Origin of the sequence: Enterobacter kobei (genome assembly GCF_001729765.1) — a bacterium.
Classification (GTDB): Bacteria; Pseudomonadota; Gammaproteobacteria; order Enterobacterales; family Enterobacteriaceae; genus Enterobacter; species Enterobacter kobei.
Genome location: NZ_CP017181.1, coordinates 916,312 through 1,031,654 on the forward strand (window position 1 = coordinate 916,312; position 115,343 = coordinate 1,031,654).

102 protein-coding genes and 1 pseudogene (2 of these 103 only partly in view) are annotated in these 115,343 nt (G+C 52.8%); 68 read left to right on the forward strand and 35 right to left on the reverse strand.

What is annotated here, in order from left to right:
• From BFV64_RS04355 to BFV64_RS04380, 6 genes are all read left to right on the forward strand, one after another.
• On the forward strand, positions 1-144 hold the 3' end of the coding sequence (locus BFV64_RS04355; protein ID WP_069601743.1) for a hypothetical protein. Its footprint begins 324 nt before the window's first position; the window shows 144 of its 468 coding nt (coding positions 325-468); its start codon lies beyond the left edge, outside the window; the stop codon is at positions 142-144.
• Between the two features lie 2 nt (positions 145-146).
• Positions 147-2,855 (forward strand): transglycosylase SLT domain-containing protein, encoded by a 2,709-nt coding sequence (locus tag BFV64_RS04360; RefSeq protein WP_069601744.1) that lies wholly within the window; start codon positions 147-149, stop codon positions 2,853-2,855.
• A complete protein-coding gene (locus tag BFV64_RS04365) occupies positions 2,855-5,743 on the forward strand; it encodes a hypothetical protein (RefSeq protein ID WP_069601745.1) in 2,889 nt (962 codons plus the stop codon). Before BFV64_RS04360 ends, BFV64_RS04365 begins: the two co-directional genes overlap by 1 nt.
• A gap of 64 nt (positions 5,744-5,807) precedes the next feature.
• Complete coding sequence (locus BFV64_RS04370) at positions 5,808-6,149, forward strand: hypothetical protein (RefSeq protein WP_069601746.1); 342 nt, start codon at positions 5,808-5,810, stop codon at positions 6,147-6,149.
• Positions 6,146-7,756, forward strand: a complete 1,611-nt coding sequence (terL, locus tag BFV64_RS04375; protein WP_069601747.1) for a phage terminase large subunit — start codon at positions 6,146-6,148, stop codon at positions 7,754-7,756. Before BFV64_RS04370 ends, terL begins: the two co-directional genes overlap by 4 nt.
• A 20-nt stretch (positions 7,757-7,776) precedes the next feature.
• The gene (locus tag BFV64_RS04380; protein WP_069601748.1) at positions 7,777-10,065 is read left to right on the forward strand and encodes a putative phage tail protein; all 2,289 of its coding nucleotides are present in this window, start codon (positions 7,777-7,779) and stop codon (positions 10,063-10,065) included.
• A 4-nt stretch (positions 10,066-10,069) separates the two neighbouring features.
• Here BFV64_RS04380 and BFV64_RS04385 read toward each other — a convergent pair whose 3' ends face one another.
• Positions 10,070-11,191, reverse strand: a complete 1,122-nt coding sequence (locus BFV64_RS04385; RefSeq protein WP_069601749.1) for an acyltransferase family protein — start codon at positions 11,189-11,191, stop codon at positions 10,070-10,072.
• A gap of 180 nt (positions 11,192-11,371) precedes the next feature.
• On the opposite strand from BFV64_RS04385, the gene BFV64_RS04390 reads away from it, so the two are divergent.
• From BFV64_RS04390 to BFV64_RS25715, 4 genes are all read left to right on the forward strand, one after another.
• The gene (locus BFV64_RS04390; protein ID WP_069602464.1) at positions 11,372-11,602 is read left to right on the forward strand and encodes a class II holin family protein; all 231 of its coding nucleotides are present in this window, start codon (positions 11,372-11,374) and stop codon (positions 11,600-11,602) included.
• Entirely contained in the window at positions 11,583-12,122 is a 540-nt protein-coding gene (locus BFV64_RS04395; protein WP_069601750.1) for a lysozyme, read from the forward strand. Before BFV64_RS04390 ends, BFV64_RS04395 begins: the two co-directional genes overlap by 20 nt.
• Positions 12,119-12,478, forward strand: a complete 360-nt coding sequence (locus BFV64_RS04400) for a hypothetical protein (protein WP_069601751.1) — start codon at positions 12,119-12,121, stop codon at positions 12,476-12,478. Before BFV64_RS04395 ends, BFV64_RS04400 begins: the two co-directional genes overlap by 4 nt.
• Positions 12,479-13,312: 834 nt before the next feature.
• Entirely contained in the window at positions 13,313-13,471 is a 159-nt protein-coding gene (locus BFV64_RS25715) for a hypothetical protein (RefSeq protein ID WP_164981154.1), read from the forward strand.
• Positions 13,472-13,994: 523 nt separating this feature from the next.
• Here BFV64_RS25715 and BFV64_RS04405 read toward each other — a convergent pair.
• The 4 genes from BFV64_RS04405 to BFV64_RS04420 form a co-directional block, all read right to left on the reverse strand.
• On the reverse strand, positions 13,995-14,267 hold the full coding sequence (locus BFV64_RS04405) for a hypothetical protein (RefSeq protein WP_158008542.1): 273 nt from the start codon (positions 14,265-14,267) through the stop codon (positions 13,995-13,997).
• Positions 14,264-14,470 carry a hypothetical protein gene (locus BFV64_RS04410; protein WP_069602465.1) on the reverse strand — a complete coding sequence of 69 codons (207 nt, stop codon included), beginning with the start codon at positions 14,468-14,470 and terminating at the stop codon, positions 14,264-14,266. Before BFV64_RS04410 ends, BFV64_RS04405 begins: the two co-directional genes overlap by 4 nt.
• Positions 14,471-14,475: 5 nt before the next feature.
• Positions 14,476-15,036 (reverse strand): tyrosine-type recombinase/integrase, encoded by a 561-nt coding sequence (locus BFV64_RS04415; RefSeq protein WP_069602466.1) that lies wholly within the window; start codon positions 15,034-15,036, stop codon positions 14,476-14,478.
• A 1,484-nt stretch (positions 15,037-16,520) separates the two neighbouring features.
• A complete protein-coding gene (locus BFV64_RS04420) occupies positions 16,521-16,982 on the reverse strand; it encodes a hypothetical protein (protein ID WP_069601752.1) in 462 nt (153 codons plus the stop codon).
• Positions 16,983-17,553: 571 nt separating this feature from the next.
• Between BFV64_RS04420 and BFV64_RS25720 the strand changes: the two genes are divergently transcribed.
• The 10 genes from BFV64_RS25720 to BFV64_RS04465 all read left to right on the forward strand — a co-directional run bounded on the left by BFV64_RS25720 (position 17,554) and on the right by BFV64_RS04465 (position 24,865).
• On the forward strand, positions 17,554-17,721 hold the full coding sequence (locus BFV64_RS25720) for a hypothetical protein (RefSeq protein ID WP_164530024.1): 168 nt from the start codon (positions 17,554-17,556) through the stop codon (positions 17,719-17,721).
• Between the two features lie 102 nt (positions 17,722-17,823).
• Positions 17,824-18,516 carry a helix-turn-helix domain-containing protein gene (locus tag BFV64_RS04425; protein WP_069601753.1) on the forward strand — a complete coding sequence of 231 codons (693 nt, stop codon included), beginning with the start codon at positions 17,824-17,826 and terminating at the stop codon, positions 18,514-18,516.
• 403 nt (positions 18,517-18,919) lie between these two features.
• On the forward strand, positions 18,920-19,312 hold the full coding sequence (locus tag BFV64_RS25775; RefSeq protein ID WP_069601754.1) for a hypothetical protein: 393 nt from the start codon (positions 18,920-18,922) through the stop codon (positions 19,310-19,312).
• Positions 19,305-19,643 (forward strand): hypothetical protein, encoded by a 339-nt coding sequence (locus BFV64_RS04440; protein ID WP_069601755.1) that lies wholly within the window; start codon positions 19,305-19,307, stop codon positions 19,641-19,643. The genes BFV64_RS25775 and BFV64_RS04440 overlap by 8 nt, the downstream gene beginning before the upstream one ends.
• A gap of 690 nt (positions 19,644-20,333) precedes the next feature.
• Complete coding sequence (locus BFV64_RS04445; RefSeq protein WP_069601756.1) at positions 20,334-20,558, forward strand: hypothetical protein; 225 nt, start codon at positions 20,334-20,336, stop codon at positions 20,556-20,558.
• Positions 20,555-20,917, forward strand: coding sequence for a hypothetical protein (locus BFV64_RS04450; RefSeq protein WP_032255273.1), 363 nt, complete (start codon positions 20,555-20,557; stop codon positions 20,915-20,917). The genes BFV64_RS04445 and BFV64_RS04450 overlap by 4 nt, the downstream gene beginning before the upstream one ends.
• A gap of 16 nt (positions 20,918-20,933) precedes the next feature.
• The gene (locus BFV64_RS04455) at positions 20,934-21,965 is read left to right on the forward strand and encodes a major capsid protein (RefSeq protein ID WP_069601757.1); all 1,032 of its coding nucleotides are present in this window, start codon (positions 20,934-20,936) and stop codon (positions 21,963-21,965) included.
• Between the two features lie 136 nt (positions 21,966-22,101).
• Positions 22,102-22,296 (forward strand): uL22 family ribosomal protein, encoded by a 195-nt coding sequence (locus BFV64_RS24010; protein ID WP_032255343.1) that lies wholly within the window; start codon positions 22,102-22,104, stop codon positions 22,294-22,296.
• A complete protein-coding gene (locus tag BFV64_RS04460) occupies positions 22,296-24,161 on the forward strand; it encodes a hypothetical protein (protein WP_069601758.1) in 1,866 nt (621 codons plus the stop codon). Before BFV64_RS24010 ends, BFV64_RS04460 begins: the two co-directional genes overlap by 1 nt.
• 29 nt (positions 24,162-24,190) lie before the next feature.
• The gene (locus tag BFV64_RS04465; RefSeq protein ID WP_069601759.1) at positions 24,191-24,865 is read left to right on the forward strand and encodes a phage baseplate protein; all 675 of its coding nucleotides are present in this window, start codon (positions 24,191-24,193) and stop codon (positions 24,863-24,865) included.
• Between the two features lie 17 nt (positions 24,866-24,882).
• On the opposite strand, the gene BFV64_RS04470 is transcribed toward BFV64_RS04465, so the two are convergent.
• The 5 genes from BFV64_RS04470 to BFV64_RS04490 form a co-directional block, all read right to left on the reverse strand.
• Positions 24,883-26,133, reverse strand: a complete 1,251-nt coding sequence (locus tag BFV64_RS04470; protein WP_069601760.1) for a DUF6538 domain-containing protein — start codon at positions 26,131-26,133, stop codon at positions 24,883-24,885.
• Positions 26,134-26,783: 650 nt separating this feature from the next.
• Positions 26,784-27,476 carry a response regulator gene (locus BFV64_RS04475; RefSeq protein ID WP_069601761.1) on the reverse strand — a complete coding sequence of 231 codons (693 nt, stop codon included), beginning with the start codon at positions 27,474-27,476 and terminating at the stop codon, positions 26,784-26,786.
• Between the two features lie 49 nt (positions 27,477-27,525).
• Positions 27,526-29,988: a CS1-pili formation C-terminal domain-containing protein gene (locus BFV64_RS04480; protein WP_081330949.1), complete on the reverse strand. Its 2,463-nt coding sequence runs from the start codon at positions 29,986-29,988 to the stop codon at positions 27,526-27,528.
• A 56-nt stretch (positions 29,989-30,044) separates the two neighbouring features.
• Positions 30,045-30,527 carry a CS1 type fimbrial major subunit gene (locus tag BFV64_RS04485; protein WP_045269688.1) on the reverse strand — a complete coding sequence of 161 codons (483 nt, stop codon included), beginning with the start codon at positions 30,525-30,527 and terminating at the stop codon, positions 30,045-30,047.
• A 27-nt stretch (positions 30,528-30,554) separates the two neighbouring features.
• Complete coding sequence (locus tag BFV64_RS04490) at positions 30,555-31,286, reverse strand: fimbrial biogenesis chaperone (RefSeq protein ID WP_069601762.1); 732 nt, start codon at positions 31,284-31,286, stop codon at positions 30,555-30,557.
• 255 nt (positions 31,287-31,541) lie between these two features.
• Here BFV64_RS04490 and BFV64_RS04495 point away from each other — a divergent pair, with 255 nt between their 5' ends.
• The 3 genes from BFV64_RS04495 (at position 31,542) to BFV64_RS04505 (ending at position 37,673) form a co-directional block, all read left to right on the forward strand.
• The gene (locus BFV64_RS04495; protein ID WP_069601763.1) at positions 31,542-32,762 is read left to right on the forward strand and encodes a hypothetical protein; all 1,221 of its coding nucleotides are present in this window, start codon (positions 31,542-31,544) and stop codon (positions 32,760-32,762) included.
• Between the two features lie 186 nt (positions 32,763-32,948).
• A complete protein-coding gene (locus tag BFV64_RS04500) occupies positions 32,949-35,285 on the forward strand; it encodes an ATP-binding protein (protein WP_069601764.1) in 2,337 nt (778 codons plus the stop codon).
• 75 nt (positions 35,286-35,360) lie between these two features.
• Positions 35,361-37,673: an ATP-binding protein gene (locus BFV64_RS04505; protein ID WP_069601765.1), complete on the forward strand. Its 2,313-nt coding sequence runs from the start codon at positions 35,361-35,363 to the stop codon at positions 37,671-37,673.
• On the opposite strand, the gene BFV64_RS04510 is transcribed toward BFV64_RS04505, so the two are convergent.
• Positions 37,639-38,343, reverse strand: a complete 705-nt coding sequence (locus tag BFV64_RS04510; RefSeq protein ID WP_045269286.1) for a response regulator — start codon at positions 38,341-38,343, stop codon at positions 37,639-37,641. The genes BFV64_RS04505 and BFV64_RS04510 overlap by 35 nt on opposite strands.
• 828 nt (positions 38,344-39,171) lie before the next feature.
• Positions 39,172-39,615, reverse strand: a complete 444-nt coding sequence (locus tag BFV64_RS04520) for a helix-turn-helix domain-containing protein (protein ID WP_127314866.1) — start codon at positions 39,613-39,615, stop codon at positions 39,172-39,174.
• 453 nt (positions 39,616-40,068) lie between these two features.
• Here BFV64_RS04520 and BFV64_RS04525 point away from each other — a divergent pair, with 453 nt between their 5' ends.
• Entirely contained in the window at positions 40,069-41,034 is a 966-nt protein-coding gene (locus BFV64_RS04525) for a transporter substrate-binding domain-containing protein (RefSeq protein ID WP_069601768.1), read from the forward strand.
• Positions 41,031-42,779, forward strand: coding sequence for an ATP-binding protein (locus BFV64_RS04530; protein ID WP_069601769.1), 1,749 nt, complete (start codon positions 41,031-41,033; stop codon positions 42,777-42,779). The genes BFV64_RS04525 and BFV64_RS04530 overlap by 4 nt, the downstream gene beginning before the upstream one ends.
• A gap of 120 nt (positions 42,780-42,899) precedes the next feature.
• Here BFV64_RS04530 and BFV64_RS04535 read toward each other — a convergent pair whose 3' ends face one another.
• The 6 genes from BFV64_RS04535 to BFV64_RS04560 form a co-directional block, all read right to left on the reverse strand.
• Complete coding sequence (locus BFV64_RS04535) at positions 42,900-43,670, reverse strand: SAM-dependent methyltransferase (RefSeq protein ID WP_069601770.1); 771 nt, start codon at positions 43,668-43,670, stop codon at positions 42,900-42,902.
• A 10-nt stretch (positions 43,671-43,680) separates the two neighbouring features.
• Positions 43,681-43,938, reverse strand: coding sequence for a YjhX family toxin (locus BFV64_RS04540; protein WP_014882706.1), 258 nt, complete (start codon positions 43,936-43,938; stop codon positions 43,681-43,683).
• A 238-nt stretch (positions 43,939-44,176) separates the two neighbouring features.
• Positions 44,177-46,114, reverse strand: coding sequence for a putative bifunctional diguanylate cyclase/phosphodiesterase (locus BFV64_RS04545; RefSeq protein WP_058691185.1), 1,938 nt, complete (start codon positions 46,112-46,114; stop codon positions 44,177-44,179).
• Between the two features lie 17 nt (positions 46,115-46,131).
• On the reverse strand, positions 46,132-46,626 hold the full coding sequence (locus tag BFV64_RS04550) for a putative pterin-binding protein (RefSeq protein ID WP_032628721.1): 495 nt from the start codon (positions 46,624-46,626) through the stop codon (positions 46,132-46,134).
• Positions 46,627-46,947: 321 nt separating this feature from the next.
• On the reverse strand, positions 46,948-48,165 hold the full coding sequence (locus tag BFV64_RS04555; protein ID WP_045281704.1) for an L-dopachrome tautomerase-related protein: 1,218 nt from the start codon (positions 48,163-48,165) through the stop codon (positions 46,948-46,950).
• Positions 48,166-48,210: 45 nt separating this feature from the next.
• Complete coding sequence (locus BFV64_RS04560; protein ID WP_023332201.1) at positions 48,211-49,005, reverse strand: SDR family NAD(P)-dependent oxidoreductase; 795 nt, start codon at positions 49,003-49,005, stop codon at positions 48,211-48,213.
• Positions 49,006-49,103: 98 nt separating this feature from the next.
• Here BFV64_RS04560 and BFV64_RS04565 point away from each other — a divergent pair, with 98 nt between their 5' ends.
• A complete protein-coding gene (locus tag BFV64_RS04565; RefSeq protein WP_045281703.1) occupies positions 49,104-50,003 on the forward strand; it encodes a LysR family transcriptional regulator in 900 nt (299 codons plus the stop codon).
• A gap of 35 nt (positions 50,004-50,038) precedes the next feature.
• Here BFV64_RS04565 and BFV64_RS04570 read toward each other — a convergent pair whose 3' ends face one another.
• Both BFV64_RS04570 and BFV64_RS04575 read right to left on the reverse strand, forming a co-directional pair.
• The gene (locus BFV64_RS04570) at positions 50,039-51,823 is read right to left on the reverse strand and encodes a diguanylate cyclase (protein WP_069601771.1); all 1,785 of its coding nucleotides are present in this window, start codon (positions 51,821-51,823) and stop codon (positions 50,039-50,041) included.
• A 118-nt stretch (positions 51,824-51,941) separates the two neighbouring features.
• Positions 51,942-53,051 (reverse strand): AI-2E family transporter, encoded by a 1,110-nt coding sequence (locus BFV64_RS04575; protein WP_014882713.1) that lies wholly within the window; start codon positions 53,049-53,051, stop codon positions 51,942-51,944.
• A gap of 345 nt (positions 53,052-53,396) precedes the next feature.
• On the opposite strand from BFV64_RS04575, the gene mmuP reads away from it, so the two are divergent.
• From mmuP to tauD, 6 genes are all read left to right on the forward strand, one after another.
• Positions 53,397-54,797, forward strand: a complete 1,401-nt coding sequence (gene mmuP, locus BFV64_RS04580) for an S-methylmethionine permease (RefSeq protein ID WP_014882714.1) — start codon at positions 53,397-53,399, stop codon at positions 54,795-54,797.
• Positions 54,784-55,716, forward strand: coding sequence for a homocysteine S-methyltransferase (mmuM, locus tag BFV64_RS04585; protein ID WP_032637374.1), 933 nt, complete (start codon positions 54,784-54,786; stop codon positions 55,714-55,716). Before mmuP ends, mmuM begins: the two co-directional genes overlap by 14 nt.
• A gap of 627 nt (positions 55,717-56,343) precedes the next feature.
• Positions 56,344-57,306 (forward strand): taurine ABC transporter substrate-binding protein, encoded by a 963-nt coding sequence (gene tauA, locus BFV64_RS04590; RefSeq protein WP_032637373.1) that lies wholly within the window; start codon positions 56,344-56,346, stop codon positions 57,304-57,306.
• Positions 57,307-57,316: 10 nt separating this feature from the next.
• Positions 57,317-58,084: a taurine ABC transporter ATP-binding subunit gene (tauB, locus tag BFV64_RS04595; protein WP_063667291.1), complete on the forward strand. Its 768-nt coding sequence runs from the start codon at positions 57,317-57,319 to the stop codon at positions 58,082-58,084.
• A complete protein-coding gene (gene tauC / locus BFV64_RS04600; RefSeq protein ID WP_063667292.1) occupies positions 58,081-58,908 on the forward strand; it encodes a taurine ABC transporter permease TauC in 828 nt (275 codons plus the stop codon). Before tauB ends, tauC begins: the two co-directional genes overlap by 4 nt.
• Positions 58,905-59,753, forward strand: coding sequence for a taurine dioxygenase (gene tauD / locus BFV64_RS04605; protein ID WP_063667293.1), 849 nt, complete (start codon positions 58,905-58,907; stop codon positions 59,751-59,753). Before tauC ends, tauD begins: the two co-directional genes overlap by 4 nt.
• An 88-nt stretch (positions 59,754-59,841) precedes the next feature.
• On the opposite strand, the gene olsF is transcribed toward tauD, so the two are convergent.
• Complete coding sequence (gene olsF / locus BFV64_RS04610; RefSeq protein ID WP_069601772.1) at positions 59,842-61,545, reverse strand: bifunctional ornithine lipid synthase OlsF; 1,704 nt, start codon at positions 61,543-61,545, stop codon at positions 59,842-59,844.
• Between the two features lie 72 nt (positions 61,546-61,617).
• Positions 61,618-62,592 carry a porphobilinogen synthase gene (gene hemB, locus BFV64_RS04615; RefSeq protein ID WP_069601773.1) on the reverse strand — a complete coding sequence of 325 codons (975 nt, stop codon included), beginning with the start codon at positions 62,590-62,592 and terminating at the stop codon, positions 61,618-61,620.
• 450 nt (positions 62,593-63,042) lie between these two features.
• On the opposite strand from hemB, the gene BFV64_RS04620 reads away from it, so the two are divergent.
• Both BFV64_RS04620 and BFV64_RS04625 read left to right on the forward strand, forming a co-directional pair.
• A complete protein-coding gene (locus BFV64_RS04620; RefSeq protein WP_059373143.1) occupies positions 63,043-65,817 on the forward strand; it encodes an autotransporter YaiT-related protein in 2,775 nt (924 codons plus the stop codon).
• 92 nt (positions 65,818-65,909) lie between these two features.
• Positions 65,910-66,533: a helix-turn-helix domain-containing protein gene (locus BFV64_RS04625; protein ID WP_023332210.1), complete on the forward strand. Its 624-nt coding sequence runs from the start codon at positions 65,910-65,912 to the stop codon at positions 66,531-66,533.
• Between the two features lie 2 nt (positions 66,534-66,535).
• Here the strand turns inward: BFV64_RS04625 and ampH are convergent, their stop codons facing one another.
• Positions 66,536-67,696, reverse strand: coding sequence for a D-alanyl-D-alanine-carboxypeptidase/endopeptidase AmpH (gene ampH / locus BFV64_RS04630; RefSeq protein WP_023332211.1), 1,161 nt, complete (start codon positions 67,694-67,696; stop codon positions 66,536-66,538).
• A 204-nt stretch (positions 67,697-67,900) separates the two neighbouring features.
• On the opposite strand from ampH, the gene BFV64_RS04635 reads away from it, so the two are divergent.
• The 3 genes from BFV64_RS04635 (at position 67,901) to BFV64_RS04645 (ending at position 70,882) form a co-directional block, all read left to right on the forward strand.
• Positions 67,901-68,434 carry an isochorismatase family protein gene (locus tag BFV64_RS04635; RefSeq protein WP_014882722.1) on the forward strand — a complete coding sequence of 178 codons (534 nt, stop codon included), beginning with the start codon at positions 67,901-67,903 and terminating at the stop codon, positions 68,432-68,434.
• 115 nt (positions 68,435-68,549) lie between these two features.
• Positions 68,550-69,770, forward strand: coding sequence for a peptide antibiotic transporter SbmA (gene sbmA, locus BFV64_RS04640; protein ID WP_023332213.1), 1,221 nt, complete (start codon positions 68,550-68,552; stop codon positions 69,768-69,770).
• 14 nt (positions 69,771-69,784) lie between these two features.
• Positions 69,785-70,882: a DUF1615 domain-containing protein gene (locus BFV64_RS04645; RefSeq protein ID WP_023332214.1), complete on the forward strand. Its 1,098-nt coding sequence runs from the start codon at positions 69,785-69,787 to the stop codon at positions 70,880-70,882.
• Here BFV64_RS04645 and BFV64_RS04650 read toward each other — a convergent pair.
• Positions 70,879-71,178: a DUF2755 family protein gene (locus BFV64_RS04650; protein ID WP_014882725.1), complete on the reverse strand. Its 300-nt coding sequence runs from the start codon at positions 71,176-71,178 to the stop codon at positions 70,879-70,881. The two genes, BFV64_RS04645 and BFV64_RS04650, sit on opposite strands and share 4 nt — an antisense overlap.
• Before the next feature lie 248 nt (positions 71,179-71,426).
• On the opposite strand from BFV64_RS04650, the gene BFV64_RS04655 reads away from it, so the two are divergent.
• Entirely contained in the window at positions 71,427-71,657 is a 231-nt protein-coding gene (locus tag BFV64_RS04655; RefSeq protein ID WP_014882726.1) for a DUF2754 family protein, read from the forward strand.
• On the opposite strand, the gene ddlA is transcribed toward BFV64_RS04655, so the two are convergent.
• Positions 71,654-72,754, reverse strand: a complete 1,101-nt coding sequence (ddlA, locus tag BFV64_RS04660) for a D-alanine--D-alanine ligase (RefSeq protein ID WP_014882727.1) — start codon at positions 72,752-72,754, stop codon at positions 71,654-71,656. The two genes, BFV64_RS04655 and ddlA, sit on opposite strands and share 4 nt — an antisense overlap.
• A 103-nt stretch (positions 72,755-72,857) precedes the next feature.
• Here ddlA and BFV64_RS04665 point away from each other — a divergent pair, with 103 nt between their 5' ends.
• The 5 genes from BFV64_RS04665 to adrA all read left to right on the forward strand — a co-directional run bounded on the left by BFV64_RS04665 (position 72,858) and on the right by adrA (position 77,197).
• The gene (locus BFV64_RS04665) at positions 72,858-73,541 is read left to right on the forward strand and encodes an extensin-like domain-containing protein (protein WP_069601774.1); all 684 of its coding nucleotides are present in this window, start codon (positions 72,858-72,860) and stop codon (positions 73,539-73,541) included.
• 168 nt (positions 73,542-73,709) lie between these two features.
• Positions 73,710-74,924 (forward strand): multidrug efflux MFS transporter, encoded by a 1,215-nt coding sequence (locus tag BFV64_RS04670; protein ID WP_023332216.1) that lies wholly within the window; start codon positions 73,710-73,712, stop codon positions 74,922-74,924.
• A 210-nt stretch (positions 74,925-75,134) separates the two neighbouring features.
• Positions 75,135-75,395 (forward strand): anti-adapter protein IraP, encoded by a 261-nt coding sequence (gene iraP, locus BFV64_RS04675; protein ID WP_014882730.1) that lies wholly within the window; start codon positions 75,135-75,137, stop codon positions 75,393-75,395.
• A 275-nt stretch (positions 75,396-75,670) separates the two neighbouring features.
• Positions 75,671-75,991 carry a phosphate starvation-inducible protein PsiF gene (gene psiF / locus BFV64_RS04680; RefSeq protein ID WP_014882731.1) on the forward strand — a complete coding sequence of 107 codons (321 nt, stop codon included), beginning with the start codon at positions 75,671-75,673 and terminating at the stop codon, positions 75,989-75,991.
• 102 nt (positions 75,992-76,093) lie between these two features.
• The gene (adrA, locus tag BFV64_RS04685; protein WP_023332217.1) at positions 76,094-77,197 is read left to right on the forward strand and encodes a diguanylate cyclase AdrA; all 1,104 of its coding nucleotides are present in this window, start codon (positions 76,094-76,096) and stop codon (positions 77,195-77,197) included.
• Between the two features lie 14 nt (positions 77,198-77,211).
• Here adrA and proC read toward each other — a convergent pair whose 3' ends face one another.
• On the reverse strand, positions 77,212-78,021 hold the full coding sequence (gene proC / locus BFV64_RS04690; RefSeq protein ID WP_069601775.1) for a pyrroline-5-carboxylate reductase: 810 nt from the start codon (positions 78,019-78,021) through the stop codon (positions 77,212-77,214).
• A 97-nt stretch (positions 78,022-78,118) separates the two neighbouring features.
• On the opposite strand from proC, the gene BFV64_RS04695 reads away from it, so the two are divergent.
• The 5 genes from BFV64_RS04695 to ppnP all read left to right on the forward strand — a co-directional run bounded on the left by BFV64_RS04695 (position 78,119) and on the right by ppnP (position 80,757).
• Positions 78,119-78,577, forward strand: a complete 459-nt coding sequence (locus BFV64_RS04695) for a YaiI/YqxD family protein (protein WP_014882734.1) — start codon at positions 78,119-78,121, stop codon at positions 78,575-78,577.
• 144 nt (positions 78,578-78,721) lie between these two features.
• The gene (aroL, locus tag BFV64_RS04700; protein WP_014882735.1) at positions 78,722-79,246 is read left to right on the forward strand and encodes a shikimate kinase AroL; all 525 of its coding nucleotides are present in this window, start codon (positions 78,722-78,724) and stop codon (positions 79,244-79,246) included.
• Positions 79,247-79,290: 44 nt separating this feature from the next.
• A complete protein-coding gene (gene yaiA, locus BFV64_RS04705) occupies positions 79,291-79,482 on the forward strand; it encodes a protein YaiA (protein WP_014882736.1) in 192 nt (63 codons plus the stop codon).
• Between the two features lie 238 nt (positions 79,483-79,720).
• On the forward strand, positions 79,721-80,398 hold the full coding sequence (locus tag BFV64_RS04710; RefSeq protein ID WP_014882737.1) for an AroM family protein: 678 nt from the start codon (positions 79,721-79,723) through the stop codon (positions 80,396-80,398).
• Positions 80,399-80,469: 71 nt separating this feature from the next.
• Positions 80,470-80,757: a pyrimidine/purine nucleoside phosphorylase gene (ppnP, locus tag BFV64_RS04715; RefSeq protein WP_014882738.1), complete on the forward strand. Its 288-nt coding sequence runs from the start codon at positions 80,470-80,472 to the stop codon at positions 80,755-80,757.
• Positions 80,758-80,805: 48 nt separating this feature from the next.
• Here ppnP and rdgC read toward each other — a convergent pair whose 3' ends face one another.
• Positions 80,806-81,720 carry a recombination-associated protein RdgC gene (gene rdgC, locus BFV64_RS04720; protein WP_014882739.1) on the reverse strand — a complete coding sequence of 305 codons (915 nt, stop codon included), beginning with the start codon at positions 81,718-81,720 and terminating at the stop codon, positions 80,806-80,808.
• Positions 81,721-81,843: 123 nt separating this feature from the next.
• Here rdgC and mak point away from each other — a divergent pair.
• Positions 81,844-82,748 (forward strand): annotated as a pseudogene (gene mak, locus BFV64_RS04725) (fructokinase).
• 98 nt (positions 82,749-82,846) lie between these two features.
• On the opposite strand, the gene sbcC reads toward mak, so the two are convergent.
• Positions 82,847-85,978 (reverse strand): exonuclease subunit SbcC, encoded by a 3,132-nt coding sequence (sbcC, locus tag BFV64_RS04730; protein ID WP_069601776.1) that lies wholly within the window; start codon positions 85,976-85,978, stop codon positions 82,847-82,849.
• On the reverse strand, positions 85,975-87,180 hold the full coding sequence (gene sbcD, locus BFV64_RS04735) for an exonuclease subunit SbcD (RefSeq protein WP_059373136.1): 1,206 nt from the start codon (positions 87,178-87,180) through the stop codon (positions 85,975-85,977). Before sbcD ends, sbcC begins: the two co-directional genes overlap by 4 nt.
• Positions 87,181-87,366: 186 nt before the next feature.
• On the opposite strand from sbcD, the gene phoB reads away from it, so the two are divergent.
• The 7 genes from phoB to BFV64_RS04770 all read left to right on the forward strand — a co-directional run bounded on the left by phoB (position 87,367) and on the right by BFV64_RS04770 (position 98,629).
• Positions 87,367-88,056 (forward strand): phosphate response regulator transcription factor PhoB, encoded by a 690-nt coding sequence (gene phoB / locus BFV64_RS04740; RefSeq protein WP_008503265.1) that lies wholly within the window; start codon positions 87,367-87,369, stop codon positions 88,054-88,056.
• A 21-nt stretch (positions 88,057-88,077) separates the two neighbouring features.
• The gene (phoR, locus tag BFV64_RS04745; RefSeq protein WP_014882743.1) at positions 88,078-89,373 is read left to right on the forward strand and encodes a phosphate regulon sensor histidine kinase PhoR; all 1,296 of its coding nucleotides are present in this window, start codon (positions 88,078-88,080) and stop codon (positions 89,371-89,373) included.
• Between the two features lie 408 nt (positions 89,374-89,781).
• Positions 89,782-91,101, forward strand: a complete 1,320-nt coding sequence (gene brnQ, locus BFV64_RS04750; RefSeq protein WP_014882744.1) for a branched-chain amino acid transporter carrier protein BrnQ — start codon at positions 89,782-89,784, stop codon at positions 91,099-91,101.
• 80 nt (positions 91,102-91,181) lie between these two features.
• Entirely contained in the window at positions 91,182-92,555 is a 1,374-nt protein-coding gene (gene proY / locus BFV64_RS04755) for a proline-specific permease ProY (protein WP_058690551.1), read from the forward strand.
• 163 nt (positions 92,556-92,718) lie between these two features.
• Positions 92,719-94,536, forward strand: a complete 1,818-nt coding sequence (gene malZ / locus BFV64_RS04760; RefSeq protein WP_045281693.1) for a maltodextrin glucosidase — start codon at positions 92,719-92,721, stop codon at positions 94,534-94,536.
• An 89-nt stretch (positions 94,537-94,625) separates the two neighbouring features.
• Positions 94,626-97,247, forward strand: a complete 2,622-nt coding sequence (locus BFV64_RS04765) for a DUF2339 domain-containing protein (protein ID WP_069601777.1) — start codon at positions 94,626-94,628, stop codon at positions 97,245-97,247.
• Entirely contained in the window at positions 97,244-98,629 is a 1,386-nt protein-coding gene (locus BFV64_RS04770; protein ID WP_045134712.1) for a DUF3999 family protein, read from the forward strand. The genes BFV64_RS04765 and BFV64_RS04770 overlap by 4 nt, the downstream gene beginning before the upstream one ends.
• 43 nt (positions 98,630-98,672) lie before the next feature.
• Here BFV64_RS04770 and BFV64_RS04775 read toward each other — a convergent pair whose 3' ends face one another.
• The gene (locus BFV64_RS04775) at positions 98,673-99,275 is read right to left on the reverse strand and encodes a peroxiredoxin (protein ID WP_008503347.1); all 603 of its coding nucleotides are present in this window, start codon (positions 99,273-99,275) and stop codon (positions 98,673-98,675) included.
• A gap of 126 nt (positions 99,276-99,401) precedes the next feature.
• Positions 99,402-99,983: an ACP phosphodiesterase gene (gene acpH, locus BFV64_RS04780; protein ID WP_014882749.1), complete on the reverse strand. Its 582-nt coding sequence runs from the start codon at positions 99,981-99,983 to the stop codon at positions 99,402-99,404.
• 92 nt (positions 99,984-100,075) lie between these two features.
• Here acpH and queA point away from each other — a divergent pair, with 92 nt between their 5' ends.
• From queA to BFV64_RS04815, 7 genes are all read left to right on the forward strand, one after another.
• On the forward strand, positions 100,076-101,146 hold the full coding sequence (queA, locus tag BFV64_RS04785; protein ID WP_014882750.1) for a tRNA preQ1(34) S-adenosylmethionine ribosyltransferase-isomerase QueA: 1,071 nt from the start codon (positions 100,076-100,078) through the stop codon (positions 101,144-101,146).
• Between the two features lie 53 nt (positions 101,147-101,199).
• A complete protein-coding gene (gene tgt / locus BFV64_RS04790; RefSeq protein WP_059372393.1) occupies positions 101,200-102,327 on the forward strand; it encodes a tRNA guanosine(34) transglycosylase Tgt in 1,128 nt (375 codons plus the stop codon).
• A gap of 22 nt (positions 102,328-102,349) precedes the next feature.
• Positions 102,350-102,682 (forward strand): preprotein translocase subunit YajC, encoded by a 333-nt coding sequence (gene yajC, locus BFV64_RS04795; protein WP_000007630.1) that lies wholly within the window; start codon positions 102,350-102,352, stop codon positions 102,680-102,682.
• A 27-nt stretch (positions 102,683-102,709) separates the two neighbouring features.
• Entirely contained in the window at positions 102,710-104,557 is a 1,848-nt protein-coding gene (secD, locus tag BFV64_RS04800) for a protein translocase subunit SecD (RefSeq protein ID WP_071890803.1), read from the forward strand.
• A 10-nt stretch (positions 104,558-104,567) separates the two neighbouring features.
• On the forward strand, positions 104,568-105,539 hold the full coding sequence (gene secF / locus BFV64_RS04805; protein ID WP_014882752.1) for a protein translocase subunit SecF: 972 nt from the start codon (positions 104,568-104,570) through the stop codon (positions 105,537-105,539).
• A 155-nt stretch (positions 105,540-105,694) separates the two neighbouring features.
• Complete coding sequence (locus BFV64_RS04810; RefSeq protein WP_014882753.1) at positions 105,695-106,060, forward strand: VOC family protein; 366 nt, start codon at positions 105,695-105,697, stop codon at positions 106,058-106,060.
• Between the two features lie 14 nt (positions 106,061-106,074).
• Positions 106,075-106,755, forward strand: a complete 681-nt coding sequence (locus tag BFV64_RS04815) for a helix-turn-helix transcriptional regulator (RefSeq protein WP_014882754.1) — start codon at positions 106,075-106,077, stop codon at positions 106,753-106,755.
• A 144-nt stretch (positions 106,756-106,899) separates the two neighbouring features.
• Here the strand turns inward: BFV64_RS04815 and BFV64_RS04820 are convergent, their stop codons facing one another.
• Together BFV64_RS04820 and BFV64_RS04825 are read right to left on the reverse strand one after the other, a co-directional pair.
• Entirely contained in the window at positions 106,900-107,784 is an 885-nt protein-coding gene (locus tag BFV64_RS04820) for a nucleoside-specific channel-forming protein Tsx (RefSeq protein WP_014882755.1), read from the reverse strand.
• A 270-nt stretch (positions 107,785-108,054) separates the two neighbouring features.
• Positions 108,055-108,594, reverse strand: coding sequence for a SadB/YajI family lipoprotein (locus tag BFV64_RS04825; protein WP_014882756.1), 540 nt, complete (start codon positions 108,592-108,594; stop codon positions 108,055-108,057).
• 152 nt (positions 108,595-108,746) lie between these two features.
• On the opposite strand from BFV64_RS04825, the gene nrdR reads away from it, so the two are divergent.
• The 5 genes from nrdR (at position 108,747) to thiL (ending at position 112,352) form a co-directional block, all read left to right on the forward strand.
• The gene (gene nrdR, locus BFV64_RS04830) at positions 108,747-109,196 is read left to right on the forward strand and encodes a transcriptional regulator NrdR (RefSeq protein WP_008503337.1); all 450 of its coding nucleotides are present in this window, start codon (positions 108,747-108,749) and stop codon (positions 109,194-109,196) included.
• A 4-nt stretch (positions 109,197-109,200) separates the two neighbouring features.
• Positions 109,201-110,304, forward strand: a complete 1,104-nt coding sequence (gene ribD / locus BFV64_RS04835; RefSeq protein ID WP_032637351.1) for a bifunctional diaminohydroxyphosphoribosylaminopyrimidine deaminase/5-amino-6-(5-phosphoribosylamino)uracil reductase RibD — start codon at positions 109,201-109,203, stop codon at positions 110,302-110,304.
• Positions 110,305-110,391: 87 nt separating this feature from the next.
• On the forward strand, positions 110,392-110,862 hold the full coding sequence (gene ribH / locus BFV64_RS04840; protein ID WP_014882758.1) for a 6,7-dimethyl-8-ribityllumazine synthase: 471 nt from the start codon (positions 110,392-110,394) through the stop codon (positions 110,860-110,862).
• A 21-nt stretch (positions 110,863-110,883) separates the two neighbouring features.
• Positions 110,884-111,303 (forward strand): transcription antitermination factor NusB, encoded by a 420-nt coding sequence (nusB, locus tag BFV64_RS04845; protein ID WP_014882759.1) that lies wholly within the window; start codon positions 110,884-110,886, stop codon positions 111,301-111,303.
• A 77-nt stretch (positions 111,304-111,380) separates the two neighbouring features.
• On the forward strand, positions 111,381-112,352 hold the full coding sequence (gene thiL, locus BFV64_RS04850; RefSeq protein ID WP_069601778.1) for a thiamine-phosphate kinase: 972 nt from the start codon (positions 111,381-111,383) through the stop codon (positions 112,350-112,352).
• Between the two features lie 441 nt (positions 112,353-112,793).
• Here thiL and BFV64_RS04855 read toward each other — a convergent pair whose 3' ends face one another.
• Positions 112,794-113,768 carry an aldo/keto reductase gene (locus BFV64_RS04855; RefSeq protein WP_014882761.1) on the reverse strand — a complete coding sequence of 325 codons (975 nt, stop codon included), beginning with the start codon at positions 113,766-113,768 and terminating at the stop codon, positions 112,794-112,796.
• 62 nt (positions 113,769-113,830) lie between these two features.
• Positions 113,831-115,343 carry the 3' portion of a 1-deoxy-D-xylulose-5-phosphate synthase gene (gene dxs / locus BFV64_RS04860; RefSeq protein WP_023332229.1) on the reverse strand. 350 nt of this gene lie beyond the right edge of the window, so the window shows 1,513 of its 1,863 coding nt (coding positions 351-1,863); the start codon falls outside the window, past its right edge; its stop codon occupies positions 113,831-113,833.

Here is a 115,343-nt window from a genome sequence, read left to right on the forward strand (position 1 = left end):
AGCGCAAGGCTGAATGCGCAGGCCTCTGCTGACCGTATCAGCGGGCGAAATGCTGCGACATCTGGCTACATCAGTGCGGGCAGCTCTTTACTGAGCGCCGGTGGGACGGCTTATAACGGCTGGAAAAAATCAGGGAGTAAATAACTGTGAGAATCCCAACGGGTAATTTTGGCAATGTTACGCCGCAGGTGAGTCAGACCCGGATCGGGGTCAGTAATGTCGGCCAGATAGGTAACGCAGTGGCGGGGCTGGGAGCAGCACTGGGGCAGACTGCGGATGATTTGCAGCGTACGCAGGATAAAGCTGACGTGGCAGCGACCCAGGCGATACTAACCGACCTCGACGCTAAATCCAGCGACCGCTGGGAAAACCCGGAAACGGGTGCGTTGGTAACCCGTCGGGGGTTTAAGTCTTCAGGCGTCGGTCTGGATATGGATAAGCTGGATTCTTCCGACTATGAAGAAGCCCGTAAACGCGTACCGCAGAGCCAGATGCAGTATTTTGACGCGCAATGGAAAGCCGGTCAGATTCGCCGCGCCAGCACCTATAACAGCTTTGAGCGCAGCCAGACCGAACAGGCCCAGCGTCAGCAGCTCGATGCGACGGTAAAATCCTCCGTTGAGCAGGAAGCAGGGGCGTTTGACGATCCACAGGCCGCTGCGTTGATTCGAGGTGCGCGACAGCATTCGATTTCATTGTATGGCCAGGCACAAGGATGGTCGCAGGAGCAAATTGACCAGGCTGTTTCCGAAGCCAATTTACGGGCGATGGACCAGCGGGCCCAGAACTATGCGGTGACCAACCCACAGGGCTGGTTGAATGGCGATTTCCCGGTGAAGGACACTGGCGCAATGGATATGCGTGCCATAGGTATCGTGGAATCCGGCGGTAAGCATTTCAATGCCGACGGTAGCATAATGACCTCTCCCGCTGGTGCCCAGGGTAAATATCAGCTTATGCCGGACACAGGTAAAGAGCTGGCGGCAAAGCGTGGCGTTGAATATAACCCTGCCGATGAGCAGCAAAATGCGATGCTCGCCAGCGACTATGCAAATCAGCTTTACGGAAAATACGGTTCCGAAACGCTGGCTGGTGCCGCATATAACTGGGGGATGGGTAACGTCGATAAATTAATTGCGGATTCTGGCGATCCCCGTAAGGGTGAAATATCTGAGTCTGAATTTATCAGCAAATTACCCTCAGAAACACGTGGCTGGCTGGCGCGGTACCGTAAAAACAAAACAGGGCTCGACCCTGTTTCGGTGAACAAAATTGATAACATCGCCGAGTCGAAAGTCCGTGAGCAGCGTACGGCATTGCGCGAGCAAATTGATCCAATCCTGAATAATACAATGGTGCAGCTGTACAACGGCGAAGTACCTGACGCCATGCCGGATAAGGCCTCGATTATGTTTGCTTACGGCGAGCAAGGGGCAAAGGCTGTTAAGCAGCTCGATATGGCGATCAGCAATGCTAAAACCTTCCAGGCGATACAGTACATATCTCCAGAACAGCAACAGGCAGAAATTGCGAAGGTAAAACCCCTGGCGAATGACCCTGATTATGCGCTCAAGCTCGATGCGTATGGCAAGCTCGGTGCGCTGGTGCAAAAAAGTAACGAAGCGATTCAGGTGCAACGTGATACTCGTCGCTTTAATGAAGCGTTATCAATGGGTGAGAAGCTAGACCCCACCAATAAATCTATGCAAAAAGCCGCTGACGCCACGCCAACGGCGCAAAATTTCCGTATTAACGATGCCACCACCCACGACGGGATCGTACAGCAGGTAGCCCAGACCGGGATAATTCCTTCTCAGGTAACCACTCAGTTATCGGCGATTTCCCGCGCGCGTAGTCCTGAGGCGGTCCGTCAGGGGGCTGAGTTATTTAACCGTCTTTACGACACGGATCCCGCATCTGTTGGCGACATGCCAAAGGATATGCAGGGTTTTTATCTCACGGTTAAGCAGCTTACAGATTCTGGCATGGCGTCCGAAACCGCTATCGAGCAGGCGCAGAATCTGACCTACAACCAGACCGATGCACTCAAAGCGCAGCTGGCTTCGACCCAGAGCACTAAGGAGTACAAAAAGGACCGTGGGAAAGCGATGGATTCCGCTGTGAGCAACATGTCGGGCTTCTTTAGCTGGGGTGACCCATCCGCTGATGACCAGACCCCTGAGGCCGCACGCTTTCGTAATGATTACCAGTCGCTGTATGACATCAACTATCGCACCACTGGCGGTAATTCTGATGCGGCAAAGAAAATGACCAACCAGCAGATCGCCCGCACCTGGAGTATCAGCGAGGTGAACGGCGGCGCTAAATTCATGAAATACGCGCCAGAGGCGCTCTACAACTATGGCCCGTCTGGCTGGCAGGCGGCGCAGTGGAAGGAAGAAAAAGAGAACCTGATGTACGGCGAACGCAAGGGGGATATCTTCACGAACCCGGTGGACTTAGGTATCACCTCCGGTAATGCTGCGCCTGTGACCAGTAAAACTCCGGAGTCGAGAATTGGTGGTGATCTGGAAATCACCCCTGATGTGCTGACTGCTCGCAACGGTGATTACGCGATTATGGTCCGTACAAAAGATAAGGATGGTATTGAAGCGGTACAGCCATTCTACGATCAGTACGGCAGGGCGATGCGCTGGAAACCATCGCTGGAAGAGTGGGCGCCATACAAAAAAATGCAGGCAGACCGTGAAGAGCATGATCGTAATGAGCTCCAACGCGGTCAGGATATTCGCGGGTTTAAAGATAAACACCGCGCACTCGATGAACAATATAAGCGTCTGCATAACGAGCGTATGGACAGGGTTAAAAATTACTTTTCGTGGAGCACTGAATAATGCCGGTATACGCCAACCCAGAAGAACTGAATAACGGATTTACTCCGGCGGGTAATGCCCTGGCGGCTCCCACTGGATTTGATGTCCCGATGCCAGCAGGTACCAATCCAGAGCCACAGCAGGACGAGCCGTCGGTGTGGGGGGCAGCTTTCCGTCAGAATAACCTTCTCGGGGAGATGTTCCGCCCGTCTAAACAGTTCGAGCCGGCGGACGGTTATAACCCATATGTGGATAAAAACGAGCTGCACGGGTACGAGCAATGGGGATCTGCTTTTGCCGATTCCCGTTCGCCGGAGGAAACGGCCTGGCTGAAACAGCAAATCGACGATGAAAACGAGGACCGTCGGGTACTTTCAGAGGCTGGCGGGGAGGGTATTCTCGCCAGTATTGCTGCCGGTGCTGTCGACCCGGTTACCGTTGCCTCGATGTTTATTCCCGGTGCGCAGGGCGGGGCGGTGGCCCGCATTGCGTCACAGGCTGCAATCGGTGCGGCTGCAACAGCGGCCAGCGAGGTTGCCCTAAATAACCAGCAGATAACCCGCACGTGGGGCGAAAGTGCCTCACACGTTGCAGCCGGTGCGTTGATGAGCGGCGTATTTGCAGCAGCCGGCGCTGCACTCTCACCCTCTGTACGCACTGCGGCCACGCGCGAAGTGGCTGATGCGCTGGATAACGCCGGTATTAATAACGATATCGCTCGCGGTATTGATGCTCCGCATGATGGTGGAAGTGTTGGTGCTATGCGCATTAATGATGCCAGCCTTGACGATCTTACGCTGGCAGGCGGCAGGGTGGCTGATACGGCCATTAAGGCTGGCGGTTACATGACGCCACTGACTCGCGCAATGGCGTCGCCATCACGCAGTACACGAATTGCTGCTCTGGAATTGGCCGAAAATAATTTCACACTACGGGGTAATGAACGGGGTTATGCGACACCTGTTGCAGCAGAAACCAGAGTTCGAAGCTGGCGTCGGGAAGAGGCGGCGGTTGTCGTAACTAATAAACAGGCGTATGCGAAATATAAATCTGATGGCGGAGACCTTAACTACACGGCGTTCCGTGAAGAGGTTGGCGACGCTATGAGAAATGGTGATATTCATGCAAATCCGGTTGTGCAAGACGCAGCAAAAGCACTCAGAATGGTTGTTGACCGTGTAAAGATAGCCCAGCAAAAGTTAGGACTTCTTCCGCCAGATGACGAGCTGAAAGCGTTGGGGCAAACCAGTTATTTTCCACGCGTATATCGTGTAGGAAAAATCGTTAACGAGCGAGATAAATTCCGCGACATTCTTGTTAACTGGTGGGCGCGTGGAGCGCAGGGGATGTCTAAAGAGGATGCTGAGATAGCTGCTGATGCCACAATTAACAAAATTGTTGGCGCACGAATCCCTCAGGATTTTGTTAACGTCTTTACTGTCAAAGTACCTGGCAGTTCAAAATCCAGAACCCTGAATTTACCCGATAGTATGATGCGTGAATACCTTGAGAGCGATGCTAATTACGTACTTCAACGGCATATCCGCGAGAGCGCCCCGGATATCGAACTCACCAGGACGTTCGGTGAAAGAACAATGGAAAAGCAGTTAAAAAATATTCAGGACGAATATGATGAGCTGATGCGTGCAACCCCGGCAGACCAGGCGAAGCTGGCAAAGGCCAGAGAAAGTGATATCCGGGATATCACTGCAATGCGTGATCGCCTTATTGGTACGTACAAAATGCCAGATGACCCAGGGTCTTTCTTCGTACGAGCTGGCAGAGCACTGCGTAATGTCAATTTTGTAACGAAGCTTGGCGGTATGACCGTCTCCGCTATTCCCGATCTTGCCCGTGGGGTGATGGTTCAGGGGTTCGGTAGAACGATGAAAGGCTATAGTGCCCTTATTAGCCGTTCTCCCGCGCTAAACGCCAGCAAAGCCGAGATGGATAAAATGGCCGTAGGGCTTGAGACGGTGCTTAACACCCGATCTCGTCTGATGGCTGATCTGGTTGACAGCTCGGCGCGTACAAACGCTGTTGAAGCTGGCCTTGATCGCGTAACTGATGTCTTTGGAAAGCTCACGCTGATGGGGCAGTTTAACGATGTGAACAAAGCGATTAATGGGATGATTACATCCGATGGCATATTGGCTGGTGCTTTCCCCGGCCGCCGTCTGGCTAAGCTCGGCATCAACGACAATATGGCAGCACGTATTCGAAGTGAGTTTGAAAAACACGGCGAAGTTATCGATGGCTGGCATATCGGTAATTTTGAAAAATGGGATGATCAGCATGTCGCTGGTATTTTTCAATCTGCTGTCCTGAAAGATACCAATAATATCATTATTACGCCTGGTGTTGGCGATACGCCATTGTGGGCCAGTACTACAATTGGACGGTCGATTTTCCAGTTCCGTTCCTTCACTACTGCCTCATATAACCGAGCAACCATTGGTGGTTTATCAGAAGGTACGGCACAGTTTTATTATGGTGCTGCTTTTCAGATTGGCCTCGGTGCGCTGACGTATGCACTTAAACAGTCTGCAAACGGCAAAGAGGTAGACTGGTCGCCGAATAAATTGGTGCTGGAAGGGGTAGACCGCTCGGGTATTCTCGGACCGCTGATGGAATATAACAACATGGCAGAGAAAGCTTCTGGCGGGATGGTAGGGCTTGGCGCGCTGATGGGGACAGGCACACAGTCCCGTTACGCCAGCCGGGGGTTTATCGGTTCTGCGCTGGGGCCAACGTTCGGCCTGCTCGATACCATTACCGATGTAACTGCTGGTGTACTGAATGGCGATGCTGGTGACCGCGTACTGCACAATACTCGTACGCTGTTGCCAGGTAATAACCTTTTCTGGATAGCCCCGCTGATAAATCAGGTCGATCCGGGTATGCGGTAATAGGTCGGGATTCCGACCTATGGACTGTTCCATCATAGCCCTGTATTCACTACGGGGCTTTTTTATGCATCAGGATTACAAAACACGCCTTACCGCACTGACCGATAAACTCACCGATGCAGTGCTTGAAGAAGCCGATCCCGAGAACTGGGCTGGTGGTAATAAGCGAGCAGACCAGTTGACCAAACAGGAACGTGGCGACCGTTACTGGGACAAGAAAAACGCTGCGGCATCCCTCACGCTGCTGATTAAAGTGCATTCACTTATCGGTATGCAGGCGCGTGGTGGTACTCCTTCTGATAATCCCGGTCAGGATGATGAGGCTTTTGAACTTGGTAAGCAGGTTTCGAAGGCTGAGCGTGAAGCGGCCGCCATTATCGAGCGTATGCAGAAAGGGAAAAAATGATTTCGTTCCTGGCCTTCTTTTTGATGTGGGCGGAACGGATGAACTGGGATGTGCCGGACTGCCACTATAAAGCCTGCCACTGGCTTGAGCATCGCGGGAACCTCGCGGTACTTCGCTGTTTTCGAGGTTTCGGGAAATCTACAATCCTGGCTGTGTACAATGCATGGCGATATTACTGCGACCGTCAGTACCGAATTTTGCACCAGTCTGAATCTGATCCGACCGCATACAAAACCAGCCGCGATACGCAGAATGTGCTGCGTAACCACCCGCTAACGAAAGGCATGTTGCCTGACGGACTCGGTACCGTCGAACAGTGGTGGGTAAATGGTGCACTGGATATGCGTAACGGCAGCATGTACGCCAAAGGCATTCTGTCTAACGTTACTTCGGCGCGTGCTAACGAATGCCAGAATGACGATGTGGAAGTCCCCCGCAATATTCAGACGCCAGAGGCGCGCGAAAAACTCCGGTACCGCCTGGGTGAACAAACCCACATTCTGATCCCCGGTGGGCGCAAACTGTACATCGGTACGCCCCACACACATGACAGCCTTTATGATGAGGTGGAGTCTATGGGTGCCGACTGTCTGACCATTAAGCTCTTTGAGAAAGAAAAGCGTATTGAGGCGAAGGACGCTACGCAGCTGCGCTACGAGTTATCTTTCCGGCCGGAATATGTTTTCGCCGGGATCCATAAAAGCGCCAGACTGCTGGTAGAGGATGTCGACTATAAAGTCACGGGCAACAGTGTTGAGTTTGCATCCGCCCCAGACACAGTTATCGATTTCTATGCAGATTGCGCCTGGTCCGAGCGTTTCACCCGCGAAGAAATGGAGAACCGCCGGAAAGAAACACGCACAATTAACGAATGGGACAGCCAGTACCAGTTACACAGTAAACCCGTTGGCGACGTCAGACTCGATCCTGACCGTATTCGTGAATACAACATCCAGCCACAGATCCGTTATGCGAACCGCACGGCCTCTCTCTGGCTTGGCAACGTGCAAATCGTTGGTGCTGTCGCCTGGTGGGACGTGGCCACAGGCAAGGTTAAGGCTGATGCGTCAGCTTTCTCTCTGATGCTCACGGATGCCAGAGGGCATCTGTACTGGCATGTCTGCCAGGAGCTTACCGGAGAGCTGGCAGAATTTGATGACAACGACAAAATCACCGGAGGGCAGGTCGCACAGATAAAAGAGCTGGTGCTCAAATACCAGATCCCCGTTGTTTGTGTCGAAGTGAACGGCCCCGGCAGCTTCGCGGGCAAGTTACTGCGTCAGGCGCTCAAGGGGACCGGGTGTGGCGTACGCGAAGAATTCAGCATTACCAATAAGCAGAAACGCATCCTCGATGCATTTGAAGCGCCGCTGTCGTCGCGGTTCCTGTGGGCGCACACCGATGTGCTCGACGGCCCGGTATACGACCAGATGCGCGACTTCAACCCGGCGCTGACCAACCAGCCGGACGACTTTATCGACTCTGGCGCCGGCGCGATAAGTCAGACCCCTGTACGCATCGGAAAAGTAGTCGGGATTCCGACCGGACATGCGCGCGAAGATTGGCAGTTAAGTGACGGAGATCATCTGGTCGACGTCGATTATTAACCTGCCAGAGGTTTCGCATCATGTCGGTACCCAACCAGACTCCCTATATTATTTATAACGCCAACGGTATGACGACCGTTTTTCCCTTCGAGTTCTATGTTATCAACGCCGGAGATATTCAGGTCACTGTCAACGGTACCGTTGTTACAAGCGGGTTTTCCGTTTCAGGTGTCGGGAATGTTGGCGGGGGCGACGTAGTTTTCGTTACACCACCCGCAAACGGCGCAGTGGTCATGCTGGAGCGGGTAGTGCCTACCTACCGATTAACGGATTACCAGGATAACGGCGACCTGCTGGCTGACACGGTGAATAAAGATTTTGATCGCCTCTGGATGGCAATTCAGCGCGCGTTTATTTATCTCGGGCTTGCATTACGTCGTCCGCTCTTTGGCGGTCCCTTCGATGCACAGGGATACCGTATTGCCAATCTCGGAAACCCGGTAAATTTGCAGGATGCAGCCACAAGGAACTATGTCGATAATGTGGTCATGGTGCGCACGCTACGCGTTCCAGAAGCTTCTGTCTCCATTCTTCCACCAGTTGATCAGCGCGCAAATAAATTACTGGCGTTTAACGCAGCAGGGCAGCCAATTGTTGTTTTACCCGCCTCCGGTTCGGCATCTGATGTAATGATCGAACTAGCTAAACCCGACGGTGAGAAATTCATTGGAGAATGCCAGACTATTGCAATGCTCCGCACGATCGAGCCGACATACGATAAGCAGCAAGTAACTCTTCGTGAGCATACTGCCGGGACAGGTAAGGGTGGCGGTGAATTCCGAGCTGTTCTTGCTGGAGGCTCTTATACGGACAATAATGGAACTATCATTAAAACGACGGGAGGGGCCGCGTGGCTACGAATCGATGCGGAGATCACGAACCCTCTGATGTTCGGGGCACAATGCAATAGCAAAGTAAGCGACCATGCGGCCCTCGCGGCAGCATCAGACGCTTCAGAAGTAATGGACGGACTTGGATTAACTTATTACGTTAACAGTACAGTTTTGTGGAATATGTTTGTCGGTCGCCGTGTTCGCCGTAATTTCAAAATCATAGCGATGGCTACCCTCCCTGATGGTGTTCCAATTATCAGAACAGGGAACCTTCACTTCATGGATAATTTTACTATCAATGGCTCATTACAAACTACAGGGACTGGTAATTTTGGAGTTACATGGGAGGGTGCTCGCGCTGGTGATGGTGGCGCAATAACAAATGGGGATATCCGCTACGTAGGCGCTAGTGGGATTTACATATCAGGGGACTACACAGCGAAGAAATTTGCGGGCAAAGGCCTAATTAATAATATTAATTTTGTATCATGCGGTAGTAGAGGTAGTGGTAACGGACGCGTATCTCTTTTAACGGACGGGATTAGTAATTTTACAATATCTAATATAACGGCTTCAGATTGTAACTGGGGAGTTTACATCAGGAACGACTTCAATATCTCAGGTGTTAACAGCGCAATTAATAACACATTATTTAATCTGAATCTTTCTGGTGGTGGTCGGCCTAGCACTGCACGACCTGATGCTCAGGGCATATCTGCTTCATATCAGGATAATCTGAAGATAAACAACGTAACAGTAAATGACTTTGCTGATAACGGAATAGATATGCAATTTTGCAATGCAAGCATTGTTACAGGGTGGAGGGTTACAAACTGTAAAGATGGCTTGTTTATGGGTGACCGCAATTGTTCCAGACATGTTATAAGTGATGGTATATCACTTGATTGCGATAGGGCCTTAAGATTAGTTACTGACGGAACATTTACAACGGCTACACAGTTATCTCATATAAAGATAAGCAACGTTCATGCCTACAATGTTAAATTCGAAGGATTAAGGTTCGTCAATACCGGCAAGGCATTAAATGCCAGCATGTATGACATACAGGTTGCTGATTGTTCGTGCGATGCGTCGGGGACGAACGCGCTTTCAACTCAAACTTATGGCATGATAATTCAAGGTGCAACTAATTTTACTGTAAGTAACTTTAATGTATACAACGTTAGGCTTCACGGGATATATATTAAAGATAGTGAGATTGTAAGGGTTATTTCTGGAACTTTTCAAAATATAGATAGAGCTGGAACCGGAAATTATGGCGTATGCGTTGAAACTGATTGCAACAGGATTTCAGTTTCCGATACAACCACATATGGGGTGAGCACAGCCGGTGCCGTGCTGCTGGCTGGTGGTGCAGGTCATTCGGTTAAGCATACAAGATGGAGGTCGACAGCAAGTGGTGTATCAACTTCTGCCGCTACAACCCCCTATCTGTTAGATAATTCTTCATTCTAGGAAATTAAGAGCCCACGGAGGGGCATTCCTTATATTTAACATATGAGACAAGTCTCTTTCCTACAGAAATAAAAGGGCGTTCAATAGCAATGTGTGTAATATACGAAACACCAATGCATAATGACATCAAGCAGGTAAAGGAAAAAATACCTTTAGGGTACTCATTGATGCCATTGTTTTTCAAATAAATCAATACTAGCGTTAGCACTATTGCATGAGTTAGATACAGTGAATAAGATATATCAGAGAAAAATTTAGTAATTCTAAAGGACATTTTTGCTCCAGACATTTCAGCAAACATCATAGATGAGAATATGAATGCCGCAATTATTCCTTTGTCAGTGAATCCATGAGACTTGGTGTCTATATGAATTATGAAATAAACTCCAACTATTGATAATGTCATCATTGAATATTTAATGGCGTTGTTTTTTATTGGGCCGAACTTTGTAAAGACCTTATAAAGGATCATGCCAAATATAAATTCTAGCAGCATCGGTGAGCCTATCAATGTCAGGATTGGGGCCATCCAGGACATGTTATCAGAATATGCAGAGAAATGACCTGATATAGATATTGAATGTTTGAATAACAACTGAATACTGAACATTAATGTTAACATAATAACTGATGTTATTAACGCTCTTTTTGTGTGGCTAACTGCCATCCCTAACAAGAAAAGAGCATAAAATATTATTTCATAAGATATTGTCCAGGCAGGATAAAGCATATTATAGCCAAAGAAAGGTGCAGGTAGTGAATAATCACCATGCAAAAGGAATATTGACCTAATAAGTTCAATTGAAGGTTTCCATGATGCGTATGCAAACCACATGAAAATTATGCAGAATAAAAATAATGGATAAATTCTAAAAAATCGACGCAGGACAAATGACAATAAAGGCCTGGCTTCTGATTTTTGTGTTGCGTAGCATATAATGAAACCGCTAATTATGAAAAATATGTCTACACCAATATTCCCATTCCTGAACAAATCAAGTCCCATTCCAGGCCAAAAATTATATGCCCCAAGCAATGGCCCAACTAAATGGTAACCAACAACAAGGAGAGGTGCGACACCTCGGAGCACTTCTATAAAATAGATTTTTTTCTGGTTATCGGTCATCCGTAATCACTTATTTTGACAGTATATTTACGCGGCATATTCCGCTTACAAGAATAACGATGAGTCTAACATCATGAACGCTTGAGATCGACGTCTTCTATATGGTCGGGATTCCGACCGACCTGCACGTTTACCCTCATCCCACTAACCGATTTTCCCCACAGGGGGTGAGGCATGAGGATGAACAACCTTTCAGACGTAGCGGCGGGACTATCCTACGGAACATCTATAGGCAGCTTTGGTTACTGGCTTCTGCAATTACTCGACAAAGTCAGCCCGAGCCAGTGGGCCGCTATTGGGGTTCTCGCCAGTATTCTTTTTGGCCTGCTGACGTACCTGACCAATCTTTATTTCAAGATCAAAGACGACCGTCGAAAAGAGGCCCGGGAAAATGGCTACCAGCAAGACTAAGCTCAGCGCTGCCGTTCTGGGACTCGTTCTGGCTGGCGCACCGGCATCAGTTATTCTTGATCAGTTTCTGAATGAGAAAGAGGGCAACAGCCTGACTGCCTATAAGGATGGTTCCGGGATCTGGACAATCTGCCGCGGCGCCACGCGGGTAGATGGGAAACCTGTGGTGCAGGGGATGAAACTGGCACAGGCCAAATGTGACCAGGTAAATGCCATAGAGCGAGATAAAGCGCTGGCGTGGGTTGACCGGAATATCAGGGTGCCGCTGAGCGAACCACAGAAAGCCGGTATTGCTTCGTTCTGCCCGTACAACATCGGCCCCGGTAAATGCTTCCCATCGACGTTCTATCAGCGAATCAATGCCGGTGATAGAAAAGGAGCATGTGAGGCGATTCGCTGGTGGATAAAAGACGGTGGCCGTGATTGTCGCCTGACAAAAGGCCAGAAGAATGGCTGTTATGGTCAGGTTGAACGACGTGACCAGGAAAGTGCGCTGACCTGCTGGGGGATAGACCAGTGACCATTAAAGTGAAGCTGTTAGCGCTGGCTGTTCTGCTGTCTTTTTTCGCTGGTACGTTTTACGCGGGCTATCTGAAAGGCTGGTATGCCCATAGTGAAAAGGTAAACAACGATTACCAGACAAAAAGCAAAAAGGCTGATAAAGCCGTTGCCACCGGTGAGCAGAAAGCTGCGGTGGCCAGCGCAGAAGGGAAAGTGATTTACCGGACCATTTACCGCGATGTGGTGAAATATGTTAACGACCCGAATCATATTAAGTGCGACTTTGACGATCATGCTGTGCAGCTGCGGCAGCGTGCAATCGACGCGGCCAACAATATCCCAGGATTTGATGAGCCCGCCATGCCGGGCAAGTGACGCTGGACGGGATAGTGATGAAGACCTTCAGTCGGATACCCAGACGGCAGAGTGCGTGCGAGAACTTCGAACGAATATCTACCGCTGGCAGACATGGTACAGAGCGACGGAATAGCCCGTTTTGTTCCTCAATCGGGAGCGAAACAAAAGCGGGTATCAATTCGGGTATCTTGATACTTCAATAAAATAAAACACAGTAAATACATCGTGTTATTTTCTGTGTTTTACTCCTATTATCGGCACCATCAACAGAAAACCCCGTAAAAACAGCATTCTTTAGCATGTTTATCTAACGGTTTGTAACTTCTGTTCTAACGTCTGTTAGCACTGGTAAACGCCTTTGCGTTGTATCGGCTCAAGTATTGTACAACGTACTGGCGGGTAGTTACCAGGCTCAAGCCCGAACAGCATAAGAAATTATGCCACCCTTTGAAGCTGGAAGAGTTGCCGGACTCTCTAAACACATCACTTGAACCCTTAGCGATACGTTCCGCGCTTCGTGCGGCGCTCAATGATGCTACACCTTGTGAAAGGTCGCAGAGAATAAACAGGCGTAATGTTGGGAAGACTAACCGGATCGGGAAAGAATCCGGCTCTGCCACGGTTTCGATCACCGGAGTATAACGATCACCTGATAAGAGAACGTGCTAAGGCTTTATTCTCCCTGCGAAGGGATTACATCCTGCGGAAGCGCTACGCGCCGCCTTTTCTTATGTGCCCAACACGGCACGTAATGGTCATCCATTATCTGCACCATTGTAACTTTCGTTGTACTGTCTCTCTGCTGTACGTTAAGCCCCAGCGAACACTGGTAGATTTAGCGGAGGTGAGAACATGGCAAATGCTACTAAAAGCGCCGCGACAAAGCGCAACAACCGTAAAATTCATGCCCGTAAATTCCTGGCTACGCCAGAGGGTAAAGCCTGGCTTGCTAAGAAGCAGGAAGAAGAAGCAGAGATTAAATTAGCGCGAGCAGCTAACACCATGTTTTAAGATAGCTTCGTTCCGCGCATTATTGGCTGTTATTGTCATTGCAAACGATCTCTTAAATCAATTAACACCCGACCGAAGTAGGCAACGGAGATAAGAGAGTCATCAGTCAGAAATGCGAGACAAACTAAAACCAACATGATGATAGAGGTGATCAAGTTTAGGCGTGAGAAAGAAGAGGTCATGGCTGTCTCCTAAAGTTATAATAGGAGAATAACCATTTTGGGTTGGCATGTACACAGCTATTTCATCATCTCACTATAGCATAGTATTTTTTATTGTGTCAACCACAAAGCCTGTTAATTTATTTTGTTTTTATAACAATAGGTTAGCTGGGGGAGTGTACCGATACTTGCATGTGAAAAAAATTCTTTCAGAGCTATTTAACGAAATGTGGCTCTCCGCTGATGAACAAGATTTGGAAGAAAGGGGGCATTGCGCCCCCTCGTATCATTCCTGTAAAGCCCGTAGCCACATCATAAGCAAATGAAGCTGGCTTCCTGTCATGGCAGGGATTCGGACGGTTTTACCGTTGCTTACGTTGCACTGCGCGAGCGCTAACGCCATAATGTGCTGATTCGGCATCTCTAACTCTCCGTTGGGATTGTTGAATACGGCGGGGGCTGGCTTCTTGGTGGTTGGCGGCCCCTGCCACTTCTTCGTTTACAGCTTTTCTAAGGTTTGTTGGTAACAGGTGACGCTGTATCGTCGTCCCTGCAAATTTCACCACTTGCGTATAAACGCACACCGTAGCACCACACCAGATAAAGCTGGTGATTAGCTCTTCTTCCTTTTTCACTCTTCCGAATCCTCTGTATTGAAGGTTTTCGTATAGGGACATTTCCCCTTAGTTACGTAGGTGAACAAGTAGATGCTGTTCTGATAAGTGCATAGCGTTTTTCCGTTCTCCGTCTGTTCCTCCTGTGGGTGAGTCATCGTAATTTGTCCGGCATTCGCCAGGGCTGGCAATAGCGCCAGCGTCAGCACCAGTAAGCGTTTCATGTTGATCACTCCCAAATGTTTGCAAGGGCAGCGCCCACGCTCTTAACGTCAATCTTCAAATAGTTCATGGTGACTTTAGGATCTGAATGGTTCAGCGCTTTCATTGCTAAAGCCAAATTCCCGTTAGACTTCTCCCACACCTGTGTAGCAGAAAATTTCCTGAAAGAATGGCACCCGACGGTTCCTTTAATCCCCACATTCTCCGCAGCCTGTTTGATCTCACGGTTCACCTGCTCACGGCTTACTGGGGCTTTTCCTGAAGCTCGGTTGCTGTGTGACGTGAAAACGTATTCGTCTTTCGGGAATGCCTGGCGGCGACGTCCTACAATCTCCCACACCTTCGCAGGGACTATGATTTCCTTCTTCTTGCCCGTCTTACTCTCCAGTACTTCCAGCGTGTTTCCCTCCTTGAACTGGCTGAACTTCAAATTCACCGTGTCACCTACCCGTAAACATAAAGAGGCCATAGTGATCGCTACATCTGCGAATAGCTGTTTGTTATGACTTTCAAGCCAGTTAATCAGCTTAAAAGCCTCTGCCTGGGTGATTATCTTCGTGGTCGCCATCTGCTTATCTCCGTAAATATTGAAACTGTGAAATAAGATTATGATCATTTTCAGTAAGTTACAACTATTCAATCTCACATTTTTTGACGGAGTGGTGGAAGGTTGCGCCATTTCCAGCACTACTGAACGCGAAAAAGCACGGCCTCCTGTTTGAAACTCGAGCAATTTCGTAATATCTTCAACGAAATCATCATGTTGGCAAGTCTAAACAGATGTTTGCACGTTGCCAAATCCTGGCGAGGCTATGCACATTTTATGCAGATTCATTGCATACAATAGAGAGGGAGGAGGACGGTTAAATAATTTATTTTAATTAAATCAATGAATTAGGCGTTCTATCTCACATTACTATAAAACCTTGAGGTAGAGGCATTGCACGGTAGATGATAGCTGTTCTCATTTGTGGCGTTGTGATCTGAGTTGATGATAATTATTATCAACAAAGGTGATTTTGGTATGGAAAATCGAATTGTTACATTATAACAAAAGTCGTTAAGCACATTGCACCTATCATGAAAGTGCTCTTAGTGGACAATGATTGCTGTGAGCCGCACGGTGCAAGGCTTTACAAAAATTGAGGTAATGTACATCGATAGTTAGAAAGTGATTTACAGAGCGTGAGAGGTGGATTATTTAGATTGGCTTAATCCTGGATTAAGTAGGGCTTTACTGTCCATTTTGATTGGAATTACTGCGGGTTGTTGCATGGACGATTCGGAGTGAGCAGGGTGATGATTAATCGTTGGGGAGTGACGTTTTGTCACTTTCAGCGTGAGAACATACGGGAAAAACCCTGCTATGTGACGGAGTGTCACACATACGAATCATCCTGTCTGTGACGTAATGTCACATCAACAAGCTACTTCTGTGACGCAGCGTCACACATGAGGCACGTTATCTGTGACGTAACGTCACTCTATAAGACTAACTAACTATAATACTAAGATCTATAAGACTATGTTTGTGGATTTGACCTTTTGCGCTGGTCGCAAAGATCATTTGCCTGGCGTCAATCGCCGTCACTCAAGGGGAAATGTCCTGGTACGCCGTTTGGTGGCTTCCCGGACACCCCCGTTCCTGCTCACGACGCAGCAAAGCGTTACTCTTTACCTTCTGGACTCGTGCAAACTTCGTTTCTGACGAGAGTCAGGCACGAACAATTATTTGCCATCGGCAAAGTACCGTTGCGCTGTGCGCGGAATAGTCGTGTGCTTCGCCAGTGGCTAAAGTTCACTTACCCTCGTACCTCGTGCAAGTTCACTAAGCCTCAATCCAATACCAACACCTACTATCCTGATAACTACCGTTATCCCTCTGTAGTTGTGCTATTGGTTTCGGGAGTAAGTGCCAGAGGGCGGCATAAGTGCAAACAGAGCGCCTCAGAGGTGCTGCAATCGATTTAAAGAGGGTAAGAAATGTAAGGTGACTACCCATGCAATAAAAGCTCTTAGAATGCTTTACAGAGCGTTTTAGGGCTATTGTAGTTAATGAACCAGGCGTGAGCCTCTCAGCACATCCATCGTTAGTATAGTTGGCTGGGCATACGTGATGGTGCTACATAATGAAACGATGGTTTCAATGTCCTGGATGGTGATCTGATAGGTTCCAGCACCGGGCGAGCCAATGTCTCGGCAGAGTATCCAGCCAGCATTATCCAGATCGCCAATGACGGTCATCACTCGTTTCTGAGTCATGCCGAGATCACGGGCTGTACAACTCAGATCGAACATCACACATCCGGCTGTATCGTCCTCACACTCTCTGAGATAAGCCCACACTCGTTTATGATCGGTGGTAAAAGTCAGTACTTTGGGGAGTCTGCTGCGTTTCTGTGGATGCGTTACCTCGGTGAAATACGGCACCAGGCTGTCAAACATCTGTTCGGTGGTGAGTTCAATTGTATGTGGCGTGTGAGTAGTGCTGAGGTGTGGCTGAGAATGATTCATTAAGTCCTCCTGTCTGTTTTTTAGTCAATAAGTCCTCTTGGTTGAGTTGTTATCGTTCATTTTTTAATCACTTGTTAATGGGGTGTCTGGGGTTTTCCCAAGCATTCCGTTCTGGTTGGCAAAACTACCACAAAAACAGATTGATTTCCATCGTTGATTTTGTGTATAAAGAGCACTAATCGCAAAACAAAAATGCAACGCGTTGAAAAAGATCAAAATTATTTTGAGAAATCACCATTGAGGGGTTGACAGATAGGTAAGAAAAATGTTATAGTACCCATGTAGCATAAAACTTTATCCACATAATCTCTTAATGCACTTTGAGCCGTCAGGCTGCAAGGTGTCTTTTTATTTACGCCAACCATAGGAAGCCACACTGAGATACTTTGACGTTGAAGACACACTTCAACAATTGAAAGACGGAACCACCAACCGTTACCGCATCCGAGCACTACGCAACGCTTGCCGCGCTCGTGGATACCACGAAAGGGAAGCCTTTCTCACAGAAGTATTGAAGCGCTGGGATGAAATCCGCACTTCGACCACTAAATAACCCAGAAGGAGAACAAGAATGATCGAGAAGAAAACCAAACTACCACCGTCCACATCGTTAATGATACCGGATGAGACATTTCAGATTCTGTTCAGAGAAGCGAAGCGCCGAAAAATGAGCGTAAGCGCACTCCTTCTTGAAGAATGCCAAAGTCTGGCGGTCAAATACTCGAAAGCTGGCGCGTAATAACCACGTTTCAGCGTCAAAACCCACCCCACGAATGAGAAGCGGAGAAAACCAAATGAGGAGCATTCGTAATTTACTGAGCATACATAGGAGCATAGAACAATGGCAAAAACCCTCGCCGAGATTAAGGCAGATCCAAAATACCAATACACCGATAAAGATGGAAAAGTAAGAGATCGTACAATCAACATCCCGCATTACTTCCGAGAGATTCCACGTATTTATTCTCCCAATCTCGAAAATGGTTTCATGGATTTTTGCCCGAAGGCGCAAAAGTTGTACTGTTATTTTCAGGGATGGGAAAATTCAGGGAATTTCTGTTACGAAAGCCAGACAGAACTTGGAAAGGTGATCGATTTATCCAGGGAGCACACCTGCAAACTCATTCAGAAGCTGCAAGATGCAGGGCTAATCACGAAAGAGAAAAACCCTGGTTATCGTTCCAAAGTTTACCGCACGTTTCCGATCACTGATGCTCACATTACCCCGCCAGAAGCGCCGACAGCGCAGCCTGTAACAGTGTCTGACGAAGTGCCAGCCCCTGAGCCAGTGAATACAGTAGAAACCCACGAAGACACACCAGCGATAACGCCTCAAAGAATCCGTACTTCTGACGCAGTGAAACACCTGCTTGAAAATCTCTCACAACGACGAGAGGACGAGAGCTTTTATTCCTGGTCATCAAGAGTGCTTCAACGAATCGGAATAGATCATTCAATGGGAATCGAGCAACTATTTCAGGAAACACACCCGTATGAATACACCCAGATTGAACAATCAACGATACCATTTTAACGGAGACCTAATTGATACAATACATAAAATTGAACAACACAAACCAGATACAGATCAACGATAGCGGGAAGGGCGTTTATCATGCGCTTATCTGGTTCTGGAAAGGAAGGAAGACCAAAATTTCTTACGGAGAGCTATCTGATAAATCCGGTGTAAGTGATCGCGGGATCAGATTCTGGCTTAGTACTCTACGCAACATTGGTGTAATTCAAATAGAGGATGAAAGTAGCTATTTATCATTCACGCTGAAACACATCGAACGAGACAATGTAGAATTTATCTACTCTAATTTCTAAAACACACAATCGGGAAACTTTTATGATAACTGCTTTATGGTGGTGGGCTTTGCTGTACGGATTATACGTTATGACAAGACAAGGAGTTTCCCCTCTACGAGGAATGAATGGGAAAAAGAAAACGTAACGTAGTTACAAAGCTTGAACGAAACGCACAATCATTATTACGAACATCTGATTTTCAAAATCTCTCTCGCCTTTCGAAGGAACAGAATTGTCTTCCTGGTGAATGGCAAACTGAAACAATCGAAGAGAATAGCCCTGCAATGTCTCCAGATGAGATGGGCGCATTACAGGACATTCTCAATAGCTGCCCTTCTGCATTCTGGAAACCCAGGAAGATGAAATTCTTCAACGTAGATTCTTCGAATCTCCACAAATGGCAAATTCTTAATTTCTCCTCCTACGAACATTATTGCGGCTGGCTTTCGGTAAATCACCTTAACAATTTAACCCGCGATTTTGACACCCTATTTGATACTAAGGAACATTATGACTAATAAGACTATGGACACCATAAACACCCTACTTAATTCTTTCCACGAGAATTGGCACCTTCCTATTCTTGAATTGGTTAATGCAGCGTGGCGTGACAGAACGCCAGAAGCGATGTTATGCGCGTCTAAACAAACAGAGCAGGGGATAGACGCACTGGAGCAGTTAGAACGCGCCATAGCGCTTCTGATGCGCTCTCAGAACAGTACGGTTACAGAACATGAGGTTTGGAAAGTGATCGATGAGTGGACGGAACTTGCATGTTCTCTAAAGTATGTCTCACAGGAACTTTCCGAGCTTGCCATAGAGATCGCTGAAGAATACGCCATAACATAAAAGTTACGAAATGTCTTGACAGATTGTGCTATTTGTGTCATAATGAGTTATAGGGTGAGTATTCGAATCACTTCTCCCTCCTGAATGCCGTTTCCCATAGCGGCACTCTCTTTTGAATGCTTTTTTTGAAAGTGTTGGTTCTTTCTTCTTCTTTTTTGTTTAGTTCCGAAGGAATGCGTGGGATGTAATGTCTCGTTGTGTTGGCTTTACATGCAATCACCCGCGCATCTCCGACCTTTTCAAAAAGAGCATTCGCTCTTTATCCCTCATTCATTCCGTTAGGATGAATGTAGTCAGACTTAACTACCCTTGAATTGTGAGAGGTTCAGGAATTACGTTAAGCTGGCAATCTTCTATTAATAACACTCCCGAAAGTGTCAGCTAATAGATAATGAAAGCCTCATTTATTCCAGGGTGTCACCTATTGTTATAGGTGTGCGCTTTTAAATGAGGAGCAATGACGGGCGATCCTACTTTGTGCTTACATTTGTATTCACATTGCGCCCTCATTTATTCAAGAAGACATTTTTTAACATCATGGCCTCCTCTATGACGTTAAACAATGCTTTCTTTAGCAAGGGGCATTCTCTCCAGGGGCTTAACCGCCCCTTTTTAACAATCTGTGTGTAACGCTTTCGTTATTAATGCTTTCGTAATTAATGCACAGACCAACGCGAAGGAACAACAACAATGTTCTTATTAAATAATCGCGACCGAATCCTAAAATACAAAGATGAAGTGATTTTGTGTAACCCTGAATTAATAGCTAAAGTGGCTGAAATGGCAGGATGCACTGTAGAAGAAATAGAAAAGGCTGTAGACCAGTATTTCCCTTCTGAAAACACCAATCCAAATAAATTAAGTATTCAGGAACGGATCGCCAATAAAGTAAAAAAGGAATCAACCAAACAATGATTATCACCCTATCAGACGTTTTTCCGGTACGTAAGAGCTACACAGACATTGTGAGTGCTGCGACCGACAATTTTGCAGCAGTAGACAGTAAAGTGTTCGCTTCTCTTCCTGCTGATGTGCAGTGCGGCGATGTTTTAGACGCCTCCGGCGCTCTCTATACATCTGGGAACGTGGCTTATGTCTGCGTGTCCGACTTCGTTACAGCAGGTAGTAATAAGCCTGTGAACGTCCTACGCGCTCCCAACGTTGGATCATACGTTGCCCTCAAGAGCGACAATCTCAACGCAGCTAACCACGCAGCAGCGATCAGCGCATTACAGGCGCAAGGCTTCGCCACTCGTGAATTTTTCACCTCTTAAGCAAGGAAGATAAATAATGATTATTGGAAACGAGCGTATCGACCTTTCCCCATTATTCCAGCTAACCAGCACCCGCAATTTTTTACTGTCGTCACTAAACATTTTTGATGGCGACGGAGTTACATCTCATAAGGTGAGCGTGTCCCGTCTGCTGGAAGATAACACCAGCCTGTATAATCAGCCTACTGCAAGGTTCTCCAACGAACATAACACTACGCAACGTCAGAGCGGTAAAGAGTGGCTTATTGAGCTTCCGTATTTCCTGCGTGAAGACGTGATCACTCCGTCAGACATTCAGGGCAAGCGTAAGCCTGGAAGCGACATTCAAGAAACAGTGACAGACATTTACAGCGATTACATGAATAAACACGCTGTAGCGTTTATGCGCACTCGCGAAAGCTATCTTGCTCGCTCTCTGTTCTCTGGTCAGGTGTATACGCCTAAGACAGACGATCTGTTAATCGACTTTGGCGATCTGTTCGGCGTAGCCCCGATGAATGCCACTCTTGATCTGTCAGCTACAGATAGCAGCACTCTACGTGCCATTGACGACATGGTGAGTCAAATCACCGAAGCGGCACAAAGCCAGGCGTCGGCAGTGGAGCGAATTATTGTTTTTGCTAAAGGCTCATTCTATAGCGATCTGCGTTTCAGCCCTGCAATGGAAGCGGCTTTCCGCTATGTCAGCCCACTGGACGAAGGGAACGTAGTATTCCAGCGTCGTGACCTCCTGCCAGGCGTGAGCACTTTTAGCATTCCAGGCACAAATTGCGATGTTGTGAAAGTAACTGATCCGCTGCTATTAGCACAAATGGGTGATGCTGATGCTATCGCTATCCCGCAATTCGCTAAGGGAAGCGGTATTTACCAGAACATCTACGGCGCAGCTTCTTCAACATTTGAACTTCTTAATGCAGCACCTGCGGAAGTTTATAGCTGGAGCTTCGAAAGCGAGCGCGGTAACGCAATCAATGTGATTTCCGAGAACTCAGCACTGCCAGTTAACCACGGCCTGAACTTCTCCGTTCACATTAAAGCCACAGAATAGTGAGCAAGCGGGAGCCTGACCCGCTGGAAAATAATCAGGCTTTGAATAGGGCGTGTGAACGTTGGGAACTATGAGAGCGCAAATCTCCCCAGTGTTCCCGCCCTTTTTTATTTCCAGAATAGGAGGAAAGATAAAATTGGAAATTATCCTAAAGAGTCGAGGCTTGCATTTACAACTAAATGATACAAGTGCAGAGCAAATACTCAATTTAGCAGCCGTATCGAGAGCACTTGATGTGAGTCATTCACATTTAAGACAACTTATTTTCAGAGGAATGAGTGTATCAGATGCACTTAATTATCTGGTGAACGAAAAGAAAGGCGGTGAATAATGTCAGGTGGACTAATCGTCAATACAAGTACCATCCGTAACGTGGTGACATTTAGTGTTGATCGTAATTCGATGAAAACCGCTTTAGATGCTTTTGACCAGATTCAGAAGAAAGCGAAAGGTATTAAAGACCCCACAATAAACATGAAGAGATTCAGCCAGGGGCTAAAGTCTGCTGAAAGAGAATTAGATAAGCTGAATAAGAAAGCCTCTAAGCCTCGTAGCAACGATGAACGAGAAAAGGCAAGGGCAGCTAAGGCCGCGCTTCGTGTAGAGGCTCAGGCAGCGAAAGAGGCCGCGAGAAATGCACAGCGCCGTGAAAGGGCAGAGCTGAAGCTGTTGGACACTGCCAGCAGCTTTAAGAGTATGCAACACCTAACCAATGTTGAGCTAACACAGGCAGCGCTACAGGCGTCACGGATCACCAAAGCGTACTCCCAGGGCACAATTTCTTTAGCACGCCAAAACAGTGAGATTAAGCGCCTCCAGCAGGGTTACAGACGTATCAACGCAGAACGTAGGCAAGCAGCTAAACGAGGCGCTACGGCTCCCGTTGGCGGCTCTGGAGCGATTACAGGCGGGCTTATGGGGTTAGGCACTGGTGCGCTTGCTGGCGCTGGTATTGGTGCGGCGGCTTACGGTGCTTATTCATGGGGTAAAGATGCTGTAACCGCACAGGAAGAGCGTAGTGAAATTGTCGCCCGTGCGAAGTTGGGCGGGGTGGATTACAACGTTTTACAGGCACTTTCGCAGTATGCCACGGCTAACGGGATCGACTCAGGAATGGGAATTCAAGGGGAGAGAAAGCTGCTCGATTCGGGGAAAGACATTTCCGAAAAGCTGGCAGACAGCTACACCAACAGCACCTTTGATAAGAAGTCTGGACAATGGAAAGGCGGGAACGCTGCTGTAGATACAGCCCTGAACATGGGATTCACTAAAGATGACCTGAAAGGCTTCCAATCAAACCCGTTTGGCTTCGTCTCTGCCTACACTAACACCATGCAGGGGAAAGGGTATTCACAAGAGCAAATTCTTCATAATCTGGAAGACCTTGCAGACGATTTAGGCTTGTATCACAAGGCATTTTCTAATCAAGGAAAAGCGATCACTGATCAGGTGGACGTGCTCAAGCGTAACGGGCAATGGCTGGACGAAGCCCAGCAAGATCAGCTTGTGGCCTATCGCAAGTTTAATCAGGAAATGGACATTCTCAACGATAGCCAGAAGTTGGCCTTCTTCGAAGGTTTCATGGAGTCTCTCGACCCTGCGACGGTTAAAGAGTGGAAGGAAGCTATGCAGGAGGCGTTACCCTTCTTCAAGGGGGCAGGGGCAGCAGCCGGTGATCTTGTATCCGGCTTGATTAAACTCTCCAACTGGATCACTGGTAAGCTGAATCTTCTGAACGGTGACAACACTACTATAGAGGCGGTGAGCCAGCATTACGGCACAACGTCAGCACCTGCACTGCCTGGGAGTAATCCAGTGGCTAACGCCTACGGAGCCAGCCAGCCTAAAGCAGACGGCACACATGAGCATAATGTATTCGACACAATGCGTGAATGGTGGAACGGTACAAGCGGGGCGCAGGATGTTAGCAGTTACGCTCAGAGCGCCAACGGTGATTATTCTCCTGTTTCTATGTTGAAACAATCGGCAGCGGCTACTGCGACACCGCCAGCTAAAAATACAGTGGTTCAGCCAGTGGTATTACAAAATAACCTGCCGGAAGGAATGATCTCTCTCACTATTGCCCCTGATCCGACATTCGGAAACATGCTAAATGCGAGCGTAGATCAGCGTATTAATCAGAACAATCAGCGCATGGTGTTGGCTGTTTCATCTGGACAAGGGGCGGGGGGCTAATTGCCCCTCTTCATAAGGAATAAAATAAAATGGCAACACCAGGAAGTTTAACAATCGGGGGCGATTCTTCCCGAATCAATTCAACCTCAAATAGTAATAACAGCAGCGCCACCCGTAATAAAGGTGAAAATGGATTCACTATCCTCGCATCTGTTTATAATCCAGCTTCTGATAGCTACATTCAAAACTATCAGGCTATTGTTTTTGATGCAGTGACAGATACGGGAGTCCGCAGACAGGCAGACATTACAAGCTATCCCGTTGAGAGCGGGGCAGAAGTGAGCGATCATGTTCAGATTAAGAATAACACTTTTAAGCTATCGGGGATTATTACCGAAACTCCGGTAAGGCTTGAGAAAGATTTATTATACAGTGCTGGCGTTAATGGTACTCGTATTTCTCAGGCTATCCAGTATCTTGATAAAATCTTTGATAGTCGTCAGCCTATTACATTAGTGACAGAGCACAAAGTGTATGAGAATGTAATTCTATCTGGAATCAGTTACGATTATAAATCTGAATTTGCTATGCAATTCGATCTTGAATTTGAACAGATCAGGCTTGTTAGCACTGCTACAGTTAATGTAATTGCGACTAAAACGCAGGGTAATAAATCTATTGGTGGTACGGTGAAACAGAAGGTAGTGAATAATGCACCTAAGAAAATCGAAGGTGATACTGTTACTACGGAGTTTAAAAAATAAGGGGCTTACGCCCCTTTTTATTGATTCTCTATCTCTGGATAACGTAGCAATTCGATGTATTGCCGTAGTTCAACAGGAGAGGCGGCATTTTTAGAGTATGTCTTGAAACTCTCCGTTTCCCCTCTCGAATGACCCAGGAGAAGGGCGATCCGGTCTTCTGGTACGGGCTTAAGTTCTGCAAATCCAACCCCGCCCCTGTCCATCGTTTGAGCAACCAGATGCCTGATCGAGTGAAACACCTTGTTTTCCTGCCCAGGGAGAATATCGCGTTTAAGCCGTCCAAAGCGGTTTACGTGCCACGATGAGCGCTTGCCGTCCTCTCTCTTGGTCACACTTGCACGGTAGAATAAAAAGCCGTTGTGCGGCTTCTGGCAGCGTTCCAGCACCATTGTTTTAATCGCACTATGAAGTGGAACCAACCGCGCCGCATTGCGTGTCTTACCCTCCGTCACCTCGAAACATAACACCCCCTCGACTTCACGGATATTTTCAGATTTCAAACTGGCTATTTCATTAATGCGCATCCCGCTATAAGCGGCGATAGCGGTCACATCCCTTAGTTCGTCCTCTCCTAACTCGTTAAACGCACTAATGAGCTTCGTAATTTCTACGTCCGTGAATGCCTCGTAACTCTGGCGGCTCTGCGCTGTGTTGAGTTTATGCCCCCTGAACACGTTACTTTCCAGCGGTGGGGCGTCCTGGTATCGGGAAGAGGCAAGATCGAGAATGTTTGCCATTGCTGATAGGTAGTTAGCCACTGTCTGGACTGCCTTTGTCTCTCGGAGATGATCAAGCCAGCCTGTAACGGTGGTACGGTTGATATCATTTAGTTCAACATCCTTCTTTCGCAGGTAATTCAGGAACAGTTCAACGGCTTTTCTGGTCTTGCTTAATGTTCCCATTTTCAGACGATCAGCATTATGCGTGAGGTAAATCTCCAACATCTTATTCAGAGAGGGGCAGTGGTAGATAATCGGCGCTGATGCTTTCGGGGCAGCTTTCGCGTACTTAGCCACGCTCTTTAAAAAGCTGATCGTGTCCTGCAAGCTGTCCGGTTTTGGCGGCTCTGCAATTTGCCTGATGTGGTGAAATTCGTCGGCTATAACATCACGCTTCCTACGAGCCACACGAAGATCGGAAGTGTTCAGACTACGGACGAGAGTTTTTCTTCCACCAAATGCATTACGAAGCCATACAGGAATTGAGATCCTGACGTAATAAATTCCGTAACTATCGGAAATGATGTATTGATCCGGCTTGTATTTCATTTTCCACCCCGTTAAAGTTGAGGGGCGTTTATCATGTGCAGCGTGAATGCCAGATTATCAGTGTGCGTAAAAATCGTTAAATCAGGTAGTTGCGAAGGTCGTAGGTGAAGACCTGAACACAAGATTTATCGCGTGTTACACTCCTATTATCGGCACCACTCAAAACTCTTCTCATGTCTACCGAAAACAACTCAAAGCTGTTTCCGTCCTGTAATCTTATTTCCTGTTATCAACGGGTTTATATTCGTTCCAGGGTTATAGCTTCACTGAAACTTAATACGCGACAGGCTGGCGCTGCTAAACCCAGAGAGAAAGCCTATAAGCTGACAGATGGTATCGACCCATCCTTTACCAGGAAAGAAGAAAAGCAGATTCGGGATGTACCACTCAATAATATGTTTCATTCTGTGGCGCTTGAGTGGCATGGCTTTCGGGAATATATAAAGATGTAACTTGAAAACTAACTCATTTTCAATTTATTATATAGTTTACTCTAATTCCTTCTTCTGCTTTAACCTCCAATATTATGAAGTCTGTAAAATAAAAAAACTCGACAAATAAATAATGTTGATATCATTTCATTATCCAATTCAACTCAATTGTTTTTGCTCGCAATATTGCTGAGTCCGGCGGTCAATGACTTGTGTTTGTTATGCGCTGTAGTCCAGATTATGGCGCAGTAAATAAAGTTCTCTATTCGATTTAAGCCCCAGTTTGCGCATACCGGCCTGTTTCTGTCCGCTGATAGTCTTAATACTGCGTCCATATTTTTGTGCAATCTCTTTCACAGTCATTCCCTCCAGCAGGCCGTGTATGACTTCCTGCACTTTGGGCGACAAATTGCTGAGCGAAACCCGCGAAGCTTCTTGCGTTGGCGGCGCATGTCTGGAAGAAGCCTGCATTTCAGCGTAATGTAATTGCGCCAGCAGTACCGCCATTTCCAGCTCCAGATACACATTGCCGCTACCGACCACCTTTACCGCATTAATCATTTCAGCTTCTGACGCCTGCTTGTGAATGAACCCTCGTGCGCCATTGCGCAATGCCATGGAGACGCTGCTGGCAGAATAAAACGAAGACATCACTAAAATATATAAATTTGGATGGTGCTTATGCAAATAATTAATTAAGTTGATTCCGTTTTTTTTCTGCGGCAAAAGCGCAAAATCCATAAGCAAAATATCAGCATCATTAATGAACATATCCAGATCTGTGCAATCACTTACACTACCCAACAATTTAATATCAAACTCATGCTGGAAGAGATTATGAACGCCCCGTAAAAAAATTGGTTGATCGTCAAGGATAATGATGCGCAACGGTTGAGAACGGCTGAAATTCATGGGGTCCGCTTCCTGTATTAATATCTTTGAAAAGTCTGCACGTGCAGGCTTAACTCTTTTGCTTTTTACAACTCAGATCGCCGACCATCAGCGTATTATTTTCACGCTTGAATGCATTGACATCCAGATGTACTTTGCATTGCTGATCGTTACGTGAATGAATGATCAGTTCCGGCGTATGTTCATGCATATCAGTGACAAAAAAACCATCCCCTTCAGAGATACCATGTCCGGCATGATTCACTAATTTGGCACCGGACAAAGGATTTCCGTTAATATCTACCACGCGACCAATCACCGTGACGGTTTTCATTACGCGTACTTTAGCGGTTGCTACCCCCCCTTTATTCAAGTGATAAGGCAGTTCCGTTGGCCAGACTTTAAGTGCTGGCGCATCTTTACCAATGAAATCAATTTGCATCTGACCTGATTTCCACGCATTCACGGGAATGAAATTACGACCGGCACGTAAAGTGCTGGTGGTTCCCATGCTATCCCAGGCTTTGAGGATGACATCTGCATCGTCACTCTCAACATCAATGATCATGCCGGTGTGACTGGCCCATGATTCAGGGGTATGGCTGGCAGAGACCTTACCGCCACCGACGGCAAGCGTATTACTCATGTTGATACCGCCACTCAATTTGCTGTTATTGCTGGTACTTTGCGCATATACCGAACCGCTGGCGTAGCGATGCGCGAAGTCGCTATAAATATTGCCGCTCAGACCATATCGATCGCCGGTGACCCCTGCCGAAAAGCTTTTAATGCTCCCTTGCTCAAAGGACTGGCTTATACCCGCGGAAGCGAACATTTCTCGTTCACCCCGGTTATCATTACGACTGCCCAATGTCGCGTTTATGCTGCGTCCACTCCCGCCCAGGGCGAAGCTGAGATTAAGGTTCGCTCCACGATTTCTTGTGCTCCCACTTTGGCGATAAGGACGATCAAAGCCGTTTAGCGTTAATGAGATTGGCGTGTCTTTAACGGTGAAACGAGTACGCCAGTTAGCATCTATCCCAACGCTCTTTTCACGTTCGTAATGCGTGCCGCGTAGCGAAAGCGAGTCGCCATTATCGAGTCGATGGTTGAGTGTCGCCCCGCTGGATTGATGCTTAGTGGTTTGGCACTTTTTGTTACCGCAAAAGGAGTTTTCCTCGCCGTACCAGCTCTGGCTATGATTCAGCATTAAGCTGGTTTGTGGTCGCATTTGCCAGTTGAACTGCGTGTCGAATCGCGACCCCAGACTGTCGCTCACGCCGACGCTGCCATAAAGGCGGACATTCTGCCCAGCCTGAATATCGGTTGAAGCGCCCACCTGGTTCCCGTTGGCATTACGTTGTCCTGCAGCACCTACAATTACACGCGGATGCAACAAATAGTTAGCGCTAGCACCCAATGCCTCTTTGCCACTGTTATCGTTAAGACGATTGTTGCCCAGCTGTTGTTCGACACCTCCATATATATTGTATTGCCAGCGACTTTCGGGATTGCGCCAGCTATTGGGCTTGTAAATTGTTTCTTCGCTGCGGCTAATTTCTTTACCCAATTCAAGTATACGCACCTCAACACTGTAAATGCCGGAGGGCAATACCGTAGTATCGAGTTGTTGCATACCCGGTTTAACCGGCTGGCTATTGATCAACACACCATCGCGATAAATTTCAGCGATTGCGTCTCGATTGGCAGTGACGTAAAGCGGATAGACGCTGGCCTGCCCCGACGTTTCTAATAACGTGTCTGAACTTCCAACCATCACGCCAACCAATGTTTGGCTACTTTGGCTGCCGGGCATTTGCGGCTGGCGCAAAATTCCCTGGCTATCAGGCATAAAGAGACCTGCTCTAACTAATTTCCCCGGTAGTTCACGTTGTAAAAAAAGCGAACTTACACGTGCCTCAGTATGACTATTCTCAACATCACTACGGCTGAGCTGGCTACTGGCCTGTGCCGTCCAGTTCCCAATACTGCCTTGCGCCTGTAAGCTTTGATAACCAGACCAGGGCTGCATTTCACCCCCAACTAAATTCATCTGGTTACGCAGTATCAATCCACTACTGCCGGTTTCAGGCAGAGCAATGTGACGCACGCCGCCCCGGGCATTTTTATCTGCATCGGTGGTGATATATAGCGCCGCGTTGATCAAGCTGTAATCAAGGCTAATTAAGCCGTCTGCACAATTTTTATCGCATTTCCCTAGCTTGTTCGACTGTTTAAGTGTATTTTCCCAACGATTACGGACTTGTGATGATAATTTGCTTTCCGAGAATTGGGAGAAATTAATAAGTTGTACGGTGTTATTCCTTGATAATAAAACCATGGCGTCACCTAAATACTCTCCATCCAGCTCAACTTTGGTCAGCAATGGCGCATCGAAGAAATGACTACTAAAATCTGCAGGCAAATTTTCTGCCTGTGTGTTCAAATCTTCCATGGCGAATGCAGTGACCGGCAGCGACATCAACGACATCATTACCGCAATGGTCAGAGTTTTTTTTGAGAATAACGTCATGGTTTTATCCGTTAAAAAAAGGACGCTGACGCGCCCTTGTATTCAAACAGGCACAATTAAAAACTGTGATCAAAATTCATGGTGACGGTGCCGTTATATTTCCCATCATCATAGGTTGGTGCTCCTGTTGGGCTAACCACCAGCGGCAACGTCTGTACTGTGGTAGTCGCATCATCCACAATCTCAACGGCTGAAGCAGCCCCAACAGGTAACGTTTTTCCGTCAATGGTTACTGTCAGCGGGATCTTCTTACTGATATCAGTTTCGTGAACTAACTCTGCTGCGGAAGCAATATAAGCCTCAATTTTTCCACTATTATTTAGCGCTTTCAGTTGAGTAGAAACATTATCCAGTTTCTGAGCACTTTGGTTCCACACCATCTCCTGTGTATTCGTGCCAAAAGTAGGGTCGTTAAATTCAACGAAATAACGCGTTGTTGGAACCGTAGCTTCTAAATCAAACTGTAGTGTAGTGGTGTCATCTGCAATTGCCGTAGCAGAGGTGCTAATCAGTGCGGTAAGGAGAATTTTCTTGAACATGGTAGACTCTCAATAAGGGATTAAACATTAACCGAATGATTTCGGTGTACTTTTACTTCCTTCCTGCAAAATAAATTGCAGAGAATGATTGGTTTTCTGGTGTATCTGGTGTGTTTTACCAGGTAACAAGAAAACCGAATTTTCTGGCGCGCACTTTTTATTTATGCATTCTTTAATTCCGTCAATTAAAACTGTGCTATTGCCATTGTTCTTAAATGAAATGATTTGTCCGACACGTTCGATTTGCGTGCTGTATCTGACATTTTCGGGGCGTACAATAATCATTGCGCCAAATCCTGTCAGGATATTAATACCTGCACTAAGTTTTTGACGATAAGCCTCATACTCCTGCTTAGATTGATTAAATTCATACTGATCTTTAGGTAATACTGGTGAGAAGCGTACTCGGAAATAGCGCTCCTGTTCACGCTTACCAGAAAACACTAATCGACCGGACTGCATAGCCTTGGCAGGAATAATCATGCGCAATGGGGTAAACACCAGGCCATTAATGTTTCCGCGGGCTACCTCGCTTGCATCCATTTTTCGTTCGATTTTTTTTCCATCGTGTTGATAAATTATCTCACTGACTTCCGTGCGGATATAAGCCGTTTGATCACCGTTGTTACGAATACGTTTCAATAAGGTGCTTTTATCCGCATCTATAAATTCATACATAGAGCCGATAGAGATTTGTGGCGTTGCGGCTGCAATACCTGAAGCGGTGAATAGTGCAATACCTAATAAAGTTTTTAACATTGTGACCTCTCAGTGATTAACACCACCTCGTGCCCATGCAATATGAGGTTGTGCGTATTCAATGAGCAAGACTATGCCTCAAACTAAGCTTACTCTTACACAAGACCACTCTCAAAACATGAATGTCGTCGTGCAAGGAAGAATCCTTTTTCTCGCAAAAGATATCTTATAACTGCGCCCAGTTTGAGAGTACTCCTGTTGGAGCTACTGCAAAAATAAAACAAGCTTACATCAACATCGAACTAAGAGATTATTATGATGAACCCGGTTATAAAAATTTTTATCCTATTACTGCTTACGCTTGCCACTAATCGCTTTGTCTATGCAGACGAAGTTATTATTACTACAGAGTTTACTCCTTCAGCCGTAAATCCTGGTAATAATGAATTTGTGAACACTACGCCTATTTCAGGGTTTTGTCAGACCAATGCAAATACGGCATATTGCAGAGCGGGGAATGTCACAATTGCAACTAATTTGAGTGCAAGAAATCGCGTATTAAATTTCAATAGCACCAGTTTAAGAGACCAGCTTTATCAGCGCATCGACAACGGGTGGCGAATTGTGACGTTATATGATCGAGGCAGCCGCAAACAAATCACCGCAACATTTAGAATAACGGCTGTGTTCACCAGGTTTGTGACCCGAACAGGATGGGATAAGGACAAGTTTTCCGTGGGTGGGCTATCGCCTGTTGGCGGTTGTGAGCGGGCCACTTCTCTAAGCAGTTCAACAGTTTATGATTTTGGGTGGATACATCCTAGACCTGGTCTGGAATGCTATAAAAAAGTCCCGGATGTAAATGTAAATGATATTACCATAAGTCCGATTTCCATCGGTTATGAGTTGAGATCGTTAAGTCCCATGTCATTACCCAATGGTAATTATGAGGGTTCAATTAGCTATTTTGTAGGTAATAACAGTGCGATAGATTTGGGTAACGCCACTTACAATGATAATGAGTTAAAAATTACGATTCGGACCACAATCAAACATGATTTCAAGGTTGAACACACCAGCTCTCAAAAAGTGATGCTGGAACCTCAAGGGGGCTGGGACACTGTAATCGGTTCTGGTGCAAATGAGGTTCCATTAAGAGCACAATCAACCTTCGCTTTAACCGCTTCGGCACCATTTAGCTTATATCTTGAATGCGAACATAACCAGCTTGGCAACTGTGCATTACAAAAGGAGGGTTCAGCTGAAACGGTTCCCGTCATTATCTCCGTAACGATGCCCCAAATGCGAAATATAATAACGGGTGAATCCGTGACAGATATGGTGCTACCGATGCGACAAAATCATATGCCAAGCTTTAATCTTGAACCCACACAATTTAATAATGCCGCTTCATCAACAGTTCAGTTTAAGATTAATGGGCCTGATAGTCGTAAAATGATCACCCAACCCGGTACCACCTGGAAAGGGGCAGTAACGCTCGTATTTGATGCCGATTTGCCTTTCGCCAGCCAATAACCTGCCCCTTACTACCTCTTCGAATGGGGCGATCCATTCCGCCTGACGCCGGTGCATGCTGGCTCAGGCGAGATCCCCGCAACGCATCTCCACTGCTTACAGCCTCATTACAACATGATTAACTTGCAAAGTGCGCCATTATTCGCAATCAATATCTCTTATTGAGATTATATTGATGGTTAATTCATGAAAAAGTGGATAACACTTCTGCTCTGTCTTATCACTTTATCTGCCGCTCAGGAGAAGCCGACAGCGCTTAGCCCGGAACAACTGGAGTGGATTAAGCACCATCCGGACGTCACCTACACCGTCAGCGACCGCTGGCCGCAGGACTTTCGCGTCAACGGTCATCCGGTCGGGCTCAGTCAGAGTGTTCTGCAGGAAATCAGCGCACGGACGGGGCTGCATTTCAGGTATATCGCTCCTGAAGACGCGGTAGCATCACCGCCTATGCTTGTTGCGGCGCTCAGCGTGCAATTACTTAGCGATAACGATAAATCCCGCTGGCTGATGACTCATGCATGGGCTAACACCATGCCCATGCTGATCGGTAAAAATACCGCGACAGGCATCCGGACTCTGGGTCAAATGTCCGGTAAAACGCTGGCGATCGAGAAAAACAGTGAATATGCCAGTTGGATCCGCCAGCATAATCCTGCAATACGGTTGGTTGAAGTTAGCGATGTAAAGGCTGCACTGCAGAAGGTTGAAGACGGTGACAGCGATGCTGCTATTGGCTCAGGGCTGGTGATTTTACCGCTTCTCCAGCGTTATTATGCACGTGATATGGCCATATCCGGACAGGTCCCTGAAATGGCCAGCAGCATCAATATGGCCGTTGATCCTCACTATCCGATACTGCGCGATATTATCAACGTCACCCTTGAAAGCATCAGCGCCCTTGAGGCACAGCAGGTTTTTGAACACTGGGTAGGTATTGTAGATTTTGGTTCGCCCTCGATAAGCGTGGTTATATACCATTATCGCTATGAACTTTTTGTTTTTGGCATTCTGTTAATGCTGTTAATGCTGACTCTGTTTTACGCCCTTAAGGCTCGCCGACGGGCGCAGAGAAGCGAAAAACAAAAAGAAGAGTTTCTCGCCATCATGAGTCATGAAATTCGCACGCCGATGAACGCCATTGTTGCCGCTCTGGAGCTCCAACAGCAGCCAGCGGGCCAGCATAAATCGGAGGAATATCAGGCGCTCGCGCTCTCTGCAGCCAATGATTTACTGGAATTACTCAATAATGTGCTCGACCACAGCAAACTCACCCATCAGCCTGTGCCGCTTCAGATGGCTCCCTGCGATATTCGTCAGTTACTCATGGTGGTATGTGACAGCCAGCGGCCGTCAGCAGAACGCAAAGGATTAAAGCTATATTCTGCGCTGGACGCTTTACCCTCCGATTTATGGATTGACGCAGATGCACACCGTGTAAGGCAGATTGTTAATAATCTTCTTTCAAACGCGGTCAAATTCACTGACGTCGGTAGCATTGCATTAGAGTGCACCTGGACGTCAGAGGAAAGTGTATGCGGAGTACTCTCCATCAGGGTAACGGACAGCGGTATCGGTATCAGTGAAGTCGATCAGCAGCGCCTTTTTCAGGCGTGGCACCAGGCTGAAAGCAGTGGTACAGGCCTTCGCAGCGGCAGTGGTTTAGGGCTCTACCTGTCCCGCCAGCTTGCAAAACAAATGGGAGGTGATATTTCGCTTAAAAGTGAACAAGGTAAGGGCAGCATCTTTACCTGCACACTGTCGGCGCAACGCGTACATCCCCCCGAAACAGATACGCCCACCGCGGATAACCTGCCCGTGCTTTCTCTGGGCTTAAGTGTGCTGATTGTTGAGGATCATCCCGCTAATCAACGCGTGATATCTGCGCAGCTTGATCTGTTGGGTTGCGAATGGGAAGTCGCTCAAAGTGCGGAGGATGCGTTTCAGTTGCTTGAAGATGAAAATTATTACGACCTTATGCTGCTGGATTGTAATCTGCCGGGTAAAGATGGCTACTGGCTGGCCGGTGAAATCAGGCAATATGAACGCCTGCACCAACATGAACGCATGCCTATAATTGCTATTTCTGCTGTCAGCAGTCAGGAACACCATAAACGGTGCCAGCTAAGCGGTATGGACGATGTACTGGTCAAACCTATCCGTTTAAACCCACTCGCAGAAATGCTTAGGCGGTATTGTCTCCCCTCTCATCAGGGGCTTAATTTTGGACAGCTCAACGACGATACCTCATTCGCAGGCAGATCCTCGCCGGTGATTAATGACGAAGTGCAGCAGTTGCTCAGACAGGACATAGATCAATTTCACCAGGCATGCGAGAGCCGTGACAATATTCAGATGATTTATTACAGCCACCGGATACGCGGCGTGGCGCAGATGTATAATCTTTCCGAGCTCGCGTTACTTTCGGAAGAAATTGAACAATCCTTGCGACGGCAAGGAGTGCCCGATCTGCTCAGAATTGATGCGTGGAGAAATAGACTGGATCACATCAAAATCAAATGAGAGTGCTCTTGTAGAGCTTGTGGTTTTTTTTTCATCAAATACCTGAATTGATTTTAGGAATTCAGGTTATTCATTATGCATTTCATCATCAGCCTGTTGATGACACTCACAGGTCTGTTTTATCACCTGCCATCTGCGGCATCAGAGCCGCTTTTTTCCCCGGAAGAACGACGATGGATCGCAGAACATCAGCAGGTCATTTATAACGTCATCCCCAGCTGGCCTCTGGACTATGAAGAAAAAGGACAACATTTTGGTCTGAGTCGTGATTACCTCGACGTGATAAGCAAAATAAGCGGGCTGAATTTTATTCTGACTGACGGAGCCAAAGCCCCGCAGCTTATTTCCGCAATATCCCCTGAATTTTTACCCGAAAGCGAGCTTAAAGAATGGCGCTTCAGCCAGCGATGGATGACCACACACGCCCTGGTTATCAGTGATAATGACGCGGCCACAATACAGTCACTGCAACAACTCAGTGGGAAACGCGTTGCGGTTCGCCGTGGCACTTATTATGAAAGCTGGCTTCGCGAACACCACCCGGAGATTAGCCTGGTCCCCCAGGATCATACTCGTGGATTATTCGAAGCGATCTATAGTGGGGATGCGGATGTCGGACTTGGCGCTGATTTGGTCATCAGGCCTCTTTATTACAGGTATTACTCGCATAAGCTCGCCATTGCAGGGCAGATCCCTGAATTACGCGCGGGTATTAATATCGCTATTCGGCAGGATCAGCCTCTGCTATTGAGCATAATAAATAAGTCGCTAGGATCGATTCCAGCACAAATGAGTAATACTATTTTTAACCGCTGGGTGAGTGATATGAAACTCGGCTATCCCAGCACTGGGGTTATTTTTTCTTTGTACAGTCTGGAAATTTCGGCTTTTTTATTGCTGCTGATATTGCTGGGATGGATGCTGCAACGCACCGTAAAACTGTGGCGAAAAGCCATGGCCAGTGAAAAACATAAGACGCAGTTTTTGGCAATGATGAGCCATGAAATTCGCACGCCTATGAATGCGATGATTGCCTCCCTTGAACTGCTGAATCGCCCGGTGACGGATGAGCAACGGGAACAGTATCTCGCACTTGCCAGTTCTTCCGCCCGCAGTCTGCTGGACCTGCTAAACGATATACTTGATCACAGCAAAATAAGCCAGAAAGGTATCCGCCTTGAGTCGCGCCCGTTTGTACTTGCAGAGCTCATCCGTGCGGTATGTGACAGCTATCGTCCACTTGCCGCGCAAAAAGGACTGATGCTGTCCGTATGTATCACTCCCAACCTCGATAACCAGATGATGGAAGGTGATCCGCACCGGATCAGACAAGTCGTCAACAATCTGCTGTCCAATGCAATAAAGTTCACCGCGAGTGGTTCTGTTTCAGTAACGCTAAAGGGTGAGTTTTTGGCCAATAAAACGTGCATGATTTCGCTAGACGTCGCCGATACGGGTATAGGCATTTCACCTGAAATCCAACATAACCTGTTTAAAGCCTGGATGCAGGCGGACGACGCACCCGATCGCCATTATGGAGGTAGCGGGCTGGGTTTATGGATTTGCTGGCAGTTGATGCGTCTGATGAAGGGTGAGCTGATATGTCAGAGCGAACCGGACAAGGGAAGCCTATTTAGCATAAAGCTACCCCTTCGTTTAACTGAACCTGAGAGAATGCCTGCCGAGCCAGATCTTCCGCTTTTTAAGTCCGATACAATACTTCTTGTCGTGGAAGATCACCCTGCTGCACAACGAATATTGAAGGATCAGCTGGCGGTGCTGGGTTGCCAGGCCGATATAGTCGAGACTGGAGCACAAGCCTTAAGTAAAATCGCCGATGAAAACTATTATGACGTGATACTGCTTGACATTAATCTTCCCGACTTGAGCGGTTACGATGTTGCGCGTAGGCTTCGGGAAATTGAGCAGCAACGTGGCAGTGAAGCTATGCCCTTGATTGCAATTTCTGCTATGAGTGACGAAACGCATCTTTCAAGTTGCCAGCAAAGCGGAATTAACGTGGTGCTCAGCAAACCTATCGTACTGAGCTCGCTGGCGCATAATCTGCGTCGCTGGTGCCATCTTTCCCCATCAACAGCACGCTTAAAACGTCAGCAAAATCCCCAGCAGGAGGAGGAACTGGCGCGGTGGTTGCGGGAAGACCTGCAGGGATTTTCCGCTGCAAGCTCGGATGGCAATGTCAGGCTGATGCAGTATCACGTCCATCGTCTTCGCGGCGCGGCCCAGACGTATAACCTCAATAACCTGGCATACGTCGCCACCCGGATTGAAGCGGCACTGCGGGAAGGTGCTGAACTCAGCAGCAGCCAGAAGGAATCCTGGCTGCAAACGCTTAAAAATGAAGTATCTTCATTAACTCATCTTTGATAATAAAAAGCTCGTGGTCAGCTTTCAAACCCAGCTTGCGCAAAGCACTCTGTTTCTGGCCGCTAACGGTCTTCAGGCTACGGTTAAATTTCTCGGCAATCTCTGTGACTGTCATACCGGTAATAAAACATCGGATAACCTCCTGCTCTTTAGGTGAAAGAACCGCCAGACTTAATGCCCGTTCAACATTCACCTTGCTGAAGTTTCCTGTCAGCAGCACTTCCCCCTGCTGCTGATATTGGGCCAACTCCTGTGCCATTCGGCTTTCAATGAACGTTCTACCACGGCTGACCTCAAGTACTGCATTTTGAATTTCTTCAAAAGGTCGATTTTTACCAATAAATCCGTTGGCCCCACCGCGCAGTGCCTGCGCTACAGTGGCTGTGTTGTAATGCGCTGAAAGTACCAGAATGGCAACATCCTCATACTGCCGGCGAACCATCTGAATAAGGCTGAGGCCGTCGATATCAGACGGCGCAAGTTCATAATCCACAATTATCACATCAGCTTTAAATGCCTTCAGCGCTTTCAGTAATTCTTTGCTGTCAGTAAAAGTACCTGTGACATTAAAATCAGGGTTTTCGCGCAATACATCAGCAAGCCCTCGTAGCACCAGAAGATGATCGTCTAACAAGGCAATGGAAACCTGATTTCGCGCTGTACTTTTCATCACAATCACTCATAGCAAAAGATTCGGTTAACTTTAGTGTGGAGCATTGTAAAAACTCCCGCTTTGTCGACTTCCTGTCCGCAACCTTCCATAAATCTGACGATAATCACTTTATGATTCAAAACTCGCCAAATCAATCCTACAGGATCCACAACTTAAGGTTAGTTTAGCGGGGGGTAGCACTTATACATGAAATTAACGTTCGCACGCGCGAAGATTTGAAAGAGCCCATATAGAACACGCTTGCAGAATATATTCGTTATCACTGCACCATTTCCACCTCGTCTTAGCCAGGTTCACTGAGCATGGCTGACTAGCCACGGTAGCGTCAGGAAATCAGCCCGCGCGCCGTCTGGTCTGTTTGCTGAACAACTGACTCAAAGCGATACCGGTCATGGCGTGAGCCCGGATCTGAGCACACTGGATCTGGCTGAGTTGTGAGTGATTGCACCATCCAGCAGGCTTTGTGTGCCTCTGAAAGGGGGGAAGGTGCAGGATGGTCCTGATCTGCGGCACAGGGTTCGAATCCATTTCTTTTTTGAAGGTTGCCCGGTTAAATACACTATGCCCGACGGCTTTGCCTTCATGACGGATCAGCAGAGGTAATGTGGTGGCCATTTTTTGGCCGCTACAAGAGTTTTAGAATTTAAATGGCTCTGTAAATCAAATGATTATGTTTTATTGGTTTCTGTTAACGCATCATCTCAAACTCATTCCAGGCCAAGCGGAATCAACCCAAAGCCTGATAGTGCGGTTTCTGGCCCGGATTTTCTGGTATCAACGGGAATTTGTTCTGGCAAACTAAAATGCTCACGCTGCAATGGAGAACTACAGGTTTTGATAAAGATGTCTGTTTTTTCTTACTAACAGTGCATTCAGGCTTTTCAACCCGGCTCGTTTTAGGGCCAGCATTTTGTATCGACTTACCGCGTTGTAGCTGATGCCCATCCTCCGGGCAACATCGCCGGGTTTTTCCCCCTTCATTAAGGCGTATAACACTTCGCGTTCAACCATTCTGGCGCGCTGATGTCCCTCCGGACGAGAAGATCTACGGACGGGGATAGCAGACAGCAGAAGATGAAACAGACTGCGCTTTAACCTGTTTACGGGAGCCGATTTCTCAATAAAAATGATTTTCTTATTGTGCTCAAGGCTGTAAGTATCGCGAAAAATACGGTCTGTCATGACCACTATCGTCGTGTCCGTCGTAATACATGCCGACAAAATATTCAGTTTGTCCTCCCTTAAGGCGACCTCGTCGAGAATCACCATATCTGCGTTGCAGTGGGTGTGCGGGAGCGTAGTTGACGAGATTTTTGTTACGAGCAACCTACCGCATGCCTGTGCGTCTGCCGATAAAACCGTATAAAGCCCCTGCGACGTAAAATGGCATGCCGTTCCGATAAGAACGCGCCGGAGAGGGGCTCTTTTTGTGTCAGGCATAAGGGGGTTATCGAAGATAGGGTTGTCATTCATCATGTTTTTTACACTGCGCCTGGGAAAGATTTCTGTCGTATATTTACGGTAACGGAAAAGAACAGGGAGAAATATGAGACCGCGCCACCTTATCCTGTAGGCAGGGGACTACAGGTTCAGCCGGTTCATCACGCCTGAGCGAGCAGTAAGGTTTAGAGACCTAATAACCATCACATTCAGGGTCAGACTTCCGGCGTATTTTTGACTGAATTCACGAACAGGCTTCGACGCACACGCTAATGGAGGCGTATGTCAGCATTATGGAATAAGTCAGGCCTTCTTCTTGCGTTGATTTGTCTGCTGGGACCTGCTTTTGCTATTTCGGCCAAACCGGTTTCGCTAAATCTTCTGGCCCATACGCATTTTTCTGAGCCCCTTCCCGAACTTAATCCTGACGATAAAGGCTGGCTTCAACAGCATCCAGCAATCCGCGTTGGGGTGAGCGCATCCGCACATCCACCCTATCAGGTGAGCATTGCCGATCGGGATTTTGAGGGGATTACGGCGGACTACCTCGAACGTTTGTCCCGCACGCTGGGAGTGGATTTCCAGGTATTACGTTACCCTGACAGTTCTGCAGCATTGGAAGCCTTAACCGCGTCACAGGTGGACATGATCGTCGACGATCGTTCCCTTACCGATACAGAACGTCATCCCGATCTGCTTCTGACCGACCGTTATCTGGCCGATCGTGCTGTTCTGGTGAGCCAAAAACCGGTTCGGGAAGCGGACGGATTACGTGGAAAAGTGCTGTTTTATATTGGTGGAGATGCGTTACGCGAACAGCTAAGAAACGTGTTTCCGAAGGCTTCATTGACTGCCGCTACAGATGATTACCGCGCAATGGCGTCTGTGGCCAATGATGACAATGCCGTATTCTGGACCAACTTTGTGACGGCTGCCGAGATTAATCGTCAGAATTTCAATAGCCAGTTAACGCTGTCCCCCAGTACGTTTTTGCCAGAACAGGGACCCAGATTTATCATCCGTCCGGACATGATGCCCCTCAAGGATGCCATCAACACGGCACTCAGAGATCGTCGCCGACACATTTACAATGAAGTAGCCCAGACGTGGGGTTTGACGCGCCTGTCGGAAGAGGGAAAAAAGACCCTTAAAAACGCTCTTACTTCTGAGGAAAGAAACTGGATTGCGCATCATCCTAAGATTGCGGTGTATGTGGTAAACACGCATGTTCCGGTATCACTCATGTGATCGATAAATGGCAGACGCGACCCGATGTCAGACTCAATACGTGGGAGCTGTACAGAACCCGCTTCTGGCTGGTTTCCGGGGTGGCCGGGATTGTCATTCTGACCTCACTTATCTGGATCTATTACCTGCGGCGCGAAATTGGCGCCCGTCAGCTGGCTCAGCAGGATCTTCAGTCTCAGCTGGCCTATAACGAAACGCTGACCCGTGCGCTTTCAGAAGAAACGGAACGCGCCGAACAGGCTAACCGCGCAAAAAGTACGTTTCTGGCAACCATGAGTCATGAAATACGGACGCCAGTAAGCGCCATCATTGGGCTGCTTGAACTGACGGTCAACGCCGCAGATAAAACATGGGAAGATGACGATCCCGTCAGGGTTGCCTGTGAATCTGCCCGCTCCTTAATGGGGCTTATCGGGGATATTCTGGATATGGCCCGGATTGAATCAGGTCGACTTGAATTAACTCCGCAGTGGGTCCGAACGGCGGATCTTCTACCGCCAGTGGTGCGGGTCTTCGAGGGCCTGGCGAGGCAGAAAGCGTTACGTCTGCAATATGTGGTGCCTCCAGAGTTGCCAGAGGAGATTTTTCTCGATCCGCTGCGGTTCAGACAGGTGCTCTCAAACCTGGTGAGTAACGCCATTAAATTCACCGAGAAAGGTTGCATCACCGTTGAAATGACCCTTTTTAACGGTGAAACGGCCCCGGCTAACTATCTTCTGCACATTAGCGTTTCGGATACGGGGCGAGGGATTTCCGCGGAAGAGCAAAAGAATATCTTCGATCCCTGGGTCCAGGCGAGGGATGGTGCCGTCCAGAGTGGTTCCGGGCTGGGACTGGCGATTTGCGCGCAGCTGGTCACGATGATGGGCGGCAGTATTACCATCGCGAGTGAGAAAGGTAAGGGAACGCAGGTCAGTTTTACGGTGTCAGTCCAGCAGCGGGACAACCCCGTCAGTCCAACGGAGGCAGATGTCGAACCAATAGCGGTTCCTCATCGTCCTCTGAGCATTCTGGCGGTGGACGATCATCCCGCGAACCGAATGCTGTTACGCCGCCAGCTCATGCATCTTGGTCACCATGTCAAGGAGGCACAGAATGGCCTGGAGGCCTGGGAATTGTTTCAGGATACGCGATTTGATGTGGTTATTACCGACTGCAGTATGCCGGGGATGGATGGTCTGGCATTGACGCGTCTGCTGCGGGAACGTGCCGGTGACGCCTTGATCATCCTCGGTCTAACGGCCAATGCCTGGCCTGAAGAGCGGGCCAGATGCCTCGCAGCCGGAATGGACGACTGCCTGTTCAAACCTCTTCCGATGTCCCAGCTCAAAACGTTGTTGAATGACGTGATGAAAAACATTGCTGCGCCCAGGGGGGAGGCCGTTTCTCTCTCCCGAGTGGTGGATTACCCGAAGCTGGAGGCGCTCAGCAGCTTTGATGAGCAGATGCTGGGAGAGTTGCTGCGGGTAACCGTTCAAACGAATAATGACGATCTGCGCTATGCGGCAGACCTGGTTGAGCTGCAGGACTGGCCGGAGCTGGCCGCTTGCATGCATCGTCTGTCGGGAGCCGCGAAAATTTGTGGCGCGAGACGGATTGAACGGGCGAGTCGTGAACTTGAGATGGCCTGTCTTTGTCCGGAACAGGCTCTGGAACACCTGCATGCCCTGTGGTCAGCGCTTTGTGACGCGGTGGAGGAGTTTAACCTTGCTGTGGGAGGCTGGTTGGCTGAGGTGGAATCCTGAATATCTCCCTCCTTTCCGCCCGGTAAGCGAAGCGCTACCGGGCGATCGTAGGGTAAATGCGCGGTTCGGGTCAATTTATCGCAGATACCGGGTAAGTTAATCAGATATCCGGTTTCCCCTTTAGGCGGTACCGCAAACGTCCTCCTGTCGTGCCATTAACGCAAACACGCCCCAGCCGAGGTATTCCCGCGTGTAGGTCACATGGCGTTCAGGCGCGCTTTTCAGCTCCGCTCGCACCTCCTGCGCAAAGTCATCGTCAGGGTGTTGCTCCAGCCAGCGACGCAGCGTCATCCATTTCGCGGCTTCATATCGGTCCCAGCCTTCCTGGTCTGCCAGCACCATTTCCACCAGGTCATAGCCTTGCTGATCGAAAGAGGCGACGAGGTCGGGCAGGGTGAGAAAGTCTGCGATGGACGAGGCGCCACAGGCCCGAGCCACCTCATCCGTTGCGGGAAGCCGCCGCCAGTAAGGTTCGCCGATGAGCATGATTCCCCCGCGCTTAAGGCTTTGTGCCAGCAGGCTCATCGTTCCGGCGACGCCGCCTGCAATCCATGTGGCGCCAATACACGCCGCCACGTCACATTTTTCATCCGCAACGAAACCTGCCGCGTCGTTATGAATAAATTGAACGCGTTCGGCAACGCCCAGTTCCTCTGCGCGCAGTTTGGCCTGCGTAGTAAAGAGCGGGCTCATGTCGATGCCGGTGCCGGTAATCCCGTGGTCACATGCCCAGGTGCAAAGCATCTCTCCCGAGCCGCTGCCGAGATCGAGAATGCGCGTGTCTGGCTTCATGCGTAACACGCGGCCCAGCGTGGCGTACTTTTCTGGCGTAAAGGGGTTATGAATGCGGTGTTCGCTTTCGCTGACGGTAAAAATACGTGGGATATCCATATTCCTCTCCTTAACGATTGTCAGGCTGAGCACGAACGTTGTTCAGCCCGGTGGTATTGATGCGGTAGGGCTGACCCTTAACGGATTTGATCAGCTTTTTAGTTTTGAGTTTTTTAAAGACGGCGAGCGTGCAATCAGACAGCAGCAGCCCTTCGCGGCTGTAGCATTCCACGGCGGTGACGCGGCCGGACGTATCGCGGACGTGCACAATACGGCCACCTTTGGCGAGAACGTGTAAGGTACGTTGTTCCTGACGGGATAAATTCATACTGGAAAACCTGTTTAATCATCATGTGCAAAACGTGCAAACACACAGCGGTGCCCGCATTCGATTTCGGCGCATTGATAATCAGTCCGGCCTGAAAGGTCGGGGAGCTGATTATCGGATGATGACATTCTCCAGCATCAAAGCCTCGGGTTGAGTTGAAAGGTATTTACGGGGCGAATGGTAACAGCTGGTGAGGGGATGTGAATACCCACGGCTGAAAAGTGTGATCCCGGTGGGATCACGCTGCACCGCTTTTTATTTTTTTGTCGACTTCAGCCTGCGGTTTTCCGAACAGATAGCCCTGCACGAGGTCGCAGCCAAGCGCCTGAAGACGTTCAAGCTGAGCTTCGGTTTCGACACCTTCTGCAATGACCCTCATATTTAGACTCTTCGCCATACCGGCGATCAGCTTAACGATATTCAGCGCTTCATCTTGCGTGGATATGGGATTCACAAAGGATTTATCTATTTTGATTTTATCAAAGTTGAGTTCACTGAGCCGTGAGAGCGATGAATACCCGGTACCGAAATCATCGATCGAAATTCTTACCCCCAGCGATCTGAGCTTTTTGAGAATAGTGACTGGCGTGTTGCTGTCACTGAAGAGTGAAGACTCGGTGACTTCTAACTCAAGGCGATTGGCCGGTAGCCCAGTCTCTTTCAGAATAGACTGCACCATCGCCGTAAAGGATTTCGTGCCTAACTGAACAGGCGAGACGTTCACCGAGATCCGTGCCGGAACCGCCCAGGAAACGGCCTCCCGGCAGGCAAGCTCAAGCACATTTTTACCGATCTCATTGATCATCCCTGTTTTTTCAGCAACAGAGATAAAGTAATCCGGCGACAGTATTCCTTTCTGCGGATGTATCCAGCGAATAAGCGCTTCATAGCCGTAAATATCATTGCTGAATGCATCGACAATAGGCTGGTAATACACAACAAATTCATGGTGATCGAGCGCCAGCGCCATATCATGTTCAAGGGTTCTGCTTTCCTGCAGTTTTTGCAGCATCCACTGACGGAAGACTTTTATCTGCTGCGAGCCCTCTTTTTTGGCTTCGTAGAGGGCGAGATCGGCAAACTTGTAAAGATAATCAGAGCGTCGTTCGTTATCCGATAAAACAATACCCACGCAGGTGGCAATTTTTATCAGCTGGTTATTAATCGTATAGGGCTGGCTGATATGATCGCTGATCTCTTTGGCGCGCGAAACCGCAGCGCTTTCCGTCAGGCCGCTGGAGAGAAGGGCAAACTCGTCGCCACCCAAACGGTAAAACGTATCCGTCGCACTGCTCATTGAGGTAAGGCGGCGGGAGACCTGGTTCAGCAGTAAATCTCCGGCATCATGACCATAGGTATCGTTGACCTCTTTAAACCGGTCTAAATCAAATAACATCACCGTGACGGGGATATGGTTTTTATCCGCCTGAAGATTAATTTTGTTGAGATCGTCCCAGAAGAAAAGGCGGTTTTTCATACCGGTCAGGGAATCATGATAAACATCATACTCCAGCTTCGCGTTCTGAATCTGCAGCGTTTCTTTTGATATCTGTAGTTCGTCAGCCAGGCTTTTAACCTGCATATGGGCTTTGAGAATGTTTTTATTCTGGTAGATCATTAAAAAGCCCAGAATAAAGCTTAATATCACCAGAAGTAATGAAAGCGCGGAGTAAATATAATACAGGATTTGGATTTTTCTGTTTGATTCATTAACTGTATTAATATCTTTTGTTAATGCCGTGGCCGAAAGTTGGCTGAGCGGCGCATCAAGCATATGCATATTTTTCAGGTATGCCTGTAACTCCGGATGGCTCATTTTTTCGAGATTGCCATCCAGATACGCCAGTATTTTCTCTAAACGCGAAGCGAGTTCCTGGTGCATTTTATCGCTGTCAATATAGCGACCTAAATCCCCGCCGTTCATTAAATCGCTCTGGCTTAGCATAATTTCAAGACGCATGCGGACCTGGTCTATCGTAACGTCATCGGTATCGGTTGCGTATAGACCAAGCCATGATTCAAATCGGTAATACTCTGATACCAGTTGAGCCACGGACCAGGACTCGGTGTATTGAGTCAGTTTTTGCAACTCCTGCTGTCGATCGTAAACAAGGAATGCAATATATCCTGTCGTGATAAAAAGAGAAAAAATGATACCAACCAGTATCCTGTTCATTATGTTCTCCTGAACTGCTACTCAATCTTCATTTTGCTAACCTGCCATGCTGAACGCGAATAATAAATTTGATTATTCAACTCAGGAAGACTGTCATAAGGGTAAACAATGAACGACGGGCCTTTGTCGCGGATGCGCATATATTCGCCATTGACCTTTAAGGCAAGTATGGCGTTGTATTTTTTGAAGTCGCTAAGAGGGATGACGGTAGAGTAATCATTGAGCGCAATGACGTTAACGTTAGTACCCTTTGCCCCCACATAATCCATGAGTTTTCTCATAGGGACACCCTCAAACTTTGTACGTCCGTTATACCAGGGCGATGTCGTCTCGAAACTCACCATCCCTAGTTTTTCAAGGCTGGCGAGATCAAACACTGCTTTTCCCTCTTCGTTGGTATTTTCTATATTACCGTAAATCGTCAAAATAGGTTTTCCAACAGGTTTTGGCAGTTCACCTGCCCAGGCTAAAGTTGGCACCAGACAGCACAACAGCATTAAGGTTAATCTCATTTTGACCCCCCACTTTTTTAACGAAGTATATGAATTATAATTTAGTTATCACAGTAGTTTACATATTTTGTTGAGTAGCGGTTGTTACTGCACGTTTAGTTTAGTAAAAACCATTAAAAACAATGGGTTGGGTGGTTTTAGGGTAGGGTGTTTGATTTGTGGATGGTGCTACTGAAATTTTGAGACAAACTAACGTTACTTGAATAAGCTCTTTTGCGTTTAAAAAATAATCGTTTTAAATGAGCGTTATTTTCTCACGACACAGATTTTACCTGTCCGTCACAGCTAAAAAAGCGCCACCCATTGGGTGGCGCAGCCATATTAGCGAGTGTTCATCGGCGGGTTCGTGTCCTGTCGCAAGCGCCACAGATCGTACCGTTCATGGCCTGGTTTGACCATTCCAGCGAAGTGGTCATTAAGGCTACTTGATGTGAAGATCAGGTCACCGTCCGGGCGAATAGCCGGTGTGTCTGGCCACTTTATGGCTTCATTTGCAGCAATAAGTAACATTTTACGGGTCTTCGGATCATATCTGACAATGCCGTTACGGGTGACATCTGTAATATAGAGGTAGCCTTTTGCATCGGTCACCAAACCGTCAGTATTACCTCCCACCGTGCCCAGATTCTGAATTTGAGCGGCAATCTGCGCATCAGTTGAATCATGTTGCTTCAGCACGGCAGTGGGCACCGCGTATGCATGTGTTCCCGTCGTCACCGTCCAGTACAATGTTTCTGCATCGGGAGACAGCGCAATACCGTTGATACCAATCAATAGCGGTTTACCTGGCCATACCTCCGCGCCATGGGAAATGACGTTTACCCCCGGTTCAATCTGCAGGGCAGGGTGACTATTCAGCACGCGTCGGGCTGTGCCGGTGGCGAAATCCACGACGATCAGGCCGACACGGTTTTCAGGCGCACTGCGCGACCCGCTGTCGGAAATGTATGCGATACGATGATTCTCATCGACAACGACATCGTTAAGGAAACTTGCCTTACGGTCGGCCACGCCGTCCAGGGGGATACGTTTAACCGTTCGGCCCGAGTCGAGATCCAGTACGACCAATTTCTGCGAGCCTGAAGGGGATTCCGTTTCTCCCGCGATGAACCCCATATCCAGCGCCCATAACCAGCCGTTTTTACGATCAACATAAAAGCCGAGCACGTTGCGCAGGTTCTGATCGGGAGCGGAATCAACCGCATTACGCTCGCGGGACGGAAATGCTGTCAGGCGCGCGGGTCCGGACTGAGGATCGGTGTCGAGAATATTCAACGTGGCGGGGGCGCTGGCTGAAATCAGTCGGGGCGTGCTGACAAAGGCCCGACCCTTTGCATCAAAGTGAATGCCTGCTAAGGGGGCATTCACCGACCCGGAAAACACGGCTGGCATTTGCACGTTTTCAGGTTTATCCCAGCTTACGCCTGAGTAGCTGCGCCAGTGCTCAAGAGGCATCTGATCCGCCGCGCTGGCACAGCTTGCGAAAGAGAACAATGCCGCCATTGCAATGGCGGGGAAAGTACCGATACGGTAGGACATACATGCTCCGGTGATGTGAGTAAGACGCGGTTTCTTAATGCGGTATCAAAGAATGGAGCGGAACGTTCCGCCTTCGACGCGTACCGCAGCCCCGTTTGATGCCGCGCCGAGTGGGCTTGCCAGTAGCGCGACCATAGCGGCTATCTCGTCAGCCTCGATCATTCGCGCGATCAGCGAACTGGGGCGGTAGGTCTGGAAGAAATGCGCTTCAATCTGCTGGTCTGTCATGCCAGGTTCAGGCGCTGTCTGGCGCAGGTAATCAATGATTCCGTCAGAGCGGGTTGCCGATGGCAGTACGCTGTTGACCGTTACGCCGGTACCCTTCGTCAGCTCTGCCATTCCTCGCGATACGGCGAGTTGAGCTGATTTGCTGACGCCGTAATGCACCATGTCTGGCGGCGTGAAAGCGCCAACTTCGCTGGACATAAAAATCACCCGGCCCCAGTTGCGTGCTAGCATGCGTGGGAAGTAATGCCGTGAAAGACGAACGCCTGACATCACGTTAATGTTGAACATGCGTAGCCATTCCTCGTCGGTGATATCAGCGAAAGGGGTGGCTTCATAAAAACCCAGGTTATTGATAAGAATATCGGTATCCGTACAGGCCTTAATCAGCGCTTCTGCACCTTCAGCGTTCGCCAGATCGGCGACAATGGCTGATACCCGGGCCTGGGGAGCTGCCTGAGCAATTTTCGCTACCGCATTGTGCAGTTTTTCCCGATCGCGTCCGGTAATCGTGACGGCAACACCTTCGCGCGCAAGAGTACTGGCGATAGCCAGCCCAATGCCTGCGGTGGCCCCTGTAACAAGTGCTGTCTTACCGTTGAGTTGAAGATCCATCGTTTTTGCCTTTTGGTAACAAGTGCGGCTACTTTACTCATCGCTCAAACGGAGATAAATTAGCGAAAATGAAAAACATTTGTTCCTGAAAGAGCAAGATGAGCAGAAAATTCGATTATCTCGGCGATGTTGAGGTCTTCATTACTGTTGTTGAACATGGCTCATTTACCGCTGCAGCGGTCGCCCTTTCAACCACGCCCTCAGTGTTGAGTCGTGCGGTCTCCCGCCTTGAAGTGCGTCTTGGACGACAGCTATTGCAACGCACCACACGTCGTGTGGGGCTAACGGAAGCCGGACGGATTTATCTTGAGCAGGCGCGTTCTGCTTTTTCCCTGCTTGATGACGCCGAACGCGATGGCCGGGGGCAGGAGGGGGATCTGACTGGCCGGGTACGGATCAGCGTCCCGACCACCTATGGGCATTATTGTCTGCCGCCCTTGCTGGCCCGCTTTTCCCAACAGTTTCCGCGCGTTCAGGTGGAGCTGAACATTACCAATCGCAATGTCGACCTGATCGCTGAGGGATTCGACCTGGCTATTCGCCTGGGTCAAATGCCTGACAGTGGATTCGTCGCGCGTAAATTGCAGGATGCGGCACTGCTGTTGGTTGCTTCACCCGCTTACCTTCATCGCATGGGAATGCCGCAGACGCTCGATGAACTGCGGCAGCATATGTGCCTGCCTTTTATTATGCCGCGTACCGGCCGTATTGCGCCCTGGGTATTTCGCGTGGATGAGCGGGATGTTGACTGGCAGACAGATTCAACCATCGAGATTTCAGATGATGTCCTTGGCGTGGTTTCGCTGGCTGAACATGGAATAGGGGTCTGTCAGAGCTACGAATTCATTGTCCGCGAGAAGATACAGCGCGGCCAGTTAGTTGAGATACTTCCGCAACTTCGTGGACGATCGCGACCTTTCTCGCTCATCTATGCGCCCCATCGACGCCAGTCAGCAGCCACACGGGCCATGATTGATCTTCTGGCGTCAGAACAATGACATGAACATCATGCGTCATGAATAAGAGTCTAACCTTAACCCGCTTCCAGCATCCCAAAACTCACAATCCGCGCCCGGCCCAGCTCTTTCGCCCGGTATAAGGCGACATCCGCGGCGCGCAGCAGGTTGTCGCTCTGGGCATGCTCTGGATAGCTGGCAATACCAATCGAGACATCCACCGGCCCAATCTCTGAGAGGCCGTAACGAAGCGACAGCTCACGCACACCGTCATAAATTTTCTGCGCACAGGCATGCGCTTCTGCTTCTCCGGCGCCGGGAAGCAGTACCAGAAATTCCTCCCCCCCGAAGCGAAAGGCCAGCCCGCTGTCATGCCCGGCCCGCTGAACAATCAGCGCCACGCTTTTAATGACCAGGTCTCCGGCCTCATGGCCGAAACGGTCATTAATGCTCTTGAAGTGATCGATGTCGATCATCAGGCAGCTAACCGGTTCATCGTTACGCATGGCTTGTGCCATCTGGGTGTGCAGGGTGTCTTCCAGATGATGGCGATTACGCAGGCCGGTGAGCGGGTCAAACAGGGCTTTTTCCAGTAACGCGTCGCGCAGACGTTGGTTCGCCAGCGCCAGTCCTAGCGCCTCAGCCATCAGTTCAAGATACGGGCGGGAAGGGGCATTGTCCGCGTTGGTGTTCTGGAAAGAGAGCAAGCCAATGGCCTCCCCCTGGGCGATAAGCGGCACGCACAGCGCGCTGTTCGTCGTCTCTTCCTGCAGGTGATAGCAGGCGATATCCGGCTCACCGTTGACCGGCGGATGGCTCTGACCACGACGCACGGCCCAGCACTCGTCAGGGTGGAACGTCGTCTCGTCACCCACCGGCGCAAGCCATTGCGCGACGCAGCGCATCTGCCACGGATCCCGGTCGAGAACGTAGAGTCGGCCAGGGATCCCCGGTGCAATATTGGGCGCAAACAACTCCGCCACGTTAATCACATCGTTTACGTTCTCACATCCCTGCAGCCTCTGGGTCATGCGCGCCAGCAGCTCGCGGATGGCCCAGTCGGCATCGCGCTCTTTTTCCAGACGCTGGCGCGCAAGGCCGTTTTCACGGAAGATGCGGATGGCCTGCGCCATATCGCCGATCTCATCAATCTGGTTGAAGTTGGGCGTTTCCACCGCGTAGTCCTGTGATGCCAGGCGGTGCACCACGTCGCTCAGGCGCACGACCGGACGCAGCACGCGGCGTTTTAATATAAAGCCAAGCACAAACAGGAACAGCAGGGCGGTGAGGCCAACCATCAACTCAGAGGCCGTTCGCAGCGCTTTCGATTTTTTTGTCGCCTCCCGTACGGACGTGATTACACGTTTGTCGAGTATCTGGCGAAAGTGATCGATCTGGTTCTGGGCGCGCTCAAGCTCTTGCTCATAAGAGGCACCATAGAGCAGGGCGATGGCCTGAGCGTCTTCACCCCGCGCCGTGTTCGCCAGGGCCATTTGCTGTTCGTCCTGCAGCTCATCAACAATCTTTAAGCCTTTATGCAGCAGGGCAAGCTCGTCATCCGATGCGCCAGCGTCCTGCAGTTTTTCCAGCTTCAGCTCGATGTGCTTCAGGCTATTCTCTGACTGGTTATACTCTTTGAGGATTTGAGGATCTTTTTTGACGACGTACAGGCGTGCTAAATCGGACTGTACCCAGGCATCAGTTTCAATATTTTCCGTCAGCTCATCAAAACGTTGACGCTGTTCAATGGCCTGACGTTCCGCGGTGTCGGCGCCGGAAGCCAGCAGCATGATAATGCCGGACGCAATGGTCAGGCAGACCGTGGCACCATAGGCCCAGTTAGTAATTGTCGCGATTCGCACCTGGTGATCCTTTTACAACATGAAGAGGATGGCGTTCTTCAGATTATAGAAAACGGCTGATTTATGGCGAAAAAAAGGCGGCACAGTGCCGCCTGGTGGGGTCTATATCGTCACATCCTTACAAATCTGGAGGGTTTTTTCCCTCTTCAATGAAATCGGCATCCAGCTCTTCAGCATTTCCTTCGTGGTCGCGGCCGGAGAAGAGGTTCCAGCAGGCGATAAACAGCGCGGCAATCAGCGGCCCAATGACAAAGCCATTAATGCCGTACAGCTCCATGCCGCCGAGGGTGGAGATCAGTATCAGATAGTCCGGCATTTTGGTGTCTTTACCCACCAGCAGCGGTCGCAGGATGTTGTCCACCAGTCCGACGACAATCACAAAGAAGCCGACAATGAACAGCCCCTGCCAGATCTGGTGCGTGGCGAACAGGAAGATGGCGGCAGGGACCCAGACAATCGCCGAACCGATGGCGGGTACCAGCGAGAGGAAAGCCATCAGCGCGCCCCAGAGGACGCTCCCGTCGAGGCCCACAATGGCAAACGCAATCCCGCCGAGTATGCCCTGGACCACCGCCACCGCCGCCGTGCCTTTTACCGTGGCACGCGATACGCCGACAAATTTAGCGAACAGGTGTTGTTTGGCGAAATCAGACAGGGGCAGGGAGTCGAGGATCTGGCGCACCAGATACGGTCCGTCTTTCAGCAGGAAGAACAGCAGATAAAGCATGATGCCGAAGCTAATCGCAAAGCCAAACGTACCTTTGCCGATCAGAAACGCGCTACCCGCCAGATACTGCCCGCCCTGCAGCGCAACATCGGAGAGTTTTTTCTGGATCTGCGCCGCGTTGTTCAGGTTGTGATCCGCGAGGAAGCCGCTGGCCCAGTCCGGCAGGTGGTTAAAGATGCTCGCCACCACTTCCGGGAACTGCGTGTTGTTCTCCTGAAGCTTGGTGTACACCACGTTCAGCTCAATGGCGAGTGAGGAGAGGATCACCATCAGCGGAATAAAGACGATCAGGCAGATAATGCCGATGGTCAGCAGCGAGGCCAGCCCGTTGCGATCCCCCAGCGCGGTGCGCAGCTTGTTTTTTACCGGGTTAAAAATCACGGTCAGAATAGCGGCCCACAGTATTGCGGAGAAGTAGGGCGACAGCACGTCGAAGAAGGCCCAGGTCACAAGGGCGAGGATGAAAATAAAGAAACCTTTGGTCAGTCCGTTAAAGCGCATCAGTCATTCCTGGTTACTAAGAAACTGTTCGACTATAGAACTGATTGTGAGAATTACCAACCTTTGCGCCTTACCTGTTCTGTGGACAGTGTTGCGGTATGAATCCACTCTTCACGGATCCCACTTTCGACTGACCGAAGATCGTCTCTTCCCGCACCATGATATACATATCAGCTTGCGGAGGTGCTTATGGCCTGGCGTCCTTTTCTCTATGTCATCCTGACATCCCACCCCAGACTCAGTGCGCGGCGCGCTCGTTTGCGTCTGGTCATCTAGCTTTTTATTAACAATCGCGGTATAACACCTTCTTTGGATGTTTAGATGTCCATACGTATAGAAGGTAATATGCAAACACAACAAGAAAATGGGCAGCTGAAGCGCACCATGAAAACACGCCACCTGATTATGCTCTCGCTGGGCGGCGTGATTGGGACTGGGTTATTTTTTAATACGGGCTATATCATTTCCACGACCGGGGCGGCGGGCACGCTGCTGGCATACCTGATTGGCGCGCTGGTGGTCTGGCTGGTGATGCAGTGTCTTGGTGAGCTTTCCGTGGCGATGCCGGAAACCGGCGCGTTCCACGTCTATGCCGCCCGTTATCTTGGCCCGGCGACGGGCTACACCGTGGCGTGGCTCTACTGGCTCACCTGGACGGTGGCGCTCGGGTCGAGCTTTACCGCCGCCGGGTTCTGCATGCAGTACTGGTTCCCGCAGGTGCCCGTCTGGACGTGGTGCGTGGTCTTCTGCGTGGTGATTTTTGGCCTTAACGTCATCTCCACGCGCTTCTTTGCTGAAGGCGAATTCTGGTTCTCGCTGGTGAAAGTTATCACCATCATCGCCTTTATTATCCTCGGCGGGGCGGCGGTCTTTGGCTTTATCCCGATGCAGGACGGTTCTCCTGCGCCGGGGTTAAGCAACATTACCGCTGAGGGCTGGTTCCCGCACGGCGGCCTGCCGATCCTGATGACCATGGTGGCGGTGAACTTTGCCTTCTCCGGCACCGAACTTATTGGTATCGCGGCGGGCGAAACCCAAAATCCGCACAAGGTCATTCCGGTCGCAATCCGCACCACCATCGCGCGGCTGATTATCTTTTTTATCGGCACCGTGTTTGTACTGGCGGCGCTGATCCCGATGCAGCAGGCGGGCGTGGAAAAGAGTCCGTTCGTGCTGGTGTTTGAGAAGGTCGGTATTCCTTACGCGGCAGATATCTTTAACTTCGTGATCCTGACGGCGATCCTCTCGGCGGCCAACTCCGGGCTGTACGCCTCCGGGCGCATGCTGTGGTCGCTCTCTAACGAAAAAACGTTGCCGCGCTGCTTTGCCCGGGTGAACAAAAATGGTGTGCCGTTGACGGCGCTTTCGGTTTCCATGCTCGGTGGCGTGCTGGCGCTGTTCTCAAGCGTTATCGCCCCGGACACGGTGTTTGTCGCGCTCTCGGCCATTTCCGGCTTTGCGGTGGTGGCGGTCTGGATCAGCATCTGCGCGTCGCACTTCGTTTTCCGTCGCCGACATCTGCAGTCCGGCCAGCCGCTCTCTGCGTTGCAGTATCGTGCGCCGTGGTATCCGCTGGTGCCGGTACTCGGTTTTATTCTCTGCGTGGTTGCCTGTGTCGGCCTGTGGTTTGACCCGAGCCAGCGTATTGCCCTTTATTGCGGGCTTCCGTTTGTCGCCCTGTGTTATGGTGCGTACTACCTGACCCGAAATATGACATCGCAGGAGCCTGAACATGTCGCAGAATAATCCGCTTACCGCCCTTCTCGAAAAACAGCCGTTTGTGGTGCTGGATGGGGCGATGGCAACGGAGCTGGAAGCGCGCGGGTGTAACCTTGCAGACAGCCTCTGGTCTGCCAAAGTGTTGGTAGAAAACCCGGAACTTATCCGCGAAGTGCATCTTGATTATTACCGCGCAGGGGCGCAGGTGGCGATCACTGCCAGCTACCAGGCCACGCCCGCGGGCTTCGCGGCACGCGGGCTGGACGAGGCACAGTCCCGGGCGTTGATTGGCAAAAGCGTGGAACTGGCGCGTAAGGCGCGCGAAGCGTATCTGGCTGAAAACCCGCACGCAGGTACGCTGCTGGTGGCAGGCTCCGTGGGGCCGTACGGCGCGTATCTGGCGGATGGTTCGGAATATCGCGGCGACTACGTGCGCAGCGCCGAGGCGTTTACCGCCTTCCACCGCCCGCGTGTGGAAGCGCTGCTGGATGCGGGGGCTGACCTGCTGGCCTGCGAAACGCTGCCTTCGTTTGGGGAAATTAAGGCGCTGGCGGCGCTTCTGGCCGAGTATCCTCGCGCCCGGGCGTGGTTCTCGTTTACCCTGCGTGATAGCGAGCACCTGAGCGACGGCACGCCGCTGCGTGAGGTGGTCGACGTGCTGGCAAACTCCCCGCACATTGTCGCGCTGGGCATCAACTGCATCGCCCTGGAAAACACCACCGCGGCGTTGAAACATCTGCAAAGCCTGACGGCGCTGCCGCTGGTGGTCTACCCGAACTCGGGCGAGCACTATGATGCGGTGACTAAAACCTGGCACCACCACGGCGAAGCGTGCGAGACGCTGGCGGGCTATTTGCCACAGTGGCTGGCGGCTGGAGCGAAATTAATCGGTGGATGCTGTCGCACCACACCGAAGGATATTGCTGAGCTAAACGCAAAGCGCTGACTTCTCTGCCGGGTGGCGGCTACGCCTTACCCGGCCTATATATGAGGGTTTCCGTGTAAATTTTTTAACCAGAAGCCATTCAATTTTATAATGTGAAATGAATAACTTACAGCGATGCTCTGGTCCGGCTGTAAATCGCCGAAGCGTTTCCGTAAGGCCGGGGCGAGGCGCACGGATGTGCCGAGAGGGCGTGGCCTGCAGGGATGCAGGCTCATGCCCGACCCGATAGCCTGAAGGAATAAGCTGAGGGCACCGCGAAGCGGCGATTTACCGCCGGGAGCCCGGGTCGCCAGGGTGGTGGCGATTGAGCCACCCTGGCACGTTCACCGGTCATGCCGTCACAGAGTGGCAAGGAACATTAAGTGAACGGAATGACCACTACAGCCGTATGTTCCCCTCACCCTAACCCTCTCCCCGAAGGGGCGAGGGAATTGTTCACTGCTCGCATTTAATTGCGGGGATACATCAGCCCACAGGGAGAGGGGAAAAAACGAATCGCACAAAACCAACTATCCTTTCCCACTTTTTATCTAAAAACGAATCGTTATGAGCGATGCGTTTTAATTCCTTTATCAAAATTCCCGCGCCGGAAATACTGCCCTCATAACAACAAGGGGAGCAGATACTATGGCAATTTCATCGCGAATCACACTTCTCGGCGCGCTGGCGCTGTGGGCCTTTCAGGCGCAGGCGGTAGACGTCACCGTCGCGTATCAAACCTCTGCGGAACCGGCGAAAGTTGCGCAGGCGGATAACACCTTTGCCAAAGCGAGCGGCGCGAACGTCGACTGGCGCAAGTTCGACAGTGGGGCGTCCGTCGTGCGTGCGTTAGCCTCCGGCGACGTGCAGATCGGCAATATCGGATCCAGCCCGCTGGCGGTCGCGGCCAGCCAGCAGGTGCCGATTGAGGTGTTCCTGCTCGCCTCGCAGCTCGGTAACTCTGAAGCGCTGGTGGTGAAGAAAAACATCACCAAACCGGAAGACCTGATCGGCAAGCGCATCGCCGTGCCGTTTATCTCTACCACCCACTACAGCCTGCTGGCGGCGCTCAAACACTGGGGCATCAAGCCGGGGCAGGTTCAGATTCTTAATCTCCAGCCACCCGCGATAATCGCGGCCTGGCAGCGTGGGGATATTGACGGAGCCTATGTCTGGGCCCCAGCCGTGAACGAGCTGGAAAAAGATGGCACCGTGCTGACCGACTCCGAAAAGGTGGGCCAGTGGGGCGCGCCGACGCTCGACGTGTGGGTCGTGCGCAAAGACTTTGCTGAGAAACATCCCGAGGTGGTGAAAGCCTTTGCCAAAAGCGCCCTCGACGCCCAACAGCCCTATATCAGTAACCCCGATGAATGGCTGAAGCAGCCCGCCAATCTTGAAAAACTCGCCCGACTGAGCGGCGTGCCGGAAGCGGACGTGCCGGGGCTGGTGAAAGGCAATACCTACCTGACCCCTGCGCAGCAGGTGCAGCAGCTGACCGGGCCGGTGAACAAAGCGATTGTCGATACCGCCACCTTCCTGAAAGCGCAGGGCAAAGTGCCCGCGGTAGCGGCGGATTACAGCCAGTACGTCACCGACCGCTTTGTGAAATAAGGAGTCCGCCATGCTGAGCATAACTAACCTGTATGCCGATTACGGCGGCAAACCCGCGCTGGAGGAGATCAACCTGACGCTGGCCAGCGGTGAACTGCTGGTGGTGCTGGGCCCCTCCGGGTGTGGGAAAACCACGCTACTGAATCTGATTGCCGGTTTTGTCCCTTATCAGCGTGGCACCATCCAACTGGAAGGCAAAAAGGTGGAAGGCCCCGGCGCCGAGCGCGGCGTGGTTTTCCAGAATGAAGGTTTGCTCCCCTGGCGCAACGTGCAGGAAAACGTGGCATTTGGGCTACAGCTTGCGGGGGGGAACCGCGAACAGCGGCTGGAAACGGCACGGCAGATGCTGAAAAAAGTGGGTCTCGAAGGGGCGGAAAAACGCTTTATCTGGCAGCTTTCCGGCGGTCAGCGCCAGCGTGTCGGCATTGCCCGTGCGCTGGCGGCAAACCCGCAGCTGTTGCTGCTGGACGAGCCGTTCGGCGCGCTGGACGCCTTCACCCGCGAGCAGATGCAAACCCTGCTGTTGCGTCTCTGGCATGAGACGGGCAAGCAGGTCCTGTTGATCACCCACGACATCGAAGAAGCGGTGTTTATGGCGACCGAGCTGGTGCTGTTATCGCCGGGGCCGGGGCGCGTGGTGGAACGCTTGCCGCTCGAGTTCGCGCGCCGTTATGTCGCCGGAGAACCCGTGCGCAGCATCAAATCCGATCCGCAGTTTATCGACCAGCGTGAGTACATCCTAAGCCGCGTGTTTGACCAACGGGAGGCTTTCTCATGAGCATCGTCTTCAGTGAAAAAACGCGCCGCACGCGTCAGGCGCTGCGCTGGCCGTTCTCCCGCCAGCTCACGTTGAGCGTCGGGACGCTGCTGGTGTTACTGGCGGTGTGGTGGCTGGTGGCGGCACTGCAGTGGATCAGCCCGCTTTTTCTGCCGCCGCCGGGACAGGTGCTGGCCAAACTTATTGCCCTCGCCGGGCCGCAGGGGTTTATGGATGCCACGCTCTGGCAGCATCTGGGCGCAAGCCTGACGCGCATTCTGGTGGCGCTGCTGGCGGCGGTGATGATCGGCATTCCGGTTGGCATCGCGATGGGCTTAAGCCCGACGGTGCGCGGCATCCTCGATCCGCTGATTGAGCTTTACCGCCCGGTGCCGCCGCTGGCCTATCTGCCGCTAATGGTAATTTGGTTTGGCATCGGTGAAACGTCAAAAATCCTGCTGATCTATCTGGCGATTTTCGCCCCGGTTGCGATGTCGGCGCTGGCGGGCGTCAAAAGTGCCCAGCAGGTGCGGATCCGCGCGGCGCAGTCGCTGGGCGCCAGCCGGACACAGGTGCTGCTGTTCGTGATTTTACCGGGCGCGCTGCCGGAGATCTTAACCGGGCTGCGCATCGGCCTCGGCGTGGGGTGGTCCACGCTGGTGGCGGCAGAGCTGATCGCCGCCACGCGAGGATTAGGGTTTATGGTGCAGTCGGCGGGAGAGTTCCTGGCGACTGACGTGGTGCTGGCAGGGATCGCAGTCATTGCCGCGATCGCCTTCGGATTAGAGCTGGGGCTGCGCGCGCTACAGCGTCGTCTGACGCCCTGGCATGGAGAAATACAATGAGTGAACGTCTGACCATTACCCCGCTGGGGCCGTATATTGGCGCGCAGGTGTCGGGCCTGGATGTAACCCGTCCGCTGAGCGATAACCAGTTCGAGCAGCTGTATCACGCGGTGCTGCGCCATCAGGTGGTGTTCCTGCGCGAGCAGGCGATCACCCCGCAGCAGCAGCGCGCGCTGGCGCTACGCTTTGGCGATCTGCATATCCATCCGGTCTATCCGCATGCGGAAGGGGTGGAGGAGATTATCGTCCTGGATACCCATAACGATAATCCGCCGGATAATGACAACTGGCACACCGATGTGACCTTTATCGAGACGCCGCCCGCAGGGGCGATCCTCGCGGCAAAAATGCTGCCGGAGACCGGAGGCGATACGCTGTGGGCGAGCGGCATTGCGGCTTTCGAGGCGCTGTCCGCACCGTTCCGGACGCTGCTGAGTGGTCTGCGGGCGGAGCACGATTTCAAAAAATCGTTCCAGGAATACAAGTACCGTAAAAGCGAAGAGGAGCATCAGCGCTGGCTGGATGCGGTTGCAAAACATCCTCCGCTGCTGCACCCGGTGGTGCGTACCCATCCGGTCACGGGCAAGCAGGCGTTATTCGTGAACGAAGGGTTTACCACGCGCATTGTGGACGTGACGGAAAAAGAGAGCGAGGCGCTGCTACGCTTCCTGTTTGCGCATATCACCAAACCGGAGTTTCAGGTGCGCTGGCGCTGGCAGGAGAACGATCTGGCGATCTGGGATAACCGCGTGACGCAGCACTATGCCAATGCGGACTATCTGCCGCAGCGTCGGATTATGCAGCGGGCGACGATTTTGGGGGATAAGCCGTTTTATCGCCCTTGATCCTGTAGTACCTGTAGGTCGGGTAAGGCGTAGCCGCCACCCGGCAATTGTGCACCTTTTTTGCCGGGTGGCGCTGCGCTTACCCGGCCTACAAAGAGTGAACCCCTATATACCGCTGATAGCGGTTCGTCTTCAGGTAGCACAAATCCACCAGCACCAGCCCGTCGACGCAGTTGTTGAACGCCGGGTCGCTGCCAAAATCAATAAACTGCACGCCACCCGGTTCGCACAGCTCGGAATACTGCTTGTAGAGTGGCGGAATGCCGCAGCCCAGATTGCCGAGCAGGGATTTCAGCTTCGTCAGATCGTCCACGTAATCCACGCCGCCAAACTGTGCCAGCACGTCCGGTAACGATGCAGGATAAGGCTGGCGCGACGCGGCCAGCGGATGGCTTGCCGGGAACCACAGACGGTAAAATGCCACCAGCAGATCCCGCGCCGCTGGCGGTAAGCCTCCGGAAATCGAGACCGGGCCAAACAGATAACGGTAGTGCGGATAACGTGCCAGATAAGCCCCAATCCCGGACCAGAGATAATCCAGGCCGCGGCGTCCCCAGTAGCGCGGCTGAATAAAGCTGCGACCCAGTTCAATGCCGTGCTCCAGCACGTCCTGCATTTTATCGTCGTAGTGGAACACGCTGTAGCTGTACAACCCTTCCGGACCCCGATGCGCAATCTGCTTTGCGGTGGGCATAAAGCGATACGCCCCCACGATCTCCAGATCCTCATCATCCCACAGGATCAGGTGCAGATAATCGTCATCGTAACGGTCGGTGTCCCGGCGCTTGCCGCTCCCTTCCTCCACCGCACGAAACGCAATTTCGCGCAGGCGGCCCAGCTCGCGCAGCAGCGGAGCCTCTTCCTGGCCGTTGCGCTGCCACAGATAGATGAGCTTATCGTCGCCGGTTTTGCCCAGACACTCGGCCTGCGCCAGCGCGCGTTTCAGAGTCGCCCGGTCCTCCGGACGAGCAATGGCGCACTGGGTTTTAAAGACGCCAGGCATTCCCTTGCCAAGACGCATCACGTGCTGACGGCACTGCTCGGCCATCTCACGCGACGAAAGGGTGGCGCTGTGCCAGTGATGCCAGGCGATCTGCTGGCCGATTTTAATCGGCAGCTGGCTATGGCGGCGGCGGAACATCTGCTGCATTAACAGCAGCATCGACAATGTCGGCGACACCAGCGTGCTGGCATAAAAGAGGAGACTATTGTGCGCCTGAATATGCACCGGCAGCAGCGGCGCGCGCAGCTTGCTGGCGAGCTTGATAAAGCCCGGGTGCCATTTTTTATCGTGAATGCCTTTGCGCGTCGGACGTGAAACTTCTCCCGCCGGGAAGAAGATCAGTACGCCCGCATTTTGCAGATGTTGCTCCATCTGCACCAGGGAGGATTTCGCCGTCCTGCCCCCCATATTGTCCACCGGGATAAAGAGTGAACTGAGAGGCTCAAGGTGGGTCAGCATCCGGTTGGTCACGACTTTGACGTCACGGCGTACGCGGGAGACGGCGTACAACAGCGCCAGCCCATCCAGAGTGCCCGTCGGGTGGTTGGCAATAATGACCAGCGGGCCATGTTCGGGGATTTGTTCGAGATCGCGGGCGGAAACGGTGCAGAGAATATCAAGGTGATCCAGAACTTGCTCCACCATGTCCAGTCCTTTGAGGTGGCGGTGCGCGGCGGCAAACTGCTGGAATTCATCTTCGTAAAACAGTCTTTTTAACAGACTTTTTTGCCAGGATGCAGGCCTCGCCTGAGGCCAAAGATCGTCGAGAACGCTATCGAGGCTAAACATGGTTACTCCTCCTGCCGTCTTGCGAAGACAGTAGAAGGAGCAGATGTCGGTTGTATTGCAGTTTGGTGAAGATTAGCGGAGGATTTTTTTCTCAGCCAGATCCAGCGCGAAGTAGCTGAAGATCAGGTCCGCGCCCGCACGTTTGATCGCACCCAGGCTTTCGAGGATCACTTTCTCTTCGTCAATCGCTCCCGCCTGCGCGGCGAATTTGATCATCGCGTACTCGCCGCTCACCTGGTAAGCGCCCAGCGGCAGTTCAGTGCGTTCGCGGATGTCGCGCAGAATATCAAGATACGCGCCAGCCGGTTTGAGCATCAGGCAGTCTGCGCCCTGAGCTTCATCCAGCAGGGATTCGCGAATCGCTTCCCGGCGGTTCAGCGGGTTCATCTGATAGGTTTTACGGTCGCCCTTCAGCGCCGTGCCAGCCGCTTCACGGAACGGGCCGTAGAAGGAGGAGGCAAATTTGGTGGAGTAGGACATGATGGCGGTGTCGGTGAAGCCTGCCGCATCCAGCGCCTGACGAATCGCCTGAACCTGTCCATCCATCGCGGCAGAGGGGGCGATGAAATCTGCACCCGCAGCGGCCGCGACCACGGCCTGCTTGCCGAGATTCAGCAGGGTGGCATCGTTATCCACGCCATGATCGCACAGCACGCCGCAGTGGCCGTGAGAGGTGTATTCGCAGAAGCAGGTGTCTGACATGACGACCATTTCCGGCACGGTCTCTTTGCAGATGCGGGACATACGGGCGACAAGGCCATCTTCTTTCCACGCATCGCTGCCGGTGGCGTCGGTATGATGGGAGATGCCAAAGGTCATCACCGAGCGGATCCCCGCGTTGGCGATGCGTTCGATCTCGCGCGCCAGATATTTTTCCGGAATGCGCATTACGCCCGGCATGGCTTCGATGGCTTTGTAGTCATCGATCTCTTCTTCAACAAAAATCGGCAACACCAGATCGTTTAAGGTCAGGGTTGTCTCTTCAAACATAGCGCGCAGTGCAGGTGACTTGCGCAGACGGCGGGGACGTGCAATTAAATCGGTCATGGGATGCCTGATGTTTGTGGAACAAAGAGGCCTAGTGTACCTCAAAGTGAAGGCCGTTGTTTTACGAAAGTAGGCTTTTTTCTTTTCTCAAATTGACGGCTGAAGAACCTTTTTTCACTCTACACTCGCGCGGTCTGTTTTTTCAGGAAAAGGGGAATGATTAGTATGATTTCTATATCAGATGGAATATATAAAAAATAATGATCTATTTATTTTAATAATATTAATGTGAGTTATGAAATTAATTTTCAACTTTCTGTTTTTATAATGTTTATAATGATTGTCTGCTGTGTGGTTGACCTTTTTTCTGTTTTTTTGTCTGTATGCGGACTTAATGGAATCATTCATTGAACCTTTTCTAAATGCAACTGCATAATTCTCTCCACAATTGAATATTGCACAATGATTTGACGGACAAACTTGCTTACGTCCCTGAGGAGGGATGACCCAATGCAAACATGGAAAAAGAAACTGGTTGTATCTCAACTTGCATTAGCCTGTACCCTGGCTATCGCTTCTCAGGCCAATGCGAAAGATATTTCCGGTACGACGTATAATACATTTGGATATGATAACGCCGCCTCAACCCCGTGGTATTATGGTTATGCTGACTGGGATTACACTGATGCCAGCCATGACGGTGATATTTATCCGGTGATCAATAAATCAACGGTGAATGGCGTTATTTCGACGTATTATCTGGATGACGGCATCAATGGTCATTCTAATGCGCTCAGCATTTCTAACAGCACCATCAACGGTATGATTACCTCTGAGTGTATGACCGCAAACTGTGCCGACGGCGTAGACGCCGACGGTACCGCGCATAGTCAGTTCGATCGTTTTAGCCTGACTGTCGATAACAGCACGATCAACGACGCTTACGAGCATTACGCTTATGACGTCGTGAAGGGCGAAACATCGGAAACCCATTACCTGGATACCTACGCTCTCGGTAACGCGATTACGCTGGACGTGGAGTCTGATATTGTTATCCAGAATAATTCCCACGTTGCGGGCATTACGCTAACGCAGGGCTATCAGGAGCTCGATAATACTCCGTATGACGGCGTTGAAGGCGTGGCGAACAGCGCAAACGTGTTCACCGATACGCTGGTGGTTAAAGACTCCGTGCTGACGTCAGGCGCCTACAGCGATCTGGGTACCAGCGGATTCTACGGTCAAACGGCTAAGCCGAGCGACTACGGTGAAACCCACGCCACGGGTGCGGATGACGCGGCGCTGATCGTTGCGGCCAGCGCATCTGACAACGCCATGCAGACCACCGCCACGTTCGACCATTCTACCGTCACCGGCGACATCCTGTTCGCCAGCACCTTCGATAACAACTTCTACGAAAATGGCGATCCGGCAACCGATACCACCGATGATGGCGTCTATAACCCAACCACTAATGCCTGGGATGGCACCGACAGGCTGGACGTGACGCTGACCAACGGCAGCAAGTGGGTCGGTGCGGCGCAGTCCAGCGTTGAAGCCATTGGCACTTCGCAGATGTACGGTCTGGGTTACAGCAACGTTGACTGGCATGCGCTGGCGCCTAATAGCATCTGGCCTGACTCCACCTTTGACAGCAACGGCCACGTAGCGGGCGAAGCGGTTTACCAGAGCGGCCTGTTCAACGTAACGCTGGACAACGGTTCCGAGTGGGATACCCGTAAGATCTCTAACATCGACGCGCTGGCGGTGAATAACCGCTCTCAGGTCAACGTTGAAAACGCTGGCCTGCTGGCGGACTCCATTACCCTAACCAATGCTTCATCGCTGAATATTGGCGACAGCGGCGGCGTAGCGACCGACAGCCTCTATCTGGACAGCGATAGCCGTGCAGCTCTGACCGAAGAGACGGCCGCGCTGTATGCGAATACGATCACCGTCGATAACGGTGCCGAGCTGGCGCTGGGTCTGGGTCAGGTCGACACGCACAATATGGTGCTGACCGACGGTGGCGTACTGAACGTAGCCAGCCGTGATTATGTGCTGAACAGCGATCTGAATAACGCGCGTTATATCACTAACGATCGTTACAGCGCGGACTACGACTATGGTGTCGTCGCACTGAACTCAGACGGCCATCTGGCGGTGAACGGTGACGTTGCCGGTAACTATAAAGTGCGCATTGATGATGCGACCGGCGCAGGCTCCGTCGCTGATTACAAAAACAAAGAGATCGTCCGTGTTTATGATAACAATCCGGATACCGCAGCCCACTTTACTGCCGCAAACAAAGCGGATTTAGGGGCTTACACCTATCAGGCACAGCAGCAGGGTGATACCGTTGTCCTTGAGCAGAAAGCGCTGAGCGACTACGCCAACATGGCGCTGAGCATTCCTTCTGCCAATACCAATATCTGGAATCTGCAGCAGGATACCGTCGGTTCGCGTCTGACCAACAGCCGTCATGGCCTGGCGGACAATGGCGGAGCCTGGGTGAGCTACTTCGGTGGCAACTACGACGGTGACAATGGCGTTATCAGCTACGATCAGGACGTGAGCGGCATTATGGTCGGTCTGGACACCCAGATTGACGGTAACAATGCGAAGTGGATCGTCGGCGGTGCAGCAGGCTTCGCGAAGGGGGATATCAGCGATCGTACCGGTCAGGTCGATCAGGACAGCCAGACGGCAATGATCTATGCCTCTGCGAAGTTTGCGAACGATATGTTCCTCGACAGCTCCCTGAGCTACACCCGCTTTAACAACGACCTTTCAGCTACCATGAGCAACGGTCAATACGTTGACGGTGACACGACCACCGATGCGGTTGGCTTTGGCATGAAGCTGGGCTATGACTGGAAACCAAACCTGTCTGGCTACGTAACCCCTTACGCGGCGGTATCCGGTCTGTTCCAGTCCGGGGATGATTATCGCCTGAGTAATGACATGCGCGTTGATGGGCAATCTTACGATAGCCTGCGCTATGAACTCGGCCTGGATGCGGGTTATACCTTCAACTACGGTGGCGAGCAGGCGCTGACGCCTTACTTCAAGCTGGCCTATGTCTATGATGATGCTGATAACACTGCGGATATCAACGACGACAGCATCGACAACGGCGTTAAAGGCTCTGCGGTGCGTGTAGGGCTGGGTACGCAGTTCAGCTTCACGAAGAACTTCAGCGCGTACACGGATGCCACGTATCTTGGCGGCGGTGACGTTGACCAGAACTGGGGCGCCAATTTGGGTGTGAAATATACCTGGTAATACCTGAAAGCGGGGGAGAATATCCCCCGCTTTTTTACGATAAAAACAAAAAACAATATTGAACCGACCAATACGGATGTCTTGAGGTCTGCATGAACGTTAATGCGAAACCGCTTTCTGAATTAAGCCGGCTCGAACAGTGTCTGATAGCAGCCAGTAGTACGTTTCAATGTGCTCCACAACAAATCATTACTTCTCACGAGTGCAATGAGTCACGCACGGTAGTATTACAGACCGGTATAATCGAAATCTATCGTTATCCAGATGAATTGCTGTTGGGGATCGCGAAAGCGCCATTTATTTTTGGGCTATCCACCGTGATGATTAAACACTGTCACGAATACAAAGTTATCGCCAAAACACCCTGTACGGGTTTTTATTTATCCACGGAAACCACCCGTCAGCTCATACAACAGAATGCGCTCTGGAAAGAGGCCTTCACCTGGTTATCATGGATAAATTACATTCTTGCGAAACGCGACATGCAGCTGGTGGGAAATAATTCTTATCACCAGATCCGCGCCATGTTGCTGAATATGGCGGAGTGGGATGAAACGTTGCGCTCGAAAATTGGTGTGATGAATCATATTCAACAAAGCACCCGTATTTCGCGCTCGGTTGTTGCAGAGGTTCTCGCTGCGCTGCGGCAGGGAAACTACATTAATATGAGCCGGGGCAAGCTGGTCAGCATCAACCGCTTGCCCACGGAATATTAAGATCAGTTAGACGCGGTCAGCACCTGGGCTTTATTGGCGCTCAGTTCAGCCACCAGGTTATTAATGCCATCACTCATATTAACGAAACGCGTATGCGGGGAGCGGGTGACCACCACAAATGCGCCCACGTTGGACTGCGGGATCATCGCCATATAGGTAATGAACCCGCCACCGCCGCCGGTTTTCTGAATAATACCCGGACGGCCATTTTTTGGTGCCATATAGACCCAGCCCAGGCCGAGCGCATCGGCTTTACCCGGTACGTCCATTCCGACCACACGGTGCAGCTGAGTTCGCTGATAAATCAGGGTCTGCATACGGTCGGCCTGGCTGCTGCGCGAATAGAAATCCGATGAGAGGAACTGCTGCATCCAGCGCATCATGTCGCCTGGGGTGGAATAGACCCCGCCGCTCCCCACTGCCGCCAGCGTGTTGTTACACGGGCTTGCGCCTTTCTCCGCCACCATCAGGCGACGGCACTGGTCCGGAGAAGGGGTAAAGGTGGTGTCTTTCATCCCCAGCGGACGGGTTATCTGCTCTTCAAACAGCTGCGTGTAGGGTTTGCCCGCAGCCGCTGAGAGGGCATCCGCCAGCAGGTCGAACGCCAGATTGGAGTAAGAGGCCTGCGAACCCGGGGCCGCCTTCAGCGTGGCGGTGCTCAGGTAGTTCCAGCGCTGCTCACGGGTGGGCCAGACAAACACGTCGCGGTGCGCCGCTCCGCCAGGCTGCTCACGCGGCAGCGCGCTGGTGTGCGTCGCGAGGTTCACAAGGCGAATGGGCGTTCCCTGATACGTCGGCACTCGTGCACCCGGTGGGGCGTATTTGCTGAGCGGATCGTCGAGCTTCACCACGCCCTGGTCGAGCAGTTTCACCAGCATTTCGCTGGTCATCAGCTTGGTTAAGGACGCGATGCGAACGACGGAATCCAGCTGCGGGTGAATGTTATTGCCTGGGCGCGTTTCACCGAAGCTGCGGAATACGCGCTGGTTGCCATCAATAACCACCATTGCCATCCCGGTTGCGCCGCTGCCGTAATAGATCAGGTTCGCGTAGCGATCGGCAATGTCTGAAGCCAAAACGGGAGCCGTCAGCGGTTGGGCCGCCTGGGCGGTGGAGAAGCTCACCGCACACAGCGCGGCAAAAGAGAGCAGACAACGTTTCAACGAAAAGCATCCATGAAGTGAATGAAGAAAGTAATGGGTATTTATACTACTAATCTCTACCGTGCAATGCCCGGAATAGCATAACGATAGCCAGAAAAACGTAACCATGGGTAAATATGAATAATTTACTTGCGAGCGCTCTCCCATTTTCTGGCATCGGGCTTATGATAGGCACCAGTATTACTCAATCTTACGGAGAACGGTATGTCTGAAAAGCGTGTGGTCATGGTGGTTGATATGCAAAACGGGGTATTTGAAACCCCTCGTCATCAGCGCGAAAAGTGTGTCTCTCTGATCAACCAGCTTACGCAGGCGGCCGACACCGTCATTTTTATTCAGCATACCGAGGCCGGGGGGCTGGAAGAAGGAAGTGAAGGGTTTGCGCTGCTGCCTGAACTCCATCAACCGGCTGATGCGCTTTACGTTACCAAGACCGCCTGTGATTCTTTTTACAACACATCGCTTGAAGCGCTGTTACGTGAACACGGAATTCGTGAGTTTGTCATCTGCGGCTGCGCCACGGATTACTGCGTGGACGCGACAATTAAAAACGGCGTCAGTCGGGGCTACCACATTACCGTGGCTGAGGATGCCCATACCACCGCGAATCGCCCGGCGGCTGAAGCACAGATTCTGATTAACCACCATAATGACGTCTGGCGTAACTTCATTGCACCGATGAACCCTCCCGCGGTGAAACGCACCGAAACAATTCTCGAAAACTGGAAAGCGAACTAATAATCAACCCTCGGGTCTGACCTTTTTGCCCGAGCCGGTCTTCCGGCCCGGGCAGGGTATTCGTTTGGTCATGTGTTGAGCACAGCAACAACCATAACAACAAGAAGGAAGCATCATGTTTAAGTCTTTTTTCCCAAAGCCGGGGCCATTTTTCCTGTCGGCATTTATTTGGGCTCTTATCGCGGTCGTTTTCTGGCAGGCGGGCGGCGGTGCATGGCTGGCACGCATAGCCGGGGCGACAGGCGACGTGCCGATTAGCGCAGCGCGCTTCTGGTCACTGAGCTATCTGCTGTTTTACGCCTACTACATGCTGTGCGTAGGGCTGTTTGCGCTGTTCTGGTTTGTCTATTCTCCGCACCGCTGGCAGTACTGGTCGATTCTCGGTACCTCGCTGATCATCTTTGTGACGTGGTTCCTGGTGGAAGTGGGGGTGGCGGTAAACGCCTGGTATGCACCGTTCTACGATCTGATTCAGACCGCGCTGAGTTCGCCGCACAAGGTCACCATTAACCAGTTCTACCATGAAGTCGGCGTCTTCCTCGGTATCGCGCTTATTGCGGTGATCATTGGTGTTATGAACAATTTCTTCGTCAGCCACTATGTTTTCCGCTGGCGTACCGCGATGAACGAACATTACATGGCGCACTGGCAGCATCTGCGTCATATCGAAGGTGCCGCGCAGCGTGTGCAGGAAGACACCATGCGTTTTGCCTCCACCCTTGAAGATATGGGCGTCAGTTTCATCAACGCCATCATGACGCTGATTGCTTTCCTGCCGGTACTGGTGACGCTCTCTGCGCATGTGCCGGATCTGCCGATTGTCGGCCATCTGCCGTATGGTCTGGTGATTGCCGCGATTGTCTGGTCGCTGATGGGCACGGGCCTGCTGGCGGTGGTGGGGATCAAGCTGCCGGGTCTGGAGTTTAAAAATCAGCGCGTCGAAGCGGCGTATCGTAAAGAGCTGGTTTACGGGGAAGATGATGCCAGCCGCGCGTCGCCACCGACCGTCCGTGAGCTGTTTGGTGCCGTGCGTCGTAACTACTTCCGCCTTTACTTCCACTATATGTATTTCAACATTGCGCGCATTTTGTATCTGCAGGTGGATAACGTTTTCGGCTTGTTCCTGCTGTTTCCGTCGATTGTTGCGGGTACGATTACGCTCGGTCTGATGACGCAGATCACCAATGTTTTCGGTCAGGTGCGCGGGTCGTTCCAGTATCTGATCAGCTCCTGGACCACGCTGGTGGAGTTGATGTCCATCTACAAACGTCTCCGCAGCTTTGAGCGTGAGCTGGACGATCGTGACCTGCAGGAAGTGACCAATACCTTTAGCTAATACAGGGAGTTGCTATGTCTTTTGCCGTACCGCGCGCGTTATCGCTGTCCTTACTGGCCGCTCTGGTGCTGGCGGGCTGTGCCGAAAAAGGGGCAGCCCCGCTCAAAAAGGGTGAAAAGCCCGTGGATGTGGCAAGCGTTGTGCGGCAAAAAATGCCCGCCAGCGTGAAGGATCGCAATGCGTGGGCAGATGCGCTGGCTAAAACCTTTGAAAGCCAGAAGATTGCCCCGACCGAGGAAAATATCTGCTCGGTGCTGGCGGTGGCGCAGCAGGAGTCCATGTACCAGTCAGACCCGGTGGTGCCGGGTCTGAATAAAATTGCCTGGAAAGAGATCGACCGCCGCGCGGAATCGATGCATATCCCGGTGTTCCTCGTGCATACCGCACTGAAAATCACCTCGCCGAACGGTAAAAGCTACAGCGACCGGCTGGACACGGTGAAAACCGAAAAACAGCTCAGCGCCATTTTTGATGATTTCATCAACATGGTGCCAATGGGGCAGAAACTGTTTGGCTCGCTCAACCCGGTTCACACCGGCGGACCAATGCAGGTGAGCATCGCGTTTGCCGAGAAGCATACCGACGGCTATCCATGGAAAATTGACGGTACGGTGCGCCAGGAGGTCTTCTCACTGCGCGGCGGACTGTGGTTCGGCACGTATCATCTGCTGAACTATCCGGCGAATTACAACGCGCCGCTGTACCGCTTCGCAGACTTTAATGCCGGCTGGTATGCCAGCCGTAACGCGGCGTTTCAAAGTGCGCTTAGCCGCGCAAGCGGCGTCAAGCTGGCGCTGGACGGCGATCTCATCGCCTACGGCAGCAGCGAGGCGGGAGGCACCGAAAGCGCGGTACGGACATTATCGACAGCGCTTGATATGAGCAACAGCGATATCCGCCGTCAGCTTGAAAAAGGCGATAGCCTGGCATTCGAGAAAACGGATCTCTACAAGAAGGTGTTTGCCCTTGCGGAGCAGAAGAGTGGGAAAACGTTACCGAGGGCTATCCTGCCGGGTATTCAGTTGGAAAGCCCGAAGATCACACGTAACCTGACCACCGCCTGGTTTGCGAAGCGCGTGGACGATCGCCGGGCTCGCTGTATGGGGCTTTAATGGCGACGACGAAAGCGCAGGACTAACGCGACTACGCCTAAAATCATACACCCCGCGAGGAAAGGAACGAGACCGAACAGCGTGCTCACGCCAAATCCAATCTCCACTCGCGGACGTCCGTTATCCTGCACCTGCATCAGGTGTTCATAAACACCTGGCGCATGGACCAGCATATTGAGCAACTGGGAGCCTGCCCAGAAGCAGAAAAGGACAAACAAGGCATACGCGATATTACCCGCCGTAGAGGTTTTTGGTTTGCCGCCAAAAATCGGTTTCGACAATGTAAAGTCAGCCATGTTGACCTCCCGAGGTATAACTCTGTTTTAATACGCGTCTTACGGGGTGAGTTTGACAGGTGATTGCATTTGTCAATATCAGAATCGTGGTAATTTACGCTCAGGAATTCTCCTGGATTATTGATTTCTGCAGCGCGTCACAATTTTTAAACTTAAGTGAAATTGCGTCGCGTTTCAGAATTTCCGCATCTGCCACAGACCTCGTGCTTAAACTGTGAGAGGATGTCTTTTTTCCTGCCGGAGTTGTTATGAAGCTCACGTCCAAACTTCGCCGTGACTGGCACTACTATGCCTTTGCTATTGGGCTGATTTTTATTCTTAACGGCGTCGTGGGGCTGTTAGGATTTGAAGCAAAAGGGTGGCAAACCTATGCCGTCGGGCTGGTGACCTGGGTGATCAGTTTCTGGCTGGCGGGGTTGATTATCCGCCGTCGCCCGGAAGAGACGACGACGGAAGAGACGGCGAAGGGTGCCGATTAACCGTTAACGGAACTTTTCAGCGCGCTGTCGGCGGCGTGACGCTCCAGCGCCAGTTCGATCAGGCGGGTGATCAGCTCAGAGTAGCCAAGCCCGCTGGCCTGCCACAGTTTTGGATACATGCTGATGTTGGTGAAACCCGGCAGCGTGTTGATCTCATTGATTACCACGTCGTTCTCCGGCGTCAGGAAGACATCCACGCGCGCCATGCCGCTGCAGCCGAGAGTCTGGTAGGCGCTGATGGCGATCGCCCGGATCTTGTCGTTGATCGCCGGATCGATATCCGCAGGTACAACGACCTGTGCGCCTTTATCATCAATGTATTTGGTGTCGTAGGAGTAGAAGTCGCTGTTTAAGACCACTTCACCGCAGGTGCTCGCCTGTGGAAAATCGTTGCCCAGCACGGCGCACTCAATTTCGCGACCTTTGATCCCTTGCTCAATAACCACTTTATGGTCAAATTCAAACGCCAGACGGACGGCTTGCGTGAACTCTGCTTCGCTGGCGACTTTGCTAACGCCCACGGATGACCCCTGGTTGGCAGGCTTCACAAACAGCGGCAGCCCCAGTTGACCGCTAACCTGCGCGAAGCTGTACTTGTCGCGGTTGGCGCGGGTGAGCGTGACGAATGGCGCGATATTCAGTCCGGCATCGCGCAGCAGGCGTTTGGTGACGTCTTTGTCCATGCACGCGGCGGATCCCAGTACGTCTGATCCAACAAACGGCAGGTTGGCCATGCGCAACATCCCCTGCAGGGAACCATCTTCCCCGAGCGTGCCGTGTACGATAGGGAAGACCACGTCGATCTGAGTGAGAGCCTGCGCATTGCCGGCGTCGATGAGCTGTCCCTTCATGACGCCAGGAACGGTCGCGACGCTGATGTCCGAAGGATTGAGGGCGATGTGCGCCGGATCGTGGGCATTCAGCAAATACTGGCTGGCGTCGTTAACATGCCACTGGCCCTGTTTATCAATGCCCAGCAGGACCACGTCAAACCGGCTTTTATCGATCGCATCAACGATATTTTTGGCCGATTGCAATGACACCTCGTGTTCCGCTGATTTTCCCCCAAAGACAATACCTACGCGCTGCTTTGCCATCTCACTCTCTTCCAGTCTGACGAAAAGCCAATAACATACCACGATGCCCTGCGGGTTTCGCGGCCTTCTGCCATAATGTTTTGGGGAAGAGTGAGGGGGGAACGTGAAAGGAAAAACTCTGCTGACCGTTTTCATCCTGGGGGCAGTTGCAACGGCGGGTTATCGCTGGTTGCCGTCTTACTACAATCCATTTAAACCGCTGGCCCTGGACGATCCCCCTGGCCGTATTACCCAGTATAAACTGCGACGTTTAACCCCCGAAGCCTGCGCGAGCCTGTTAACGCAGGCCAATCAACGAAACCTTATCCGCACCCAACCGGTCGCTGACGGCGGCGGGACATGTCCGCTGCGCAACGTCGTGCGCGTGCGTGACTTCGGCCCGGTGAGTCTGAACGGCAGTTTTCTTGCCAGCTGTCCGCTGGCGCTCAGCTCTGCACTGTTTGTCAGCCAGCAGGTCCGGCCACTGACGCAGCGCTTCACGGGACATGAGCTGACGCGCATTGAGCACCTTGGCAGCTTTGCCTGTCGCAATATCTACCACCGGCCCGATGCGCGGCGCAGTGAGCATGCCACCGCAGACGCGCTGGATATCGCCGCTTTTCAGCTGGCGAACGGGGAGCGCGTCACGGTGCTGAACGGCTGGAAATCGGCAAAAACGCAGCCATGGCTGAAGGCCCTGCTGGCGGCCAGCTGCGGCTACTACGGTAACGGTTTGGGGCCGGAGTATAACGCGGCGCATGCCAACCATTTTCATCTGGGGATGCGCGGTTTCGGACTCTGTCGCTGAAGCATAATCTTCCGCCAGAAAGTGGATGATTTGTGACTTATTTCACAAATATGATGGCTGGGAAGATAAAACACCAAAGTCAGCAAAGCCGCATCTCTGGTGCGACGCCGGCGTGCGTAACTTGCTAATCTGACGGCGAATTCGCCTAAAAATGAAGACTATTTCTTTATGGAATCCTGGAAAGTTAATCTCATCTCGGTCTGGTTCGGCTGCTTTTTTACCGGGCTGGCCATTAGCCAGATCCTGCCGTTCCTGCCGCTGTACGTGTCGCAGTTGGGGGTTACCTCCCACGAAGCGCTCTCCATGTGGTCCGGTCTGACGTTCAGCGTCACGTTTCTGGTCTCCGCCATTGTGTCTCCGATGTGGGGCAGCCTGGCGGATCGGAAAGGCCGTAAGCTGATGCTGCTGCGCGCCTCGCTCGGGATGGCGATTGCGATTCTGCTCCAGGCCTTCGCCACGAACGTCTGGCAGCTGTTTTTCCTGCGGGCGGTGATGGGGCTGACGTCCGGGTACATTCCGAATGCCATGGCGCTGGTGGCCTCTCAGGTGCCACGCGAACGAAGCGGCTGGGCGCTGAGCACCCTCTCAACGGCGCAGATAAGCGGCGTCATCGGTGGCCCGCTGCTGGGCGGCTTTCTGGCAGACCACGTTGGGCTGCGCGCGGTATTTATCATCACTGCGATCCTGCTGGTGGTTAGCTTTCTGGTCACGCTCTTTCTGATCAAAGAGGGAGGGCGCCCCGTTGTCAGCAAGTCTGAACGCCTGAGCGGTAAGGCCGTCTTCGCCTCGCTGCCTTACCCAGGGTTGATGATCAGCCTGTTTGTCACCACCATGGTGATCCAGCTCTGTAACGGCTCGGTGGGGCCCATTCTGGCGCTGTTTATTAAATCAATGGAGCCAGACAGCAATAATATTGCTTTTCTCAGCGGGATGATTGCCGCCGTGCCGGGCGTTTCCGCGCTGATCTCTGCGCCACGTCTGGGGAAGCTGGGGGACAGGATCGGCACGGCGCGTATCCTGATGGCGACGCTGATTTTTGCGGTGGTGCTCTTTTTCGCGATGTCGTTTGTTACCTCTCCGCTTCAGCTGGGCGTGCTGCGATTTTTACTCGGTTTCGCCGATGGGGCTATGTTGCCTGCCGTACAGACCTTGCTGGTCAAATATTCCAGCGACCAGGTCACCGGACGTATTTTTGGTTATAACCAGTCGTTTATGTATTTAGGCAACGTTGCCGGTCCGCTTATTGGCGCATCCGTTTCTGCGATGGCAGGTTTTCGTTGGGTATTTGCTGCTACGGCAATTGTCGTTTTAATCAATATTATCCAGCTGGCGATTGCCCTGCGCCGTCGAACACGAATGGCGGAGGCGAAATCAGCGAAATAGTCCTTTCGCGGGTGTATTATATATTCTTATGGTAGCCGTATTTTTATATAACTAAATGCGGCGTTTTTTTATAGAAAAACGTTTCGCTAATAAGGGTGGCACCCTAATTTGGCGGTAATGTCACTTTTACATAAGATAATACTTTTCTCCGCTTTGCATATTTCATTCCTGGTGTTAATTTCAGAGGAAACCCCATAAGGAAATAGCACGATGAAGAATCTCATTGCTGAGTTGCTGGTTAAGCTTGCACAAAAGGAAGAAGAGTCTAAAGAACTGGTTGCCCAGGTCGAAGCGCTGGAAATTGTCGTCACCGCGCTATTGCGGCGGATGGATACATCCGATCAGCAGGCGTTAATCAATAGCATCGAAGGGGCGCTGGATAAGGCGCGACCCGACACTCAGGTTCCACCAGAGGATGCCGAATTGCTGCAGCAATACGTAAAGAAGCTGTTGAGGCATCCGCGCAGTTAAGCCGTCACGAACGGTTCTGACGTTTCACAAAATTGTCATGCAGGATGCCTGGCGCTGCTCTGTATTTATTTTTTATCTGTTTGTACCGCGAGAAAATAAAAGTGAAACAGAGTACACGTGTTATCGCGTTACTTCCCCTATCCTTTATGTCGATACCGACAATACCGGTACGTTGGGTCTGAAATGAGAAATTCCCGGCAAAATCACCGCTGCCGGGTGGTTTTTTTCCTGTTACGAACCAGACTTACAGGGAATATTCACAAAAGGATGGTGCAATGAAAACAACATTACTGGTTACTCTGCTCTCCGGCCTGTTCCTGATCTCATCGGCGAATGCGGAAGAGAAAACGCTAACGCCTCAGCAGCAACGGATGACGACCTGTAATCAACAGGCGACGTCCCAGAGTCTGAAAGGCGATGCCCGTAAGACCTATATGAGCGACTGCCTTAAAAACGGTGCCGCGAAGCCTGGCGAAAAAAGTCTGACGCCGCAGCAGCAAAAAATGCGCGAGTGTAATGCGAAAGCGACCGAACAGTCCCTGAAGGGAGACGATCGCAGCAAGTTCATGAGTGCCTGTCTGAAGAAACAAGTGTAGTTCTAACGGGTGAGTGGCGTCGGCTGCTCACCCGAAATTTCATACTTTCCCCGCAGTCCCCCTCTCTATAATTTGGGAAAATGTTTCAGAATATTCCCAAAAATGATGAATGATGAAACGTATTACAACAAAAAGCGCATTCGGGAAGAGTGGAGTTTAACCCTTTCTCAGGATGACCCTTATCGCGCCGGCATCCAGTTTGCCCGGCGGGTTCGGCTGGCGCGCGCTGTTGGTCTGGCAGCCATGTTTTTCCCCGTGGCGGGAATGCTGGTCATCCATTTTTTACCCGGCGGATGGTGGTTGATCCTGGTAGGGTGGGCGTTCGTCTGGCCCCATTTTGCCTGGCAGTTATCCTGCCGCGCCGCGTCACCTCACCAGCAGGAGATTTTCAACCTTAAGATGGATGCCATTATCGCCGGGCTCTGGATTGGCGTGATGGGGCTGTATGCATTACCCACGGCAGCGCTGGTAATGATGGTGGGAATGAACATGATGGGCTCCGGTGGCTGCCGCCTGTTTCTTGTGGGGATAACGTTAACCCTCCTGACCGCGCTGGTGACGCTGCCCCTCGTCGGGAAAGTAACTGTCTTCAACCCCGATCCCGTGGAGTGGGGCTTAACGCTTCCGGTGCTCATGCTTTATCCCATGCTGTTTGCCTGGCTCAGCCACCGGACGGCCATCAGGCTTGCGGAACATAAGCGGCGGCTGGAAATGATGAGTACCCGCGACGGCATGACCGGGGTCTTTAACCGACGACACTGGGAAATGCTGCTGCGTAATGAGTTTGAGCACTGCCGCCGGAGCCACTGCAACGCCACCATTTTGCTGATTGATATCGACCATTTTAAAAACATCAATGATACCTGGGGGCATGACGTGGGCGATAAGGCGATTGTTGCTCTTACCCGTCAGCTTCAGATGTCAGTCAGGTCAGGCGATGCGATAGGCCGTTTTGGCGGAGATGAGTTTGCCGTGATTATGTCGCAGACAGCGGCTGAAAGCGCCATCGCCGTCATGTCTCGGGTTCACGAGCGTCTGGAAACGTTGTCCTTACCGTGCGCACCGAAAGAGCCTCTGCGCATCAGCGTAGGCATTGCCCCCTGGGGGCCACAGTTTGGACATTATCGGGAATGGCTGAAGGCGGCAGATGTGGCGCTGTATAAGGCGAAAAATGCCGGGCGCGGCCGCACCGAAGTGGCCGCCTGACGCCCGGTCAGAAATCAGGATTTACTCAGCTTCTCTGATTTTTCCATGCATTTTGCCATCGCCTCGATGACGGCAGAGCGGAATCCACGTTCTTCCAACACTCGTACCGCTTCGATGGTCGTGCCGCCAGGCGAGCAGACCATGTCCTTCAGTTCGCCCGGATGTTTACCGGTCTCCAGCACCATTTTGGCGGAACCCATCACCGCCTGCGCGGCGAATTTATACGCCTGCGCACGCGGCATGCCGCCAAGCACGGCGGCGTCGGCCATGGCTTCTAAAAACATGAACACGTATGCAGGTGCAGAGCCGCTGACGCCGACAACAGGATGGATCATGGATTCCGCAATCACTTCCGCCTCACCGAAGCAGCGGAAAATGTTCAGCACATCAGCCACCTCTTCTGAGGTCACCAGCGCGTTAGGGGTGACGGAGGTCATACTGGCATTAACCAGTGAGGGAGTATTGGGCATCGCGCGGACGATTTTACGGTCATGACCGAGCGCGCGGGCCAGTTGATCGAGCGTCACGCCCGCGGCAATCGACACGACCAGCGTCTCTTTATTCAGACTGGAGGTGATGTCGCTCAACACTTTGATCATGATGTTCGGCTTAACGGCGCCAAAGACGATATCGGCGACCTGGGCGACTTCCTGCGCGCTTTCGGCGGCGTTGATCCCGTATTGATCGCGCAATGCGGCGACGTTGTCCGGTGACGGGGTATAGACCCAAATCTGACCGGGCAGAACCTGCCCGCTGGCGATCAGGCCGCCCAGGATGGCTTTGCCCATGTTACCGCAGCCGATAAACCCGATTTTCTTATCCATCACGATTCTCCGTCATTATGCGTTGTTTTCTCTGATTGATAGCTTAACAACGAAATGCAGGCGACAATAGTCGGCAGAGACATTATGGGGAGACAATATGGCGATTTGGGTTGATGCGGACGCGTGTCCGAATGTGATTAAAGAGATTTTATTCCGCGCCGCCGAGCGCGTTCAGATGCCACTGACGCTGGTGGCGAACCAGAATATCCGCGTTCCGCCTTCGCGCTTTATCCGTTCCTTGCGCGTCCCGGCCGGGTTCGACGTGGCGGATAATGAAATTGTTCGTCTGTGCAGCCCGGAGGATCTGGTCATTACCGCTGATATTCCACTGGCGGCGGAAGTGCTGGAGAAAGGCGCAGCGGCGCTCAACCCGCGCGGTGAACGTTATTCGCCTTCAACCATCCGGGAAAAACTCACTATGCGTGATTTTATGGATACCATGCGGGCCAGCGGCGTGCAGACCGGAGGGCCGGACAGCCTGTCCCAGCGCGATCGCCAGCAGTTTGCTGCCGAACTGGATAAATGGCTGCTGGAAGTGAAGCGTCGCACAGCGTAATGATAATTATTGTCACTTTGTGGTACAGTGTGGCTTCCGCAGGGTTGTCATCCCGTACCGCTTTGCAGTAAAGTATTCTACACATCTTCTGCAATGATTTCTTTACACTCTTCAGCCATCCGGCATCAAGGGGAACACCTGGCTATGACCCAACCCATCTTTTTAGTTGGCCCCCGCGGCTGTGGGAAAACCACCGTTGGCCTGGAACTGGCACGCGCATGTCATCGTCAGTTTGTTGATACCGACCACTGGCTGCAAACCGAGGCCGGCAGAACCATCGCGGACATTGTTGAGCAAGAGGGATGGGAGAGCTTTCGCGCACGCGAAACGGCCGCGCTGAAAGCGGTCACCACGCCGTCAGCCGTGATTGCGACAGGAGGGGGGATTGTTCTCGCCGAGTGTAACCGGCATTTTATGCGTGAAAAGGGCATTGTGATCTATCTCTGCGCGCCGGTTTCGGCTCTCGTGGGGCGCCTTGAGGCCTTTCCGGAGGAGGGACAACGTCCGGCGCTGACCTCCAGACCGCTCAGCGAAGAGGTGAGCGAAGTCCTGGCCGAGCGTGATGCCCTGTACCGTGAAGCGGCGCACCACGTTGTGGATGCTTCTGCGGCACCGGAAGAGGTGGTGATTCAGATTATTACCGCCCTGCGTTTGGCTTGTGCCAGCTAACCGCCGTCTATACTGATAGCTCAGACATAAAAAAAGGATGAGCTATGCCAACCAGACCTCCCTATCCGCGCGAAGCACGTATCGTTACCGTTGAAAAAGGCACAGGCGATCAAACCGTGACCTGGTATCAGCTGCGTGCCGATCACCCCAAACCGGACTCGCTGATCAGTGAACATGAGACTGAACAGGAAGCCCTGGATGCCAAACGGCGCTACGAAGATCCCGAAAAGTCATAGATGTTTTCCTAAACGCTCCGATACCGTGCCTGAATCACACTTTTTACTCATCGCCAATGTTAAGCAGGAGTTAATATTTAGTTATTACAGGTGACTCCGTTACCCGCAGGTGATCTTTACATTTCGCGATGCAGATCACCTGCTACGCTTGGTGCTGTTTTGTTGAAAAAACGAACTGTGCAGCGTAGTGAGCCTGTACCTGTGTAATAAGATTTTGTAGTAATGGAAGGCGAAGACGATGAAGGCAACGTTGGCGATCCTCACTATTGGTGTGGTCCCTGTAAGCGAAGTGTTACCGCTTTTAACCGAGCATGTCTCTGAACAGCAGATCACGCATCTCAGCCTGCTTGGTAAGATGAGCCGGGAAGAGGTCATGGAGGACTACGCTGTTGAGGCGGGGGAGGAGCCCCTGGCGACGTTATTAAGCGACGGTAAACTGGCGCATGTTTCACGACAGAAAATTGAGCGTTCGCTGCAGGCAGTGATAGAAGTGCTCGATAATCAAGATTATGACGTTATTTTGCTGATGAGTACCGCCCCCATTAAGGGACTGGTGGCGCGCAATGCGATTTTGCTTGAGCCAATGCGCATCATTCCGCCGTTGGTGGCCTCTATTGTTGACGGGCATCAGGTGGGGGTGATTGTGCCGATGGAAGAGCTCATGAACAACCAGGAAGCAAAATGGCACGTGCTTGAAAAAACGCCTCTGTATGCCCTGGCAAATCCCTTCTGGGACAGCGAGGCCAAACTGATCGCTGCCGGGAAGGCGCTACTGGAGAAAGGGGCGGATGTGTTGATACTGGACTGCCTCGGTTTCCATCAGCATCACCGTGATTTATTGCAAAAGGCGCTGGACGTGCCGGTGCTGTTATCAAATGTTCTGATGGCGCGCCTGGCTTCCGAACTCCTGATGTAATGATTTTGCGTGACAGGCAATGAGCATGGCCCCTATAGTGAATTTTTATCTCTGAATATAAGGGCCAGTTCATGCTTCAAAGTAACGAATACTTTTCCGGTAAAGTGAAATCCATTGGTTTTACCAGCAGCAGCACGGGCCGCGCCAGTGTGGGCGTCATGGCTGAAGGGGAATACACCTTTGGCACGGCCGAAGCGGAAGAGATGACGGTAGTCAGCGGCGCGCTGAACGTCTTACTGCCGGGTGAAACGGAATGGAAAGTTTACGCTGCCGGGGAAGCCTTCAACGTTCCTGGCCACAGCGAATTTCATTTGCAGGTTGCTGAACCGACCTCTTATCTGTGCCGCTATTTGAAATAAAAAAAAAGCCGGGTGACGCTAACGCTTACCCGGCCTGTGTTTTGCCTGTTATCTCTGCGCTTCGCCGCCGAGGCCTTCCACCAGATTCTGAATTAACGCCGCCAGCTCACCGGTCATCAGGATAAAGTCCGCATCAAAACGCTGGGCGTAATCTTCCCGGTCAATATCTTCGTTTTGATCGCGCAGCTCATCACAGAACTTCAGACGCTTCACGGAGCCGTCATCACACATCACGAACTGAATGCGCTGCTGCCAGTCGAGCGCCAGTTTGGTAACGACTTTCCCGGCTTCGATGTGTACCGCGATTTCGTCACTCACCAGATCCTGCTTTTTGGCGCGGATCACGCCGCCATCTTCCAGCAGGGCTTTCAGCTCGGCTTCATCCAGAATCTGGAAACCTTGCGCCGCAGTACCACTGCGAACCCATTCTGTCAGGGTCAGCTCAATCGGCGTTTCCAGTGCCAGCGGAACGACCGGTAAAGAACCGATACTTTTACGCAGCAGGGCCAGGGTATCTTCTGCTTTTTTGGCGCTGGCGCAGTCGACCATGATCAGCCCGTTAACGGTATCGATCCACATCATCGTCTGGCTAAAGCGGCTAAAAGCGCGCGGCAGCAGAGAGTGCAGGACTTCATCTTTCAGCGAATCTTTTTCGGTTTTTTTCAGCTTGCGGCCCTGCTCGGCTTCCAGCTTGAAGATTTTTGCTTCAAGCGCTTGCTTCACCACCGGCGTGGGCAGAATTTTCTCTTCTTTGCGAGCGCAAACGATGATTTGTCCCGTGCTGCTGGCGTGGGTCAGGGCATCGCTTTGTGAACCCATTGGCGGAACCCAACCGGTTTTTGCCATATCCTGGCTACCGCAAGGGGAAAAGCTATAAGCGGCTAACTGTTTTTCCATCTCTTCTGCACGCAGCGAAACGTCGCGGCTGAGACGGTAAACCATCAAATTTTTGAACCACAGCATGATAATTTCCACGGCCTTGTCGTTAAATCAGCGGGCATGATAACGAATTGTCGCATCGCTTGCATTGCTAATCGGGAAGCGTGCTTCTACTCTGTTGATAATCAAAAGAATGAGGAGAGTCTTGTGCGTATTGGGATTGATTTGGGCGGCACCAAAACAGAAGTCATTGCACTGAGCGAGCAGGGGGAACAGCTGTTCCGCCACCGTCTGCCTACGCCGCGCGATGATTACCACCAGACCATCGAGACGATTGCCCGGCTGGTCGATATGGCCGAGCAGGCGACAGGGCAAAGCGGTACCGTCGGGATGGGTATCCCGGGGTCAATCTCCCCTTATACCGGCGTGGTTAAAAATGCTAACTCCACCTGGCTGAACGGTCAGCCGTTTGATAAAGATTTAAGCGCGCGTCTGAACCGGGAAGTGCGTCTGGCCAATGACGCCAACTGCCTGGCGGTCTCCGAAGCCGTTGATGGCGCCGCCGCAGGGGCGCAGACCGTTTTTGCGGTGATTATCGGGACCGGCTGCGGTGCGGGCGTGGCGTTTGGGGGCGTTCGCACATCGGTGGCAACGGCACGGCGGGCGAGTGGGGGCACAATCCGCTGCCGTGGATGGATGAAGATGAACTCAAATACCGCGCCGACGTGCCGTGTTACTGCGGCAAGCAGGGCTGTATTGAGACGTTTATCTCCGGCACCGGTTTTGCGACCGATTACCACCGCCTGAGCGGTCGACCGCTCAAGGGTAATGAAATCATGCGTCTGGTTGAAGAACAGGATCCGGTGGCTGAACTGGCCCTGAGCCGTTACGAAATGCGTCTGGCAAAATCGCTGGCGCACGTCGTGAATATTCTCGATCCGGACGTGATTGTGCTGGGGGGCGGGATGAGCAACGTTGACCGCTTGTACGCCACGGTGCCAAATCTTGTGAAGCAATGGGTTTTCGGCGGCGAGTGTGAAACCCCGATCCGCAAAGCCGTCCACGGCGACTCCAGCGGCGTGCGCGGCGCGGCGTGGCTGTGGCCGGAATAAAAGCAAAACAGCAACGCAAGTTGCTGTTTTTGATGTTTGTACCCTCTCCCTGTGGGAGAGGGCCAGGGTGAGGGCACCAGACCGCAGCGACCCTTTATTCACCCCACCGCAAACTCCCTGTCCAGCCTGCTATACCCCAGCCCATTAATCTTCTTCACCTTAATCTGCACCGGTATGCGCTCTTTCATCGCCTCGACGTGGCTAATGACGCCGATGGTTTTCCCGGTAGCGTTCAGCGCGTCGAGCGCATCCAGTGCGATATCCAGCGTTTCACTGTCGAGGGTGCCGAATCCTTCATCCAGGAACAGCGAATCGATTCGCGTTTTGTGGCTCACCAGATCGGAAAGCGCCAGCGCCAGCGCCAGGCTGACCAGGAAGCTCTCGCCGCCAGAGAGCGTGCGTGTATCGCGTACGGCATCTGCCTGCCAGGTGTCGACCACTTCCAGCTCCAGCGCATCGCTGGCTTTGCGCTGCAGCAGATAACGCCCGTGCAGGCGATTTAGCTGCTGGTTAGCAAGCCAGACGAGATTATCCAGCGTCAGCCCCTGAGCGAACTTACGGAACTTATCGCCGGTACTGGAGCCGATCAGCGCGTTCAGATAGCCCCAGTCGTCGGCCTGACGCGCGGCCTCTTCAATTTGCTGCATCAACGTCAGCTGATGCTGACGGTTGTCGCTGTCCTGCTTGAGCTGCTGGCGGATCTCGCCCTGATGCGTGGTGTTCTCGCGAAGCTGTTGCGCCAGCTGCTGCAGCTGGATTTGCAAAGTGGATGCATCGGCCTCGAGACCTTCCGGGCGCAGCGCAACATGCGCCTGTAGCTGCTGGTTCGCCTGGCCGGATAGCGCCGTGGCCTGCTGTATCTGGTTTTCCAGCGACTGCTTCAGCTGTTCGAGGCCACGGAGGATGTCATCATCCAGCAGAGCGGCAATGAACGCCTCCCTGTCGGCAAAACAGCTGGCAGAGAGCGCCGCGGAGAATTGGGTCTGCGACTGTTGCAGGCGCTCTTGCTCCAGCGCCTCCTGTTGCTGCTGGGCGGTAAGCTGGCTTTGCAGCGATACGCATTCATCGTGAATGGCGCGCCAGCCATCAGGAATGGCCGGTTCGGTCTCTTCGGTGTGGGTTGCCGGAAGTGTGTCGAGCAACGGCTTCAGAGCGTTGCTGCGTTCCACAAGCACGCCGTGCTGCGTTTGTTTTTCCTGCCACTGCGCGAATTCTCCTTCGCGGGCGCGCAGCCAGGCGGCTTCGTTCCCCTCTTCGGGAACGCTAAGCGACAGCGTGAGCAGGGTGTGTTCCAGCGTCTGGCGTGTCGCCGTCAGCTGCTGCTGATACTGGCGCGCCTGCGCTTCCTGTTCGTTCAGCTGGTTTTGCAGGGTAAGACGCTGGCTGAGCTGATAAAGCTGGCGCTCATAGTGTTCCTGCTCGTTTATCCATGGCGCGATATCTTCCTGAATATTCAATGTGATATTCAGGGACGCGCAGATCTCAAGCCACTCTTTAGTGAGTGCTTGCTCTTCCTCAGACAGGGTCTGCACGTCGCCCGTCTCGCGCTGAATCTGCTGAGCCAGAGCATTAACCTGCCCCAGCACCAGCAGGCCTTCTTCTTTTAGCGCGGCCACCTCTTTTTCCAGCGCATCACGGCGGCGCTGGTTATCCGTCAGCTCAAGCGATTGATATTGCTCAACGGCGGGATGCTCGCAGGAACCGCACAGGGGACAAGGTTTGCCTGCCTCAAGCTGTGAACGATAGCTTTCCAGATCTTTAATTGTCGCTTCACGCTCGCACAGGGCCTTCAGATCCAGATAGTGCTGGTGTTTCTCTTTGTACTGCTGGCGGCGCAGCGTCAACGTTTCATTAAGTTTGCTCTGCTCCGCCTGAGCTTTCTGTACGCTTTCATTGCTCTGGCGCAGGCGCTTTTGCAGCGGCTGATAGCGAGCGTGTAGCGACGTCAGCCGCTGGCGCTGCGTGCGTGACCGGGACTGCTGCTCCATTGCCACGTTGACCTCATCCGCCGTCAGCGTGAGCGTATTTTCCGGCATGTCAGTCAGCTTGTTACGCAACTCAGTCATCCGCGCAGCGTGCGTGGCTAACTGGTTTTTATCGCGGTTAAGCTGTGAGAAGAGCGCGCGCCATCCGGCAATCTCCTGACCCAGCAGGCGATAACGTTCGTGCTCCGCCAGCCACTGCGCCAGCGCCGTCAGTTCAGTATCAAGCTCGGCGTGGGTACGCAGGGCACTATTACGGATCCGCGCGCGCAGCGCGGTTTTGGCTTGTAAGCGAGTATTTACTTCAATAATTCGCTGCTGGGTTTGCGCCAGACGCGCGGTTTGCTCCTGCTGGTGCGCCCAGAGCGGACGAAGCTGGGCGGCGGGTTGCGCAAGCTGGAGTTTTGCCAGCTCAGGCGCAGCGTCCGTCAGAGCCTGTTGTGCCTGCTGCTGCAATGCGGTGATGCGTTGTTGCTCGCGCACAAGCTCATCATGACGGGTAAGCCACTGAAAATGTTTCTGCTGGTTTTGCTGCTGTGCCAGCAACGTTTTCTCTTCGTCAGTAAGTGCCTGCAAACTTTGCTGTAATTGCTGCTGCTGTTCTTCACTCAGCAGCACGACGCCCGCTGCCTGCGCCTCGCACTTTTCCAGCAGGCTGCGGGCGGCTTTGTGTTTTTCAAACACCATGGCGGAAATCTGGCCGTAGATTTCGGTGCCGGTCAGCTCTTCCAGCAGCTCTGCGCGATCGCTCGGTTTGGCATTCAGGAAGGCGGCAAATTGCCCCTGTGAGAGCAACATTGAACGGGTAAAGCGGCCATAGTCCAGACCGGTGAGCGCGGCGGTTTGCTCCAGCTTGTCCGTGACTTTATCGGCGAGGATTTTGCCATCTTCGCAGCGGGCCAGCTCCACGCGCGGCGCCTGCAGGTTGCCGTCCGGCTGGTTGCGTGCCCGGTTCTGGCTCCAGAAGGCGCGGTAGGCGATGCCTTTTACCTCAAACTCCACTTCCGCCAGACACTCGGCGGTATCTCGCGTCATCAGGTCGTTTTGTGCCTGGGAAACCTTACTCAGGCGCGGCGTTTCGTGATAAAGCGCCAGACAGATGGCGTCGAGCAGGGTGGTTTTACCTGCGCCTGTGGCGCCGGTAATGGCAAACAGCCCGTTGCTGGCAAAGGGTTCAGCGGTAAAGTCAATTTTCCACTCGCCCTTGAGGGAGTTGAGATTTTTCAGACGCAGGCTCAAAATTTTCATGCGTTTTCTTCCTCGTCATTGAGGGCATGCAGGGTATGGGTGAACAGTTCGCTGAGTCTTTCGCGCTTCGCGTCGTCAATATCCTCCTGCAAGAGCCTGCGCTCAAACACCTCTTCTACCCGCAACTCGCTGAGCGTTTCCCGCTGGGCGCTTAACAGAATTTTCTCGCGCTGCTCGCGGCTGCGGCGCACCAGTAAGACCTCTACCGGCAAGTCTTCCGTCAGCGCCTGGATTTTTCGCTGCATATCATGCAGGTAGTCATCCGTAGTGATTTCGATATCCAGCCAGACGGGGGGATTAAGCGCGGTGCCGCGCCACTGTTCAAGCTGAGCGGTGATGGCCTCCAGATCGCCTTTCAGCACCGCCAGCGGCTGGGTGACCGGCACCTCCAGCGTCTCGACGGCACTGAGTTTGCCCTCGCTGAAGCTCACCAGATGCACGGATTTGGCTTTGCCGGTTTCATCGAAACTGAGCGAAATAGGGGATCCGCAGTAGCGAATATGTTCGCAGCCGCCGATAACCTGGGCGCGGTGAATATGCCCGAGCGCAATGTAGTCCGCAGGCGGGAAGTTCTGCGCCGGAAAGGCGTCCAGCGTGCCGATATAGATGTCACGCACGGCGTCACTTTTACTGACCCCAACGGTGGTGAGATGCCCGGTCGCAATCACCGGTATCGGCTGTTCGCCACGCAGGTTGCAGGCATCCGCGTGCTGCTGGTGATAATAGTCGGTGATGGCCTGTAATAAATGTTGCTGCTTTTCCGTGCCCGACAGTCCCGCCTGACTTTGTACGATATCGCGCGGGCGTAAAAAGGGGATCGGGCACAGCACTGCCCCCGGCGTACCGTCGCGTTTTTTCAGGATCTGCGGGGCATGCCCGGCGCTGGCGACGACGGTAGTATTGAGAAACGCCAGAATGTCGCGGGATTCATTGAGCGTTGCCACGGAGTCATGGTTACCGGCGACTATCACCAGATGACAGCCGGTCTGCTGCAAGTTCACCACGAAGCGGTTATACAGCTCGCGCGCATAGCTGGGGGGCGACCCCGTATCAAAGATGTCACCCGCGACAATAATCGCATCGACCTCGTGGGCCTGCGCCGTCTCCAGCAGCCAGTTCAGGAACGCTTCATGTTCAGCCGCACGGCTTTTGCTGTAAAAATTTTGACCGAGATGCCAGTCCGAGGTGTGAAGTATGCGCATAGCGGTTCCGTGGCAAAAATGAGAAAGCAGGATTATAAACGTTCAGAGAAGGGAAAATAACCGCTGTAATAAAACAACGGTTTGCCCGCTACCGTGGTAATGTTTTTCATAAATCTGTCATAAATCTGACGCATAATGGCGCCGAATTACAAACGTGTAACTTAATAAGATAAGACAGGGCAAAGTATGGCGAGACGTATTCTGGTCGTAGAAGATGAAGCTCCAATTCGTGAAATGGTGTGCTTCGTGCTCGAGCAAAATGGCTTCCAGCCGGTTGAAGCGGAAGATTATGACAGCGCAGTGAACCAGCTGAATGAACCCTGGCCCGATCTGATTCTGCTGGACTGGATGTTGCCTGGCGGCTCCGGACTGCAGTTTATCAAACACCTGAAGCGTGAGGCACTCACCCGCGACATCCCGGTTGTGATGCTCACGGCGCGCGGAGAGGAAGAGGATCGCGTGCGCGGATTAGAAACCGGCGCGGACGATTACATCACTAAACCGTTCTCCCCAAAAGAGCTGGTCGCCCGCATTAAAGCCGTGATGCGCCGTATTTCACCGATGGCGGTGGAAGAGGTGATAGAGATGCAGGGACTCAGCCTTGACCCTACCTCGCACCGCGTGATGACCGGCGAAAACCCCCTCGATATGGGCCCTACCGAATTTAAACTCCTGCACTTCTTTATGACTCACCCGGAACGCGTATACAGCCGCGAGCAGTTGCTGAATAACGTCTGGGGAACTAACGTGTATGTCGAAGACCGGACGGTTGACGTACATATTCGCCGCCTGCGAAAAGCGCTGGAACTGAGCGGCCACGATCGCATGGTACAGACGGTCCGCGGCACGGGTTATCGTTTTTCGACCCGTTTCTGAACAATGACAGGAGTGTGACGCGTGCTGGAACGTCTGTCATGGAAAAGGCTCGTCTTTGAACTGATCTTATGCTGTATTCCGGCCTTCCTTCTTGGGGCCTTTCTCGGACATCTGCCGTGGTTTCTGCTGGCGTCGGTCACCGGGCTGCTGATCTGGCATTTCTGGAACCTGCTGCGCCTCTCCTGGTGGCTGTGGGTTGACCGCAGTATGACCCCACCGCCGGGCAGCGGCAGCTGGGAGCCCCTGCTGTACGGCCTGCACCAGATGCAGATGCGTAATAAAAAGCGCCGTCGCGAGCTGGGAAGCCTGATTAAGCGTTTTCGCAGCGGGGCGGAGTCGTTGCCGGATGCGGTCATCCTGACCACTGAAGAAGGCACCATCTTCTGGTGTAACGGCCTGGCGCAACAGCTGCTGGGCCTTCGCTGGCCGGACGATAACGGTCAGAACATCCTTAACCTTTTACGCTATCCCGAATTCACGCTGTATCTGAAAAAGCGTGATTTTACCCGCCCGCACAATCTGAAGCTCAATAATGGTCGCCATCTGGAAATCCGCGTGATGCCTTACAGCGATAAGCAGTGGCTGATGGTGGCGCGCGATGTCACCCAAATGCACCAGCTTGAGGGCGCGCGCCGTAATTTCTTTGCGAACGTCAGCCACGAACTGCGTACTCCGTTGACCGTGCTTCAGGGTTATCTGGAGATGATGCAGGAGCAAACGCTGGAAGGTGCGCCGCGTGAAAAAGCGCTGCATACCATGCGCGAGCAAACGCATCGCATGGAAGGGCTGGTGAAGCAGCTGCTGACGCTCTCGAAGATTGAAGCGGCGCCTACGCTTGCGCTGAATGACACGATAGATGTGCCGATGATGCTGCGGGTTGTGGAGCGTGAAGCGCAGACGTTAAGCCACAAAAAGCATCACCTGACCTTCGAGGTCGACAGCACGCTAAAGGTGCTGGGCAGTGAGGATGAGCTTCGTAGCGCCATATCCAACCTGGTGTACAACGCGGTGAACCATACGCCGGAAGGGACGGATATTATGGTGCGCTGGAACCGTACCCCTACGGGCGCCGAGTTTAGCGTGGAAGATAACGGGCCGGGGATCGCACCGGAGCATATCCCGCGTCTGACCGAACGCTTCTACCGCGTGGATAAAGCGCGGTCGCGGCAAACAGGGGGGAGCGGCCTGGGGCTGGCGATTGTGAAGCACGCGGTAAATCACCACGAAAGCCGACTTGATATTCAGAGTACGCTGGGGAAAGGAACCCGCTTCAGTTTCGTTATTCCGGAACGATTAATTGCCAAAAAGACCGCCTGAGGGCAGGTGTGTCATTTTCCCTTTCCACGGGTCAGCGTCTGCTGGCCCGTTTGCTTTGCAGTCAAGCGAAACGCGGATGAATAATATACGGCTGGGTGTTTTTTTTCGCATGATTAGCCATGAGTTTTTCCTGTAAATAGCGTATTGTGCTGGCGTGTATTTTCATGCTGGCATATTGTTCTGGTTTTGAGATCCCACCTTGCCTTTAAACGTTATAAGCGTTTAAATTGCCCCCCAGATACTGTCAGACCGACTGTATTTGCGTGGTAAATCGAAAAACTATTCTTCTCCACGCCAGGACGGGAGCATTTCCCGCTGAAATTGAGCAATTTTTCGGCTGTATCGTCCCGTCAGGGAAAACGAAAATCTCAATGTTTTCAACACCACATCCACAGGCAGTAAGGTTTTATGACCCATCACTTAAAATCGCGTGACATCATCGCGCTGGGCTTTATGACATTTGCGCTGTTCGTTGGCGCAGGCAACATTATTTTCCCTCCAATGGTTGGCTTACAGGCGGGTGAACACGTCTGGACCGCTGCGTTTGGTTTCCTGATTACTGCCGTGGGTCTACCGGTACTGACCGTCGTCGCGCTGGCGAAAGTCGGTGGCGGCGTGGACAGCCTCAGCACGCCGATTGGCAAAGTCGCAGGTGTTCTGCTGGCCACCGTCTGCTATCTGGCCGTGGGCCCGCTGTTTGCCACCCCGCGCACGGCGACCGTTTCCTTTGAAGTGGGGATTGCTCCGCTGACCGGCGACGGCCCGATGCCGCTGTTTATCTACAGCCTGGTCTACTTCGCGATTGTCATTCTGGTCTCCCTCTATCCGGGCAAACTGCTGGATACCGTGGGCAACTTCCTGGCGCCGCTGAAAATCATCGCCCTGATCGTTCTCGCCGTGGCCGCTATCATCTGGCCAGCAGGCCCGATCAGCGACGCAATGGACGCCTATAAAAACGCCGCGTTCTCTAACGGTTTTGTGAACGGCTACCTGACGATGGATACGCTGGGCGCAATGGTGTTTGGTATTGTTATCGTTAACGCCGCGCGTTCCCGCGGTGTGACCGAAGCGCGTCTGCTGACCCGCTATACCATCTGGGCTGGCCTGATGGCTGGTGTGGGTCTGACGCTGCTGTATCTGGCGCTGTTCCGCCTGGGCTCTGATAGCGCCATGCTGGTTGATCAGAACGCGAACGGTGCGGCTATTCTGCACGCTTACGTCCAGCACACCTTCGGTGGTGCGGGCAGTATGCTGCTGGCGGCGCTGATTTTCCTGGCGTGTCTGGTGACCGCAGTGGGCCTGACCTGCGCCTGTGCTGAGTTCTTTGCGCAGTATCTGCCGCTCTCTTACCGCACCCTGGTGTTTATCCTCGGTATCTTCTCCATGGCGGTGTCCAACCTCGGTCTGAGCCACCTGATTCAGGTCTCTATTCCGGTGCTGACGGCCATCTATCCGCCGTGCATCGTGCTGGTGGTGCTGAGCTTCACCCGTCCGTGGTGGAATAACTCCTCACGAATTATTGCGCCAGCCATGTTTATCAGCCTGATTTTTGGTATCCTTGACGGGATTAAAGCATCAGCGTTCGCCGCGATTCTGCCCGCCTGGACACAGCGTCTGCCGCTGTCCGAGCAGGGACTGGCCTGGCTGATGCCTACCGTTGTTGCACTGGTTCTGGCGATTATCTGGGACCGTGCTGCAGGGCGCCAGGTTGCATCTAACGCCCATTAATCAACGGCAACAAACTGTTTAACCACGGGGCTTAAGGCCCCGTGGTTTTTTGTTTTTTCGTGTTGAATGGCAAGATTTTAATGGAAAGCACTAACAAACTTAAACGTGGTCTCAGCACACGCCACATCCGCTTTATGGCGCTGGGCTCTGCGATTGGTACCGGTCTTTTTTATGGCTCGGCAGATGCCATCAAAATGGCCGGTCCAAGCGTTCTGCTGGCCTACATCATTGGCGGCGTGGCGGCGTATATCATCATGCGCGCCCTCGGAGAGATGTCGGTTCACAATCCTTCTGCCAGTTCGTTCTCGCGCTATGCGCAGGAAAACCTCGGACCGCTGGCCGGGTTTATCACTGGCTGGACCTACTGCTTTGAAATTTTGATTGTGGCCATTGCCGATGTGACGGCGTTTGGTATCTATATGGGCGTCTGGTTCCCGACGGTGCCGCACTGGATCTGGGTGCTGAGCGTGGTGCTGCTCATCTGCGCCGTCAACCTGATGAGCGTGAAGGTGTTCGGCGAACTTGAGTTCTGGTTCTCCTTCTTCAAGGTCGCCACCATTATCATCATGATTGTGGCCGGTTTTGGCATCATCCTCTGGGGGATTGGCAACGGCGGTCAGCCGACCGGGATCCATAACCTCTGGAGCAACGGGGGCTTCTTCAGCAACGGCTGGCTCGGGATGGTGATGTCGCTGCAGATGGTGATGTTCGCCTACGGCGGTATTGAAATTATTGGTATCACCGCCGGGGAAGCGAAAGACCCTGAGAAATCCATTCCACGTGCCATCAACTCCGTGCCGATGCGTATTCTGGTGTTCTATGTGGGCACGCTGTTCGTGATTATGTCCATCTACCCATGGAACCAGGTCGGTACCAACGGTAGCCCGTTTGTGCTGACCTTCCAGCATATGGGCATTGCGTTTGCTGCCAGCATTCTGAACTTCGTGGTGCTGACCGCGTCGCTTTCCGCGATCAACAGTGACGTCTTTGGCGTAGGCCGTATGCTACACGGCATGGCGGAGCAGGGCAGTGCGCCGAAGGTGTTCGCTAAAACCTCCCGCCGCGGCACGCCGTGGGTGACGGTGGTGGTCATGACCGTTGCGCTGCTGTTCTCGGTTTACCTGAACTACATCATGCCGGAGAACGTCTTCCTGGTGATTGCGTCGCTGGCGACCTTCGCGACCGTGTGGGTGTGGATCATGATCCTGCTGTCGCAGATTGCGTTCCGCCGTCGCCTGTCGCCGGAAGAGGCGAAAGCGCTGAAGTTTAAAGTCCCGGGTGGCGTTGCAACAACCGTCGTCGGGCTGATTTTCCTGGTGTTTATCATTGGCCTGATTGGCTACCATCCGGATACCCGTATTTCCCTCTACGTGGGCTGTGCGTGGATCGTCCTGCTGCTGGTTGGCTGGGTGTTAAAATGCCGCCGCGATCGCCAACTGGCAGAAGCGCAGTAATTTTTTTTATTCCCTCTCCCTGTGGGAGAGGGTTAGGGTGAGGGCATCAGGCCGCACTGATCCCTCCTCCCCCGTCCTCCTCCCCCAATAAATCACGTCATGGTGAGCTATCCTTAACCACCCTGTGGCAAGGTGACGTCAATTTCATCAGAGGGGATTCGTGATGTTAAATGCCTGGCACCTTCCGGTTGCCCCATTTGTTAAGCAAAACAAAGACAACCTTGTGATTACGCTCTGGCTGGCGGGGGAAAATCAGCCTGAACGCGTGACGCTCCGCGCCGAAATTGATAATGAAGAGACCGGGCTGAAAATGCACAAGCTGCGCAGCCAGCCGCAGCCGGGGATCACCGCCTGGCGGGCGAATATCGATTTGCGTAGCGGGCAGCCGCGCCGCCGTTATAGCTTCAAGCTGCTGTGGAACCATCGTCAGCTGTGGTTTACCCCGCAGGGGTTTAGCCGGTTCCCGCCCGCACGGCTGGAACAGTTTGCCGTTGATTATCCGGATAGCGGACCGCAGTGGGTTAACGATCAGGTCTTTTACCAGATTTTCCCGGACCGCTTTGCGCGTAGCGAAAAACGAACTGCCGACCAGGATAAGATCTATCACCACCACGCGGCTGGCCACGACATTATCCTGAAAAAATGGGATGAGCCGGTGACGGCGCAGGCGGGCGGCTCGACGTTTTACGGCGGCGATCTCGACGGCATCAGCGAAAAGCTGCCGTACCTGAAAAAACTGGGCGTGACGGCGCTGTACCTCAACCCGGTGTTTAAAGCCCCGAGCGTACATAAATACGATACACAGGATTATCGCCACGTTGACGCGCAGTTTGGCGGGGACGAGGCACTGCTGCGCCTGCGAGAGAACACCCTTAAGGAAGGCATGCGCCTGATTCTGGACGGCGTGTTTAACCACAGCGGAGATTCGCACGCCTGGTTTGACCGTCATAACCAGTCGATGGGCGGAGCATGTCATAATCCGGACTCGCCGCAGCGTGACTGGTACAGCTTTAATGAGGAGGGGCGTGCCCTGGACTGGCTGGGCTACCCCAGTCTGCCGAAGCTGGATTTCCAGTCATCAACGCTGGTTAATGAGATTTACGGCGGCGAAGACAGCATCGTCCGCCACTGGCTGAACGCCCCGTGGAATATGGACGGCTGGCGTCTGGACGTCGTACATATGCTGGGTGAAGCGGGTGGGGCACGAAATAACCTGCAGCACGTCGGTGGGATCACGCGCTCGGCAAAAGCGGCCCGGCCTGAAGCGTTCGTGTTTGGCGAACACTTTGGCGACGCGCGGCAGTGGCTGCAAAACGATGCCGAAGATGCGGCGATGAACTATCGCGGTTTTACCTTCCCGCTATGGGGATTCCTGGCGAATACCGATATCTCCTACGATCCGAACCACATTGACGCCGAAACCTGCGCAGCGTGGATGGATAACTACCGCGCCGGGCTGTCTCATCAGCAGCAGCTGAGGATGTTTAACCAGCTTGATAGTCACGATACCGCACGCTTTAAATCCCTGCTCGGCAAGGATGTGGCACGTCTGCCGCTGGCGGTCACCTGGCTCTTCACCTGGCCGGGCGTACCGTGTATCTACTACGGAGATGAAGTGGGACTGGACGGCAACAACGATCCGTTCTGTCGCAAAACCTTCCCGTGGGCGCCGGAAAAACAGGACAAGGTGCTGTTCAGCCTCTATCAGCGGCTGGCGAAGCTGCGTAAACAGAGCCTCGCCCTGCGCTACGGCGGCTGCCAGGTGGTGTACGCCCACGATAACGTGGTGGTCTTTGTCCGCGTCTATAACCAGCAGCGCGTGCTGGTGGCTATCAACCGGGGCGAGGCTTGTGAAGTGGTGCTGGATGATTCCCCGCTGTTGAAGGTGGCTACGTGGAAGAATAAAGAGGGCAAGGCGACGATTCAGGACGGCGTGCTGGCGCTGCCGGCGATATCCGCGACGATCTGGGTCGGCAGCTAACGCGACGATAAATGTTTCCACCTTTAAGATGGCGCAAATGCAACGATTTGTGTCAATCTTAACGAATAGTTTACGGTGAAGGTGGAAACATGGACGAGCTCTACATCCTTGGCTGTTTGTTACTGGTTTTTGCGCTGGTGGTTGCGCCCGTGCTTGCGGTTATTGGCTTTAATCGGAGCACGGCGGCGCGGCAGGAGATCGCCAGGCTTCGCCAGCGCATTGAAGCGCTTGAGCAGCGTGGTGCCGCTGAGATAGCGCCGGAGACGGCGCAGACCGCCGCGCCGGTGGTTGTGACCGCGCCAGTGGTGGAGCACACTCCCGCACCTGTCGACCCCTGGCGTCCGGACGCCCGCGTGCCCAGGGCTGAACCCGCTCCCGTTTCCGCTCCTGCCCTTGCGGCAAAACAGCCATCCGCCTTTGGCGGCATACTGACGTCGCTGGTGCGCTGGTTTATGCAGGGTAATCCGCTGGCGAAGCTGGGGATCCTGCTGCTTTTCCTCGGTCTCTCTTTCCTGCTGCGCTATACCGTCGAACATTCTCTGTTCCCGCTTGAGCTGCGCCTGGTGGCGACGGCGCTGTTTGCCATCGTTCTGCTGGCGATTGGCTGGCGACTGCGGCATAAGCAGCCGGTTTATGCGCTTATCTTACAGGGTGGGGCGACGGGCATTCTTTACCTGACGGTCTTTGGTGCCTTCCGGCTCTGGCAAATGTTGCCGATGACGCTGGCTTTTGCGCTGCTGGTAGCGATTTGCGCCGCGAGCGTCGGGCTGGCCGTGCTGCAAAAGGCCTTGAGCCTGGCCATGCTGGCGAGCCTCGGCGGGTATCTGGCACCGCTGCTCCTGTCTACCGGAGGCGGCAACTTTGTGGCGCTGTTCTCTTTCTATCTCCTGCTTTCCATCGGTATTCTCGCCATCAGCATCTGGCAGCACTGGCGCGAGCTCAATCTGCTCGGTCTGCTTTTTACGTTTGGCGTGGGCGGCCTCTGGGGGCTGAACGACTATCAACCTGAACACTATTGGGTGTGCCAGCTGTTCCTGATTGCCAATACGCTGATATTCGGCGTGCTGTGCGTGGCGCTGTCGCTGCGGGCGCAGGAAAAAGGGAAACAGATTATTGACGGCGTACTGCTGTTTGCTCCGCCGCTGATTGGCTTCGGGATGCAGTACGGCATGACCCGGCACTGGGAATATGGCCCGGCGCTGAGCGCGCTCGGATATGGGGCATTTTATCTTACCATTGCGTTCCTCGCGCTGCGGCGCTATCCGTCTATCGGACGACCACTGGTCATGGCGGCGCTGGCCATCGGCGGCGGGTTCGCTACGCTCTCCATTCCGCTGGCGCTCTCGGCGCGCTGGACGGCGATGGCCTGGGCGCTGGAGGGGCTGGGTATCCTCTGGCTGGGCATGCAGCAGAACCAGCGTCGTATGAGCTATAGCGGGACGGCGCTGCTGGTGCTGGCACTCGGCAGCGCGCTGTGGGCGCAAATGGACGGCGTGACGTCGCTGAGCCTTCTCCTTATCTTCGCCATCCTCAGCCTTTGCTGGCTGGCTGGGGCGTGGCTATGGCGCAAAAGTGTTCTGCCGGTCAGTTGGGCGTTGTTGGCAGGCGGCCTGTTGTTCTGGATCGTGGCGCTATTGGGTGCCTCGCAACGGGTGCTGAAACAAGAATTACCGGTTCTGGCAGGCGTGCTGGCGCTCTCGGCCGTCTCGGTCTGGGGCTGGCGCCAGGCTGCCGCTCGTCTGGCGTGGCGGGAGCTGGATGCCAGCAAATGGCTGCTGTGGCCACTGATGCTGGTGATGGTGGTTTACCAGCTTTCGCATCAGCAGATCGTTGCCGCTGGCTGGTCAAATCTGGCCTGGTGCATTGCACTTCCTGCCGCACTGATGCTGCTGCGACGTGACGGTGAACGACTGCTGCCGCGCATCGCGATGGGGCTGCACCTGACGCTTTGCTGGATGATTTTACTGGCGCTGGCGGCTGAACTTTACTGGTTTGCTCGCGCGCTACCGTGGGGCATGGCGGCGTGGGGCAGTGGACTGGCGATGGCGGCTGGGGGCGGCGTGATTCTCGCGCTTTCCGCGGCGGTGCGTCGCCGCGCGTGGCCGTTCGGGGAGTGGCCTGCGCTCTATACCTGCCTGGCGCCGATCCCTGTCGTCGTGGCGCTGCTGGTGCTGCTGGTCGTGACCAATTTCCAGGACGGCGTCGTTTACCGGCAAACCTGGCTGCCGCTGGTGAACCCGCTTGAGGAAGGCGCGGCATTCGCGCTGCTGGGGCTGGTGGTCTTTTATCGGGCAGTGGATCGCTACTATCCCGCGTTGCTTGCTCAGGCTCGCCCGTGGCCTGCCGTTGCTATCATGGCGTTTGGCTTCTGGTGGCTTAACGGGGCGCTGATGCGCGCCCTGGCCTGGTATGGGGATGTGGCCTGGAATATGGCGTCGCTGTGGGATTCGCGGCTTATCCAGACCACGTTTGCCCTGTTCTGGATGCTGATCGCGCTGGTGGTCATGGTCCATGCTACCCGCCGGGCCTCCCGCCAGGAGTGGCTCTGCGGGGCCGCGTTGCTGGGGGTCGTGATGGTTAAACTGATGCTGGTGGACAGCGCAGGCGGAGGCGGCCTGTCCCGTGCCGTGGCGTTTATCGGCGTGGCGATACTGGTCCTGATCGTGGGGTATTTCTCGCCACTACCGCCTAAAACTGGAGATGAAAAATGAAATGGATGAAAGCGGTAGTCTGTACCACGCTGCTGGCGCTATCGGGCATGGCGTTCTGCGACGAGATGCAAACGGAATCGCCGCGGGATTATGCCTTTGGTCGTTCACTGGAAACGTCGGTTCCTTCCCAGTGGTATCGGGTGTTGCTGCCGCTCGCCGTCTATGAACAGAGCACCTCCCCGAATCTGGACGATGTCCGCGTCTTTAATCAGTCGGGTGAGCCGGTTCCCTTCAGCCTGGTCACCGCGACGCGCCCGCAGGTGGTGGCGCAATCCACGGCGCTGCGTCTTTTTCCTCTGGACGCCTCACCGCTTGCCGCGGCGCCAGATGCCGGTGAGAGCAATAAGATCCTGCTCCGTTCCGGAAATGGCGTTGAGATTGTGCTCGAAGGGCAGAAAGCTGCCGTGGCCGGGCAACATTATCTGCTGACCTTGCCAGAGCAGGCGACGGGCGAGATGGCTATATCCCAGCTGCAGCTGCTCTGGAATCCCCCTAAGACGTCGTGGCAGGGAACGGCGTCGGTCTATTACAGCGAGGATTTGAAGCGCTGGTATACCCTACGCGAGGATATGCCCTTGCTGGACGTCGTCAGTGGCCAGGATCGCCTTAAGCTCGATCGGATCGATACCGATACGGTTTTATCTCCTGATGCGAATCGCTATCTCATGGTGGTGCTGAATACGCAGAGCCAGGGTATGACCTTGACCGGCGTAAACGCGATTAGCGCCCCTGCGCAGATGGCTCCGGAAGCGATCGACCTGGAGGGGGAAGGGGAACAGCTATCGACAAGCGAAGCGCAGTGGCACTGGGCGCACCCGCAGCCATTGAGCGCGGTCAGCTTCTTGCTGAATGGCGACGGCGTTCTGCCCGTGGAGATCGCGTGGCGAAGTACGGAAAAAGACACATGGCACCCCCTGAAAAAAGAGGTTCTTTACCGCCTGGAGGGCAAAACGTCTGCGCCGGTTTCGCTTAACGGAGAGCGGGTCCAGGCGGTAAAAATCACGACGCTGAATGCGCGTCTGCCTGAATACCTTCCGAACGTCATAGGGCATCGCGACCGCGTTGATCTGGTGTTTAACGCGCAGGGGAAAGCACCGTACGTGCTCGCCTGGGGAAACGGGGCGGCAAAACCAGCAAACCTGGAACCTGACATGCTGATCCCCGCCGACCTGCGCAAAACCTATGATATGGCGAATCTGCCGCAGGCCGATATTGTGGATGATGTCGCGTTGGGCGGTGAGGCGCGTTTGACCGCCACTTCTGCGGGCGAGCAGGAGAGCCGGATGAACGCGCTGCTGGTGTGGAGCGTGCTGATTGTGGGCGTGTTCCTGCTGGCGCTCATGGCCTGGCGCATCTGGCGAGAGACGCAGCGTAAAGCATAAAAAAAGGCCCGCATGTGCGGGCCTTCTTCGTAAACCGTGCCGATTACAGGCTGGATACGTTCTCAGACAGGTATTTTGCTACGCCGTCTGGGGAAGCAGCCATACCTTCTTTACCTTTTTCCCACTGAGCCGGGCACACTTCGCCGTGCTCTTCGTGGAACTGCAGCGCGTCAACCATGCGCAGCATTTCGTCGATGTTACGACCCAGCGGCAGATCGTTAACAACCTGGTGACGAACGATGCCGTTTGCGTCGATCAGGAAAGAACCGCGCAGTGCAACGCCAGCGTCCGGATGTTCGATACCGTAAGCCTGCTGGATTTCGCGTTTGATGTCCGCAACCATTGCGTATTTCACCGCACCGATGCCGCCTTTGTCGACAGGGGTGTTACGCCATGCGTTGTGTACAAATTCAGAGTCGAAGGAGACGCCAACCACTTCCACGCCACGCTTCTGGAATTCTTCATAACGTTTGTCGAAGGCGATCAGCTCAGACGGGCAAACGAAGGTGAAGTCCATTGGCCAGAAGAACAGAACGGTCGCTTTACCATTGGTGTGCTGTTTGAAGTTGAAGTTTTCAACGATTTCACCGTTGCCCAGAACTGCTGCAGCTGTAAAATCCGGAGCCGGACGAGTTACCAGAACCATATGATTCTCCTGTAGATACTAAGGTTATTTGGAACGCAACGCGAGCCAGTATAGAGAGTGTTCATGGATAAGACAAAGAGGTGGTGACAATCGTTCCGCCAGCTTTTACCTATCAATGTAAATCTGTCACAGCTGTTTGTTTTTCGCTTGCGCCATCATGCGCGGATAGAACTGCCAGAATTGCGTCTCCAGCGCGTCATAGTGTGCATCCAGGTCATACCAGGAGTCACGCAGCGCATCCAGACGCGGCCGGCGGCTGGCCATGCCATTCAGGACGTTCTGGATAAAAGCCATCTCACCATAGCGCTCCAGCCAGCGTTCTGACCACAAATAGTTGTTCAGATTGACAAAGCGCGGCGGTGAGTCGGGCAAAATGACCGACACCTGTGCATGGGCGTAGCGCACAAACTCTGGCAACGGTAGCGACGGGGAGAGCTGTTCCCAGTGGCGAGACAGGAAATGGTCCCACATCACATCCAGCGTGATCGGCGCAACGCGGCGAGTCTCAGGGCGGAACCACGCTTTGGCTTCCGTGACCTCGGGCAGGTTATCGGTGATGACATCAATGCGGCGGTGCATAAAGATGCCGTCGACAACCTCAGGGGAATAGTCTTCTGCAGGGTTGCCGCGCACGAAATCGGCCAGCAAATTGCCGGAAAGGGAGCTGTCAGCGAGGTGAGCGAGATGCAGGTGAGCGAGAAAATTCATGCGTTTTATTTGTCCGGGGGCGGCTAATTGTTGCAGCAAAAGGGTGTGAGCACTAGACTATGCCGCCTGTTTTTAAGTCACGAGTATACGTCATGCGCGTCGCCGATTTCTCCTTTGAACTACCTGAATCCCTGATTGCTCACTATCCCATGCCTGAGCGCAGCAGCTGTCGCTTACTGTCGCTGGATGGGCCAACGGGCGAGCTGACGCACGGTACTTTCACCGATTTGCTCGACAAGCTCAACCCTGGCGATCTGCTGGTCTTTAACAACACCCGCGTGATCCCGGCGCGTCTGTTTGGCCGTAAGGCCAGCGGCGGCAAGATTGAAGTGCTGGTCGAACGTATGCTCGATGATAAACGTATTCTGGCACATATTCGCGCCTCTAAAGCGCCGAAGCCGGGCGCAGAACTGCTGCTGGGCGATGACGAGAGCATTAAAGCGACCATGACCGCGCGTCACGACGCGCTGTTTGAGGTGGAATTCCAGGACGAGCGCACGGTCCTCGATATCCTTAACGCCATCGGCCATATGCCGCTGCCGCCGTATATTGAACGCCCGGACGAAGAGGCCGATCGCGAGCTGTACCAGACCGTCTACAGCCAGAAACCTGGCGCGGTCGCGGCGCCGACGGCGGGCCTGCACTTTGATGAACCGCTGCTGGAAAAACTGCGCGCGAAGGGCGTTGAGATGGCGTTCGTGACGCTGCACGTCGGCGCGGGTACGTTCCAGCCGGTGCGCGTAGACAGCATTGAAGACCACATCATGCACTCTGAGTATGCCGAAGTGCCTCAGGAGGTGGTGGACGCGGTGCTGGCGGCGAAAGCGCGCGGAAACCGCGTGGTTGCGGTAGGCACGACTTCAGTCCGTTCGCTGGAGAGCGCTGCACAGGCCGCGAAAACGGGTCTCATCGAGCCGTTCTTTGGCGATACGCAGATCTTTATCTACCCGGGCTACCAGTACAAAGTCATTGATGCGCTGGTGACCAACTTCCATCTGCCTGAATCGACGCTGATTATGCTGGTTTCCGCGTTTGCGGGTTATCAGCATACGATGAATGCTTACAAGTCTGCGGTAGAACAAAAATATCGCTTTTTTAGCTACGGGGACGCGATGTTTATCACGTACAATCCGCAGGCTTTGAATGAGCGTGTCGGGGAATAAGTCCGCGGCACCGTATGACAACGTTGGACTGTTTTTCTGACGTCGGAGAAAAAATGAAATTTGAACTCGATACCACCGATGGCCGCGCGCGTCGCGGTCGTCTGGTGTTTGATCGCGGCGTGGTGGAAACCCCCGCGTTTATGCCTGTGGGTACGTACGGCACCGTAAAAGGGATGACGCCGGAAGAAGTTGAAGCCACTGGCGCACAAATTATCCTCGGTAACACCTTCCACCTGTGGCTGCGCCCGGGTCAGGAGATCATGAAGCTGCACGGTGACCTGCACGACTTCATGCAGTGGAAAGGCCCAATCCTGACCGATTCCGGCGGTTTCCAGGTTTTCAGCCTGGGGGATATCCGCAAGATCACCGAGCAGGGCGTTCACTTCCGTAACCCGATCAACGGCGATCCGATTTTCCTCGATCCAGAAAAGTCGATGGAGATTCAGTACGATCTCGGTTCTGACATCGTGATGATCTTCGACGAATGTACGCCATACCCGGCTGACTGGGACTACGCGAAACGCTCTATGGAGATGTCTCTGCGTTGGGCGAAGCGTAGCCGCGACCGTTTTGACTCCCTGCAGAACAAAAATGCGCTGTTCGGCATTATCCAGGGCAGCGTTTACGAAGATTTACGCGATATCTCCGTTAAAGGTCTGGTAGAGATAGGTTTTGATGGCTACGCTGTCGGCGGTTTGGCTGTGGGTGAGCCGAAGGAAGATATGCACCGCATTCTGGAGCATGTCTGCCCGCAAATCCCGGCGGATAAACCACGATACCTGATGGGGGTGGGTAAACCAGAAGATCTGGTGGAAGGCGTACGTCGCGGCATCGATATGTTCGACTGCGTCATGCCAACCCGTAACGCACGTAACGGTCATCTGTTCGTGACTGACGGCGTGGTGAAAATCCGTAACGCGAAGCATAAGAGTGACACCAGCCCGCTCGATTCCGAGTGCGATTGCTATACCTGTCGCAATTATTCCCGCGCGTATCTGCATCATCTCGATCGTTGCAACGAGATTTTGGGCGCGCGTCTCAATACCATTCATAATCTTCGTTATTATCAGCGCTTAATGGCTGGTTTACGTAAGGCTATCGAAGAGGGTAAATTAGAGAGCTTCGTGACCGATTTCTACCAACGTCAGGGGCGGGATGTACCACCGTTGAACGTTGTTTAATTTTAATAATGAGGGAATTTGAATGAGCTTTTTTATTTCTGATGCGGTAGCGGCAACAGGTGCTCCGGCGCAGGGCAGCCCGATGTCTCTGATCCTGATGCTGGTTGTGTTCGGTCTGATCTTCTACTTCATGATCCTCCGCCCACAGCAGAAGCGTACCAAAGAGCACAAAAAGCTGATGGACTCCATCGCGAAAGGCGATGAAGTGCTGACCAACGGTGGTCTGGTCGGTCGCGTAACCAAAGTGGCTGAAAGTGGCTACATTGCAATCGCCCTGAACGACACCACTGAAGTGGTTATCAAACGTGACTTCGTAGCTGCCGTTCTGCCGAAAGGCACCATGAAGGCGCTGTAATCCCAACTTTTCCCAAAGGGAACTGCCGTGTTAAACCGTTATCCTTTGTGGAAGTACATCATGCTGGTCGTCGTGATTCTCGTCGGCCTGCTGTACGCGCTTCCCAACCTGTATGGTGAGGATCCGGCCGTTCAAATCACTGGCGCGCGCGGTGTCGCCGCCAGTGAGCAAACGCTGATCCAGGTCCAGAAAACGTTACAAGAAGAAAAAATTACCGCTAAGTCTGTGGCTCTGGAAGAGGGTGCAATTCTTGCTCGCTTCGACACCACCGACACGCAGCTCCGCGCTCGCGAAGCGCTGATGGGCGTGCTGGGTGACAAATATGTCGTGGCGCTTAACCTTGCTCCTGCAACCCCGCGTTGGCTGGCTGCGCTGAACGCAGAGCCGATGAAACTGGGTCTTGACCTGCGTGGTGGTGTTCACTTCCTGATGGAAGTGGATATGGATACCGCGCTCGGCAAGCTGCAGGAACAGAATATCGACAGCCTGCGCAGCGATCTGCGCGACAAAGGCATCCCTTACACTACCGTGCGTAAAGAAGATAACTACGGTATGAGCATCACGTTCCGCGACAGTGCGGCGCGCGATCAGGCTGTAGATTACCTGACCCAACGTCACCGTGACCTGGTCATCACCTCTCAGGGCAGCAACCAGCTGCGCGCGGTGATGACCGATGCGCGTCTGAAAGAAGCGCGTGAATATGCCGTTCAGCAGAACATCAACATTCTGCGTAACCGTGTAAACCAACTGGGCGTGGCTGAGCCGCTGGTACAGCGTCAGGGTGCTGACCGTATCGTGGTTGAACTGCCGGGTATTCAGGACACTGCGCGTGCGAAAGAGATTCTGGGTGCGACCGCAACGCTGGAATTCCGTCTGGTTAACTCTAACGTCGATCAGTCCGCTGCCGCAGCAGGCCGTATTCCGGGTGACTCCGAAGTGAAACAGACCCGCGAAGGTCAGCCCGTTGTGCTGTACAAACGCGTCATTCTGACTGGTGACCATATTACCGACTCCACTTCCAGCCAGGACGAATACAACCAGCCGCAGGTTAACATCTCGCTGGATAGCGCGGGTGGTAACATCATGTCTAACTTCACCAAGGACAACATCGGTAAACCGATGGCCACCCTGTTCGTGGAGTACAAAGACAGCGGTAAGAAAGATGCGAACGGTCGTGCAGTGCTGGTGAAAGAGGAAGAGGTGATTAACATCGCCAATATCCAGTCTCGTCTGGGTAACAGCTTCCGTATTACCGGTATTAGCAACCCGAACGAAGCGCGTCAGCTCTCTCTGCTGCTGCGTGCCGGTGCGCTGATTGCGCCAATTCAGATTGTTGAAGAACGTACCATTGGTCCAACGCTGGGGATGCAGAACATCCAACAGGGTCTGGAAGCGTGTCTGGCCGGTCTGGTGGTCTCTATCCTCTTCATGATCTTCTTCTATAAGAAGTTTGGTCTGATTGCGACCAGTGCGCTGGTCGCCAACCTGGTGCTGATCATCGGCATTATGTCCCTGCTGCCAGGGGCGACGCTGACCATGCCGGGGATTGCGGGTATCGTTCTGACCCTTGCGGTGGCGGTCGACGCCAACGTACTGATTAACGAACGTATCAAAGAAGAGTTGAGCAACGGTCGCTCTGTTCAGCAGGCGATTGACGAAGGTTATAAAGGCGCGTTCAGCTCTATTTTCGATGCGAACGTAACAACACTGATTAAGGTTCTTATCCTGTATGCAGTGGGTACTGGCGCGATCAAAGGCTTTGCGATTACTACCGGTATCGGTGTCGCAACGTCAATGTTTACCGCTATTGTCGGCACCCGTGCCATCGTGAACCTGCTGTACGGCGGCAAGCGCGTCAAAAAGCTGTCTATCTGAGGAGTGCGTTGTGGCACAGGAATATACTGTTGAACAATTGAACCATGGCCGTAAAGTCTGGGACTTTATGCGCTGGGACTACTGGGCCTTCGGCATTTCAGGTTTACTGCTGATTCTGTCCATCGTCGTTATGGGCGTGAAAGGCTTTAACTGGGGTCTGGATTTCACCGGTGGTACGGTTATCGAGATCTCCCTGGAAAAACCGGTCGATATGGACCAGATGCGTCTGTCTCTGCAGAAAGCCGGCTTTGAAGAGCCGCTGCTGCAGAACTTCGGCAGCAGCCGTGACATCATGGTGCGTATGCCGCCGGTACACGATGCTAACGGCAGCCAGGAGCTAGGCAGCAAGGTTGTTAACGTGATTAACGAAACAACCAGCCAGAACGCGGCGGTCAAGCGTATTGAGTTTGTCGGCCCGAGCGTGGGTGCGGACCTGGCGCAGACCGGTGCAATGGCGCTGCTGGTGGCGCTGATCTCCATCCTGGTGTACGTCGGTTTCCGCTTCGAGTGGCGACTGGCGGCCGGGGTGGTTATCGCCCTGGCGCACGACGTGGTGATCACCATGGGGGTTCTGTCGCTGTTCCACATTGAGGTTGACCTGACCATCGTGGCATCTCTGATGTCCGTTATCGGTTACTCACTGAACGACAGTATCGTGGTATCTGACCGTATCCGTGAAAACTTCCGTAAGATCCGTCGCGGTACGCCGTACGAAATCTTTAACGTGTCGTTGACCCAGACGCTGCACCGTACCCTGATCACCTCCGGTACCACTTTGATGGTGATCCTGATGCTGTTCCTGTTCGGTGGCCCGGTACTGGAAGGCTTCTCGCTGACCATGCTGATTGGTGTCTCCATCGGTACGGCGTCGTCTATCTACGTCGCATCCGCACTGGCATTGAAACTCGGCATGAAGCGCGAGCACCTGCTCCAGCAGAAGGTTGAGAAAGAAGGGGCGGATCAGCCGTCCATTCTGCCGTAAGGCGTCGAATAGCGTGTTATCGAAATCCCGGTCGGTTGACCGGGATTTTTTTTATCTGCTCCTGACAAACACTCCTGACAAACACTCCTGACAGTATGCTGTCAGGAGCCCTGTCGTAGACTCTTTTCGAACCCAAACAACAGTCAGGAGGATGTATGAAAAGTGTGATTAACTGGTTTGAAATTCCCGTGGTAGATATGGATCGCGCCATCAAATTTTATGAGCCAGTCATGCAGGTCCAGCTGAGACGTGAGAAAATGGACATGGCAGAGCTCGCGGTATTCCCGCATGACGATCCGGCCACCGGCGGCGCGCTGGCAAAATTTGAGGGCGTTTCGCCGTCGCAGCAGGGCGCTATTATCTATCTGCATACGGATAACCTGACGGCTACGCTCGATCGCATTGCCTCCGCGGGCGGCGAGTGCGTGTTTGGCCCGCTGGAACTGCCGGATGGTATTGGCACCATTGCTTTGTTTATCGACAGCGAAGGTAACCGCGTCGGCCTCCATCAACCTGCCTGAGAGCGTAATACGATATGACCCGACGCGCTGACCGTTTGTTTCAGATTGTGCAAATCCTGCGGGGCAGGCGTCTGACGACGGCAGCGCATCTGGCGGACAGGCTTGGCGTCTCCGAGCGCACGGTCTACCGCGATATCCGCGATCTGTCGCTCTCCGGCGTGCCGGTGGAAGGCGAAGCGGGAAGCGGATACCGGCTGATGTCGGGTTTTGATCTGCCGCCTCTGATGCTGACAAATAAGGAGTCTGAGGCGCTGATCGTCGCAATTCGCCTGCTCAAGACCTGGGGAGGAGAATCGCTGTCGCGCGAGCTGGAGTCGGCCCAGGAGAAAGTGCTGGCGATCCTGCCTGAGGAGAGTCGTCGAAAGGCGGAGCAGACGCGGATTTATGCCCCGGATTTCTGCATGCAAAGCCACTCCCGCAGCGATTTTGACATGATTCATCAGGCAATTTCCGCCCAGCACGTGCTGGCGTTGCATTACCGTGATGAAGCCGGGCAGCTTTCAAAGCGTGAGGTTCAGCCGCTGGGCTTGTTCTTCTGGGGAGAGCGTTGGCTGCTGGCGGCGTGGTGTGAACGGCGCGATGACTATCGCTGTTTCCGACTCGACAGATGTCTCAATATCGTGCAGACGGAGAGACGGTTTAGCGAAAGTGCGGACAGGTCTCTGGCGGATTTTTTGCGCAAGGTTAAGCAATAAAAAGCCAGCTCTTGAGCTGGCTTTTTTGCCCGGCGGCGAGGTAAAAGCAAAACGGCAACGTATGTTGCCGTTTTTAGTATTTGTTCCCTCTCCCTGTGGGAGAGGGGCAGGGTGAGGGCATCAGCCCGCACAGTCCCGCACGGGTTAGAAGTTGTAACCCACGACCAGGTAGCCACCCCATCCGGTAGAACGAACGCTGAAATCGCCGTTGCCGAAGTTCAGGCTGGCATCGTCGTTCCACTGACCACCGTTGTGCCAGTAACGCGCAACCACGGAATAGTGCCAGTGATCGTAGTTCAGCGCCAGGATGTGGCTGGACGCGATAGAATCATTGGTACGTGCTTTCTTACCGTTCAGATCGCGGAAGTCGTTATCGCCCAGGTCTGAGCCCCAGTCAAAGTTGGTGAAGCCGATATAGCTCAGGTTGCCGCCCCACAGCTGAGTGATTGGCACAAAGTATTTCACTTTGAAACGGTAGCCGTCCCACTCGTTTTCGTTTGCCGCACCGTAGTTCTGCCACTGGTACTTAGCATAAACGTTCAGGGACAGGCTCATTGGCAGGCCAGTATCGATGTCCGTACCCAGACCCATGTACCAGGTGCTCTGACGACCGGACTTGTTGCGGCCCATATCGTAGATGTAGTTGTTTGCGAAGTACCACTCTTTGAACGGACCAAAGCTCAGATCGGTACCGGTCAGCTTGTCGATAGAGAAGCGTGGTTCGATTTCCATAAACAGCGGAGAACCGTGGTTCCAGATACCTTTTGCATCGGTGTTACCGCCGAAGAAGACCGGAGCATCCATGTAGCCGTAGAAATCAAACCAGTCTTTCTTGGCAAATGCTTCGTATTCCAGGTAGGTGTCGTTGCGGATCTGTGGTCCGAAACGGGTGTGATAGCTACCAACCACGTTAACGCTCTGGTGCCACCAGTCGGAGAGATATTGTGGTTTGTCGTTTTCCGCTGCGTTAACAGTGAAAGAGGAGGACAGTGCCAGCACGGCGCCAGCTGCGAGTAATGTTTTTTTCATAATCATGCCACTGATTGAAATTCCCTTCCGGGAGTGAAAAATGCGCGAATTGCGTTTCTAAATATTTCGTGTTTCTGCGGAGCCTATTATAGGAATCCTTGCTCACAAAAATATGTGTTGTTTCACATATCTATCACACGCGTAATCGATTGCGTTCACGTTTGCGTACTTTAAACGGCCGGGATTGTAGCGGCAATCATTTATGTTGCCAATCCATACGAAATGTAAATGTTAGCGGAGTGACATTTCACTCCGCTCAGAAGGAAGGGTTTACTGCGCGGCGGGTTGGATGTCGTGAATGCGGATAAAGCCTAACTGTTCTGGCGTAAGGCCGCTTAACTGCAGCGGAATATCCACATCACTGGGCGCTAAAACGCTGGCCGGGGCGGTGAAGAGCTGGTTCTTCACGTTCACTTCCTGGTAATTCTCCGTCGTGCCCTGGATCTGTCCCCACTCAACGGTGCCGCTAAAAGCGGGCAGCGGATCGTTGGATTCTCCCTGAATGCGCAATGTTGCGCGCGTACCATCTGCATTCGCTGCCACATTGACCAGCGACATTTTCAGCGTGCCAATCTGGCTATTCAGCCGCGCAGGTGTGTTCGCGCCAGGCAGCAGGTATACCCCGCTGCTGGATTTGGCGTTCAGCGCGTTTTGCTGGGTGATCTTCACCGTTTCTTTGTTCAGTTTGTCCATCGCCGTATTAAGTGTATTCACACTCTGTTTCATCTGACGGACTTCGGTTTGCTGTGCACAGGCACTGAGGGTGAAGAGGCTCCCCACCAGTAAAATTCTCAGGTAACGTCTTGTCATAGCGTTTATTTCCTTGAAATAACGGATCTCCCTAATGGTAGCCAGCAACGTGCCGTCAGACATAGATCCTTTGTCTCAAAAAGCTCTTCCTTTGTTGTCAGGCCAGATCAGGGTAAAATGAAACTCAGTTAACCGGATAACAGGGATACCGTATGCATTGCCCATTCTGCTCCGCTGTGGATACCAAAGTCATCGACTCGCGTCTTGTAGGCGAAGGGTCATCCGTACGCCGTCGTCGGCAGTGTCTGGTGTGCAACGAGCGTTTTACGACCTTTGAGGTTGCTGAGCTGGTAATGCCGCGCGTGGTAAAAAGTAACGATGTGCGCGAGCCGTTTAACGAAGAGAAGCTGCGTAGCGGGATGCTGAAGGCCCTGGAAAAACGTCCCGTCAGCGCGGATGACGTCGAAATGGCGTTAAACCACATAAAATCTTATCTTCGTGGTCTGGGCGAGCGCGAGGTGCCAAGCAAGATGATCGGCAACCTGGTGATGGAGCAGCTGAAAAAGCTCGATAAGGTCGCCTATATCCGCTTCGCCTCTGTCTACCGCAGTTTCGAAGATATCAAAGAGTTTGGCGAAGAGATCGCCCGCTTACAGGATTAAGCTCATGCAGGATGAGATTTACATGGCGCGAGCCATGAAGCTGGCGCAGCGCGGGCGTTTTACTACCCATCCCAATCCGAACGTCGGGTGCGTGATCGTTAAAGATGGCGAGATCGTGGGGGAGGGGTTCCACTATCGTGCCGGCGAGCCGCACGCCGAGGTCCATGCGTTGCGGATGGCAGGTGAGAAGGCACGCGGTGCCACCGCCTACGTAACGCTGGAGCCCTGCAGCCACCACGGGCGTACCCCACCGTGCTGCGACGCGCTGATTGCTGCGGGGGTTTCCCGCGTGGTGGCATCGATGCAGGATCCGAATCCGCAGGTTGCCGGACGCGGTCTGTATCGCCTGCAGCAGGAAGGCATTGACGTCAGTCATGGGCTGATGATGCAGGACGCCGAAGCGATCAACAAAGGCTTTCTGAAGCGCATGCGCACCGGGTTCCCGTATATCCAGCTTAAGCTGGGCGCCTCGCTGGACGGTCGTACGGCGATGGCAAACGGTGAAAGCCAGTGGATCACCTCGCCCCAGGCAAGGCGCGATGTGCAACGTCTTCGCGCGCAAAGCCATGCTATCCTCACCAGCAGTGAAACCGTTCTGGCTGACGATCCGGCTATGACCGTGCGCTGGGACGAACTGAATGCCGATACTCAGGCGCTTTACCCGCAGGAGAACCTGCGTCAGCCGCTGCGTATTGTCATTGATAGCCAGAACCGCATAACGCCGGAACATCGCATCGTGCAGCAGCCGGGTGAAACCTGGATTGCCCGTACCAAAGAAGATACGCGCGAATGGCCAGAGGGCGTGCGTAGCATTATGGTACCTGAGCACAACGGTCGCCTCGACTTAGTGGTGCTGATGATGCTGCTCGGCAAGCAGCAGGTGAACAGCATCTGGGTAGAAGCGGGACCCACGCTCGCGGGTGCGCTGTTGCAGGCCGGGCTGGTGGATGAACTGATTGTATACGTTGCGCCTAAACTGTTAGGCCACGACGCGCGCGGCCTGTTTGTGCTGCCTGGCCTTGAAAAACTGGCCGACGCACCGCAACTCACATTCAGCGAGATTCGTCCTGTAGGCCCGGATGTCTGCCTCCATTTAACGACAGCGTAATTGCTCCTGAAATAGGGAAGCAGTGCGCAAAGTATTATGATAAAATCCGCCCCCCTGCGGGGCCAAATGAACCCGTAAAGGAAGAGTATGAACATTATTGAAGCTGCTGTAGCTACCCCGGACGCTCGCGTCGCCATCACCATTGCGCGTTTCAACAACTTCATCAACGACAGCCTGCTGGAAGGTGCGATTGACGCCCTGAAACGTATCGGTCAGGTGAAAGATGAGAACATTACCGTTGTTTGGGTTCCAGGCGCTTACGAGCTGCCACTGGCAGCGGGCGCGCTGGCGAAAACCGGTAAATACGACGCGGTGATCGCGCTGGGTACTGTTATTCGTGGCGGCACTGCGCACTTCGAATACGTTGCGGGCGGTGCAAGCAATGGTCTGGCACACGTTGCGCAGGATGCTGAAATTCCTGTCGCGTTCGGCGTGCTGACCACCGAAAGTATTGAACAAGCCATCGAACGTGCTGGCACCAAAGCCGGTAACAAAGGTGCAGAAGCTGCACTGACCGCGCTTGAAATGATCAATGTATTGAAAGCCATCAAGGCCTGATTTTTTTGTAAGGGGAATTCCGTGAAACCTGCTGCTCGTCGCCGCGCCCGTGAATGTGCCGTTCAGGCACTTTACTCCTGGCAGTTGTCCCACAACGACATCGCCGATGTTGAGTACCAGTTCCTGTCAGAACAGGACGTGAAAGACGTCGATGTTCTGTACTTCCGTGAACTGCTGTCGGGAGTGGCGACTAATAGCGCGTATCTCGATGGTCTGATGAAGCCATACCTGTCCCGTCTGCTCGAAGAGCTGGGTCAGGTGGAAAAAGCAGTGTTGCGTATCGCGCTGTTTGAGCTGTCTAAACGTGATGATGTGCCGTACAAAGTGGCCATCAACGAAGCGATCGAACTGGCAAAAACCTTCGGCGCTGAAGACAGCCACAAATTTGTTAACGGCGTTCTTGATAAAGCTGCACCTGCGATCCGTCCCCACAAAAAGTGATCCGCAAACCGGAGTCCTGCATTGCCTGACAGGCAGTGCGGCTCCGGTTTTTTCTTTTATTTGCTGAGGCATAACGTATGGCATGCGGCGAATTCTCCCTGATTGCCCGTTATTTCGACCGTGTCAGAACCTCTCGTCTTGATGTTGAAACCGGCATTGGCGATGACTGTGCACTTCTCAATATTCCCGAAAAACAGACGCTGGCAATCAGCACCGACACCTTAGTGTGCGGACGTCATTTTTTACCCGATATCGATCCTGCCGATCTGGCGTATAAAGCGCTGGCGGTCAACGTCAGCGATCTGGCCGCGATGGGTGCCGATCCGGCATGGCTAACGCTGGCCCTGACGCTGCCCGAGGTCGATGAAACCTGGCTTGAAGCCTTTAGCGATGCGCTGTTTGAACAGCTGAACTACTACGATATGCAGCTGATTGGCGGTGATACTACTGCAGGGCCGCTGTCGATGACGCTGGCGATCCATGGCTATGTGCCCCTCGGTCGGGCGCTCAAACGCACGGGCGCAAAACCAGGTGACTGGATCTACGTGACCGGTACACCGGGAGACAGCGCTGCGGGGCTGGCTATTCTTCAGGATCGCTTGACCGTGAAGGATGCTGACGACGCGGCGTATCTGGTGAAACGCCATCTGCGACCCACCCCGCGTATTCTGCATGGGCAGGCGCTACGGGAACGGGCAAGCTCGGCTATCGATCTCTCCGACGGGCTGATCTCCGATCTTGGCCATATTCTGAAGGCCAGCGGCGTGGGCGCGCGCATCGACCTGGATCTGTTCCCGCTATCAGAGCAACTGCTTCGCCACGTGGAGCCTGAGCAGGCCCTGCGCTGGGCGCTTTCCGGTGGTGAGGATTACGAACTGTGCTTCACGGTACCTGAGCTGAACCGTGGCACGCTGGATGTGGCGTTAGCGCATCTCGGCGCGAAATTTACCTGCATCGGGCAGATCATGCCGGAGAGCGAAGGGCTGAAGTTTGTGCAGGACGGTGCCCCGGTCACGCTCGACTGGAAAGGGTACGATCACTTCAGTTAATTTTGTGCGCTCTGTATTGCCGGGTGGCGGCTCCGCCTTACCCGGCCTACGGATTTCGTTCCCTCTCCCATTTTTAAGCAGCAATAAGGTTATTTAAGAACGATGTAAGGCTTTCAGCGATGCTCTGGTCCGGCTGTAAATCGCTGAGGCGTTTCCGTAAGGCCGGGGCGAGGCGCATGGATGCGCCGAGAGGGCGGGCTTTACAGGGACGTTACCTCCGCCCGTACCCGATAAGCCGGAAGGAATAAGCCGAAGGCACCGCGAAGCGGCGATTTACCGCCGGGAGCCCGGGTTGCCAGGGTGGTGGCGATTGAGCCACCCTGGCACGTTCACTGGTCATGTCGTTACAGAGTAGCAAGGAACATAAAGTGAACGGAATGACCACCACAGCCGTATGTTCCCCCTCACCCCAGCCCTTTGGGACAGGGTTAGAATGAGGGCTTATTTAAACCCCACCACCGGATGCTGCTGATACGGCGTTTCGAGCTCGGCAATCTGCTCCGGCGTCAGGGATAAATCCACTGCACTCAGCAGTTCATCCAGCTGTTCTTCCCTGGACGTCCCGATAATCGGTGCCGCGACCCCGCGCTTACTCAGCAGCCACGCCAGCGCCACCTGTGCGCGGGTGGCTCCCGTATCGTCGGCAATCCCGGCTAAGCGTTCGGCAATTAACGCATCGCTGGCTTCTGTACCGTCGTAGAGATTTTTTCCGACTTCATCTGAGACCAGACGAGCCGTGGTTTCTCCCCATGGACGGGTTAAACGTCCGCGCGCCAGCGGGCTCCACGGGATCACCGCCACGCCCTCCTGATAGCACAGTGGCAGCATCTCACGTTCTTCTTCACGATAGATCAGGTTGTAGTGATCCTGCATGGTGACAAAACGCGCCCAGCCGTGCTGCGCCTGGAGATCCAGCGCCTGTGCAAACTGCGACGCATGCATAGACGACGCGCCGATATAGCGAGCTTTACCGGCTTTCACCACCTCGTTGAGCGCTTCAAGCGTCTCCTCGATCGGCGTGTTGTAATCCCAGCGGTGAATTTGCAGCAGGTCGACGTAATCCATGTTCAGGCGTCTAAGGCTGTCATCAATAGAGCGCAGGATCTGCGCGCGAGAAAGGCCCTGAGTCAGGTCACCTGACGGGTAGTACACCTTGGTGGCGACCACAATGTCATCCCGACGCGCAAAGTCACGCAGGGCACGACCGACAATCTCCTCGCTGCTGCCGTCGGAGTAGCTGTTGGCGGTGTCGAAGAAGTTAATGCCGCCCTCGATAGCGCGTTTAATAATCGGACGGCTACTCTCTTCCGGCAACGTCCAGGCGTGGTTCCCTCGTTCGGGCTCGCCAAAAGTCATACAGCCCAGGCAAAGCCGGGAAACCTTAAGGTCGGTTTTTCCTAATGTGGTGTATTGCATGGTTCCGCTCCTGCTGTTTAAACAATACGTTTAAGCATAGCAGGAGCGAAAAAGGGGAGGGATTAGTCCAGCCAGGCGCGGATTTTGGCTTCAATACCGGCGGCGTCCAGGCCAATAGCCGCACGGGCTTCATCCTGGGTACCCTGAGGAATGAAATGATCCGGCAGGCCGAGGTTCAACACCGGCACGACGTTGCGGTTTGCCATCAGCACCTCGTTCACGCCGCTTCCCGCACCGCCCATGATGGCGTTTTCTTCCAGGGTGACCAGCACGTCATGCGTCTCGGCCAAATTCAAAATCAGAGATTCGTCGAGCGGCTTCACGAAGCGCATATCCACCAGGGTAGCGTTTAGCGTTTCAGCGACCTTCGCAGCTTCTGGCATCAGCGTACCGAAGTTCAGGATCGCCACTTTCTCACCGCGACGTTTCACCAGACCTTTACCGATCGTCAGTTTTTCCAGGGGTTTCAGCTCAACGCCCAACGCATTGCCGCGTGGGTAGCGCACCGCACTAGGGCCATCCTGATAGTGATAGCCGGTAAACAGCATCTGACGACATTCGTTTTCGTCGCTTGGCGTCATGATGACCATATCCGGAATACAGCGCAGGAACGACAGATCGAATGCGCCCTGGTGCGTCTGACCGTCAGCGCCGACGATGCCCGCACGGTCGATCGCAAACAGCACCGGCAGCTTCTGGATGGCCACGTCATGAATCACCTGATCGTAGGCGCGCTGCAGGAAGGTAGAATAGATAGCGACCACCGGCTTGTAACCGCCAATGGCCAGGCCCGCTGCGAACGTCACCGCATGCTGCTCGGCAATCGCCACGTCAAAATACTGGTCAGGGTATTTTCTGGAGAACTCCACCATGCCGGAGCCTTCACGCATGGCCGGGGTGATCGCCATCAGCTTGTTGTCTTTCGCGGCGGTTTCACACAGCCAGTCGCCGAAGATTTTGGAATAGCTCGGCATACCGCCGCTGCTTTTTGGCAGACAGCCGCTGGACGGGTCGAATTTTGGTACCGCGTGGAAGGTGATCGGATCTTTTTCCGCCGGTTCGTAGCCACGCCCTTTTTTGGTCATGATATGCAGGAACTGCGGGCCTTTCAGGTCGCGCATGTTCTTGAGGGTGGTGACCAGGCCCAGCACGTCATGGCCGTCAACCGGGCCAATATAGTTAAAGCCCAGCTCTTCAAACAGCGTACCCGGCACGACCATGCCTTTGATGTGTTCTTCGGTGCGCTTGAGCAGCTCTTTAATCGGCGGTACGCCGGAAAAGACTTTTTTACCGCCTTCACGCAGCGAGGAGTAAAGCTTACCGGAAAGCAGCTGCGCCAGATGGTTGTTCAGCGCACCGACGTTCTCGGAAATCGACATTTCGTTATCGTTGAGGATAACCAGCATGTCCGGTTTGATATCACCCGCATGGTTCATGGCCTCAAAGGCCATCCCGGCGGTGATAGCACCGTCACCAATCACGCAGACGGTGCGGCGCTGTTTATTCTCTTTTTCGGCGGCAACGGCAATACCGATGCCCGCAGAAATGGAGGTGGAGGAGTGGCCGACGCTCAGC

Bases quoted from the DNA above. Each gene is read 5' to 3' on its own strand.
- BFV64_RS04365 (WP_069601745.1), top strand. From the start codon at position 2,855: ATGCCGGTATACGCCAACCCAGAAGAACTGAATAACGGATTTACTCCG.
- BFV64_RS04370 (WP_069601746.1), top strand. From the start codon at position 5,808: ATGCATCAGGATTACAAAACACGCCTTACCGCACTGACCGATAAACTC.
- terL (WP_069601747.1), top strand. From the start codon at position 6,146: ATGATTTCGTTCCTGGCCTTCTTTTTGATGTGGGCGGAACGGATGAAC.
- BFV64_RS04380 (WP_069601748.1), top strand. From the start codon at position 7,777: ATGTCGGTACCCAACCAGACTCCCTATATTATTTATAACGCCAACGGT.
- BFV64_RS04385 (WP_069601749.1), bottom strand. From the start codon at position 11,191: ATGACCGATAACCAGAAAAAAATCTATTTTATAGAAGTGCTCCGAGGT.
- BFV64_RS04390 (WP_069602464.1), top strand. From the start codon at position 11,372: ATGAACAACCTTTCAGACGTAGCGGCGGGACTATCCTACGGAACATCT.
- BFV64_RS04395 (WP_069601750.1), top strand. From the start codon at position 11,583: ATGGCTACCAGCAAGACTAAGCTCAGCGCTGCCGTTCTGGGACTCGTT.
- BFV64_RS25715 (WP_164981154.1), top strand. From the start codon at position 13,313: ATGGCAAATGCTACTAAAAGCGCCGCGACAAAGCGCAACAACCGTAAA.
- BFV64_RS04410 (WP_069602465.1), bottom strand. From the start codon at position 14,470: ATGAAACGCTTACTGGTGCTGACGCTGGCGCTATTGCCAGCCCTGGCG.
- BFV64_RS04415 (WP_069602466.1), bottom strand. From the start codon at position 15,036: ATGGCGACCACGAAGATAATCACCCAGGCAGAGGCTTTTAAGCTGATT.
- BFV64_RS04420 (WP_069601752.1), bottom strand. From the start codon at position 16,982: ATGAATCATTCTCAGCCACACCTCAGCACTACTCACACGCCACATACA.
- BFV64_RS25720 (WP_164530024.1), top strand. From the start codon at position 17,554: ATGATCGAGAAGAAAACCAAACTACCACCGTCCACATCGTTAATGATA.
- BFV64_RS04425 (WP_069601753.1), top strand. From the start codon at position 17,824: ATGGCAAAAACCCTCGCCGAGATTAAGGCAGATCCAAAATACCAATAC.
- BFV64_RS25775 (WP_069601754.1), top strand. From the start codon at position 18,920: ATGGGAAAAAGAAAACGTAACGTAGTTACAAAGCTTGAACGAAACGCA.
- BFV64_RS04440 (WP_069601755.1), top strand. From the start codon at position 19,305: ATGACTAATAAGACTATGGACACCATAAACACCCTACTTAATTCTTTC.
- BFV64_RS04445 (WP_069601756.1), top strand. From the start codon at position 20,334: ATGTTCTTATTAAATAATCGCGACCGAATCCTAAAATACAAAGATGAA.
- BFV64_RS04450 (WP_032255273.1), top strand. From the start codon at position 20,555: ATGATTATCACCCTATCAGACGTTTTTCCGGTACGTAAGAGCTACACA.
- BFV64_RS04455 (WP_069601757.1), top strand. From the start codon at position 20,934: ATGATTATTGGAAACGAGCGTATCGACCTTTCCCCATTATTCCAGCTA.
- BFV64_RS04460 (WP_069601758.1), top strand. From the start codon at position 22,296: ATGTCAGGTGGACTAATCGTCAATACAAGTACCATCCGTAACGTGGTG.
- BFV64_RS04465 (WP_069601759.1), top strand. From the start codon at position 24,191: ATGGCAACACCAGGAAGTTTAACAATCGGGGGCGATTCTTCCCGAATC.
- BFV64_RS04470 (WP_069601760.1), bottom strand. From the start codon at position 26,133: ATGAAATACAAGCCGGATCAATACATCATTTCCGATAGTTACGGAATT.
- BFV64_RS04475 (WP_069601761.1), bottom strand. From the start codon at position 27,476: ATGAATTTCAGCCGTTCTCAACCGTTGCGCATCATTATCCTTGACGAT.
- BFV64_RS04480 (WP_081330949.1), bottom strand. From the start codon at position 29,988: ATGACGTTATTCTCAAAAAAAACTCTGACCATTGCGGTAATGATGTCG.
- BFV64_RS04485 (WP_045269688.1), bottom strand. From the start codon at position 30,527: ATGTTCAAGAAAATTCTCCTTACCGCACTGATTAGCACCTCTGCTACG.
- BFV64_RS04490 (WP_069601762.1), bottom strand. From the start codon at position 31,286: ATGTTAAAAACTTTATTAGGTATTGCACTATTCACCGCTTCAGGTATT.
- BFV64_RS04495 (WP_069601763.1), top strand. From the start codon at position 31,542: ATGATGAACCCGGTTATAAAAATTTTTATCCTATTACTGCTTACGCTT.
- BFV64_RS04500 (WP_069601764.1), top strand. From the start codon at position 32,949: ATGAAAAAGTGGATAACACTTCTGCTCTGTCTTATCACTTTATCTGCC.
- BFV64_RS04505 (WP_069601765.1), top strand. From the start codon at position 35,361: ATGCATTTCATCATCAGCCTGTTGATGACACTCACAGGTCTGTTTTAT.
- BFV64_RS04510 (WP_045269286.1), bottom strand. From the start codon at position 38,343: ATGAAAAGTACAGCGCGAAATCAGGTTTCCATTGCCTTGTTAGACGAT.
- BFV64_RS04520 (WP_127314866.1), bottom strand. From the start codon at position 39,615: ATGGTGATTCTCGACGAGGTCGCCTTAAGGGAGGACAAACTGAATATT.
- BFV64_RS04525 (WP_069601768.1), top strand. From the start codon at position 40,069: ATGTCAGCATTATGGAATAAGTCAGGCCTTCTTCTTGCGTTGATTTGT.
- BFV64_RS04535 (WP_069601770.1), bottom strand. From the start codon at position 43,670: ATGGATATCCCACGTATTTTTACCGTCAGCGAAAGCGAACACCGCATT.
- BFV64_RS04540 (WP_014882706.1), bottom strand. From the start codon at position 43,938: ATGAATTTATCCCGTCAGGAACAACGTACCTTACACGTTCTCGCCAAA.
- BFV64_RS04545 (WP_058691185.1), bottom strand. From the start codon at position 46,114: ATGAACAGGATACTGGTTGGTATCATTTTTTCTCTTTTTATCACGACA.
- BFV64_RS04550 (WP_032628721.1), bottom strand. From the start codon at position 46,626: ATGAGATTAACCTTAATGCTGTTGTGCTGTCTGGTGCCAACTTTAGCC.
- BFV64_RS04555 (WP_045281704.1), bottom strand. From the start codon at position 48,165: ATGTCCTACCGTATCGGTACTTTCCCCGCCATTGCAATGGCGGCATTG.
- BFV64_RS04560 (WP_023332201.1), bottom strand. From the start codon at position 49,005: ATGGATCTTCAACTCAACGGTAAGACAGCACTTGTTACAGGGGCCACC.
- BFV64_RS04565 (WP_045281703.1), top strand. From the start codon at position 49,104: ATGAGCAGAAAATTCGATTATCTCGGCGATGTTGAGGTCTTCATTACT.
- BFV64_RS04575 (WP_014882713.1), bottom strand. From the start codon at position 53,051: ATGCGCTTTAACGGACTGACCAAAGGTTTCTTTATTTTCATCCTCGCC.
- mmuP (WP_014882714.1), top strand. From the start codon at position 53,397: ATGCAAACACAACAAGAAAATGGGCAGCTGAAGCGCACCATGAAAACA.
- mmuM (WP_032637374.1), top strand. From the start codon at position 54,784: ATGTCGCAGAATAATCCGCTTACCGCCCTTCTCGAAAAACAGCCGTTT.
- tauA (WP_032637373.1), top strand. From the start codon at position 56,344: ATGGCAATTTCATCGCGAATCACACTTCTCGGCGCGCTGGCGCTGTGG.
- tauB (WP_063667291.1), top strand. From the start codon at position 57,317: ATGCTGAGCATAACTAACCTGTATGCCGATTACGGCGGCAAACCCGCG.
- tauC (WP_063667292.1), top strand. From the start codon at position 58,081: ATGAGCATCGTCTTCAGTGAAAAAACGCGCCGCACGCGTCAGGCGCTG.
- tauD (WP_063667293.1), top strand. From the start codon at position 58,905: ATGAGTGAACGTCTGACCATTACCCCGCTGGGGCCGTATATTGGCGCG.
- olsF (WP_069601772.1), bottom strand. From the start codon at position 61,545: ATGTTTAGCCTCGATAGCGTTCTCGACGATCTTTGGCCTCAGGCGAGG.
- hemB (WP_069601773.1), bottom strand. From the start codon at position 62,592: ATGACCGATTTAATTGCACGTCCCCGCCGTCTGCGCAAGTCACCTGCA.
- BFV64_RS04620 (WP_059373143.1), top strand. From the start codon at position 63,043: ATGCAAACATGGAAAAAGAAACTGGTTGTATCTCAACTTGCATTAGCC.
- BFV64_RS04625 (WP_023332210.1), top strand. From the start codon at position 65,910: ATGAACGTTAATGCGAAACCGCTTTCTGAATTAAGCCGGCTCGAACAG.
- BFV64_RS04635 (WP_014882722.1), top strand. From the start codon at position 67,901: ATGTCTGAAAAGCGTGTGGTCATGGTGGTTGATATGCAAAACGGGGTA.
- sbmA (WP_023332213.1), top strand. From the start codon at position 68,550: ATGTTTAAGTCTTTTTTCCCAAAGCCGGGGCCATTTTTCCTGTCGGCA.
- BFV64_RS04645 (WP_023332214.1), top strand. From the start codon at position 69,785: ATGTCTTTTGCCGTACCGCGCGCGTTATCGCTGTCCTTACTGGCCGCT.
- BFV64_RS04650 (WP_014882725.1), bottom strand. From the start codon at position 71,178: ATGGCTGACTTTACATTGTCGAAACCGATTTTTGGCGGCAAACCAAAA.
- BFV64_RS04655 (WP_014882726.1), top strand. From the start codon at position 71,427: ATGAAGCTCACGTCCAAACTTCGCCGTGACTGGCACTACTATGCCTTT.
- ddlA (WP_014882727.1), bottom strand. From the start codon at position 72,754: ATGGCAAAGCAGCGCGTAGGTATTGTCTTTGGGGGAAAATCAGCGGAA.
- BFV64_RS04670 (WP_023332216.1), top strand. From the start codon at position 73,710: ATGGAATCCTGGAAAGTTAATCTCATCTCGGTCTGGTTCGGCTGCTTT.
- iraP (WP_014882730.1), top strand. From the start codon at position 75,135: ATGAAGAATCTCATTGCTGAGTTGCTGGTTAAGCTTGCACAAAAGGAA.
- psiF (WP_014882731.1), top strand. From the start codon at position 75,671: ATGAAAACAACATTACTGGTTACTCTGCTCTCCGGCCTGTTCCTGATC.
- adrA (WP_023332217.1), top strand. From the start codon at position 76,094: ATGATGAATGATGAAACGTATTACAACAAAAAGCGCATTCGGGAAGAG.
- proC (WP_069601775.1), bottom strand. From the start codon at position 78,021: ATGGATAAGAAAATCGGGTTTATCGGCTGCGGTAACATGGGCAAAGCC.
- BFV64_RS04695 (WP_014882734.1), top strand. From the start codon at position 78,119: ATGGCGATTTGGGTTGATGCGGACGCGTGTCCGAATGTGATTAAAGAG.
- aroL (WP_014882735.1), top strand. From the start codon at position 78,722: ATGACCCAACCCATCTTTTTAGTTGGCCCCCGCGGCTGTGGGAAAACC.
- yaiA (WP_014882736.1), top strand. From the start codon at position 79,291: ATGCCAACCAGACCTCCCTATCCGCGCGAAGCACGTATCGTTACCGTT.
- BFV64_RS04710 (WP_014882737.1), top strand. From the start codon at position 79,721: ATGAAGGCAACGTTGGCGATCCTCACTATTGGTGTGGTCCCTGTAAGC.
- ppnP (WP_014882738.1), top strand. From the start codon at position 80,470: ATGCTTCAAAGTAACGAATACTTTTCCGGTAAAGTGAAATCCATTGGT.
- rdgC (WP_014882739.1), bottom strand. From the start codon at position 81,720: ATGCTGTGGTTCAAAAATTTGATGGTTTACCGTCTCAGCCGCGACGTT.
- sbcC (WP_069601776.1), bottom strand. From the start codon at position 85,978: ATGAAAATTTTGAGCCTGCGTCTGAAAAATCTCAACTCCCTCAAGGGC.
- sbcD (WP_059373136.1), bottom strand. From the start codon at position 87,180: ATGCGCATACTTCACACCTCGGACTGGCATCTCGGTCAAAATTTTTAC.
- phoB (WP_008503265.1), top strand. From the start codon at position 87,367: ATGGCGAGACGTATTCTGGTCGTAGAAGATGAAGCTCCAATTCGTGAA.
- brnQ (WP_014882744.1), top strand. From the start codon at position 89,782: ATGACCCATCACTTAAAATCGCGTGACATCATCGCGCTGGGCTTTATG.
- proY (WP_058690551.1), top strand. From the start codon at position 91,182: ATGGAAAGCACTAACAAACTTAAACGTGGTCTCAGCACACGCCACATC.
- malZ (WP_045281693.1), top strand. From the start codon at position 92,719: ATGTTAAATGCCTGGCACCTTCCGGTTGCCCCATTTGTTAAGCAAAAC.
- BFV64_RS04765 (WP_069601777.1), top strand. From the start codon at position 94,626: ATGGACGAGCTCTACATCCTTGGCTGTTTGTTACTGGTTTTTGCGCTG.
- BFV64_RS04770 (WP_045134712.1), top strand. From the start codon at position 97,244: ATGAAATGGATGAAAGCGGTAGTCTGTACCACGCTGCTGGCGCTATCG.
- BFV64_RS04775 (WP_008503347.1), bottom strand. From the start codon at position 99,275: ATGGTTCTGGTAACTCGTCCGGCTCCGGATTTTACAGCTGCAGCAGTT.
- acpH (WP_014882749.1), bottom strand. From the start codon at position 99,983: ATGAATTTTCTCGCTCACCTGCATCTCGCTCACCTCGCTGACAGCTCC.
- queA (WP_014882750.1), top strand. From the start codon at position 100,076: ATGCGCGTCGCCGATTTCTCCTTTGAACTACCTGAATCCCTGATTGCT.
- tgt (WP_059372393.1), top strand. From the start codon at position 101,200: ATGAAATTTGAACTCGATACCACCGATGGCCGCGCGCGTCGCGGTCGT.
- yajC (WP_000007630.1), top strand. From the start codon at position 102,350: ATGAGCTTTTTTATTTCTGATGCGGTAGCGGCAACAGGTGCTCCGGCG.
- BFV64_RS04810 (WP_014882753.1), top strand. From the start codon at position 105,695: ATGAAAAGTGTGATTAACTGGTTTGAAATTCCCGTGGTAGATATGGAT.
- BFV64_RS04815 (WP_014882754.1), top strand. From the start codon at position 106,075: ATGACCCGACGCGCTGACCGTTTGTTTCAGATTGTGCAAATCCTGCGG.
- BFV64_RS04820 (WP_014882755.1), bottom strand. From the start codon at position 107,784: ATGAAAAAAACATTACTCGCAGCTGGCGCCGTGCTGGCACTGTCCTCC.
- BFV64_RS04825 (WP_014882756.1), bottom strand. From the start codon at position 108,594: ATGACAAGACGTTACCTGAGAATTTTACTGGTGGGGAGCCTCTTCACC.
- nrdR (WP_008503337.1), top strand. From the start codon at position 108,747: ATGCATTGCCCATTCTGCTCCGCTGTGGATACCAAAGTCATCGACTCG.
- ribD (WP_032637351.1), top strand. From the start codon at position 109,201: ATGCAGGATGAGATTTACATGGCGCGAGCCATGAAGCTGGCGCAGCGC.
- ribH (WP_014882758.1), top strand. From the start codon at position 110,392: ATGAACATTATTGAAGCTGCTGTAGCTACCCCGGACGCTCGCGTCGCC.
- thiL (WP_069601778.1), top strand. From the start codon at position 111,381: ATGGCATGCGGCGAATTCTCCCTGATTGCCCGTTATTTCGACCGTGTC.
- BFV64_RS04855 (WP_014882761.1), bottom strand. From the start codon at position 113,768: ATGCAATACACCACATTAGGAAAAACCGACCTTAAGGTTTCCCGGCTT.